A 115,343-nucleotide genomic window follows, 5' to 3' on the forward strand; every position below is an offset into this window, starting at 1 on the left:
CTGCGGATCAAAGTGTGTTTGCTCACTCCCCGCAGCTTATCGCAAGCTACTACGTCCTTCATCGCCTGTAATCGCCAAGGCATCCACCATGTGCACTTATTCGCTTGTCCCTATAACGTTAGCCTCTGTTCACCGAGGTGACCAAAGAGCGCTACAGGGATAAGAAAGTACAACGTTGTTGCTTGTTTGTTGATACATACAATCATTACCCATCGATTCACCTTTACGGCAAACCGATCAATAAATAATCTTTACTTCTTCCAGATTGTTAAAGAACGAAACAGCTTTGATCGCTAAAAGATCAAACCTAAATTCAATCACGACTGTGATTAACTTACGTTTGGACTTTCTGTAAAACGTGGTGGAGGATGACGGGATCGAACCGACGACCCCCTGCTTGCAAAGCAGGTGCTCTCCCAGCTGAGCTAATCCCCCTGGGTAATGACTGGTAGGGCTGGTTGGACTCGAACCAACGACCCCCGCGTTATCAACACGGTGCTCTAACCAGCTGAGCTACAGCCCCAACGCGGAACTACTACGACTACTGTTTCTTCTCTTACTAACAGCCGATAAGTGTGAACATTTGATGCGTGAATCATTACTGATTCGTGCAAACTCTAGAAAGGAGGTGATCCAGCCGCACCTTCCGATACGGCTACCTTGTTACGACTTCACCCCAGTCACGAATCCTACCGTGGTAAGCGCCCTCCTTGCGGTTAAGCTACCTACTTCTGGTAAAACCCGCTCCCATGGTGTGACGGGCGGTGTGTACAAGACCCGGGAACGTATTCACCGCGACATGCTGATCCGCGATTACTAGCGATTCCAACTTCATGCAGTCGAGTTGCAGACTACAATCCGGACTACGATACACTTTCTGCGATTAGCTCCCCCTCGCGGGTTGGCGGCGCTCTGTATGTACCATTGTATGACGTGTGAAGCCCTACCCATAAGGGCCATGAGGACTTGACGTCATCCCCACCTTCCTCCGGTTTGTCACCGGCAGTCTCATTAGAGTGCCCTTTCGTAGCAACTAATGACAAGGGTTGCGCTCGTTGCGGGACTTAACCCAACATCTCACGACACGAGCTGACGACAGCCATGCAGCACCTGTGTACTGGTTCTCTTTCGAGCACTCCCCAATCTCTCGGGGATTCCAGCCATGTCAAGGGTAGGTAAGGTTTTTCGCGTTGCATCGAATTAATCCACATCATCCACCGCTTGTGCGGGTCCCCGTCAATTCCTTTGAGTTTTAATCTTGCGACCGTACTCCCCAGGCGGTCTACTTCACGCGTTAGCTGCGTTACCAAGTCAATTAAGACCCGACAACTAGTAGACATCGTTTAGGGCGTGGACTACCAGGGTATCTAATCCTGTTTGCTCCCCACGCTTTCGTGCATGAGCGTCAATCTTGACCCAGGGGGCTGCCTTCGCCATCGGTGTTCCTCCACATATCTACGCATTTCACTGCTACACGTGGAATTCTACCCCCCTCTGCCAGATTCTAGCCTTGCAGTCTCCAATGCAATTCCCAGGTTGAGCCCGGGGATTTCACATCAGACTTACAAAACCGCCTGCGCACGCTTTACGCCCAGTAATTCCGATTAACGCTTGCACCCTACGTATTACCGCGGCTGCTGGCACGTAGTTAGCCGGTGCTTATTCTTCAGGTACCGTCATTAGCAAGAGATATTAGCTCCCACCGTTTCTTCCCTGACAAAAGAGCTTTACAACCCGAAGGCCTTCTTCACTCACGCGGCATTGCTGGATCAGGCTTTCGCCCATTGTCCAAAATTCCCCACTGCTGCCTCCCGTAGGAGTCTGGACCGTGTCTCAGTTCCAGTGTGGCTGGTCGTCCTCTCAGACCAGCTACTGATCGATGCCTTGGTAGGCTTTTACCCTACCAACTAGCTAATCAGATATCGGCCGCTCCACGAGCATGAGGTCTTGCGATCCCCCACTTTCATCCTTAGATCGTATGCGGTATTAGCGTAACTTTCGCTACGTTATCCCCCACTCTAGGGTACGTTCCGATATATTACTCACCCGTTCGCCACTCGCCACCAGAGCAAGCTCCGTGCTGCCGTTCGACTTGCATGTGTAAGGCATGCCGCCAGCGTTCAATCTGAGCCAGGATCAAACTCTTCAGTTTAATCTCTGTTACTTTGCCGTTTTACCGGCACCGTCATTGCTGACGGGTCGCTCACTCAAAAAACTGACAGGCTACTTCCGAAGAAGTATCCTATTTCATTATTTCTTGTGAACATTTGATATTTTAAGTTAGACGCCAATCCGAAGATCGGCGCTGCACTTGCATCAAATGCCCACACTTATCGACTGTTAATTGTTAAAGAACTGTATTCGGCACTGCTTATTTACTACTTTCGCGCTATCGACAAAGCGTTGTGTTTGTCAGCTGCGAAGAAGGAAGAGTATGAAGCGTTTGCAGCATTTCGTCAACCTTCTTTTGCTCCCCGTTTTTACTCTGCAACACCATGTTTTGTGTGCGTCGTTTTGCGAGGAGGCGAATCATATCAAAGACCGTCGAAGTTTGGCAAGCGCTTTTCCAGGAAAGCGCGCATGCCTTCTTTTTGCGCAGGCGTACCGAAGGCGGCCTGGAACAAACGGCGCTCGTAGGCGACGCCATCGGTCAAGGTGGTTTCAAACGCGCGGTTGACGCAATCCTTGATCATCATGGCAACCGAGGTCGGCATGGCGGCGATGGTCTTGGCGGCAGCGAGGGTTTCTTCCAGCAATTTATCGGCTGGCACTACGCGCGACACGAGACCGATGCGTTCCGCCTCGGCAGCATCGATGGTGCGCGCCGTCAGCAGCAAGTCCATGGCCTTGGCCTTGCCGATGGCGCGCGGCAGACGCTGCGTGCCACCCGCGCCCGGCGTGACGCCAACCTTGATTTCCGGCTGGCCGAACTTGGCGCTGTCGGCGGCGATCAGGAAATCGCACATCATGGCCAGTTCGCAGCCGCCACCGAGTGCATAGCCAGCCACCGCGCCCACTACAGGTTTGCGCACGCGCAGGATATGCTCCCAGTTGCGGCTGATGTAGCCCTGGGTATAAGTGTCTGGATAGGTATAGTCAGCCATCGCGGCGATATCGGCGCCAGCGGCAAACGCTTTTTCACTGCCCGTGAGCACGATGCAGCCGATATTGTCATCCGCATCGAACTTCAGCAAGGCGTCGCCCAGCTCATTCATCATGCGTTCATTCAAGGCGTTCAATGCCTTGGGGCGGTTCAGGCGGATGACCGCCACTTTGTCCTGGATATCGATGATCAGGTCTTCGTATTGCATAGTGTCTCCTCTCGATGAACGGTGCAACGATTGTAGCGGCTAACGGCAGCGGCGCGGCAGGTGCGCTGCTATTATTGTGAGCCCGATCTTTTTTATCGAGCAGCATATTTTCTCTCCCCTCTTCCAGTACTGCGCCCACTATCTGCGCGGCGACGGCAGCGCCGCCAGCGTCAATTTCCGCCGCCTGTGGTTCAGCAACGGCCTCAATTGCTTCGGCGCCCAGATCACCTCGCTGGCCCTGCCACTGTGCGCGGTGCTCTTGCTGCATGCGACGCCGGAACAGATGGGCGTGCTGGTTGCCCTGCAGGCGCTGCCGTTCGCCCTCTTCGGCTTGCCCGTCGGCGTGCTGCTGGACCGGCGCAGCAAGCATCCGATCATGCTGTTCAGCGAAAGCATGTCCGGCCTGGCCCTGGCCAGCGTGGCCGTGGCCTACTGGTGCGGCGCGCTGTCGATGCCATGGTTATATATAGTGGGCTTCATCATCGGCACGGGCTTCGTTGTCGGTGGCGGCGCCGAACAGGTGTTTCTGACTTTCCTCGTGGGCCGCGACGGCTTGATCGATGCGCAGTCGAAATTTGCCGCCACCGAATCGGCTTCGCGCCTGATCGGTCCCGGCCTGGCCGGCATACTCGTGCAAGTGCTGTCGGCGCCCGTCGCCATCCTGTGCACGGCCTGCGGTTATCTGGTTTCCGTCTGTAATTTGCGCGCCATGAGCGTGCGCGACCCGCGTCCCGCACCGTCAAGCAAACACGCCTTGCGCGACATCGCCGACGGCTTGCTGTTTGTCTGGCGCGAACCGCTGCTGCGCGCGCTGGCCTGGGGCGCCGGCATCTGGCACTTCCTGTTCTACGCCAGCATGGCCTTGACGGTGCTGTTCGCCACGCGCGACCTGGGAATGAGCCCGGGCGTGCTGGGCATGACGCAAATGCTGGGCGGCGCCGGCGTCCTGCTCAGCGCCTTCATCGTCAAACCGCTGACGCGCCGCTACGGCGCCGGCCGCACCATCCTGATCGGCTTGGCATCGACTTCGCTCTGCTTTGCCCTGACGCCAACGATACCCGCCGCGCTGTTCGGCAGCGCAACGGCCAGCGCCGTGGCTTATGCCATCTTGATGTTCTTTTTCGATTGCGGCGTGATGCTGTTCTTTATTCCCTACTTGGACTTGCGCCAGAAAGTCACGCCCGACCCCATGCTGGGCCGCATGACGTCGACCATGCGCTTCCTGACGGTGGCGACGGCGCCGCTGGGCGCGCTGGCGGCCGGCTGGGTGGCGGAACATTTTGGCGTACGCAATGGCCTGGCCTGCATCGCGGTAGGCAGCATTGCGCTAACGGTGGCCATGGTGTGGGGTACGCCGCTGCGTAGCGTGCGCACCTGAAGCGATGAACGGGAATACACTGGTGAAAGATTGCCTTGGCGACACTATTCACGCCAAAGCCTGTGAGGTTTGATTTACATCAAGGTTTTAATTGATGTAAATCCATAAGCTGTCTTACATCACTTGAGGAGCACGCTATGTTTAACACCATCTTATTTCCCACCGACGGCTCGCCGTTGTCCGACAAAGCCGCCGAGACCGCCCTCGCCTTCGCCCAATTGAACAAGGCCAAGCTGGTCGCCATCAGCGTGGTGCAGCCGTTCCCGTTCTCGCCGATGGCGGACGGCGGCATCGTGCTCGACGCCAGCCTGTATGAACAGCAGATGCAGGAAGCGTCGCAACGCGCCATCGACAAGATAGGCGCGGCGGCAAGCGCCGCCGGCGTGCCGTTTGAAGGCGTGGTCGCCGTGTCGCCAAGCCCGCACGATGAAATCGTCAATGCGGCGCAAACCTACCATTGCGACATCATCCTGATGGCTTCACACGGCCGCAAGGGTTTGAACAAGCTGTTCGTGGGCAGCGAAACGCAAAAAGTGCTGGCGCATACCCATTTACCAGTCATGGTCCTGCGCTAAGCGACACCACGAACTGCCCGGCGCCGCGAGAATCTCAGCGCGCCGGCGCCTGCTTCGGCAGCAGCACCCAGACGGCGCCGCTCTGCTTCATGCGGCCCGCATTCTCGGCCGCTTCCGCGCCAAAACCAAAGAAGTAATCGACACGGATAGGCCCGCGAATGGCGCCGCCCGTATCCTGCGCCATCACCAGACGCTGCATGGGAATCTCGCTATTGGCTTGCGTGGTGGCCAGGAACACGGGCGCACCCAGCGGCAAAAAGCGCGAATCGATGGCCACCGAACGCTGCGGCGTCAACGGCACGCCCAACGCGCCCTTCGGCCCCACTTTCGGATCAGGCAAGCGCTCTTCCTTGAAGAAAACATAGCTGGGATTGGCGTTGAACAATTCATCCTTGCGCGTGGGGTGGCCGGCGATCCACGCCTTGATGCCTTGCGCGGATGCCTGGCTCAGGGTCAGCTCGCCCTTGTCGACCAGGTAGCGGCCGATCGATTTGTAGGGATGGCCATTTTGATCCGAGTATGCCACGCGCACGGTTTCCTGCGTATCGGTCAGCTGCACGCGCCCGGATCCCTGCACTTGCAGGAAGAAGGCCTCGACTTCGTCATCCACCCACAACAATTCCTTGCCCGTAACGGACGTGGCGCGCTCGATGTCGGCGCGCGTCGCGTACGGCACCACCTTCTTGCCGACCAGCTTGCCACGCAAGCGCATGTTCTTCAATTCCGGATACACGCCGGCCAGGTCGACGGTGACCAGGTCGTCGGGCACCTTGTACAGCGGTGTCTGGTATGGACCGCCCCGCTTGCGCGCGCCGTGCAGCAGCGGTTCGTAATAGCCCGTCACGAGGCCGGTGCTGGCGCCATCGGCCGTGATGACTTGATTCGGCACAAAGAACGTTTCAAAGAACAGGCGGATGGCCTTGTCGCTATCGGCATTCACCTGGCGCGCGATCGTGCACGACTCCTTCCAGTCCGCACGTTTGACCAGCACGCCGCACGACGCCATGAACGCTGGCCAGGCGGCGCGCATGTCGTCGCGGGCCCAGCCAGGCAAGGCGGCAAACTTGGCGGGCACGAAGGTGGGCGCCGCCGCATCCGCGGCATCCTTGGCATCGGCCGGCTTGGCCGGAACCGGCTTGACGACAGTCGGGGCAATCGCCGGCGCCTTGCCAGTCGTGGCGACTGGCTCTGCCGGCGGCGTGGTACAGGCAGACAGGGCAAGCGCGACGGCGCCGACTGAAACGGGTAGACTACCGCGTGTCAACAGACGGCGGGTAAATACTAAGCTGCGGGTAAATAACATAGGGGTGCGTATGTGGATCTTGATGATAGAGGCGCTGGTAGCGTTCTTCTTGCTGGCATTTATAGTCTGGTGGACCATGTATTCGGGTAAAAAACCCGCACCGCCTGCACGCAAGCAGCTCGGCAAAGAACAGGACAGCACCGAAAAACTGAAGTAAGGGGGCGCAAGCCCCCGGCGTTGCTTCAATGCAGGGTGCGCGGCACGGACAGCACGAACTCGGGAATCGGTGCCTCGAACTGATGGCCATCTTCGGCCACGCAGAAATACTCGCCGTGCATCGAGCCTTGCGGCGTGCCCAGCATGGTGCCGCTCGTGTATTCGAACTGCTCGCCCGGCTGCAGCAGCGGCTGGTGGCCGACAGCGCCCAGGCCGCGCACCTCTTCCACTTTGTTGTTCGCATCCGTAATGACCCAGTGGCGCGAAATCAGCTGCGCGCCAGCCGTGCCCGTGTTGACGACGCGGATCGTGTAGCTGAACACGTGCCGCCCCTGGTCCGGTGCCGATTGCTCGGGCAGGTATTGCGTCTTGACCGTTACCGTAAATTCATAAGTCGCCATCATCATTCCTATTCAGACATTACCAGTCGTATTGTGTGTCGCACGCGACGCATAAACCATCGCGCGATGCGTATTCTGTGTTTCATCGTGCTTCAATAAGGCATGTTAGCGGCGTCAAGCGTAAAATAGCGCATCTTCGCATTTTCTATCCTTTGGCTACTCCACCATGACTACATTCCGTATCGCTCCCAGCATCCTGTCCGCCGACTTTGCCCGCCTGGGCGAGGAAGTGCGCAACGTCGTTACCGCCGGCGCCGACATCATCCACTTCGACGTGATGGATAACCATTATGTGCCGAACCTGACCATCGGCCCGCTGGTGTGCGAAGCGATCCGCCCGCACGTGCAAGTGCCCATTGACGTGCACCTGATGGTCAAGCCTGTCGATCGCATTATCCCGGATTTCGCCAAGGCTGGCGCGAACATCATCACCTTTCATCCGGAAGCGTCGGATCACGTCGACCGTTCCTTGCAGCTGATCCGCGACAATGGCTGCAAATCGGGCCTGGTATTCAACCCGGGCACGCCGCTGCACTACCTGGAACACGTGATGGACAAGATCGACATTATCCTGATCATGTCCGTCAATCCAGGCTTCGGCGGCCAGTCCTTCATTCCGCACGCGCTGAAGAAAATCGCCGAAGCGCGCCGCATGATCGACGAATCGGGCCGTGACATCATGCTGGAAGTCGATGGCGGCATCAAGATCGACAACATCGCCGCTGCCGCCGCCGCCGGCGCCGACACCTTTGTCGCCGGCTCGGCCATCTTCGGCAAGCCCGACTACAAGGCCGTCATCGACGCCATGCGCGCCGAGCTGGCAGCCGTCAAGGGCGCCTGATGCAAGCGGGCACAGTGAAAGACCACGTACTGGCCGGCGTGCGCGCCGCCATCATCGACCTCGATGGCACGATGCTCGACACCGTGCCCGATTTTCATGTCGCCATCAACGGCATGCGCGCCGAACTGGACCTGGCGCCCATCAGCGCCGACGCCATCAAGCTGATGGTCGGCAAGGGCTCGGAAAACCTGATCCGCACCGTGCTGGCGCTCGACTTCGATGCGCCCGGCGTGGAACAGCGTTTCGAGCAGGCGATGGACGGCTACCAGCGCCACTACCTGGCCATCAATGGCCAGTTCAGCACCCTGTATCCGGACGTGGAAGCGGGGCTGGCGGCAATGAAGGCAGCGGGCTTGCGCCTGGCCTGCGTCACCAATAAGCCGATCGCCTTCGCCCTGCCCCTGCTGAAGCAGAAGAAACTCGACGGATATTTCGAGATCGTCTACGGCGGCGATTCGCTGCCCAGGAAAAAACCGGACCCGATGCCGCTGCTGCAAGTGTGCGCGGACTTCGACCTGGCGCCCGCCAAAGTGGTGGCCATCGGCGACTCATCGAACGACGCGCAAGCGGCCCGGGCTGCGGCTTGCCCCGTATTGACGGTGCCGTATGGCTACAACCACGGACACTCTATACACGAGACCGATTCCGATGGTATAGTAAATACGCTGCTCGAAGCGGCAGATTTTATTAGCATGCACAACAGACCAGCATACTGACCAAACCCAACACCATATCGTGAACACGTTTCTCATCAAAAAACACAATGTCACCCAAACCGGCTCGATTGAGGCCTGGCTTTGGCGACGCTGGCAATCCTGGCAGGCCTAAGGGCCGAGCCGTGTAAGATTGCTGTCGGCTGCACGCGCGCATTTGCGTACTGTATGCACCGGCAGGTTTTTTGATAACCCACCGCAGGGCTAGTGCATCGTGCACACGCGTACCCTGGCGGCATGGAGAGACACATGACCGAACTCGAATTCAAATCGCTGGGCCAGCAAGGCTACAACCGCATCCCCCTGATCGCGGAAGCCTTTGCCGACCTGGAAACTCCGCTCACGCTGTACCTGAAACTGGCGCAGACCCAGCAAGGCGGCAAGAATACCTTCTTGCTCGAATCCGTCGTCGGCGGCGAACGCTTCGGCCGCTATTCCTTCATCGGCTTGCCCGCCACGACCGTGTTGCGCAGCTACGGCAGCCACACGGAAATCGTCAAGAACGGCGTCGTGATCGAAGAGCACGAAGGCAATCCGCTCGACTTCATCGAACAGTACCAGTCGCGCTTCAAGGTGGCCCTGCGCCCCGGCATGCCGCGCTTCTGCGGCGGCCTGGCCGGCTACTTCGGCTACGACACCGTGCGCCACATCGAGAAAAAGCTGGCTGGCGGCGCGCCGAAGGATGACCTGAACCTGCCCGACATCCAGCTGATGGTGACGGAGGAACTGGCCGTCATCGACAACCTGTCCGGTAAACTCTACCTGATCGTCTACGCCGACACGGCGCAGCCCGAGTCGTTCAGCAAAGCGCGCCAGCGCCTGAAAGACTTGCGCATGATGCTGCGCCGCGGCGTCGATGCGCCCGTTACCAGCGCTTCCGTGCGCACGGAAACCATCCGCGATTTTGCCAAGGAAGACTACCTGAAGGCCATCGCCAAGGCGCACGAATACGTGATGGCCGGCGACCTGATGCAGGTGCAGATCGGCCAGCGCATCCGCAAACCGTATGTCGATTCGCCGCTGACCCTGTACCGCGCCCTGCGTTCGCTGAACCCGTCGCCGTATATGTACTTCTATAATTTCGGCGACATGCAGATCATCGGCGCCTCGCCCGAGATTTTGGTGCGCAACGAGAACACGGCCGACGGCGGCAAGAAGGTCACCCTGCGCCCCATCGCCGGCACGCGTCCGCGCGGCGCCACGCCGGAACGCGACGCTGAATTGTCCGCCGAGCTGCTGGCCGATCCGAAAGAGATCGCCGAGCACGTGATGCTGATCGACCTCGCGCGCAACGACATCGGCCGTATCGCCGAAACAGGCAGCGTCCACGTCACCGACCGCATGGTCATCGAAAAATACTCGCACGTGCAGCACATCGTCTCGAATGTGGAAGGCACCTTGAAGAAAGGCTTGTCCAACCTGGACGTGCTGCGCGCGACCTTCCCGGCCGGCACCCTGACGGGCGCGCCGAAAGTGCGCGCCATGGAAGTGATCGACGAACTGGAAATCACCAAGCGCGGCATCTATGGCGGCGCCTGCGGCTACCTGTCGTTTGGCGGCGAAATGGATGTGGCGATTGCGATTCGCACGGGTGTGATCAAGGACGGCATGCTGTACGTGCAGGCCGCGGCCGGCATCGTGGCCGACTCGGTCCTCGAAATGGAATGGCAGGAAACCGAAAATAAGGCGCGGGCAGTGCTGCGCGCCGCCGAACAAGTGCAAGATGGCCTGGATGGGGAGTTTTAAGATGCTGCTAATGATCGACAACTACGACTCCTTCACCTACAACATCGTGCAGTATTTCGGTGAACTGGGCGAAGACGTGCGGGTCTACCGCAACGATGAAATCACGATCGAACAGATCGAGGCGCTGAACCCGGACCGCATCTGCATCTCGCCCGGCCCGAAAGCGCCGGCACAGGCAGGCATTTCGGTGGCAGTGCTCAAACACTTCGCCGGCAAGAAGCCGATATTGGGTGTGTGCCTGGGCCACCAGGCCATCGGCGAAGCGTTTGGAGGTAAAGTCATACGCGCCAAGCAAGTCATGCATGGCAAGACTTCCCTCATCGCACATACGGGCGTGGGCGTTTTCAAAGGCTTGCCCAGCCCCTTCACAGTGATCCGCTACCACTCTTTGGCGATCGAACGCGCCTCGCTGCCTTCCTGCCTGGAAGTGACAGCGTGGACGGACGACGGCGAAATCATGGGCGTGCGCCACCGGGAATACGATATCGAGGGGGTACAGTTCCACCCCGAATCGATCCTCTCGGAACACGGCCACGCCCTGCTGAAGAATTTTCTCGAGCGCTGATCCCATGCGCACGCCCCGGCGTGCCATCAGTGTCCTCCTGCGCCATCATTGAAGAAGGAAGCATCATGCCGATCACCCCACAAGAAGCCCTGCTGCGCTGCATCGAACACCGCGAGATCTTTCACGACGAAATGCTGTACCTGTTCCGCCAGATCATGTCCGGCGAAATGTCCCCCACCATGATCGCGGCCCTCACCATGGGCTTGCGCGTGAAAAAGGAAACCATCGGCGAAATCGCCGCCGCCGCGCAAGTGATGCGCGAGTTTTCCACCAAGGTGCCCATGGCCGACACCACCAACCTGCTCGACATCGTCGGCACGGGCGGCGACGGCGCGCACACGTTTAACATTTCTACCGCCTCGATGTTCGTGGCGGCGGCCGCCGGCGCGCGCGTGGCCAAGCATGGCGGACGCAGCGTCTCGTCCTCGTCCGGCAGCGCCGACGTACTGGACTCTTTGGGCGTCAACATCAACCTGCAGCCCGAGCAGATCGCCCAGTCGATCGCGCAAACGGGCATCGGCTTCATGTACGCGCCGAACCACCATGCGGCCATGAAGCATGCGGCGCCCGTGCGCCGCGAACTGGGCGTGCGCACGATTTTCAATATCCTCGGCCCGCTGACGAATCCCGCCGGTGCGCCGAACATTCTGATGGGCGTGTTCCACGCCGACCTGGTCGGCATCCAGGTGCGCGTGCTGCAACGCCTGGGCGCGCAGCACGCCATCGTCGTGTATGGCCGCGACAATATGGATGAAGTGTCGCTGGGTGCGGCCACCATGGTCGGTGAACTGGTCAACGGCGAAATCCGCGAATATGAAATCCATCCGGAAGACTTCGGCATGTCGATGATCGCCAGCCGCAACCTGAAGGTGGCCGATTCCGTCGAATCGAAAGCCAAGATGATGGAAGCGCTGCGCGGCGAGCCTGGAGCCGCCGCCGACATCGTCGCCCTGAACGCGGGCACGGCGCTGTACGCAGCCGGCGTGGCCAGCTCGATCGAAGACGGCCTGGCGCGCGCACGCACCGCCGTCAGCTCGGGCGCCGCGCTGGCGAAACTCGACCAATTCGTGCAGGTGACGCAGCAGCTGGGCACCCCGGCGCAAGCGTAAGTTCCCCGCCCTCCTTTATAGAATAGCGACCATCATGTCCGACATACTCGATAAAATCCTGGCCGTAAAAGCCGATGAAGTGGCCAAGGCCAAAGCACGCCGCAGCCTGGCCAGCCTGCGCGGCGACGTGGAAAGCGACAGCGACCTGCGCGCCGGCCTGCGCGGTTTTGAAGCGAGCCTGCGCCAGCACATCGCCGCCGGCAAGCCCGGCATCATCGCCGAAGTCAAAAAAGCGTCGCCGTCGAAAGGCGTGATCCGCGCCGACTTCCGCCCGTCTGATATCGCCGCCAGCTATGCCCAGCACGGCGCGGCATGCCTGTCCGTTCTGACGGACGAGCAGTTCTTCCAGGGCAGCGTGGCGTATCTGCAGCAGGCGCGCGCCGCCTGCGCCATCCCCGTGCTGCGCAAGGATTTCATGGTCGACATGTACCAGATCTATGAAGCGCGCGCCATGGGCGCCGACTGCATCCTGCTGATCGTCGCGGCGCTCGACCATGGCCTGATGGCCGAGATGGAAGCGTGCGCCCACGAACTGGGCATGGGCGTGCTGATCGAAAGCCACGACGGCGAAGAACTGACGGCGGCGCTCAAGCTAAAGAGCGCGCTGATCGGCATCAACAACCGCAACCTGCGCACGTTCGAAACGTCGCTGGAAACGACACTCGGCCTGCTGCCGCGCATCCCGCAAGACAAATTGATCATCACGGAATCGGGCATCCATACCACGGCCGACGTGCAACGCATGCGCGATGCGCACATCCACAGCTTCCTCGTGGGCGAAGCGTTCATGCGCGCGCCAGACCCCGGCGTGGAACTGGAACGCCTGTTCAGTTAAACCATGGTAGGCTGGCAGCCATGAGACACGCAATCACCGTCCTTGCCGCCGCCAGCCTGCTGGCCGCCTGCCAAAATACGCCCCCGCCAGCGCTGAACACGCCCACGTCGACGCCCCCTCGCACGCCGGCCGCGATACAGCTGGCCGCCAGCATCGACGCCTATAAGTCGCTGGTGGCGCAGCAGATCATGGCGGCCAATGGGGAATACATATTCAGCGGGCGCCTGCCGCCCATGCTGCCGGCCATCGTCGTGCTCGACCTGAGCGTGGGACCCGACGGCGAACTGAAAAGCGTGCACGTGCACCGTTCGCGCGACAGCGACGCCTCGGCCGCGGCGCTGGCCGCCGTGCGACGCGTGCCAGTGTTCTTTCCGCCAGCGGCACACCTGATGCGCCGCCACGCCCGGACCTTCGATTTTTCCGAAACCTTCCTGTTCAACGACCAGTACCGCTTCCAGCTGCGGACATTGTCCGGTCCTCAGTAAACACGCAAGCATCGAATTCGATGCGGTCGCGTCCCCGTTCCTTGGCCAGGTACAGGGCCGCATCGGCGCGCGACAGCAGCTGTTCCAGCCCTTCCACCATCGATGCCTGGCAAGCGACGCCGATGCTGACCGTACACGGTGGCAGCCGACTGGGCTCGTGCAGCAAGGCGCGGATGCGTTCGGCCACGCCCAGCGCGTTATGCGCCGGCATGTCCGGCATCAGCACGACGAACTCCTCGCCGCCAAAACGCGCCACGCAATCCGATTCACGCAAGGCGCCCTTGATAACGGTGGCCACGTGCGCCAGCACCTGGTCGCCCACTGCGTGGCCGTAGCGGTCATTGATCAATTTAAAGTAATCGAGGTCGATGCTGAGCAGTGTCAATGGCAAACGGCGCCGCCGCAGATTGCCTAGCTCTCGCGCATAGGCGTCGCCAAAGCCGCGCCGGTTCAGCACTTGCGTCAGCGGATCGTGGGTCGAACGGCGCTCCAGTATCTGCTGCAGGCGCCGCGTCGCCACCGTCATGAAGCCCACCGTCAGCAGCAGCGCCATGAAATTGGCGACCGCCAGATAGATGCCGGCCGGCGTGCCAGCCACCGCCAAATTCACGCTGGCGCCGCCATGCAGCAGGGCCGATACGCCGCGCACCAGCACCACGACAGCTTGCATCAGCATCAGCGCGCCAAAGAAAAAACTCGAGAAATGGCGTTCGCCATGGCGCCACACCAGTTGCACCTGGCGCGCATAAAACAGGAAGACCAGCAGGGAAAAGACCGCCACGCGCGCCGAGAAATCGGGGCGCGCCAGCAGCCACCAGCTATTGCCGGCGATGGCCAGGCCGAGTATCAGCAGATAGGCGCGGCGGCTGGGCGCCAGGCCGAAGAATTTCTCCGTGCCCAGCATCGACAGGCCGATGCCGGCCACCAGCGCCGCATTGGCCGCGATCATCGACAATGCCGGCGGCAGCACTTCGCGTGTGCCGAACAGCAGGGACGCGCACACCAGCAACAGCAAACCGGCCGCCCAATGTCCCAGTCCATGCACTTCGCGCCGGAAACTGCGATACACCGAAAACATGACGATGCTCATGGCCCCGCACATCAGGGTCGTCATCAGCATGATGGTTCGGGGATCGAGGGTTTCCACGTTGGGCGCGACCTAAAAGAATCAGTTCGGCAATTTTAGTTTAGTTAAAGAAAAATTAGTTCATTTGCAGTAAATATGATGGCAAGCCGCGAGTGCCGGCGGATGAATTGCATTGAAAAGTTACCGCATGAAATACAAAACCGGCCAGTGACGGCCGGTTTTCTGTCTTACCGCATGACGAACAGCTTATACGGCGCTAGGACGCTTCGGCCCCGTGGCTTTCTTTGGCGCCGGCAGCAGGGCCAGACTGACGCCGGGCACGCGGTCGCCCTGCAGCACGGCGGCAAATGTCATCAGCTCGTCGCGGCGGAAGGCGTGGACCGCCACCTTGGCGCCGACGGCGTAACGGCCCAGCAAGGTGTCCAGGTTGCTGCCCGTCACGCGCAAGCCATCGACGGCCACCAGCACGTCGCCCGCCGACAGGCCGGCCACGTGGGCGGCGCCGCCCTGGTGCACCTGCGCCAGTTTGGCATCGTTGCCGTCGCGGCCCAGGTTGACGTCCAGGCTGGCTTTTTCGGCCTTGCGCGCGTCGCTGTATTTCACGCCGAACGGCGCCAGCAGGCGCGCCAGCGGCACGTCGTCCGTGCCGCGGATGTAGCGTTCGAAGAACGGCTTCATACGCGTGCCGGAGACTTCATCTAACAGGGCTTCGACTTCGGCCGGCGTCACGCCGCGCGCTTTACCCTTGTAGAAATCGCGGCCATAGCGCTGCCACAGCGCCTGCATCACGTCGTCCAGCGATTTCTCGCCATTCGTCTTCGTGCGGATCGTCAGGTCGAAGGCCAGCGCGATCAGCGAACCCTTGGTGTAGTAGCTGACGATGGCGTTCGGCGCGTTTTCATCCTGGCGGTAGTACTTGCCCCAGGCGTCGAAGCTGGAATCGGCCACGCTTTGCTTGGTGCGGCCGCTGCCGCGCAAGACGCTGTTGACGGTTTTTCCGAGCAGCTTGAAATAGGCCGCCTCGTCGATCAGGCCCGCGCGCACCAGCATCAGGTCGTCGTAATAGCTGGTGAAGCCTTCGAACAGCCACAGCAGCGGCGAATAGCTTTCCGCCTGCAGGTCGTACGGCGCAAAGGCGGCCGGCTTGATGCGCTTGACGTTCCAGGTGTGGAAGTACTCGTGGCTGCACAAGCCCAGGAATTTCAGGTAGCCGTCAGCGATCTCGGTGCTGGTGGACGCCGTCGTCGGCAAGTCGGCGCGCGCGCAGATCAGCGCCGTCGAAGCACGGTGTTCGAGGCCGCCGTAGCCATCGCCGACGGCCATGGTCATGAACACATAGCGGTCCATCGGCGCTTTCTTTGTCTTCGGCTCGAAGAAGGCGATCTGCGTTTCGCAGATGGCTTTCAGGTCGCGGCACAGACGGTCCAGGTCCAGGTTCGGCACCTTGCCCGTGACGACGATATCGTGCGGCACGCCATGCGCGGTGAAGGTGGCCAGCGCGAAGTCGCCCATCTCCACCGGGTGGTCGATCAGCTCATCGTAGTTGGCCGCCTGGTAGCTGCCGAAGCCATAGCGCTTCGCCTTGAGTTCCGGCAGGGTGGTGGCCACTCGCCAGGTCTTGCAGGCCGCATCCTTCGGCTGCACGATGTGCACTTCATGGGCGTCGGATTCCTGGCCCAGCACGCGCAGGAACACGCTAGTGCCGTTGAAGAAGCCGTGATTCTGGTCCAGGTGGGCGGCGCGCACGGACAAATCCCACGCATACACGTCGTATTCGACCACCAACGGGCCCTTGCACGGCGCGGCTTGCCACGAATGCTTGTCCAGCTTGGTCAGCGCCACGGCCTTGCCTTCGGATTCGGCGCGGATGCTGACGATGTTGCGCGAAAATTCGCGGATCATGTAGCTGCCCGGGATCCAGGCCGGCAAGGACAATACCTGGCCGATGGCGGCCGGCGACTTGACCGTCAACGTCACCTTGAACATGTGGCCTGCCAGGTCCGCTGCGGCGATGCTGTAGATGATGCCGGCGGCCGGTGCGGCTTTCGCCTTGGTTTTCGCTGCGGCTTTGCTTATGGCATTGCCGGAGGCTTTTGCGGTGATTTTTTTAATCGGTGCTTTCTTCATGTTTTCCTCGTGTCTGGCATGGATGTTCTACAATCGCCCGGGCGCGCCATGCACCGGCGACAAATCGTCAGGTGTATCAATATCGCGCAAGATGCCGCCGTCGTCCACTGTCACTTCGCATACGACATGGCTGTTGACGATGCTGCGCGCGCCCTGGTCGCCATCGAGCGCCAGCAGCAGCGGCAAGTGGAAGGCGCTGAACGCGACAGGATTGCCCCGCCGTCCCTGGAACACGGGCACGGCGATGCGCGCGCCATCGTCTATGGCTTGCGACAAGGCGGCGATTGTAGCCGCTTCCACGAAAGGCATGTCGCCCAGGGCGATCAGCCAGCCCGGCGCGCCGCGCACGTAATCGATGGCGCAGGTGAGCGAGGCGGCCATGCCCGTGTCGGCATCATGGCAGACGCGCACTTCGCAGCCCAGCGCACCGAGCACGCGCGCCACCTGCGTGTCGTCGGCGCGCACCACGGCCAGCACGCGCGGCAAGGCCGCCAGCATGCTCTTTGCCGCCGCCACGACCACCGGCAAGCCCGCATGCGGGCCCTCGGCCAGTGGCTGCAATAATTTGTTCTGTACGCCGGAAGGGTCGAACCTGCGCCCCCTTCCGGCTGCCAGCAAGATGCCGACCGTACTCAAAAAACCGCTACCGTCATGCGGCCGCCAGGTCGAACGGCAGCTTGCGCAGACGCTTGCCCGTCAGGGCGAACAGCGCATTGGCAAAGGCAGGCGCCAATGGCGGCACGCCCGGTTCGCCCATGCCCGTCGGCGCGTCGCCCGACGGCACCAGGTGCACTTCGATCACCGGCATGTCGGGCATGCGCGGCACGGGATAGTCGCCGAAGTTTTGCTGTTCCACCACGCCATCCTTGAGCGTGATGGCCGCGCCGGGGATGGTCATGCCCAGCGCCATCAGCGCGGCGCCCTGCACTTGCGCCTCGATCGTCAGCGGATTGACAGCCAGGTTGCAATGCACGCCGGCCCATACCTGATGCAGCTTGGGCGCGCCTTCCACCACGGACGCCGTCACCACGTAGGCGACGACGGAATTGAACGACTCGTGCATGGCCACGCCCCAGGCCTGCCCTTTCGGCAGCTTCTTCTTGCCATAGCCGGACTTGGCCACGGCCAGGTCCAGCGCGGCGATGTGGCGCGTGTGCTTGGCGTCGATCAGCTGCTTGCGATAGGCGACGGGGTCCATCTTCGCCAGGTGCGCCGCCTCGTCGATCAGGGTTTCCATGACGAAGGCCGTGTGCGTCGAACCGACGGAGCGCCACCACAACACGGGCACGTTCGCCTTGGCCGTGTGCACGGACAGCTTCATCGGCAGGGTGTACGGCTCGCCCATGCCTTCGACCATAGTGCCGTCGACGCCATTTTTCACCATGAAGGCTTCGAACGGCGTGCCGGCCATGATGGACTGGCCCACGATGGTGTGGTCCCAGGCGAGGATTTTCCCTTTGGCGTCAAGGCCGATCTGCGCGCGGTGTACGTGCGACGGCCGGTAGTAGCCGCCCTTGATGTCATCCTCGCGGCTCCACATCAATTTCAATGGGCCGCTCTTGCCCGCCGCGCGGTACGCCTTGGCGACGTTGACGGCTTCGACCACGTAGTCGGACGACGGCACGGCGCGCCGGCCAAACCCGCCACCGGCCATCATCGTGTGCAAGGTCACCTGCTCCGGCTTCAGGCCGGAAGTGGCGGCAATCGCCGCCTGGTCGCCCGTCTGGAATTGCGAACCGACCCACATCGTGCATTTGTCGGCCTGCAGGTCGACGACGCAGTTGAGCGGCTCCATCGGCGCGTGCGCCAGGTAGGGGAATTCGTACACGGCTTCGATCTTTTTCGGCGCCGACGCCAGCTTGCCCATGTCGGCAGGTCTGGCAACGGTGCCCGGCGTTTTCGCCAGCGCCTTGAAAGCGGCCAGCTGCTTGTCGCTGCTGACCTTTTCCACGGCGCTCGTATCCCACTCGATCGCCAGCGCGTCGCGTCCCTGCTTGGCGGGCCAGTAGCCGTCGGCGATGACGGCCACGCCGCTGCCGCCACGGTCGGTCTTCACTTCCAGCACATCGAGCACGCCCTTGATGGCTTTCGCCTTGCTGGCGTCGAATTTCGCCACCTTGGCGCCAAACACGGGCGGGCGCGCCACCATGGCCACTTTCGCGCCGGGCGGCTTGAAGTCGATGCCGAACTGCTGTTTTCCCGTCGACTTGGCGGCCGCGTCCAAACGTTTCACGGGTTTGCCGATGATGGAAAATTCGCGCGGGTCTTTCAGCTTCACGGTGGCGGGCACGGGCTGGCGCATGGCCGCGTCGGCAAGTTCGCCATACGTCGCCTTTTGTCCGCCTGGGCCATACAGCACGCCCTTGGCGGCGCGCACCTGGTCGGGACTGACTTTCCACTGCGCGGCGGCGGCGCCCACCAGCATGGCGCGCGCCTTGGCGCCAATTTCGCGGTACTGCGTAAACGAGTGGGCGATGCTGCCCGAGCCGCCCGTCATCTGCATGCCGTAGGCGGCATCCTTGTACTGCTCGCCGGCCGGCGCCAGGGCGCCGTGCACCAGGCTCCAGTCGGCGTCGAGCTCCTCGGCGATCAGCATGGGCAAGCTCGTTTGCACGCCCTGGCCGAATTCCAGCCGGTTCACCTGCACCGTCACCGTGTTATCGGGAGCGATGTGCAAAAACGCGTTCGGCGCATACACGGGCTTGGCCGGAGCGGCATCGGCCGCCTGCGCCAGCTTGCCGGCACCGGGCAGGAAAAAGCCCAGCATCAAGCCGCCGCCAGCCACCGCGCCGGCCTTCATGAAACCGCGCCGCGACACGCCATCGGCCGCGCCAACCACAGCCACCGGCGCCGATGCCAGCGCCGCACCCAGGGTCACCCCGCCATGCTGCAATGCTTCCTGATTCAACCATTCGATACGCATGCCGTTCTCCTCAGACCAGGGTCTTGGCCGCGTCCTTGATGGCTGCGCGGATCCGTTGATAGGTGCCGCAGCGGCAGATATTGCCGCTCATGGCACCGTCGATGTCGGCATCGCTGGGCGCCTTGTTGGTGCGCAGCAGCGCCGTGGCGCTCATCACCTGGCCGCTTTGACAGTAGCCGCATTGCGGCACGTCGTGGCGCACCCATGCCGCCTGCACGGCCTTGCCTACCTGGTCGTTTTCCATCGCTTCGATGGTGGTGATCTTTTGCGCGCCGACCGAGGAAATCGGCGTGATGCACGAGCGGATCGGCTGGCCGTCGAGGTGCACCGTGCAGGCGCCGCACAGGGCCGCGCCGCAACCGAACTTGGTGCCCGTCATGTTCAGGTTGTCGCGCAGCGCCCACAGGATGGGCGTGGAAGGATCGGCGTCGACCTGCGTGTCGCGTCCGTTGATATTCAAGGTAATCATCTGCTGCTTCCCCTTTTTTGGATTGTTATGGCGTCTACGAACAACACTTGATGATACGACAGCGGAAAAAAATGCAAAAAAAAGCGCGCCTTGCGAGGGCGCGCCGTCCAGCCTTCCTGGCGACAGCCCGGATTACTTAATGGTCGAGAATTTCTGTTCCAGCGTTTTCGCATCGACCGCGCCAGGAATGCGGCTGCCGTCGGCAAAGAAGATGGCTGGCGTGCCCGAAACGCGCAGTTGCTGGCCCAGGGCCAGGATTTTTTCATGCGGGTTGGCGCAATTGGCTGGCGATGCGGCAGGCACTTTACCGTTCAGCATCCAGTCATCCCAGGCCTTGTTGCGGTCCGGCGAGCACCAGATATTGCGCGACTTGGCGATCGAATCGGGCGACAGGATGTTGTACATGAAGGTGTAGACGGTGACGTTGTCGATTTCCTTCAACGCGTTCTGGCGGAAGCGCTTGCAATAGCCGCAGTTCGGATCTTCGAACACGGCGATCACGCGCTTGCCATTGCCCTTGACGGTCTTCATGGCCGAATCGAGCGGCAGGTCGGAGAACTTGATGCGATTGACTTCGTCCAGGCGCACCTTGGTCAGATCCTGCGACGTCTTGGCGTCGAAGACGTGGCCGACGAACAGGTATTGGGCGGACTTGTCCGTGTACAGGATGTCGCCGCCCGTGCGCACTTCGTACAGGCCGCCGTACGGCGTTTCCTTGACCGAATCGACCTTGGCGCCTTCGCCCAGGCGCGGCTCGATCAGCTTTTTGATGCTCGCTTCCGTCGGCGTTTCCGCGCCGGCGCACGACATCATCAGGCCCGAGGCCATCAGCAAGGCGATTTTGCTCATGCTTCTGTTCATTGTTATCACTATCACTTCTCCACTTGTAACGCCCGGCGAAACTGGCAGGGGGCCCGGCGCCGTTACCTCTTTGACAAAACGATCGCCGCAGACCAGCTGCGGCGACCTTGAATTTTCACTGCTGCCATTATCCGGCGATATCTTAAGATACGCTGATATTTACTGGTGTCCCAATGCGTGCGAAATCATTTTCCGCTTCAGGGCAGGTAATTTATCCAGCAAGTTTAATCCCAAATTGCGAACCACGCGCAACGGCTCCAGATCGGCGCCGAACAAACGCGCCAGGCCGTCGGTCGCCAACTGCATCAGCAGCACGTCCTCCTTGCGCGCGCGCGCATAGCGGGCCAGCACGCGTTCATCGCCGATACCGCGGTGCGCTTCGCGTTCGCCGATCGTCTTGACCAGCTGCGCCACGTCGGCAAAGCCCAGGTTCATGCCGTGGCCAGCCATCGGATGGACCACGTGGGCGGCGTCGCCCACCAGGGCCACGCGCGGCGCCACCATGGCGTGCGGGCGCATCAGAGTCAGCGGAAATGCGCGCACCAGCTCCGGCTGCAAAGGCGTCAGCTTGCCCAGTTTGTCCTGACAATATGCGGCCAGGCGCGCGGCCAGGGCGTCGGCCGGTTCGGCCATCAAGGTATCGGCCAGCGCATCGGGCGCCGACCAGACGAGAGAGACGCGCTCGCCCGGCAGCGGCAGCAGCGCGACGATGCCTTCGCTGCCCGTAAACCACTGGTGGGCCGCGCCATGGTGCGGCTTTTCGCAGGCGAAGTTGCTGACCACGCCGCGCTGGCCGTACGAGCGGTAATCGAGGCCGATGTCGCACTGGCCCCGCACCCACGACTGGGCGCCGTCCGCACCCACCACCAGCGCGCAGGTGATGGTATCGCCGCCATCGAGGTGCACGATGGCCGAGTCATTCGTCCATTCCAGACGGCTGGCGCGGCCCTGCAGCACGCTGACGTTCGGCGCGAATTTCAGGGCGGCGTCCAGCGCCTGGCCCAGATTGCGGTCTTCGATGATCCACGCCAGGCTGCCCACATGGGCGCCGTAGGCGTCGAAACCGAGTCCGCCCGCCTGCGTGCCGTCGCCGTTGACCAGCATGGCGTCGACGGGCGCCACCCTGTCGGCCTCCAGGGCGCCCCACACCTTCAGCGACGACAGCAACTGGTGCGCCGTGTGATTGAGCGCATACACGCGCACATCCCAGCTGGCTTCGACCGGCTTGGCGGCCGAAGGGGATGCGGGCACCGGCGGGCTCGCCGGAGATAGCAGGGTGACGCTTTGTCCTGCCTGGGCAAACGCCAGCGCCGTGGTTTTCGCGATGGCGCCATTGCCGACGATGCAAACGTCGCTGTGGCTGTGCATGAAGCGCCGCATGGTGGGGGAAGTGGGACTGTTCATGCGGCCATTATAGCGTTTGCCGCCCCCGTTTCAGCATGCTTGCGCGCCAGAGAAAACGGGGGAAAGCCAAAGATGTTGACTATTCTTGATCCTGGCGTAGAAATGCCAGCGCCCGTTCCAGCACTTCATCGCGCCCGGCACGCAAGCCGGCCACCGTGGGCGCGACCAGGATATGCGGCTGCACGCCCACTCTTTGCAGCTGGCGCCCATCCGCATGGCGCACCTCCAGGCCCGAATACCAGACATGGACATTTCCAGGAAGCACCACTTCCCGCAAGTCGCCATTTGCCCCCGCGCTGGGCGTACCGATGAAGGTGACGGGCGTGGCCGCCTCCAGCATCAACGCCAGGTGTTCGGCCGCACTTTGCGTTTGCTCGTTGATCAGCATGACGACCTTGCCGCGGTACAGCGGCCCTCGCGCAGGAAAGAGACGGTCCACATACGCCAGTTGCGCGCCATGGCCCGCTTCCAGCGGCATTGCCAACTGCTGATACGAGGTGGAAAAGAAGGCGGCATGATTGACATTCAGGCGCCTGGCGATGGCGCGTCCTGTCGCGTGCGGGTAGCCGCGCATGTCGAGAATCAGCGCGCGGCTATCCTGGATGGTGTCAAACATGGCGTCGACTTCTTCGGGCAGCAATCGATCCAGGTCGACATAGGCAATGCCCTGTTCCACCCGCACGCCTGGCAAGGCATGGCGCAAGGGCTGCACATCGTCCAGCGGTGTTGGCTCCAGTGTCACTGTCCGCCGTACCCCATCGCCGCCAGAGAGCAGCAGTTGCACCTTGGTCCCGGCCGGGACGATCAACATCTCATACATGGCCTTGCGCCAGTGCCCCGCATCTGACGAGGCGGCCGTCATGGTGCGCAAGCGCGCGAGGCGCACGGCCACGTCTTCGCCATCGATACTGATGATCTCATCGCCCGCATGCAGCAGGCCAGTGCGCTCCAGCGCGGGGTCGGTCACGCCGGCAACCACGATCTGTCCGTCGATGCGCGCAAGCTGCATGCGCAGACCATGCGTACGCTCGTTCCAGCCCAGTGCCCGACTGGCCGTACCTACATGGCTGTCGTCGAGATGCACCGCCATCCCCTGCAGCGCCAGACCATATTCTCGGGCGTCCCGTACCTCCTCCATGCGCCGCAGGCAAACCCGCAGGGCCTCTTCCCAGGAAGTGTCCATCAGACGGCGGGCGGGGAAATACTTATCCATGGTTGCCCACAGCTTGATCGCCGCCAGCATGCGCCATTCGCGCTGTGGAAAACGCATGTCGCGATACACGGCATCGTCCTGCCGCACGGGGTAGATGGCCGCTTGCGCCACAGGCGCCACAGGCGCCACTGTGCGGGCCGGGCGCCCCAGCAGCGCCAGCGCCGCCTCTACAGGCATACTGCTCTTGCCCGTGGCGCGGTCCTTGGGCAAAGTCCGGTCAGCATGCCAGAGCGCCACGCTGCCGTCTGACCAGACCAGCTGGCCCGCGGAAAACTCCACCGGCAGGCCTTCGGCCAGCCACAGCGTTTGCAGCGGGCCGGTCCGACTGCGCCACGCCCCTTCCTCGGCCACGATGCGTACGCGCCCCGCCCGCTGCAAAGCCAGCAAGGTGCTTGGCACGGGCTGCGTGTCGTTCACGATCGCCGCCATGGGCAGCGCACGCGCACCGGCCGACGGGTACAGGCGTTGCGTTTCCATCTGCATGAAACCGGGCGTGATGCCTTCCCAGTCCTGCGGATCTTGCGGCCGTGGCCCCGTTGAAAAGCGGTAGCGTCGCGCTGGCGGCAACAATGGCTGGCCGATCAACTGGGACAGCACGGCGTGCAGCATGACTGGCGACGGCATGGACGGTACTTCAGCGATCGGGCGCAGGTCCAGGATCACCCGCCTGGCACGCGCCGGCAGCACGAACGGAGTCACATCAATCCGCATGCCTGGGTGCAGGTGCAGCAGCGCCGTATCGCCGGGCAGCCATTCCAGCACGGCGCCATCGGCCGGCCAGCGCACGAACTCCTGGCTTGGCACGCCAATGCGCAGCGCGCCGTCATGCAAAGGCGCCATCATGGTGGTGGCGGCGCCGCGCAAGCTGGCCTCGCTATCCTTGCCCTGCAGTTGCGGCAGCGCAGAGACCAGTGCGCGGTCCCAGTCGATGGCGCCATCGGCCAGGGCCGGATGCGTGGCGCGTGCCTCGCTCCACAGCCGCGCCAGCGCGAGAACGTCGCCCTCGCCCGCTTGCGTGGCAGCCATGTGCAAGACGAGCATGGACATGACTCCCAGTTGCCATTTCACCCTCCGTACTACGTTCAATCGCTGCTCCCGCCGGTTCCGCCATGAAAAAGCGCCGCGCATGAACTTCGGGTTCACAAGCGGCGTTGAATGCTTGATTATCCGGCAACATCATGCGGGACACAAGCGTTCAGACGGATGAACTTTGTCCTTCTGCGTGAAAATGCGGGAACACATATTCCGCGATCTCCTGCATCGTCTCGGCCAGCGAGCGGCGGTTCTGCCGCAGCTGCAAGCCGATGTGCCGTACGCCGGCCGCGCGCATGGCGTGCAGCTCGGCGATCAGGCCATCGCGTCCCGTGCGCCCGCCGAAGCGGAAGCGCTGCAGCGGCAAGTTCGGATCTTCGTCCAGGTCCAGGTGGATGAAACTGACATACGGCTTGTCGTCGCCAGCCACGGCGCGCCATTGCGCCGAGCGCCGCGCATGGTCTTCCGGCGTGCCCGGATAGGCGAGCCAGCCATCCATCTGCGCGCCTATCCACACGGGCGACTGCTGCGCCAGTCCCGCCACCAGCAGCGGCAGAGGCGCGGCCGGTTTCGGCAGCAGACGGATGCCGGGCGGCAGGCGCGTCTCGCCCCAGTCGCGCAGCATGGCGACCTGCTCGCGGAAAGCGGCGCCGCGCTGGTCGAAGTCGCGGCCAAACACGGGATACTCGACGGGCCGGTCGCCGCTGGCCACGCCCAGCAGCAAACGCCCGCCGCTCAACTGGTCGACGCTGGCCGCCGCCTTCAGGGTCAATACGGGTTCGCGCAGAGGCAGCACCACGGCGGCCGTGCCCAACAAGATGTTCTCGGTGATGCCGGCCAGGTAACCGAGATAGGTAAATACCTCGAAGACCTGGGCCGCGTCGCCGAACGACGGATCGTACAGGGGCACGTCGCGCAGCCACAGGGCCTTGAAACCGAGGCGGTCGGCCAGCTTTGCCAGCGCCGCGTGCTGTTTCAGGTCCGGTTCGCCCGGCACGCGGCCGGACGCCGCATTCGCTTGGCGCCCCGTAGACGACCAGTCATTATCGAGCGGCAGTTCCAGGCCGACGCTGAAACCGCCCTGCCCCAGCTTCGTCATGGCACCCATCTCAATCCCACTGCGGCGCCAGGCCGTCCGGGTTGGCCAGGCGCTCGCCACGTTCCAGGGTCGCCATCTGCGCCATCTCGTCCGGCGACAGGATGATGCGCTGGAAATGCAGGTTCGCTTCCAGGTTGGCGCGCCTGGTCGACGACGGGATCACGGCAAACCCCTGTTGCAGCGACCAGCTCAGGGCCACTTGCGCCGGCGTCACGCCATGTTTGGCGGCGATGGCCGCGATCACGGGGTCCGCCATCACCTTGCCATACGCGAGCGGCATGTAGGCCGTGATGTGAATGCCCTGGCTGCGCGCGAAATCGATGACCTTGCGGTTTTGCAGGAAGGGGTGGATCTCGACCTGCTGCGTGGCGATTTCCGATGCGCCCACCGTATCGATGGCTTGCCGCAGTTGCGCGTTGGTGAAATTCGATACGCCGATGGCCTTGGTCAATCCCTGCGCCTTGGCCTGCGCCAGCGCTTCCATGTACTCGGCCACGGGAATGGCGTCCTGCGGCGACGGCCAGTGGATCAGGGTGAGGTCCAGTTGTTCCAGCCGCAGCTTGCGCAGGCTGTCCTTCAGGCTGGGAATGAGCTTGTCGCGCTGAAGATTGTCGATCCAGATCTTGGTGGTGACGAACAGCGCGTCGCGCGGGACGGCGCTGGCGGCGATCGCCTGGCCCACTTCGGCTTCATTGCCGTAGATTTGCGCCGTGTCGATATGGCGGTAGCCGACGTCCAGGCCCGTGGTGACGGAATCGATGACGACCTGGCCCTGCAGGCGGAAGGTGCCCAGGCCGATTTCAGGGATGGCGGTGTGTTGGGTAGTCGTGTTCATGCGATAGTCCTCTCAAATACATGTCAATGGCCACACTATGCGCCCATCCTTTGTTGAGAAAAATACCGTTTATATCAAATCATATTTGATCCACGCGCAAGTAACGCAATGCCAATCCGGGAAATACAGGAAAAGTCGCGGCCGGCTCTTGCATTCCCGTTTTGGTCTGCTATAATTCGCCACCTTGGCCTGGTAGCTCAGTCGGTAGAGCAGAGGATTGAAAATCCTTGTGTCGGTGGTTCGATTCCGCCCCGGGCCACCAAGAATTAGTTGTTACAGAACGCCAACCCTCGCAGGTTGGCGTTTTCGTTTGCGGCCGAGAAGTCCGTATCGGTCTCCCCCGCTCCTGTGGGCGGTCCCGATAACTAACAGTTTGGCGCGAGGATAGGATGGGTCAGAGTCCCCTGCTATTGCGGCGATTGTTGCGTGCGAAAGATAGAATGGACGGCGCTCCCGATGAGGATTGGCCCGTCCATCGCTTGGCGCAAGTGAGCGCTGTCTCGATGGCGTACTTCGCGCGCGAATTCAAAAAGGCCTTCGGCCTGCCCCCACACCGCTACTTGCTTACCCGCCGTATCGAGCGGGCCACGGCACTGCTGCGCGGCACCGACCTGCCCATTACGCAGATCGCGCTGCAAACCGGCTGGACCAGCCTTGGCACCTTTGGGCGCATCTTCCGCGACATCACGGGCGCAAGCCCGGGCGAGCTGCGAATGCGCGAGCGCTCGGCCCCGCACCTGGGCGAGCATATCCCCGAGTGCGTCATGCGCGACGCCGAACGGCCCAATCTGAACATCGCAGTTTTGGAGAAGCGGCGCAGGAAAGCAACTGGCAAACTGTAGCTTCATTTCAAGGAGCTGATATGACTCAAAGTGTGAATGTGGTCGGCCTGTATGTGCGCGACCAGGACGAAGCGCTTGCGTTCTACGTCGAAAAATTGGGATTTCGCGTCCACACGGACGTCCGAAACGGCGACTATCGCTGGCTGACGGTGCAGCCTGCGGACCAGCCATCTTTCCAGCTCGGCTTGTTCCGTCCCGAACCGCCGATACATGACGCGGCAACCGCGCAAGCCCTGCATGAAATCGTGGCGAAGGGAGCCATGCCGCCGCTGGTGCTGCTGGTGGACGACTGCCGCGCCGCATACGAACGCCTGAGCAAGTGCGGCGTCGAATTCACGCAGGAGCCCGTGGACCGCTACGGGCAGGTGGATGCCGGCTTTCGCGACCCTTCCGGCAATGGATGGAAAATGATCGGGGCTGCGGCCAAGCCGCCGGCGCGGACATCGCCATGAACCGGCGCCATGGGATACGGCAAAGCCACCGCTGGCTGTCCATCGTCAGCTGGTCGCGCTGCCGCATGTGAGCAAGCGGCACGCCGGGCGGTCACCCATTTACCACATCAAATCATCGGGAATCTGGAACGCCGCATACGGATCATCCTCATCCACTTCCGTGCTGGCCTGTTTCACGCGCACGACGATGGCGGGGTCGCGTTCGGCGATCTTGTCGGCGATGATGCGCGGCACCAGTTCCACGGCGCCGCCCAGGCAGACGATCACCAGGCGGCCCGCCACCAGGTGGGCTTGCACGGCCGCCGTCACGTAGATGCGCTCGATCTTGTTATTGAACGTGAAGTTATACGGCACGTCGCCGTTGTTGCCCTTGCTCTGGCGGTTTTTTTGCACCATTTGCGCGATCTGCGCCACGATGGCTTTCTGGTTGGCGGCCGCGTCGCGCTGGGCGTTCAGTTCGCGCGCGCGTTCCGCGTTCTTGCGCTGGGTCTCGAGCGCGGCCAGGCGCACCTCGTCGACGCTTTGCGTGCCGCTCTTGCGCTCGTCCTTTTTTTGCTTGCTCTTGTCCTGGTTGGCCAGCTTGACCTTCTTCTTGTCGACCAGGCCGGCCTTTAAAAACTGCTCTTGCAACGAGACCATAACTACTCCGTATTGAGGGTGCGCCGGCCAAGGCAGCGGCATCGGCCGGTGGAAAGACGCTAGCATAGCAAAAAACAGGGGCGCTGCCGCCGCAACATGGCTGCCCGGGCCAGCCGGGGAGCGCCTTGTGCCTGTCAGTAACAAAAAGACACACTCGAGTGGAAATTTTGTTGATAAATGTCATATAGTTAGTTACGTTCTGCATATCGGCATTGCCTGCCGATTGCATGTCCCCTTCCACTGACTGCGCCTAAAGGATTTACCATGAAACAATTAATCGCCCTCTGCATCGCCGCCGCGTTTGCCAGCACCGCCTTTGCCGCCGCACCGGAAGCGGCGCCCGTCGCCAAGACGGCCCAACAGTCAAAAATGACGACCTGCAATGCGGACGCCGCCGGCAAGAAAGGCGATGAGCGCAAGACCTTCATGAAAGAGTGCCTGAGCGCCAAGCCGGCGCCGGCCATGACGCAGCAAAACAAGATGAAAGCGTGCAATGTCGACGCCAAGGACATGAAGGGCGATGCCCGCAAGGCCTTCATGAAGGAATGCCTGAGCGCGCCGAAGAAATAAGCGCCTCGCCGCTTGCCCCCACAACGCCAGCATCATGCTGGCGTTTTTTTATTGCGCTGCGTACGCCTGCATCAGGCGGTCGAGGAAGATAAAAAGCTGGCCGTTCATGGCTTGCCAGTCGTGGGCGCGCAGGATCGCTGGCTGCTGCACGTAGCGATGCGACGCCAGCGTGGCCAGTTCTGTTGCTGACGCGGCGATCAGCAGGTCGACCGCTTCCGGCGTGAACTCCATGTGGCACTGGAAGCCGTACACCAGATTGCCGTATTCGACGATCTGGCGCGGGCAGCCTTCGCTATAGGCGATGACCTTCGCGCTGTCCGTCAGGCCCGGCATGTCGCTGTGCCAATGCCCGGTTTCCAGAACATCGCCGAAATGCGCGAACTTGTCGCTCGCCTTTCCGTCCGCCGTCAGCATGATGGGGAACTTGCCGATTTCCTTTTCAGGGCTGTGCGCATGCGGCGCTCCCAAAGCCGCGCCGATCAGTTGCGCACCCAGGCAAACGCCGACCACCGCCTTGCCCGCGGCGGCACAGGCAGCAATCAGGGCCTGTTCGGCCGCGGCGTCGAAATGCGGACACTCCTCGCGCGTCGTCGACGGCGACTGCGGCCCGCCCATGACGACCAGCAGGTCGATGTCCGCGATGGAAGCGGGCAGCGGTTCATGGGCATAAACGCGGGAATACGTGGCCTCGTGGCCGCGCTCGCGCACCCAGGTCTCATAGGCGCCCGGCGCCTCGAACGCTTCATGCACGATGAAATGGACTTTCATGATGTTCCCTTCTGTAGCGAGTAACGAAAAAACTATGGCCGGCCCAGCACCTGGGCCAGCACCTCGGCGAACGCCTGCGCGTCCGCCTCATCGATGCTCGACACGGTGATCCGCAATCCCTGCGCCGGCGCCTGCACGCCGAAGGCTTCGCCGCCGCGCACCAGCCAGCCATGCCGGGCCAGCGCCAGCACGGCCGCCTGGCTGCTGTCCGGCAGCGGCAGCCACAGGTTCAGGCCATCGACGGGACCGGCGCAGACCAGGCCTTGCGCCGCCAGCGCCGCCGCCACCATGCCGCGGCGGCGCGCATAGTCGGCGCGGGCCAGGACTACCTGCGCGGACACGTCGGGCGACGACAGGCAGGCGCTGACGGCGTCCTGCAAAAGATGGCTGACCCAGTTCGTTCCGGGCGCCAGGCGCAGGCGCAAACGCTGGGCGGTCTGCCCGTCGCTGGCGACAACGGCCAGGCGCAGGTCGGGGCCGAAGATCTTCGATACCGAACGGATCAGCGCCCAGCGCCGGGCCGCAGGGGGAATCACGTCCTGATAGCGGGCGGCGGACAGCAGCGAAAAATGGTCGTCGACGATAACCAGCACGTGCGGGTAGGCGGCCAGCACGGCGCGCAGCTGCTCCGCGCGCGCCGCGCTCAGGCTGCAGCCGGTGGGATTGTGCGCGCGCGGCGTCACGATGACGGCTTGCGCGCCTTGCGCCAGCGCCCGTTCCAGCGCCCCGGCCTGCATGCCCTCGGCATCGACGGCCACGCCAACGGCGTGCAGGCCGACGATGCGCAAGGTGTTGATGCTGCTGACGAAGCACGGGTCTTCCACTGCCACCTTGTCGCCCGCGACCAGGTACGCCCCCAGGAGGCGCTCGACCGCATCGACGGCCCCATTCGTCACGGTGATCTCGTGCTGCTCCGGACAATCGCCGGCCATCCAGCGCCGCGCCAGCACTTCCAGCTCCGGGTCCACGGTGGCCTCGCCATACAGGCGCGGGCGGTATGGCTTGCGCGCCAGGGCCGCGCCGACGTCGGGCAGCCAGGCCAGGTTCGGATTGCCGCCGCCCAGGTCGGCCAAGGGCGAGCCGGGCAGCAAGCCTTCCTGCTCGCCGGGATCGCGTTGCGCGCGGATGGCCGTGCCCAGGCGCCCTTGCGTGACCGCGATCCCGGCCGTCACCAGGCGCTGGTACGCCAGCGACACGGTATTGCGGTTGACGCCCAGGCTCGCGGCCAGCTCGCGCACGGTCGGCAACTCCTGGCCCGGCAGCAACTCGCCCGCCTGCGTCAGCACGCGGATGCTGTCGAACAGTTCCGCCGCGGTTTTTCCCATGATCTTCACGGTAGTCTCAGACATGATATATTTTGGCATAGGACAATCATACACCGCTCCCGCGACTCCTGCCGCTAAAGACTGACACAAGGCCGACACATGCACAAAGACACTCCCCTGCTCACTCCCACCATGCACGAGCGGCATGGGCGCTGGCCGCAAGCCGTGTCGGTGGACGACTTCCGCCGCAACTTGGCGGCAGTGCATGCGCGCATGGCGACCGCCTGCCAGCGGGTCGGACGCGATCGGGCCGGCGTGCGCCTGCTGCCCGTCAGCAAGACCAAGCCCGAGGCGAGCCTGCGCCTGGCCTACGCCGCCGGTTGCCGCATGCTGGGAGAAAACAAGCCGCAGGAGGCAGGCCGCAAATGGGAAGCGATGGCGGACCTGGCCGACCTGCAATGGTCGGTGATCGGCCATTTACAGACCAACAAGGCCAAGCTGGTGGCGCGCTTTGCCAGCGAGTTCCAGGCGCTCGACAGCCTGCGCGTGGCCGAGGCGCTGGAGCGGCGCCTGCAAGCGGAAGGACGCGGGCTCGACGTGTTCGTGCAAGTAAACACCTCGGGCGAAGCCAGCAAGTACGGCTTGCCGCCGGACGAGGTGGCCGCTTTCCTGCGCCAGTTGCCCGCCTTTCCGGCGCTGCGGGTGCGCGGACTCATGACATTGGCGCTGTTGTCGGCGGAAGCCGTGCGCGTGCGCCGCTGCTTCGTGCTGCTGCGCGAACTGCGCGACCGGCTGCGCCAGGATGCCCCCGATGGCGTCAGCCTCGACGAGCTGTCGATGGGCATGTCCGGCGATTATGAAATCGCCATTGAGGAAGGCGCCACCGTCGTGCGCGTCGGCCAGGCAATCTTCGGCGCGCGCGACACGCCGGATAGCCACTACTGGCCCACGGCGCAGACGGACTAGGCGGGCCGATGCGCCTTGTGGTCGCAGAGTCAATCATGCCGAATGATCAAGATGACATGCTGAAAGATACCGCGTAATATTTTTACCATACTGCTCAGCTCGGCAGCACAGCTCCCTGGGGAAAGGACGGCAGCGTGGCCGCGTCGAACGATCTCGCGCACTGGCGCGGACAGATTTTTGCGCGCCTGCTGCAGGCGGTGCTGCTGCTTGGCATCGTCACTGCCATCCCCAGCGCCCTGCTGGCCGCGCGCGAAGCTATCTGGTCCATAGTCGCCCTCGATTTGCTGGCCATCGGCTGGATCGGCGCGATCTGGCATTGGCGCGCCATGCCCTACCGCTGGCGCGTGTGGCAATTTCTCATCGTCGCCTATCTGGTGGGCGTGGGCCTGCTGATGAAAATCGGCCCCGTCAGCCAGATCTACATGATGCTCATGCCCGTGCTGGCGGCCTTGCTGCTGGGCATGCGGCCAGCCTTGTCGACCCTGGCCCTGACGTCGCTGACCATCTTCCTTCTCGGCCTGCATCCCGACGTGGAACTGCAACTGCGCGGCGTGCCCGATTCGCCCGTGCTGCGCGCGCTGATCGTGGCCCTGAACTTCCTGTTCATCGCCGCCGTGCTGACCCTGTCCTGCGCCTTCCTGCTGCGCCACCTGGAACGCAGCAGCCAGGCCCTGTCGCAGCTGAACGCCGACCTGCGCCTGACGGCCACGGCGCTGGCCCGCCTGAACGACATGGTGATGATCGCCGAAGTGGCCGATACCTTGTTCGACCTCGGCGCGGGTGCGGTGCCGGCCACGCGCATCATCTTCGTCAACGACGCCTTCGAGCGCAGCAGCGGCTATGCGCGCGCCGAGGTGCTGGGCCGCAGCCTGCTGTTCCAGCAAGGTCCCGCCACCGATGCGGGCGAACTGGCGCGCGTCGCCGCCGCCATGTCCCGCGCCCAGCCGGCACGCGCGGAATTGCTGAATTACAACAAGGCCGGCAAGGCCTACTGGGTCGAAGCGGAACTGGTGCCGTTCACGGATGCGGACGGCAAGCAGACGCACTGGGTGGCCGTCGAGCGCGAGATCGACGAGCGCAAGAAATCGGAAGCGGACATCCACCGCCTGGCGTTCTACGACGTACTGACGGGCTTGCCCAACCGGCGCCTGCTGATGGACCGCATCGGCCACCTGCTGGCCGCCGCGCCGCGCGACCAGTCCATCAGCGCGCTGATGTTCATCGACCTCGACCACTTCAAGCACATCAACGACGCGCGCGGCCACGCCACCGGCGACGCGCTGCTGCGCCTGGCGGGCGAACGGCTGGCGCAGCTGATGCGCAAGGCCGACACGGTGGCGCGCATCGGCGGCGACGAATTCGTCGTGCTGCTGGCGCACCTGGCCAATGACCTGGACAGCGCCGCCCGCGCCGCAGCCCAGGTGGCCGAGAAAATCCGCGCCGCCATCGCGCGCGACTTCGAGATCGGCGCGCAGTCCTATCATTGCAGCGCCAGCATCGGCGTGACCCTGCTGCCGAAAATGAAGCAGCAGGCGCACGACCTGCTGCGCGAAGCGGACATCGCCATGTACCGCGCCAAGGCGGAAGGGCGCAACGGCATCGCCTTCTTTGAAGCGGCCATGCAGGCGGGCGTGGAGCGCCGCCTGACCCTGGAACGGGCCCTGGCGCGCGCTCTCGATAACCGTGAATTATGCCTGCACGTGCAGCCGCAGGTTGACCGCCATGGCCGGGTAACGGGCGCCGAATTGCTGATGCGCTGGCCGCAGGCGGACGGCAGCCATATCGCGCCCGGCATCTTCATTCCCATCGCCGAGGAATCGGGGCTGATCGTCAAGCTCGGGCACTGGGCCTTGCGCGAAGCGTGCCGCGCCGCCACGGTGCTGGCGCAGGCGGGATCGCCCGTTGCCCTGTCCGTGAACGTCAGCCCGGCCCAGTTTCGCCAGCCCGATTTCGCGTCCCGCGTGCAGGCGGCGCTGGCCGAACACGGCACGCCGGCCGGCGCCCTGATCCTGGAATTGACGGAAGGCTTGCTGATCGACCAGCGCGAAACCTCGCTGGCGCGCATGCGCGCACTGGCGGCCCTGGGCATCCGCTTTTCCATCGACGATTTCGGCACCGGCTATTCCAGCCTCGCCTACCTGACCTCGATGCCGCTGTACGAACTCAAAATCGACAAGCGCTTCATCGACGACACGCCGCGCGACACGGCCATCGTACAAGCGATCCTGGCCATGGCACGCCACCTGGGCTTGCGCGTCGTGGCCGAAGGCGTGGAAACGCAGGAGCAGGCCGACTTCCTCATCGCCCACGATTGCGACGGCTTGCAAGGCTTCCTGTATGCGCGGCCGATGCCCTTGCCTGATTTCATGACGTGGCTGGCCGAACGGCGTTAGCTTTACGGCATTTCCTGCACGCAACTCCTCCGCTAGAATACCGGCCTCATAGCCTGTACCTTCATCATCCCCTTTGATTAAAGCGATCCCCGATGCGTCTGGTTCTTCCCCTGCTGCCGCTCCTGCTATCTCTGCTGCCCGCCGCGCATGCGGCCCCCTCATCCACCGCCGCCACCACCGCGCCCACGCCGATCACCTTGGACCAGGCCATGGCCGATCCCGACTGGATCGGCACACCCGTCGAGGCGGCGTGGTGGGGCTGGAATGGCCAGCTTTACTACAAGCAAAAGCGCCTAGGCTCGCCCCTGCGCGACACGTTTCAAGTCTCCGGGACGAATGCGAAACTCAATAGCGGCAAGAAGGTCGACGATGCGCAACTGGCCAATCTCGATGGCCAGCAGATGGTCGTCAACCGGGCCGGCACGCGCGCCATCCTGCTGCGCAACGGCGACCTGTTCGAGCGCGATCTGAAAAACGGCGCCTTGATCCAGATCACGCGCGGTGTCACGGCCATCAGCGACCCGCAATATTCCAGCGACGGCGGCGCCGTGCAATACCGCAGCGGCACCGACTGGTTCAGCTGGAACCGCGCGGAGCGCCTGAGCGCCCCCGTGGCCCTGCTGCGCGTGGCCAAGGACCCGGACGCCAAGCCGGAAGCGGACGCCCTGCGCGAATTGCAACTGCGCCTGATCGTCAACCTGGCGCGCCAGAAGGAAGACCGCGACGCAAACCGCGAACGCCGCCACGAAGAGCGCCGCCTGGACGCCACGCGCGCGCCGGAACCGATCTACCTGGGCGAGAAAGTGACGATTTCCGGCAGCGCCCTGTCGCCGGACGGCCGCTGGCTGCTGTTCGTCACGCAAGACAAGGCCGCCGAAAAGGGCAAGCTGGGCAAACTGGCCCGCTACGTGACGGAAACGGGTTACCCGGAAGCGGACGACGAGCGCACGCGCGTGGGCCGCAATATGCCGATTGCGCAAAGCCTGAAACTGGCGGACCTGCGCACGGGCCAGGTGCGCGAGATTGCCTTCGACAGCCTGCCGGGCATCGCCGTCGATCCGCTGGCAGCCTTGCGCGCCGAGCAGAAGCTGCCGCCGTTGAAAGGCAACCGCGCCGTGCGCATCGACGCCCAGCGCGACGGTATCGCCTGGACCGGTGACGGCAGCAAGGTCGCCGTGCGTATCCGCGCCATCGACAACAAGGACGGCTGGCTCGCCAACGTCGACCTGGCCAACGGCGCCCTCGTGCCCGTGCACCGCATCAGCGACACGGCCTGGGTCAACCGCCGCGCCGAGGAATTCGGTTGGCTGCCCGACAACGCCACCCTGTGGTATCTGTCCGAGGAAAGCGGCTACGCCCATCTGTACACGAAACAGGGCGCGGCTCCGGCGCGCGCGCTGACCAGCGGCCAGTGGGAAGCGAGCGCCGTCGAATGGAGCCGCGACGGCAAGAATGCCTATTTCATGTGCAACCGGCAGGCGCCAGGCACATATGAAGTGTGCGCCAGCACGGCCAGGGACGGCGGCGCGCGCGAAGTGACGAATTTGAAAGGCGTGGAAAACTTCGGCCTGTCGCCCGATAACGGCAAGCTGCTGCTGCGCTATTCGACCAGCTATATGCCGGCCCAACTGGCGACGATTCCCGTTGCGGGCGGCAAGGCCAATATCCTCACGGATACGCGCAGCGACGCCTTCAAGGCGCGCAACTGGGTCATGCCGAAACTGGTGCAAGTACCGTCCACGCATGGCGCGGCGCCGATCTGGGCCAAGCTGTACCGACCTAAGCAGCTGGAAGCGGGCAAGCGCTACCCGATCGTCATGTTCGCGCACGGCGCCGGCTACCTGCAGAATGTGACCGAGCGCTATCCCGTCTACTTCCGCGAACAGATGTTCCACAACCTGCTGGTCGAGCAAGGTTATATCGTGCTCGACGTCGACTACCGCGCCTCGCTCGGTTACGGCAGCGCCTGGCGCACGGCCATCTACCGCCAGATGGGCCACCCGGAACTGGAAGATTTCATCGACGGCGCCAACTGGCTGGCGCAGCAGCATCAGGGCGACATCCAAAACGTGGGCATCTATGGCGGCAGCTATGGCGGCTTCATGAGCCTGATGGCCCTGATGCGCGCACCGGACATCTTCAAGTCGGGCGCCGCCCTGCGCCCCGTGACGGACTGGACCACCTACAACCACGAGTACACGGCCAACATCCTGAACACGCCGGACATCGATCCGCAAGCGTACAAGATTTCGTCGCCGATCGAATACGCGGACAAGCTGACGGGCAACCTCCTGATCGCCCACGGCATGATCGACGATAACGTGTTTTATCAGGATTCCGTGCGCCTGTCGCAGCGTCTGATCGAGCTGAAAAAGGATAACTGGGAAATGGCCAGCTACCCGATGGAGCGCCACGGCTTCGTGCAGCCGGAAGCGTGGTATGACGAGTACCGCAGGATTTATCAGTTGTTCCAGCGGACGTTGAAGTAAGCGATATCTGCAAAAAATGTCGGATTACGCGGCTACGCCGCTAATCCGACCTACGCCGGAGAGAGTAGGTCGGATTAGCCCGCAAGGGCGTAATCCGACACCACACTCACTCAGTCAAACGGCACCGGCCGCGGCGTCGTGTCCGACGATGGCGGCAGGATTGGCAGCACGATGTGCGGCTGCTTGCCCGTCAGGGTCCTCAGGAAGGCCACCAGTTTCGCGTTTTCGCCGGGCGTAAACGTGCGGCCCAGCTGCAAGCGGCCCATCACGTCGACGGCTTGCGTCAGGGTCGCCGCCTCGCCATCGTGGAAGTACGGATACGTCAGCTCCACGTTGCGCAAGGTCGGCACCTTGAAGTTGAAACGGTCCGCATCCTTGCCCGTCACGGCCGAGCGCCCTTCTGCCGTCATCGCCGTTTTATATGGTTCCACCACGCCCATCTTCTGGAAAGTGTTGCCGCCCACGGCGGGACCGTTATGGCAGGCGATGCAGCCGCTCGACTTGAACAGCTGGTAGCCGGCCAGCTCGTCTTTCGTCAGCGCGCTTTTCTTGCCCGACAGCCATTGATCGAAGCGCGAACCGGGCGTCACCAGCACTTCCTCGAAGGCGGCGATGGCGCGCGTAACTTGCTCGATGGTCAGCTTGTCCTGGCCAAACACTTGCCTGAACTCCGCGCGGTAGGCGGGAATCGAGGCCAGCACGTCGATGGCCAGCTCGTGCGTAAAAGCCATCTCGCCGGGATTGGCGATGGGGCCGCCCGCCTGCTCCTGCAAATCCTTGGCGCGGCCATCCCAGAATTGCGCCACGTTCATGCCGGCATTGAGCACGGTGGGCGAATTGATGGGCCCGCGCTGCCAGTTGTGGCCGATCGATGTCTTGATATTGTCCGTGCCGCCCATGCTCAGGTTATGGCAGCTGTTGCAGGAAATAAAGCCCGAACGCGACAGGCGCGGGTCGAAAAACAGTTTTTTGCCCAGCTCGACCATCGCTGGATTGGCCACCTTGGCGGCGGTAATCGGCTGGATCGGCTCCTTGCTGGCGGCGTGCAGTGCGCCGCTGAAAGCGAGGCTGGCAATAAAGAGAAAGGGGGACATGGTGCGGCGCATAGTCTAACTCCTGGAAACATTCCCGAATCGGCGGCGCGCACCGGCGCGGGAATGCAGCGCGCCGGCCCGGTCGCCACCCGTACATCGCTGATTTGATGTTGATTTATATTAACTTTGACGGGTTGACAATGGAAATGACCGGGGTCAAGGATCGAGCAGCATACGAATCGCGCTTGCCATTTACGCAAGCGTGGCACATGATGAAGGCATGAAAACGCCTACCTACCCCACCCTGTTGCCACTGCTGCGCACCGCCTGCGCCAGCGTCCTGCTGCTGGCCGCCAGCGCCTGCGGCAGCGCCCCCACGCAAGATGATGCGCCGCCCGCCCCCGGCAATGCCGGCTTGCTGGCGCAAATCCAGGCGGAAGTGGGCGTAGCCGCCTGCGATTCCACCCAGCAATGCCAGACCATCGCCATCGGCGCCAAGGCTTGCGGAGGACCCGAGCGCTACCTGGCCTGGTCCAGCAAGGGCAATGACGGCAAGAAACTCAAGGCACTGGCCCAGGCGCAAGCCGAGGCCAGCCGCAAGCAGCAGCAAGCGGACGGCATGATGTCGACCTGCTCCATCGTCACGGACCCGGGCGCCACCTGCGAAGCGGGACGCTGCGTGCTGCAAAAGAGCGCCATGGGCGGCAGCGCCGCCATGTAATGGAATGATTCAGCAACACGTCAGGACTGCAATTGCAGGGTCTTGACGATCTTGCTTTCCACCTTCTCGCCCGCGCCCGAGGTGGCATTCTTGCTTTCCTTGCGCAACAGCAACAAATGGTCGCCGCTGACGCCATACTGGCGCGTCTCGTCCGTCTTTTGCGTAAAGCTGACGACGACAAAGGCGCGCCCGCTGACGTCGAAGTGAAAACGGCTGGCCAGCGGCGTGCCATCCGCGGCGATCCACACCTCGATGCCGCCTTCGAACTTCTTCACATATTTGCGGTCTTTCTCAGGCACCTTGTCGAGCGACAAGGTAAAGCTGAGCAGGCGCGCCGGCTTGCCCTTGTAGCTATCCACTTTTTCACTGCTGAACACGGCTTCCTCGATCTCGCGCGACAAAGAGTCCGCCGCCGACACCATGGAGCGCAGCTCCGTCGCCTTCATTTCCCCCAGCGCAAAGCCGATCGGCGCCTTGACCTTCGGATCTTTCACCTTGGCGCGCTGCTCGGCCTCCACTTTCGCCAGCAGGTCCTTGCCGTAGAGCACTTGCAAGCCCGCCGGCCCGCTGTCGACGGTGACCGTGGCCTGGCCGCTATCTTCTTCCGCCTCCTTGCCCTCGCCTTCCCGGCGCCAGCTTTTCGATTCCACCTGCGCCTTGATCGGCGTCTGCCCTTGCAGCCGCGCCAGCGCCGCATTCAGATCGGCCAACCCATCGGCCCGCGCCACACCGCACACCACGCTGAACAAGCCGCCCAGCACCAGCCATTGCACGCCATTACGTCGCTGCATCGCCACATCCCTTCAGTTCATACAAGGATGCCAAAACACCATGTTTTGGCCATCTGTTGCATTTGAACACAGCTAGCTCTGGTCAGGTAGAAAGTCTTTCTGCTATAATTCGCCGCCTTGGCCTGGTAGCTCAGTCGGTAGAGCAGAGGATTGAAAATCCTTGTGTCGGTGGTTCGATTCCGCCCCGGGCCACCAAGAATTCAGCGTCACATAGCAAAAAGCCAACCTTCGGGTTGGCTTTTTTGTTTTCCTTTGCACAAAACCTCCCCCATTCCCGGCCCTGCAGGCGCGCCTGGTCCTGCCGGCGCGACCGGTGCCACCGGCGCCACGGGCCAGACCGGCGACAGCGGCATGCAAGGCAACGATGGCGCCAAAGACGACACTGGCGCCAAAGGCAAACAGGGCGACACGGTGATTGTCGGCCCGCAACGTTAATACGCTTCACGCCTGACACCACAACGCCAAGCCATCCGGTTGGCGTTGTGCGTATGCGCTGTACCGCACAGTAACATTCGCCATCTCGGCCTATCCTGTCGTCATATAACAGGGAGATATCGCATGCTGACGCTCATATTGCTGGTGGCCCTGCTGGGCCTGGTTGTACTGTTCGCGCCCGGCCCCGTGCGCCGCGCCCTGGTGACTCCGCACTTGCTGGCCCTGTTCAAGCGCATTTTGCCGACGATGTCCGACACGGAGCGCGACGCGCTCGAAGCGGGCACCACGTGGTGGGATGCGGACCTGTTTTCCGGCCGGCCCGACTGGCCAAAACTGCTGGGCTATGGACGCGCCTCGCTCACTGCCGAGGAACGCCACTTTCTTGAACACGACGTCGAACGCCTGTGCGAGCTGGTCGATGACTGGGAAACGCAGCAGCAACTCGACTTGCCGCCGCAAGCCTGGGACTACATGAAGACGCAAGGTTTCCTCGGCATGATCATTCCCAAGCAATACGGCGGCAAGCAATTCTCCGCCTACATGCATTCGCAAGTGGTGATGAAACTGTCGAGCCGCTGCTCGGCGCTGGCCGTGACCGTGATGGTGCCCAACTCGCTGGGACCGGCCGAACTGCTGCTGCACTACGGCACCGAGGAACAGAAAAACCATTACTTGCCGCGCCTGGCCGCCGGCACCGAGATTCCCTGCTTTGCCCTGACCAGCCCGTATGCGGGCTCCGACGCGGCCGCCATTCCCGACCTGGGCGTCGTGTGCATGGGCATGCATGAAGGAAGATCGACCCTGGGTTTCCGCCTCACGTGGAACAAGCGCTACATCACCCTGGCGCCCGTGGCGACCTTGCTGGGACTGGCATTCCAGACCAGCGATCCCGACCACTTGCTCTCCGACAACGACGCGCCCGGCATCACTTGCGCGCTGATCCCCGCCAGCCACGACGGCGTGGTGATCGGCCGCCGCCACCATCCCTTGAACGCCGCCTTCCAGAACGGCCCCACGTCAGGCAACGATGTGTTCATCCCCATCGACTGGGTCATCGGCGGCCAGGCGCAAGTGGGCAAAGGCTGGCGCATGCTGATGGAGTGCCTGGCAGCCGGGCGCGCCATTTCGCTGCCCTCGTCCAGCGTGGGCATGGGCAAGATGGCCGTGCGCGGCACCGGCGCGTATGCGGCCGTGCGGCGCCAGTTCAACATGCCTATCGGCAAGTTCGAAGGGGTGCAGGAAGCGCTGGCACGCATGGGCGCCAACCTGTACCTGATGGACGCGGCCCGCACCCTGGCCGCGCACGCCGTCGACCTGGGCGAAAAGCCGGCCGTCATTTCCGCCATCGTCAAATACCACGTCACGGAACGGGGCCGCGCGCTCGTCAATGACGGCATGGATATCCTCGGCGGCAAGGGCATCTGCATCGGCCCCAACAATTTCCTCGCCAGCGCCTACCAGCAAATCCCCATCGCAATTACCGTCGAAGGCGCCAATATCCTCACACGCAGCCTGATCATCTTCGGCCAGGGCGCCATCCGCGCGCATCCGTATGTACTCAGGGAAATGGCCGCCGTCAGCGAAGGCGACGGCCGCAAAGCCATACGGGATTTTGATTCCGCCTTCTTTGGCCACGTGGGCTTTGTGCTGGGTAACCTGGTCAGGGGATTGTGGTACGGACTGGGCGGCGCGCGCCTTGCGGCAGCGCCCGACGCCGGCGCGCCCGTACTGGCGCCCTACTATCGTGCCCTGACGCGGCTGTCGACAGCGTTTGCCGTCATGACGGATATGTCGATGTTCGTGCTCGGCGGCGAGCTCAAACGCCGCGAACGGCTGTCCGCCCGTCTGGGCGACGTGCTGGCGCAGTTATATCTGGCGTCATCCGTGCTGAAGCGCTACGAAGACGATGGCCGGCCCGAGGCCGACCTGCCCTATGTGCACTGGTCGCTGCAGGACGCGCTGGTCAAGGCCCAGCAAGGCTTGACGGGCGTGCTGGACAATTTCCCTGCGCGCGTGCTGGCCGTGCTGCTGCGCACCTTGCTGTTCCCGTTTGGCTTGCCCCATCGCCCGCCATCCGACGAACTCGGCAGTGAAGTGGCGCTGGCCCTGCAAACGCCGGGCGCCGACCGCGAGCGCCTGCTGGCCGACGGTTATGTGGCCACCGACAGCAGCGATCCCGTGGCCTGCGCCGAGCGGGCACTAGTACTGCTACCCGACGTCCTGCACATCGAAAAACGCCTGAAAGACACGCCCGAAGGCGCGGCCCTGCGACACCTGCCGCAAAGCCTGTCCGCCATGCAGCAGTGGCTGGCCGCAGCCAAGGCGGCGGGCTCGCTCAGCTGCCAGGAGCACAATAGCTTGCTCGACTATGCGCGCCTGGTCGACGGCTTGATACAGGTCGACGATTTTGCGCCCGCCGCCAAGCAGGAAACGCCGGCATCCTATCCGCGCGACGATGCCGGCGTGGTCGACGCCAGCGACAAGCCAAGCACGAGCGGCACCAGCGCCGCGTACACGACAATCACGGACAGCCAGACGGCGCCGGGCCAGTATGCCCTGACGCCAAAATAGATGCTGGAAAACACCAGCGGACACAGCACGGATGCCAGGCTCACGGCCGAGGCCAGCACGCCCTGAAACTGGCCTTGCCGGTCCTCGGAAACCTGGCGCGTGGCCAGCGACTGCAGGGCTGGCGCGCCGATGCCGCCCAGGGCGAACACGGGCATGATGGCGAAGATCATCCAGCTGCGCGTGGCAAAGGCCATGACGATCAATGCCACGCAGGCGCAGGCCACGCCTGCCAGGATGGTGGCGCGCTCGCCCAGCAGTTTCACGGCGGGACCGGGCAAGAAGGCTTGCGCCAGCGTTTGGCACACGCCAAAAGCCCCCAGCGACAGGCCGATCCACAATCCATTCCACGCGAACGCATCGTGCCCCCACAAGGCCCAGCACACGCCATACACTTCGCCGGCCGCGCTGAAGGTAAAGAAGATGACGGTAATCGGCAGCAAGCTTTTCTCCGAGAAAACCCAGCGCAGCGGGCGCAAGGGGTTCAGTGCCGCCAGGTCGATTTTTTCGCCTGTCGGCGTACGTGATTCGGGCAAAGTAAAAAACGCCAGCAGCAGGTTGCCAGCATTCAAAACGGCAGCCGCCATGAACGGCAGGCGCAGGCCGTAGTCGCCAAGCGCGCCGCCCAGCACGGGACCGATGATGAAGCCAGCGCCGAACATGGCGTTGAGCAAGCCGAAGCGGCGCGCCCGTGTCGCCTCGGGAGAAATGTCCGTGATGTAGGCAGTGGCCACGGACACGTTGGCACTCGTCAACCCCGCGATGGCGCGCCCCAGCAGCAGCATCCACAGGCTCGGCGCAAAGGCGAGGAACAGGTAATTGACGGCCGCGCCCGCCAAGGAAAGCAGCAGCACGGGACGCCGGCCCAGGCGGTCGCTCAGCGCTCCCAGCACGGGCGCAAAGATGAATTGCATCAGCGCATACAGGGCCGTCATGATGCCGATATACGGCGCCACGTTATCGGCATGCGTGACATCGCGCAGCAGCGCGGGCAGGATAGGGAAGATCAGGCCGATACCGACGGCGTCGAGCACGACGGTAGCGAAAATGACAGGCAGCGCCGCCACAGGAATGGTTTCTTTCATATACTCAATCTAAATATATACTCAGTACATAAATAGTACGCCCGGTCTTGCCACGCCATCAAGCGTTATCTGTACTCAGTACACTTCGTGTATGATCGAGGCAACATGACGATTCCCACCGACCTCCGTTCCCGCAAACGCCTTGCCACCCGACAAGCCATCTCGAATGCCGCCACGCGGCTGTTCTTCGTGCACGGTTTCGACCGGGTGACGGTGGACGAGATCGCGGCGGCCGCCAATGTGGGACGCATGACGGTGTTCAACCACTTCCCGCGCAAGGAAGACATGTTCTTCGACCGAGAGGAAGAGGGCCGCGAACTGCTGCGCGCCGCCTTGCGCCAGCGCGAACCCGCCATCGCGCCCATCGAAACCCTGCGCCTGCTCGCGCACCGGCTCGTCCTTGAAGACAGTCCCTACATCGCGTTTTCCGCTGCCGGCCAGGGTTTCATTGCCACCATCGAGGCCAGCGATACCTTGAAGGCCCGGGCACGGGCGATCCGCGACGAGCTGGCGCACGTGGTCGCGCAAGCGCTGACGGAATCCACGGGGCGCGATGCAAACGATCCCCTCGCCAACCTGGCGGCCAGCCTGCTGCTGGCCACCTGGAGCACCGCCCTCATCGAAGCTCACCGCGCCTTCGCGCGGCATGGCGATGCGCAGCTGGCCAAGGCCGGCTTTCTCGCCTTGGTGGACCAGGGGCACACTGGCTTGAACGCGGCCATGGCGGGCACGCCTTACGCCTGAAGCTATCGGGCGCCGGATGCAATTCCCTTGACCCAAGGCAATGCAATACAGCGCCAGCCAGCATAAGATCGCCGGCTTTGCCCATCCTCCATGCGCCACGCTCCCGAACTCCTCCTGCCTGCCGGCTCCCTGGCCAAGATGCATGCCGCCTTCGACTTTGGCGCCGACGCCGTCTACGCGGGCCAGCCGCGCTACAGCTTGCGCGTGCGCAATAACGATTTTTCGACCTTGCAAGCCTTGCAGGAGGGCATCGATGGCGCGCATGCGCGCGGCAAGCAATTCTTTGTCGCCAGCAATATCTTCGCCCACAACGCCAAGCTGAAAACGTATTTGCGCGACATGGAACCAGTGATCGCCATGCGCCCGGACGCGCTGATCATGGCCGACCCGGGTCTCATCATGATGGTGCGCGACAAGTGGCCGGAGATTCCCGTGCACCTGTCGGTGCAGGCGAATGCCGTCAACTGGGCCGACGTCAAATTCTGGCACCGCATGGGTTTGACGCGCGTGATTTTGTCGCGCGAACTGTCGCTCGACGAGATCGAGGAAATCCGCCAGCGCTGCCCGGAAATGGAACTCGAGGTCTTCGTGCACGGCGCCCTGTGCATCGCCTATTCGGGCCGCTGCCTGCTGTCCGGCTATTTCAACCACCGCGACCCGAACCAGGGCACTTGCACCAATTCCTGCCGCTGGGACTACAAAGTGAAAAACGCATCGGAAGACGCCAGCGGCGACCTGGGCGCAATGCAGGTGATACCGCTGAAATTTGAACAGGCATTGGAACAGGCCAACTCCTTCTCGGCCCTGCACCAGCAGCCGCGCCACCCGCTGGCCGACCAGCCCTATCTGATAGAAGAAGCCCAGCGCCCGGGCCAGCTGATGCCGATCCTGGAAGACGAGCACGGCACCTACATCATGAATTCAAAGGACCTGCGCGCGGTCGAGCATATCGAGCGGCTGGTCAAAATCGGCGTGCACTCGCTGAAAGTGGAAGGGCGCACCAAGTCGCTTTACTACGCGGCGCGCACGGCGCAGGTATATCGCCAGGCGATCGACGACGCGGTAGCGGGACGTCCGTTTGACATCAGCCTGCTGGGGCAGCTGCAGGGTCTGGCCAACCGCGGCTATACCGACGGCTTCTATCAGCGCCACCACACGCAAACCCACCAGAACTACATGCGCGGCGCGTCCGAGGCGGACCGCAGCCAGTATGTGGGCGATGTGCTGGAAGTGGAAAACGGCTGGGCCAGGGTCGACGTGAAAAACCGCTTTGCCGTCGGCGACCGCATCGAAGTGATGCACCCGACCGGCAACCGCGATATCGCCATCACGCGCATGTTGAACGATGCCGGCGAGGAGATTAGCGTGGCGCCGGGCAGCGGGCACTTCGTGCGTATCGAACTCGATGGATCACTGGACCGGGCCTTACTGGCGCGGTATCTGTAGGGATAAGGTTTTGCCGGCACGGCCGACAAAATTCACCCGCACGCGCGAGTCTCTCTGGCACATGCCGCTGTACAGTACCTGCATCGCGTCGCGCCACAGTTGCAGCAGCTCTTCTTCCTTGTGCCACAGCGGCGCGGGGATACCCAGGTTGAGGTCAAAGATGGTGAGGTAACCGTCCTCGTCCTTGACAACCTTGTCATGCGCGCAAGCTGCATAAATGTGGCCGTCCCACCTCAGATTGTAGTAAGTAGGCGGTTCGCCCCGCTCGGGTTCCAGACTGCCCTTGCCGCCCAGGCACGCCAGCACCGCGCCATTGTCATCATCGACGGCAAAGCAGCGGCTGAAAGACAAGACATAGCCAACTGTGCGGGGAAACAGCTTTCTTGCTTCCTCCCCAGACAACTCCACATAGCGAAATGCCACGGCGCCTCCTGCAAATATACGGGACGACGAGCTTATCATTTTCATGCAACACGCAGCGCCAGCGTGCCTGCCAAGCGCGCAAAGCCGTGCCCATGTGCTTGATTTTACAAACAAACATTCGGCGATGGCGGCCAAATAATTTGTTTGGCCACCAACATTGCTATAGGATACGACCACGCCACGCCCGGGGCCGCTATCCGGATCCCGGCCGCCACTGACACGTTCACCGGAATCCCCGATGCCACCTGCCACACCCGCCCTGATCACCAATGACGCCGTCGTCCTCGGCCTGCTCGCCATGACCCTGGGAGCCGTCTTCTGGAGCGCCTCGCGCCCCGACGGCTTCTGGAAAAAGTTCTATACGTACATTCCTTCCCTGCTGATGTGCTATTTGATCCCGGCACTGCTCAATACCTTCGGCATCATCGACGGCAATGCGTCCGGCCTGTACGCCGTGGCGCGCGACTACCTGCTGCCCAGCGCGCTGGTCCTGCTGTGCGTGGCCATCGATTTCGGCGGCATCATCCGCCTGGGTCCCAAGGCCATCATCATGTTCTTGACGGGCACCCTGGGCGTGATGCTGGGTGCCCTCGTCTCGTTCGAAGCCTTGCGTTTGATCCACCCGGAAACGGTGGCCGGCGACACGTGGCGCGGCATGACGACTGTCGCTGGCTCGTGGATAGGCGGCGGCGCCAACCAGGCGGCCATGAAGGAAGTGTTTGAAGTGGACGCCACCTTGTTCGGCCAGTTCGTCGCCGTCGACGTGCTGGTAGCCAACGTCTGGACGGCCGTGCTGCTGTTCCTGGCCGGCCGCGCGGGCGCCTTCGACCGCTGGACCGGCGCCGACTTGACGGCCATCAACGCGCTCAAGGACAGCATCGAAAGCTACCGCGCCCAGCACGCGCGCGTGGCCAATTTGACCGACATCATGATCATCCTCGGCGTGGGCCTGGGCGTGACGGGCCTGTCGCACTTCCTCGCCGGCCCCATCATCGGCTGGATCAGCACCCTGCCCGCCGCATGGCGCCTGCAGGATTACAGCCTGACGTCGAACTTCTTCTGGATCGTCGTGCTCGCCACCACCTTCGGCCTGCTGCTCAGTTTTACCCGGGCGCGCAGCCTGGAAGGCGCGGGCGCCTCGACCATCGGCTCGGCCATGCTGTACGTGCTGGTGGCAACCATCGGCATGCACATGGACTTGAAAGCCCTGTTCGACAAACCGTTTTTGTTCCTGCTGGGCCTGATCTGGATCGCCGTGCATGGCGGCCTGATGCTGCTCGTCGCCAAGCTGATCCGCGCCCCCCTGTTCTTCATGGCCGTGGGATCGCAAGCGAACATCGGCGGCGCCGCCTCGGCCCCCGTCATCGCCAGCGCCTTCCACCCCTCCCTGGCCCCCGTCGGCGTGCTGCTGGCCGTGCTCGGCTACGCGCTGGGCACCTACGGCGCCTATATCACGGGCTTGATCTTGCGCGGCATGGCGGGGTGATCCCTGTCCTGGCTTGTCCAGCCAGGCCCGCAAGAATGATGACAACGCCAGCCTTCGGGCTGGCGTTGTCGTTTACCACTCGCATCAACCGCAGCGTCTTAAAAAATCCCCAACATGTAGCAGAAACCCCTCAAAACCAAATTTCCGCACCATTTTTGTGCGAAATCTGCGATGATAGTTGCCCAAATAACCGATTACCTCCATGGAATTCTGATGAAATACGCATCTGCTCACGAGTATGTCCAGCATGTCGCCGCACGCAATCCAGGTCAACCCGAGTTTCTGCAAGCCGTCACCGAAGTCATGGAGAGCTTGTGGCCGTTCCTGGAACAGCACCCGAAATACGCGGAACAAGGCTTGCTGGAACGCTTGATCGAGCCGGAGCGCGTGGTGATGTTCCGCGTGTCGTGGGTCGATGACCATGGGCAAGTACAAGTCAACCGCGGCTACCGCATCCAGCACAGCATGGCCATCGGACCGTACAAGGGCGGCATCCGCTTCCACCCTTCCGTCACCCTGTCCGTGCTGAAATTCCTCGCCTTCGAGCAAACGTTCAAGAATGCGCTGACGACCTTGCCGATGGGCGGCGGCAAGGGCGGTTCCGACTTCGATCCGAAGGGCAAGAGCCCGGGCGAAGTGATGCGTTTCTGCCAGGCGTTCGTGAGCGAACTGTTCCGCCACGTGGGGTCGGACACGGACGTGCCGGCCGGGGACATCGGCGTGGGCGGGCGCGAAGTCGGTTATATGGCCGGCATGATGAAAAAGCTCAGCAACCGCGCCGACTGCGTGTTCACGGGCAAGGGCGCCAGCTTCGGCGGCTCGCTGATGCGGCCGGAAGCGACGGGCTACGGCACCGTGTATTTTGCGCAGGAAATGCTGAAAACGCGGGGCCGCTCGTTCGAAGGCATGCGCGTGTCCGTGTCCGGCTCGGGCAACGTGGCGCAGTACGCGGTCGAGAAAGCCATGGCCATGGGCGCGAAAGTCATCACCGTCTCCGATTCGAGCGGCACCGTCATCGACGAGGCAGGCTTTACGCCGGAAAAGCTGGCCATCCTGATGGAGGTCAAGAACCATTTGTATGGCCGGGTCAGCGATTACGCCGCGCGCACCGGCGTGCGCTTCGAGGCTGGCGTGTCGCCATGGCATGTGCCGGTCGACATCGCCCTGCCCTGCGCCACGCAAAATGAACTGCACATCGACGATGCGCGCACCTTGATCGCCAATGGCGTGCAATGCGTGGCCGAAGGCGCCAACATGCCCACCACCATCGAGGCCGCCAAGGCCTTCGAGGTGGCCGGCGTGCTGTACGCGCCGGGCAAGGCCAGCAATGCGGGCGGCGTGGCGACTTCCGGCCTGGAAATGAGCCAGAACGCGGCCCGAATTTCCTGGCCGCGCGAAGAAGTCGATGCGCGTTTGCTGCAGATCATGCAAGGCATCCATGCCGCGTGCAAACAGTACGGCACGCGCGCCGATGGTTCCGTCAGCTATGTGGATGGCGCGAATATCGCCGGTTTCGTGAAAGTGGCCGATGCGATGCTGGCGCAGGGAGTGATTTAATCCTCGGCCAACGGTGGTGTCGGATTACGCGCTTGCGCGCTAATCCGACCTACGCCGACCTACGACATTTCAGGTTTCATCAAGCTCTTGCGGCTGATCGTGCGGCCCGACACCATGAACTCGCCGTTGCCACGGTAATGCAGGGTTTCGGGCAGCTTGGGCGAGGTGGCCACGTGGGCTTTCACGCACTCGAAGATAAAGAAGCCGCCCTTCGGGTTGCCAGACACCTGGGCCAGCTTGCATTCGAAGTTGGCGTAGCATTCGGCGATCAGGGGCGCGCCCACCTGTTCGGCCGGCTGCGGCGTGAGGCCGAAGGCCGTGAACTTGTCCGTGTCTTCGCCGCTGCAATTGCCGATGGCCACCACTTGGTCGACCATGTCGGCCGTGGGCAGGTTGATCACGCACTCCATGCTGCGCTTGATCATTTCATAGCTGTGGTTCGCATCGGAAATGAAGCAGCCCAGCAAGGATGGGGTAAATTCCATCAGCATGTGCCAGGCCATGGTCATGACATCGCTTTCACCCTTCCACGTTGAACTGACGAGCACCACCGGCCCCGGTTCGAGGAAGCGCCGGATATCGGCGACGGGATAATCTTCTTTGTGATAATTTTTCATCTGGTCTCCAGGACGCGGTACGCCATAGCATAGACCAACGGCGCCTTGCCGGGCGCGCGGCTGGCCGGCGGCGGCGTGTCATCCGCACCGCGATTTGTGCCGTTCATCGCAAATTTCTCCCCCTTGGAGATGTTGCAACATAGAATACACTGATCAACTACTCAAGGAAACCGCCATGCGTCCTCTGTTCCTGTTGTCAGTCCTGTCCCTCGCCTGCCTCTCCACCCTCGCGCATGCCGACGAGCAAACCCGCACGGTCGGCGCCTTCAACGCCATCGACATCCGCGGCCCCATCAGCATCGAAGTGGAATCGGGCAAGGAGCAAAGCCTGCTGCTGCGCGGCGACCAGAAATTTCTCAGCGGCGTGATCACGGAAGTGGTCGATGGCGAGCTGAAAATTTCCATGAAGGACAAGGATATCAAGAAGACCGAGGGCGACCCGCGCATCATCATCACCATGCCCACCTTGCGCAAGCTGATCGCGGAAGGCGCGGGCGAAAAAATCCTCACCAAGCTCAATGGTCCCCGGGTCGACATCAGCTACAAGGGCGCGGGCCGCCTGTCTGCCGATGGCCAGGTCGACTGGCTGCGCCTGAAGGCGCAAGGCGTGGGCGAAGTCGATACGAAAGCATTGCTGGCGAAAAACGTCGACGTCAATTTCGAAGGCATCGGTTCCGTCAAGGTGTATTCCTCGGGCGAACTGAACGCCGTGGTGCGCGGCATGGGCGAACTGACCTATTACGGCAAGCCGAAGATCGTGCACAAGTCGATCGCCGGCATCGGCAGCGTCAATGCCGCCAAATAAGATTTCCTAGAACAACAAGGCCATCAGGCCACTGGAGACCGCATGACCGCAACACATGACACGCAAGCGCCGCTGGTGCTGCGCGAGGACGAGGGTGGCCTCGTCACCCTGCGCCTGAACCGCCCCCTGCAATTCAATGCCCTGTCCGAAGCCATGCTGGCGGCGCTGCAGGTTGAACTCGACCTCATCGCCGGGCAGCCGCACGTGCGCTGCGTGGTGCTGGCCGCCGAAGGCAAGGCTTTTTGCGCGGGCCACGATTTGCGCCAGATGCAGGCCACGCGCCAGCTTGCGTATTATCAAACCCTGTTCGCGCAATGCTCGCGCGTGATGCAAGCCATCCAAACCTTGCCCGTGCCCGTGATTGCCCGCGTGCACGGCATCGCCACGGCGGCCGGCTGCCAATTGGTCGCCAGCTGCGACCTGGCCGTGGCGGGGGCGTCCGCCCGCTTTGCCGTGTCCGGCATCAACGTGGGCCTGTTCTGCGCCACGCCATCGGTCGCCCTGTCGCGCAACGTGTCGCCCAAGCGGGCCTTCGACATGCTGGTGACGGGCCGCTTCATCGACGCCGACACGGCCGCCGACTGGGGTCTGATCAATGAAACGGTGGCTGATGCGGCGCTCGACGACGCCGTGGCGCGCCTGGCGCAGCAGATCATGGCGAAAAGCCCGACGGCCATCCGCTACGGCAAGCAGATGTTCTACCGGCAACGCCAGCTGCCGCTGGACGACGCGTATGCGTATGCGGGCGACGTGATGGCGCGCAATATGATGGAAGAGGATGCGGAGGAAGGCGTGACTGCCTTTTTAGAGAAACGGCCGCCCACCTGGACGACCGTAATGTAGCTTAACGTTCCTGCTTCATCTGCTGCTGCACGGACAAGCTCAAGGTCCCCAGGTCTTCCTTGCCCAGCATCGGCAATTGCGCCAGCAGGTTGGCCAGGGCCGAGCTGCCCGTCACGTCCAGCTCGGACGACTGCACCAGCACCGTGCCGGCGCCCGTGAAGTCGATCTGCTTTTCCTCGCCCGACAAGGTAAAGCCCGTGAGCGCGCCGGCGGCCGAGGCCCAGCCCTGCACGTGGGCGTAATCGTAGTGATACGAAGGGCTGGGGCAATCGGCCCAGCCCAGCACGGCCTGCTCGTCCACGCGGCATGGCAACTCGAGGAAATGCACGGGGCCGTTCGACGAGGCGATCACTTTACCGGTGCCGATCATCGTCAGGTAGCCGGGCAAGGTCGATTCCTGGCAGATCACATCCTTGGTGAAACCCAGCAGGTTTTTCGCGCGGATGGTCATGTTGGCGTTGTCCAGGTCGTAGCACGCCAGGTCGTTGCCGTTGTCGCCCAAAATCAATTGGCCTTGCCCTTGCGCGACAACAAAGTGGTGGATGTATTTCGGCGCATTGAAGGCGTTGCGCACGATCAGGTCGAGCACGCTGCTACCCATGGCCTCGAAGCGCAGCTCGCCATAGAAGGCGATCATCTTGCCCTTACGAATGAAGATCTGTTCCTTGACGTCGATGACATACGAAAAACGGTTCAGGTTATCGTTCTTCGGCAAGGTATCGGGATTGTAAATCGTCATGGCTTACCTTTCGCTCGCTTGGATGTAGACCGTGCCCTGGCCCGTGAACTTCACCTGGTACGATTCGCCGGACGCCTGGCCGACGAAGGTTTTCCAGTTCAGGTCCGTGACGATGGTCGAGCTCAATTGCCCCGTGTGGCCGATATACGCTTGCGGGTCGACAAACACGGGCACGTCCGGCGTGACGGGCAAGCCGATGGCGTTACCGTCGGACAAAATCGCCACGTCGCCCGTGCCTTGCAAGGTAGTGGTAAACAAGCCCTGGCCGGAGGCCATGCCGCGCACCACGCCCTGCACGCCGCCCTGGTTGCCTAGGAACATGGTGCCGGCCGTCAGGCGCGCATCGAAGGCCAGCAGGGAATCGCTTTCCACGTAAAACGTTTCGCCGCGCACGGGCACGATCGTGACGAACAGGCCGCCCTGCGCGTAAAACACGCTACCGCTGCCACGCGCCGACATCATGGCGTAGCCTTCGTTCGTGACGGCGCGCATGGCCAGGCTTTGCACGCCCTGGCCGGCCAGGAAGGAGCGGCTGAACGCCACGTCGCCCTGGTACGACACCATGGCGCCCTTGCGCGCGAACACTTCTTCATTGCCGAGTTTGACCTCAAGCATCTTTTCATTGATCTGCTGATAGACAGGCATCGCGGGTCCTCGCTGACTTAACGTTCGGCGGGCTGGATGAACACCACGCCCTGGCCTGTGAATTTGTGCTGGTACGATTCGCCCGAGCTCTGGCCGATCATCGTGCGCCAGTTGACGTCGAAAACGAATTCCTGGCGGATATCGCCCTTGAAGCCGACGAAGGCGTCCGGGTCCACGCGCAGCGGATGCGCCGGCGTCACTTCCAGCATGATCAGGTTGCCCCGCGAAATGACGGCCAGGTTGCCATGGCCTTCGACGGTGGTGGAAAACAGGCCCTGGCCCGAGCTGGCGCCACGCAGGCCCGCAAAGCTGGTGCCCGTCTTCAGGCTCGTGTCGTAGGCCAGCAGGCTGCTGCTTTCGATGGTCAGCTTTTCGCCGGCCAGCGCCATGACGGTGATCTCGGCCGCATTCTGCGCGAAAAACACCGTGCCGCTGCCTGAAGCCTGCATCACCTGCATGCCTTCGTTCGTCACCTTGCGCTTGAGCGCGCCGAAGAGGCCCTCGCCACCGAGCAGGGATTTTTCAAATTTGATGGCGCCCGTATAGGCGACCATCGCGCCGGCAATCGCCAGCACTTTTTCATCCTGCAGGCGCACTTCCAGCAGGCGGTCGGTATTGGTGCGGAAACTGGTCACGCGCGACTCCCCAAGAATGCCAGGCCACAAAGCCATGGCTATCCGACAAGATACCGGGGGCGTTACCGCCATGCAAGTGCTATTCCTCCCGAACGGGGGTCATCCATTAAAAAAAAGGCGTGCCCGGAGGCACGCCCTGCGCTTACACCGGCAACGGTTTACTCGGCCAGCACCGGCTTGGCTCCGCGCGCGTTCTGGAACAGCGGCACGGGATCATTGGTATTGACCTCGACCACCGTCACGCCCTGCACCACGCCAGCGACCTGGTAGCCGACGGCGCCCAGGTGGCGCTTGCCTTCGGCCAGGTTGGACCAGCTCAGCGAGACAGACGCGGTGCCGCCCATGAAGGCCGTGCCCGGCATCAGCGCCTTGAAGCTGCCGTTGTTCAAGCCCGGCGCCAGCACCCACGACGACAAGGTGTAGTCGGCCTGGCCGTTTTGCGGCGCAAAACCGATCACGCACACCTTGTAGGTGCCGGCGGCGGGCAGGCGAAGTTCCACCTGCTCATTGGAACTTTCATTGCCGCTGCTGCCGACCAGCACATTGGCGGCGTTGTAGACCTCCATGTCCATGTCGGTATTCGCGCCGCCCGTCGTTTCCGAGTCGTAGGTGGCAAAGCGCGCCGCCAGGGTGCCGGCCGGGACCACCACGTTGTGCACGTTCACGCCCGTCGCGCCACCGGCCTTGCAGGCAGCCGATGCGGCAGCGCCCGTCGCCGCCTGGCCGATCGTGCGCGTTTCGCGCACGGCTTCGACGAGACCCGACTTGACGCCCACCAGCGCGCCCGTGAAGCCCGTGCCCAGGGTCAGCACCTTGCTGCCCGTGGCCGCTTCGCTGCTGACCAGCGGAATGGCGGCCAGCGAGGTGCCGCGCGCCGTCAGCGGGCTGCGCACCGTGTGCGTGCCATCCGTCCAGCTCAGGGCGCCGTAGGTCCAGGTATTGGCCGGCGCCGTGGTGCGCGTCAGCTTGACCTGGTACTGGCCCTTGGCGCCCGGCGCCAGGCTCAGGCTCGTAGGCGTCACCGCTACCGTGTAGCCGGGCAGGCTGGCCGAGACGTTGTAGACGGCGCTGCTGGCGCCCACGTTGGTCACCGTGCGCGTCAGCACTTGCGTGCCCAGCACGTTGGCCGCCGTCAGCGACGCCAGGTTCAGGTTGTAGGCAGGAATGGTGCCGACGGCCTGGCAGGTGGCGGGGCTGTAGACCTTCAGGTTCAGGCCGCACAGGAAGCGCGCATAGTCGATTTCCGACACGTCGTACACAAGGCCGGGATCGGCCGCGCTGTTCGGCGCGATGTGGCCGGCGCCCTGGCCCCATGGCAGCTGGCCCGAGTTCTTCGCCGTGGCATCCCACGACACGGAACCGTTCAAGCCATCGGGATACGTGCTGAAGGCCGTCGTCATCAGCGCCGACTTGATGGCCGCAGGCGACCAGCTCGGATGCTGCTGCTTGAGCAACGCCGCCACGCCGGCCACGTGCGGGCTGGCCATCGAGGTGCCGGAATAGAAATCCCACTCCGCCACTGGCGCCACGCCGCCGGCCGCCACGGCATCGCGCTGCGCCGGGGTCAGGTCGGCCGTCACGCCGGCGAGGATGTTGGTGCCGGGCGCCGACATGTCCGGTTTCAGGATGTTCGCATTGGCCACGTTCGGCCCGCGCGAGGAACGGTCGCTGACGATCGGCGCCTGCACCGTCGTGTCGGCGATCGTATGGATTTCGCCCAATGCCGCCGTGCCGTCCGGATTGGACGCCATGAAAGCCTTCAGCGCGTCGCCCTGCGCCTGCGCCAGGTGCACGGTCGACAGCACGTGCGCCTGGTTGATGATGGTATTGGCGCCGCCGACCACGTTGGCGATGACCACGCCCGCCGCGCCCGCCGTCTTGGCATTCGCGCTCTTGTTGACCAGCACGTTGCCGCCACGGTCGCACACGAGTATCTTGCCCGCCACTTTCGCCGGGTCCAGATAAGCCGAGGTGGCATCTGCCGCGCCGAAGCAGCGCAGCAAATTGAGGTCCGTCGGCGACACGCCGGCCAGGCCCGCATCGCGCGAGCGGATCAGCGGCAGCGCCGGCGTCTTCGCATTGCTCGACGCGCCTTCCAGCTTGGTGCCGTTGCTGAGGATGACATTGCCCGCGTACAAACGGTTGTGCGTGGAATTGGCCACCGTCGCCAGCCACGGGCTGATGTGCGAGACGGGCGCCGGCACGTCGGGCGCCGGCGTGGATGGACCGGAATTGCCGCCGGACGTGGCGACAAACACGCCGGCCGCCGCCGCGCCGAGGAAGGCGACTTCCGTCGGTTCGTCGAAGGCGCCGCCGCCCGCGTTCGGGCCGATGGAGAAGTTGATGACGTTGACGCCATCCTTGACCGCCTGGTCGATGGCGGCCACGCTGTCGGCCGTGGCGCAACCGTTGCGGCCCGTCGATGCGGCCGTCCAGCACACTTTATAGGCGGCGATGCGGGCGCGCGGCGCCATGCCGGACGCCTTGCCCAGCGACACCCCGTTCGAGGTGGCCAGGGCGCCATTGTTGCCGCCGGCCGTGGACGCCGTGTGCGTGCCATGGCCGCCGTGCCCCGTCAGGCCGGCGACTGAATCGCGCGGCGACAGGAATTCCGTCCAGTGCAGCGCCGACGTGGAGGCGCGGTAGTAGCGCGCGCCGATCAGCTTGTTGTTGCAATTCTCGGCGGAGAATCCCTCGCCGGTCTGGCAAGTGCCTTGCCAGCTGGCCGGTGGCGCGCCGTACACGACGTTGCTGCCGCTGTGGCTGGGCACGCCGTTCTCGTCGAGGCGGTCGGCAAAGGCCGTGTTCTCGGGCCAGATGCCGCTGTCGACGATGCCGATGATGATGTCTTCGCCCGCGTGTGTCTTGCCGCCCAATTGTTCCCACAGGCCGCCCGGCTTGTCCAGGCCCAGGAAGGTGGGCGTGTAGCTGGTGTCGAGCTGCAGGATGGAGTCGGCGCTGACGCTGGCCACGCCGCTGTTTTTCTTCAGGGCCCGCACTTCATCGTCCGTCAGCAAGGCGGAAAAGCCGTTGAAGACGACGCTGTACTGGTGCGTGATTTCCGCCGCGCTGACGGTGCCGGCCACGGCGGCCTGCTTGGTGTCGAGGTAGTTCAAATAGGCCTGCACATCGGCGGCGCCCACGTTGATGCGCGCGCCCGGAGCCGGCTTGGTGGCGGCCAGGCCGTCGACCTGGCCCGTGTAGGTGGCGGCCGGCTTGTCGACCAGCTGCACGATGTAGGAGCGGCGTTCCTGCGCCTGCGCCGCTTGCGCCAGACTGGCGGCCAGCAGGAGGATACCGAGTGAAACGGGACGTAATTTCATCTCATGCTCCTTGCACGGTGAATGCTGCGAACTTGCCGCTGCGGCGGCGCGACAGCATGCCGATGGCGCCCAGACCGGCCAGCAGCAGCATGTAGGTCGACGGTTCCGGCACGGCGCTGATGTTGATATTGTCGAGCGCAAACTGGCCCTGGTTAAAGGCGGGGAAATCGATGGAATTGGTGCAAGCGCCAGTGTCATTGAAAATGCAGGCGTTGAAGGTCAGGCCCGTCAACGCATAGTTGCTGAAGCCGCCCAGCAGGGAAGCGCCCTGGAAATGGTAATTGCCATCGCTGCCCTGGCCGGGAAACGCCAGCGAGGTGCTGACCACCTGGCCGTTGCTGAGGGTGCCGCTCAGCTGCAGCTGGCCCCAATTCATGTTCGGCAAGCCCGAGACGGGCGCGATGAAGGAATATTCGAAACCGGCCAGGCTGAACGCCTGGTGGTCGGCACGCGCGAAATTCACGCCGCCATCGTTGAGGATGGCCAGGTAGTTGCCGGTCGCGCCCTGCGGGCAGGCGGCGATATCGCACGACGAGCCCACGCGGCCATCGAGGATGGCGCCCACGCCGCTGACGCCGCCGCCTGCCGCCGTGGTCGGGTCGGCCAGGAACAGTAGGTTGTAGCTCGACGTATTGAGCGTCTGGCCGCTGGCATACACGTCGGGACGCAGCGAGTCGAAGGTCAGGACATCGGCCATGGCCGGCGCCGAGGCCAGCACGGACAAGGTGGCCAGCGCGGCCAGGACGGTGGCGCGGCCGCGGATAGCGGGCGCAGTGGCGGTGGCGGGCGATACCCGCGCATGTGATAGACGATTCATTCTATTCCCTTGGTTGTTGTGGATAGATAGGTCGGCAGGTCTGGCGCCCGCTTTCAGCTTTTTCACAAAAGTGTCAACAAATATAGCAAACCGCACAAAACAAATATCATATTTTTAATATAATTTATTTATTTTTTATCTAACTCTGCGAAACTTTGTTTTGTTTTATCTATGAAAGCTTGAGCAATCTCAACGTTACATCGGAACAACAATGCGTCGCACTGCAGACGTGCGCGCCAGCGTGCCCGCCCGACTTCAGATAAGCTCGAAAACCGTGCCTGCCCGCCGTCAGCCAGCGTTACATCGCGGTACACCTGTTCCATCCTGGAACACTTGTCTCCCCCGCAACGCACCCGGCCACTGCCCCTGCGCCGATGGCATGAAGCTTGCACAACAAGGGAATCGACCGTGCTCAGGGAGCAGCATCATGGAACACCATCAATTTGCCGGCAACGGCCGCTCAGGCACGCGGCCGGCCCGGCGTCTCCTCGTGTGCTGCGCGCTGGCGCTGGCTTTTTTCCTGCTGGCCTCCAGGCTGGACCTGGCCGAACGGCTGACCTACGCGCTGTGGCGCCACGAACACTGGCAACTCGATGAACTGGCCCTGAGCTTGCTGGTGCTGGCGCTGGCGCTGGCCGGCTTTGCCGTACTGCGCGGCCGCCAGGTGGCGCTGCTGCTGGCGCAAAACCGCGCCCTCACGCAGCGCCTGCTGCGCGCGCAGGAAGAGGAGCGCTGCGCGCTGGCGCGCGAGCTGCACGATGAAGTGGGACAGGACTGCACGGCCATCCGCGCGGCCGCCAGCTACATCCTGCGCGCGCGCGATGGCGACCAGGCGAACGTGCAGGCCTGCGCCGCCAGCATCGCCCGCTCGTCGGAAGCGCTGCATGCGATGGTGCGCACCATGCTGCGCCGGCTGCGCCCGCCCGTGCTCGACAGCCTGGGATTGGCGCCGGCCCTGCAGGCGCTGTGCGACAGCTGGTCCCAGCAGCACGGCATCGCCTGCCATTTCACGCCGCACGCCATCCCCGCCAACCTCGACGACGCCACCGCCACCGCCATCTACCGCCTGGTGCAGGAAGGCTTGACGAACGTGGCGCGCCACGCGGGCGCCGACCGGGCCACGGTGGAATTGCGCGCCGATGCGCACGGCTTGCTGCACCTGGCCATCGAAGACAATGGCCAGGGTTTGCATCCAGACAAAACGCCGGCGGATGGCTTCGGCATGCTGGGCATGCGCGAGCGCGTGGCCGGCCTGCGCGGCCATATCCGCTGGATCAGCGCGCTGGGCAACGGCTTGCGCATCGAAGTGGCGATGCCGCTGGCGGCTGGTGCGGCATGAACGCGGCCATGACCCCGATCCGCGTGATGCTGGTCGACGACCACCCGGTGGTGCGCACCGGTTACCGGCGCCTGCTGGAACAGGGCGGCGACATCGCCGTCGTGGCCGAGGCGGGCAATGGCGAAACGGCGTATGCCTTGTACCAGGAACACGCGCCCGACGTCTGCGTGACGGATTTGTCCATGCCCGGCATCGGCGGCCTGGAATTGCTGCGCAAGCTGATCGCCCGCGATGCCGGCGCCCGCGTGCTTGTGTTCAGCATGCACGACACGCCGCAGCTGATCGCGCGCGCGTTTGACGGCGGCGCCTGCGGCTTCGTCAGCAAGCAGGCCGACCCGGAACACCTGGTCGACGCCGTGCGCGCCGCCCACGCGGGCCGGCGCTACCTGGACCCGCACAGCACCCCCGGCGTGCTGCAGGGCACGGCCAGCATGGAAGCGCAGCGCTTGAGCAGCCTGAGCCAGCGCGAATTCGAAATCTTCCGCCTGTTGGCAGAAGGCCGCAGCGCCGCCGACTGCGCCCGCCTGCTGCACCTGAGCAGCAAGACGGTGGCCAACCACCAGACCTGCATCCGGGAAAAGCTCGACGTGCCCGGCCCCGCCGCCCTCGTCCACTTGGCCCTGCGCAACGGGGTCATCGAGCACGTTCACCCTTAAAACACGTAACGCAAGCCCACATTCACGCTGCGCGGCGCGCCGGCTGCGTAAAACGTCGCGTTGACCATCGGATACTCGCCGTTCACGGCCGGCAGCGGCCGGGCGCTAAAATTGCCATTGGCGTCGAATCCCGTCGCGCCCAGCTGGGCCGCCGTCGCATAGTGTCGGTCGAACAGATTGTTGACCTGGGCGAACACGCTCATTTGCCGCGTCAGCTGGTATTTGCCGTTCAGTTCGACCACGGCGTAGCCGCCGCTCCTGCCCGCGCCCAGGTACGCTGGCCCGCCCGCCTGATGCGCGTTGTTTTCATTGCCGCGCGCATAGGAACTCGACACGGCCGTCATGGCCAGGCCCACCGTCCAGTCGCGTCCGCCCTGAACCTCCACGTGCGCCTTCAGGATATGGCTGGGCGTGAGCGGAATGCGGTTGCCCGGCGTAATGACGATATTGCCTTCCAGGCCGGGCGCTTCCGCATCGCTGCTGCTGTTGGCGCTGCCGTTGACGGTTTCCCGGCTTTGATACGTCGCCTGCAGCCACGTGTAATTGACGCCGAAATCCAGCGCGCCCGCCTTGCCGTCCAGCGCCAGCTCCACGCCCTGGTGCCGCGTCTTGCCGAAATTCTTGAAGTAGCCAAAACCGGCCTGGTTATCGGCCACGAACAGGATATCGTCGTGGTTTTCCGCGCGGAACACGCCCGCGCTCCAGCGCGCCACCTCGGCCCATTGGCCCCGCACGCCCGCTTCCCACGTCTTCGTCACCACCTGTTTCAAGGGCGGGTCGCCGGCCATGGCGTTGGGCAGGCGGCATGGGTTTTCCGGGTCGGCGCAGCCAAGCTCGATGGCCGTCGGCGTGCGGCTGCCTTCGTTGTAGCCAAGATAGGCGCTGGCACCTCCGGCCGGCGCGTAGGCCAGGCCGATGGCGGGATTGAAGCGGCTGAAACGGTGGTCGCCATCGAGCGAGCCGCTGCCGCCGCCGGGCGTGATGGCGTCGCGGTTGCGCACCGTGCTGCGGTTGTAGCGGCCCGAGACGGTCAATGTCAGGTCTTGATTGAACGCGATGCTGTCGCTCGCATACACGCTCCACGTGCGCATGCGCCCGCTCAAGTCGACCCGGTTGTCGACGGGCGTGCCGTCATCGTCGATTTCCGTCCCATCGGCAAAGAAGGCGACGGGCGTGATGCCTCGGTCCGGGTTCAGGTAGCCAAACTGACTCGTCTGGCGGAAGGTGGCGTGACTCGTGTCGTAGGCGGCGCCGGCCGTGACGGCATGGCGCATGCTGGCCACGTCGGCCAGCGCGGTGAACTGGCCGGAAAAACCGTAATTTTCCTGCTGCGTATGGCTGCGGTTGATCATGCCATTGCATTTTTCGGCTGGCTCATCGTTCAGCAGCACGTTGCCGATGCAGCGCCATTTCGGGAAAGGCGTATTGCCGGCGTTCGCCCCGCTGGCGGGAAAGCCCGTGTAGCCGGCCGCCGCCAGGGCAGCCCGCTCGGCCGCGCCGGGCTGATAGACGGACTGGTCGAGCGACTCGTCGTTCAGGTCGCCATTGAAGGTATGCGTGTCGATCTTGCGGTAGTAGACATTGCCGGACAAGAGCAAGGCGGCGCCGGCCTGCTGCTTGCCCGTCAGGTTCAGCAGGGTCGACCTGTTTTGCATCAGGTCAGGCTTGGTGTAGACGCTGCGGTAGTCGCGCGCCAGCAGGCGCTGTTCCTGCAAGCCGTTGCCTGTCAGCGCATTGTCCGCGTGGGCCAAGGTGACGGCGATATCGGTGCGCGCATCGCTCCAGCCCAGCTTGCCAAACACCTGGCGCACGTCGGACGGCGAATCGTCGCGCCAGCCATCTTCCTTGAAGCGGTTGCCCGTCACATACCAGTGCCAGCCCTGCGCATTGCTGCCGCCATGTTCAACTTCCACGCCGCGACGTTGATCGGAACCCAGGCGCGCCTCGATGGCGGTGCCTGGGCTGGTCTTGCCATCCTTGGTCCGCAGGGCCAGCGCACCGCCCAGGGTGTTCAGGCCGAACAGGGGATTCGAGCCGGGCATGAGGGTCAGCGAAGCGATCGCCATGCGCGGGATCAAGTCCCAGCTGACGACGTCGCCAAACGGCTGGTTCAGGCGCATGCCGTCCAGGTACACGGACAGCCCCTGCGGTGTGCCCAGCAGGGGCGAGGCCGTGTAGCCGCGGTAGCTGACGTCGGGCTGGAACGGGTTGTTCTGCACTTCGTTCACATACACGCTACCCAGGTTGCGGCGCAGGAAGGCGGAAATATCGGGCGCGCCGCTGGCGGCGATCTGCTGCGCGCTGGCCGTCTGCACGGGCGCGGCGAACGTGTCGCGCGGCTGCTCCACGGTGGGCAGCGGCATGCTGCCCGTGATGATGACGGTGGGCAAGTCGCCCGAGGCGGCCAGACTGGCATCAGCAGGTTCAGCTGCCTGCGCCTGGCACAGCGCCATGGCGGCGGCAGCCAATAAAGTCAGTTTCATGCGGGTCCCCAGTTTTATCATGGTTTTTATGTCTGTCCAGTATCGGACAGCCACCATCGAGGAACTAGGGAAAAACTCCCGCCGTGCGGGGAACTAACGCTGCAAAGGCAGGTAGCTCTGCTTGAGCTGGCGCAAGACAAAACTCGATTTGCTGTGGCGGATGCCGGGGATTTTGTATAAACGCTCGCGCAGCAGGCGTTCGTAGTCGCGCGTGTCGCTGACGGCAATGCGCAGGTAGTAGTCGTAGTCGCCCGATACAAGAAACGCTTCCAGCACTTCCGGGATCATGGCCAGCGCATGGCCGAATTCGAACAGGGCCTGGTCGGAATGATCGTCCAGGGTGACTTGCACGATGACGGTGTCGGCCAGCCCCACCTTGGCCGCGTTGACGTTGACCGTATAGCCTTCGATGACGCCATCGTCTTCCATGCGCTTGATGCGCGCCCAGCATGGCGAGGACGTCAGGCCCACCTTGGCGCTCAGCTCGTGCAGGCTGATGCGGGCATCCTGCTGCAGGGCCGTCAGGATGGCGAGGTCGAATTTGTCGAGCTTCATTCTGTTTTTTCCATATTTTGCAGCAAATTTTGCTGAAGTATGCATTCTATACGAGAAAACCAGCAGCCTTTTCTGACGCACCAGGCAGAAAATAAGGCCATGAAACCCGATCCCGCTCCCCTCCTCGCTCCCGCCCACGATCTTGCGCCGCGCAACGGCGCCAGCACCCTGATCGACACCCTGCTGGCCCTGGGCGTCGACACCGTCTTCGGCTATCCCGGCGGCGCCGTGCTGCCACTGTACGATGCGCTGCACGCGCAGCCCCGCTTGCGCCACGTGCTCGTGCGCCACGAACAGGCGGCAGTGCATGCGGCCGAAGGGTATGCGCGCAGCACGGGCCGGCCCGGCGTCGTCTTCGTCACGTCCGGCCCCGGCATGAGCAACACCACCACGGGCTTGCTCGACGCCCTGTGCGATTCGATTCCCGTCATCTGCATCAGCGGCCAGGTGGCCACCACCAGCATCGGCACGAACGCCTTCCAGGAATGCGACGCGCTGGGCATTTCGCACCCCGTTACCAAGTGGAACCGGCAAATCCGCACGGCCGACGAAACGGCCGCCGTCGTGCAGGAAGCGTACGCGCAAGCCACGCAGGGCCGCCCCGGTCCCGTGCTGATCGACTTTCCCAAGGATATGCAGCTGGCGCCCGTCGCGAACCACACGCCGCTGCCGTCCGTCGCCTTGGCCGACGCTCTCCTGCCCGAAAGCACTGAGCTGGAACGGGCCGCCAGCCTGATCGCCAACGCGCGCCAGCCCGTGTTCTATGGCGGCGGAGGCCTCATCAATTCCGGCCTCGATGCCTGCGCCGCGTTCCAGCAACTGGTGAAACTGGCGGCCGCGCCGTGCACCCTGACCCTGCTGGGACTGGGCGCCTTTCCCGCCTCGCACCCGGCCTTCCTCGGCATGCTGGGCATGCACGGCACCCTGGAAGCGAACCTGGCCATGCATCATGCGGACCTGATCGTCTGCGTCGGCGCCCGCTTCGACGACCGGGTCACGGGGCGCCTGGACGCCTTCTGCCCCGGCGCGAAAATCATCCACGTCGATATCGATCCGGCGTCGATCGGCAAGGTGGTGCGCGCCGACGTGGCCCTGCGCGGCGATTGCGCGCCCGTGCTGGCGGCCCTGCTGGCGCAGCTGCGCGGCCGCTTGCTGGCGGACCGCCAGCCGTGGTGGCAGCGTATCGACGGCTGGCGCGCGCAGGACTGCCTGGCGTTCGACGACACGCTTGACGTGATCGCGCCGCAGGCGCTGATGCGGCGCCTGCGGGCGGCCCTGGACGGACAGGACGCCATCGTGTCCACCGACGTGGGCCAGCACCAGATGTGGGCCGCGCAGCACTTGCGCTTCGAGCAGCCGCGCCGCTGGCTCACCTCGGGCGGCGCCGGCACCATGGGATACGGCTTGCCGGCCGCCATCGGCGCGCAGATCGCCCATCCGGGGAAATGCGTCGTGTGCGTCAGCGGCGACGCGTCGATTTTGATGAATATCCAGGAACTGGCCACGGCCGTGCAGCACCGCCTGCCCGTGAAAGTGGTGCTGTCGAACAATGGCTACATGGGCATGGTGCGCCAGTGGCAGGAACTCATCCATGGCGGACGCTACAGCCACAGCTACACGGAAGCGCTGCCCGACTTCGTCGCCCTGGCGCGCGCGTTCGGCTGGCAGGCGCAAACGGTCAGCCGGCGCGACGAGCTCGACGGGGCGCTGGCGACCTGCCTGGCATCAAGCGGCCCCTACTTCCTCGACGTGCGCGTGCATGGCGAGGAAAACTGCTTTCCCATGATGGCGCCCGGCGCGGGGCACCATGAAGTGACCCTGTCCAAGGGCAAGGTGTACAGCGAACGGCAGGCCGGATTAGCGGGGCAACGCCTCGCGTAATCCGGCACCACCACCGGCCGCGCCAACCATGTTGCCGGATTACGCCCATATCCTGTAGATCCAATAACTTTCATCCTCTCGGCTGGCGCGCGCGAGTTCCGTGGGACTCAGGCCCGTGATGGCGCGCACTTCGCGGCACAGGTGGGCCTGGTCGGCGTAGCCGCCCTCGGCGGCGATATCGCTCCATGCAGCGTTGCCTTGCAGCATGGATTCTCGCGCGTCGAGAAACGACTGTTCCGCGCGGCGCATGCGGCGCAAGGTGCGCATAGGCTGGCCGGCCCAGGCCTTGATGCGGCGCTCGATATTGCGCGCGCCGCTGGCCAGGCCCGTCGATGCCGCTTGCACGCCCAGGCGGCGTACCCAGTCCTGGATGGCGCCGGCAGGATGGTCGCCGTTCTTGCGCGCCAGTTGCCAGCGCGACGCGAGAAAATCTTCCACCAGCGCGATGCGCGCCGCGTCATCGGGCGCGGCCAGCACGGCGTCCGACAGCACCAGCCAGTCGACGTCGAACAGCGCGTCGAGCGGACGGAACTGGTCCAGCAAGGCATCCATCGATACGCCCGTCAACGCATGCAGGGCGGCCGGATAAAACATCACGATAAACGAATGCACTGGGCCGGGGTTGTAGCTGACCAGCGGATACGAGCGGGGGCCGCCGAACAGCGCGGGCGGCATGCGCACGTCCGGCAGCGACAGTCCCGGCGCGGCCGCTTCCACGTCGCCGGCGACGGTCCAGATGATGCTGCACATGGGTGCGGCGGGAAAGCGGTTCAGGCGCTGGGCCGGCGTCAACGGTGCGCAGCCCGTGGTGTCGCGCACGAGGAAAGCGCGCACGCAGGACGCCAGCGCGGTGCGCGGCGCGATCAGGCGGCTCAGGGGCGTAGGGGCGGCAGGCATGGCGACGATTGTACCGGCAATTTCTGGCCGCGCACGATGTCGTATTCATTCAATACAAGCGGGCCGCAATCGCGTAGAGTGTGGCCATTATTGCAAGCAATCCGCGTACTTTCACCGCATCGACAGGAGATGTTCATGCCGCCACTCGACCACGCCGCCGCGCCCGCCACCACCGCACCGCTGCGCCAGATCCGCCGCTTGCCGGGGCCATTCGCCCTGCCCATCGTCGGCAACAGCCTGCAAATCAAGCTCACGCGCATCCACCGCGACGTGGAACAGTGGGTGCGGCGCTACGGCCCCTACATGCGCGCCTGGTTCGGCCGTACCCTGGTGCTGGTGGTGGCCGACAGCGAGGCCGTCGGCGCCGTACTGCGCGACCGGCCCGACGGTTTTCGCCGGCCCTTGAGCAGCTCCATCGTTTCCGACGAAATGGGCGGCGTGCCCGGCCTGTTCCTGGCCGAGGGCACGGAGTGGCGCAACCAGCGCCGCATGGTCATGGCCGGCATGGCGCCCGGCGCCATCAAGGCGTATTTTCCGGCGCTGGTGACGGTGGCGCAGCGCCTGCAACGGCGCTGGCATCTGGCCGCCACGCAAGGCCAGGCGATCGACCTCGACGGCGACCTGAAACGCTACACGGTCGACATCATCGCCGGCCTGGCCTTCGGCACGGAAGTCAACACGCTCGAATCGGGCGAAGACGTGATCCAGCGCCACATGGACGACATCCTGCCCGCCGTGGCGCGGCGCAGCCTGTCCATGTTCCCGTACTGGCGCTATGTCAAGCTGCCCGTCGACCGCCGGCTGGACCGCGACGTGGCGGCCCTGTCGGCCGCCGTGGCCGACCTGGTGCAGCAGGCGCGCACGCGCATGGCGCACGACCCGGCGCGCCGCGAGCATCCGCCCAACCTGCTCGAAGCGATGATCGCCGCCGCCGACCTGGAGGGCAGCGGCGTGACGGACCGCAACGTGGCCGGCAACGTGCTTACCATGCTGCTGGCGGGAGAGGATACGACGGCCAATACGGTCTCCTGGATGATCTATCTGTTGCAGCGCCATCCGCACACCCTGGCCCGGGCGCGCGAGGAAGTGCGGCGCCTGGCGCCCGACGTGGCCGGTTTCACGATCGAACAGATGGATAGCCTCGACTACCTGGGCGCCTGCGCCAGCGAAGCCATGCGTTTGAAACCGGTGGCGCCCTTCCTGCCCGTCGAGGCGCTGCGCGACACGGTCATCGGCGACATCGCCGTGCCGGCCGGCACCCTCGTGTGGTGCGTGATGCGCAACGACACGGTGTCCGATGCACACTTTCCCGATGCGCAGGCCTTCCGGCCCGAGCGCTGGCTGGAAGGCGGCGAAGCGAACAACAAGCGCGCTTCGATGCCCTTTGGCGCTGGCTTGCGCACGTGCCCGGGCCGCTACCTGGCCTTGTTGGAAATCAAGATCGCCATGGCCATGCTGCTGGGCAGCTTCGACATCGCCGGCGTCGACACGCCCGATGGCGGCGAGGCGCAGGAACTGATGGGTTTCGTGATGTCGCCCATCGGCCTGACGATGCGCCTGGCGCGGCCGCGGTGATACCATGGGGGTAATCTCAGTCAACGTGCTTCCCCCATGCAAATTCACCTGGAATCGCCGCAGCAAGCGGACGTGCAAACCCTGATCGCCGAGCTTGATGCCTATCAACAGACCCTGTATCCGGCCGAGTGCGTCTACTCGCTGGACCTGGCGTCCGTGCCGTCCGATACCCTGCTGTTCGCCGTCGCCCGCGATGCGGCAGGCGCGGCGCGGGCCTGCGGCGCCATCGTCGTCACGCCCGATTTCGGCGAAGTCAAGCGCATGTACGTGCACCCGGACAGCCGTGGCCTGGGCCTGGCCAAGCGCCTGCTGGCCCTGCTGGAAGAACAGGCGCTGGCGCGCGGCTGCCGCTTGCTGACGTTAGAGACGGGCATCCACCAGCCAGAAGCCATCGCCCTGTACGCGCGCCACGGCTACCAGCGGCGCGGACCGTACGGCGACTACCCCGACGATCCGTTCAGTGTCTTCATGGAAAAACCGCTGCAGGAGGCGGCATGAGCGCGCCAGCCGACAGCCTGCTCGACATCCGTACTCGCCTGCGCGCCTTTGCCGCCGAGCGCGACTGGGACCAGTTCCACACGCCGAAAAACCTGGCCATGGCCCTGTCCGTGGAAGTGGCGGAACTGGCGGAACACTACCAGTGGCTGCCCACGGGCGCCGATGCCGAGCTGGACGAGGCCAAACGCACGGGCATCCGCCATGAACTGGCCGACGTACTGATGTACCTGGTGCGCCTGGCCGACAAGAGCGGTGTCGACCTGCACGCGGCCGTGCTGGAAAAGATGGAACTCAATGCGCAGAAATATCCGGCGCAGCAGGTGCGCGGCGACGCGCGCAAATATAGCGAGTACTGAGCGAATACTGAGACAGCCACCCGTGCGTGGCTGATGCGCAAAAAAGCGTAGCATCCAGCCATGCGCATCCCTCTCTTCCTGCTGCTTGTCTGCCTGCTCCCTGGCCCGGTTGCCCTGGCGCAAACCGCGCCCGTGCCGCAAGTCAAAGTGGGCGCCACGCGCGACCCCGTCGATAAATCCTACCGCAAGATGCTGCAGGGCGTGGACCGCTTCGAACGCGACCATGCGCTGGCGCCGCAGGCGGTGCTGCGCTTTCGTCTGCTGCCGCGTCAGCCCGGCGTGGACATGACGGGCGTGCGGCTGCGCATCGCCGGCGACACCGTCAGCATCCCGTTACCATTGGCAGAGGACAACAGCTTTGCCCCCGTGCGCAATGCGCAAGCGACGCGCGAAGACGCCGTGCTGATCGCCAACCGCAAGGCCACCACCATGAGCTGGCGCGCGCAAGTCATCACGCCCGGCTTGCCGCCCGGCACGCGGCGCCTGGGCGACTTGCGCCTGGAATGCCGCGCCGGCATGGATTCCGGCCTGATCTCGAACGACCCGCAAATCATCGCCTGGCTGTCCAGCATGCTCTACAGCACCGACAAAGTCTGTTCCGAGCCGGACGGCAATTATCTGTTCTTCACAGACCGCCCCCTGTTCGGCGTGACCCTCGTGCATGGCGAGCGCAGGGTTTCGCTACCGTTCAAGATGCTGTACGCGGGCGGCGAGCAGACCCCCGCCTCGCTGCCCTATTGCGACTGCCAGGTACTGCTCGACCGCACGTATTACGCGCCCCTGTGGGATAGCAGCTGGCCCGACGATACCCTGCTGGAATTTAACTATATGGACGAGGTGGCGCCATGAAGTGGCTCAGTGTCTTCGCGCTGGTGCTGCTGGCCGCCTGCTCCGGCACGCGCGCCTTGCAGGCAAGCAAGAACGTGCCTTACGCAACCCTGGAGCAGACGGTGCAACCAGGCAGCAGCACGCGCGAACAGGTGCGCGCCGCGCTGGGAGAGAGCACGTCCATCCGCTTCGACAGCGGCAATGAAGTGTGGATGTACACTTACCCGGCCGCCTCGGGCGCGCAGGGAGAATATGTGATTTTGTTTGGCGGGGATGGGGTGGTGAAGAAAGTGCGCAGCGGGGAGGTGTACCGGGTACCGAAGTAAATCCCGCCAGCGGTGCGCTGGCGGGAGATTGTCTTAGCGTGCCTTCAGCAAGGCCCGCGACGCGACGCCCGCGCCCACGCTGCGTCCCACGCCGGCAGTCTTGCGCTTGGGCGAGGCCTTCAATTTGAAGATGCCGATCGACTGGGCCACGCTGTCGGTACGCTGCGCCAGGCTGGTGGCGGCCGCCGCCGCCTGCTCCACCAGCGCCGCATTCTGCTGCGTGATGCCATCCATGTGGATGACGGCCTGGTTGACTTGCCCGATGCCCTGGTTCTGCTCGCGCGTGGTCGAGGAAATCTCGTCCATCACTTCCGTCACGCGGGCCACCGAGGCGATCACTTCCGTCATGGTGGCGCCCGCATTGCTGGTCAGCACGCTGCCCGCATTCACGGTGGCGATCGAATGGTCGATCAGGTTTTTCACTTCTTTCGCGGCCGTCGCCGAGCGCTGCGCCAGGCTGCGCACTTCGCCCGCCACGACGGCAAAACCACGACCGTGTTCGCCCGCGCGCGCCGCTTCCACGGCCGCGTTCAAGGCGAGGATATTCGTCTGGAAGGCGATGCCATCGATGAGACCGATGATGTCGAGAATCTTGCGCGACGAGGTGCTGATCTCGTCCATCGTGGTGACCACTTCGCTGACGATGGTGCCGCCCTTGGCCGCGACGGTGGACGCCTGCGCCGCCAGGTCATTGGCCGTCGCCACGTGGTCGGCGCTGTTTTGCACCGTCGACGTCAGCTCTTCCATGCTGGCTGCCGTCTGTTCGAGGCTGGAGGCCTGCGATTCCGTGCGGCTGGATAAGTCCATGTTCCCCGTGGCGATTTCCGCCGTGGTGATGCGGATATCCTCGAAGTTGGCGCGCACGTCGCCGATGATGCTGTGCAGGTTGATGTTGGTCTGGCGCAAGGCCGCCATCAATTGGCCCATGTCATCGTCGCGTACCTTGTCGATGACGCCCGTCAAGTCGCCCCCCGCCATCTTGCGCGCCACCGTGATGGCCTCGCCCAGCGGCGCGACGAGGGAGTTGTGCAGGTGGGCCCAGAAATACAGCATCAGCGCCACGGCCGCGGCGGCAGCGCCGCTGAGCCAGCTGCGCGTGGCCGTGCTCGTGTTGCCGTCGATATTCCACACGGCGCAGCCGAGGATGGCCAGCACCACGCCAAAGACGATGCAATGCAGGGCCAGGTCTTGCGACAGGGTCAGCTTGCGCCACTCGGCCAGCTTGGCGGCCCAGCCCTGGCGCACGACGCGGCCATTGCGGATCGCCAGCTTGGCGCTATTGCCGTCTTTAAAACTTTTATACAGGGCTGCCGCTTCGTTGATCTGCTCGCGCGTGGGCTTGGTGCGCACGGACATATAGCCGATCGGGCGGCCATTTTCGATGACGGGCGTGATATTGGCGAAGACCCAGTAGAAATCGCCATTCTTGCAGCGGTTCTTGACCATGCCGGTCCATGGCATGCCTGTCTTGATGGTGTCCCACAGGTCGGCAAACGCTTCGGCCGGCATATCGGGATGACGCAGGATATTCTGTGGCGCACCCAGCAGTTCCATTTCTGAAAAACCGCTGACTTCAATGAAATACTGATTGGCGTAATTGATATTTCCCTGTAAATCCGTGGTGGAAACAATCGTCATGCCTTCATTTAATACGTATTCATTTTGCGTGATAGGCGTATTGACCCGCATCGTCGCTCCTCTATTTTTTTCAACTAGCATAACAAAAACATAAAAACAATATACCACATCAAGCACCCATGATATATCGCCCAGGCGACAGTGATACTGGTCAAATAATTTAATAAAAGCCAATTAATTTATGTTTTAGAATTTACTTTGATTCAACTTGATTGATTTTATTGAATGTAAAATTCAAATTGCGCGCAGATACAATAATTAATAAAAAATTATGCATTGACGCAGCAGCCAATAAATACGGCGTATGCGCCGATAAAAAGACGCAGATGAACTGGCGCAATGGTAGGCACGTGGCGACGCCTGCCGCCAACCATAACGCGGCAACAATATTCATTTCTTGAGGGAAAATAAAAACTGGCGCGAATGCGCCAGTGGGGGAACTGTCTCCAATCCGCGACACAGGCGCCGGGGAGGCGCCCGTGCAGGGATTGCTTACTTAAATGTTTTGCGCGGCGACTTCGGACGCGGTGGCGCCGGCTTGCGCTCGGTCGTGCCGTCATCGAGGCTGATGCGCAGCTTCTGGCCCGAGACCACGACCGATTTCAAGTGGTCGAGGATTTCCGGCGGCATGCCTTCCGGCAGGTCCAGCACGCTGTAGTTGTCAAAGATATCGATGCGGCCGATATGCTTGGCTTCCAGGTTCGCTTCGTTGGCGATGGCGCCAACGATGTTGCTTGGCGTCACGGCGTGCTCGCGGCCCACTTCGATGCGGTAGGCCGTCACGCCCGGACGTGGACGTTCCTTCTTCGGCGCGCGCGGCGCAGGGGCTGCGTCGCCCGCGTCCGCTGGCGCATCCTTGAACGCTGGCGCCGACTTGGCGGCGAACGGCTTGCGCGGCGCTGCTGGCGCCAGATCCGGCGCGTCGCCGTCGCGGCTGATGCGCAGCTGCTGGCCCGCGACCCACACGGTTTTCAGCTGGTCCAGCAATTCTTTCGGCATGCTGTCCGGCAAGTCCAGGACGCTGTAGTCGTCATAGATTTCGATGCGGCCGATGTTTTTCGAATCGATGCCCGCTTCGTTGGCGATGGCGCCGACAATATTGCCTGGTTTCACACCATGCTGATGACCGACTTCGATGCGGAAGGTCTGCATGCCGGCGTCGGCTGGACGCTGGATGCGTTCCTTTTTCGGGAAGGCCGGGCGCTCGCCACGGTCGCTGCGCTCGTTACGGTCGAAGCGGTCGCCCCGTTCCGGACGGTCGTTGCGCTCGAAGCGATCTTGACGCACAGGACGGTCGTCTTGCCACGTGGCTTGCTCGCGCGCCTTGTTCTTGTCCAGCAGCAGAGGCGTATTGCCACGCGCCATCTTCGCCAGGGCAGCGGCGATTTCGATGGCGGGAATGTTTTGTTCGCGCTCGAAATCCTCGATCAGCGACTGGAACTGTTCCAGTTCGCCCAGGGCCAGAGTTTCGCTGATCTGTTCCTTGAACTTGGCGATACGCACGTCGTTGACGGCCTGGATCGTCGGCAGTTCCAGCATGCCGATCGGCTGGCGGGTCGAACGTTCGATGGCTTTCAACAAGTTCTTTTCACGCGGGGTGATGAACAGGATCGCTTCGCCGCTGCGGCCGGCGCGGCCCGTGCGGCCGATGCGGTGGGTATAGCTTTCCGGATCGTGCGGCACGTCGTAGTTGACGACGTGGCTGATGCGCTCGACGTCCAGGCCGCGGGCGGCCACGTCGGTTGCCACGAGGATGTCGATCTTGCCGTCTTTCAACTGCTGGATCGTGCGCTCGCGCTGGGCTTGCTGGATGTCGCCATTGATGGCGGCAGCCGAGAAGCCGCGGGCTTGCAGCTTGCCGGCCAGCTCTTCCGTGCCCAGCTTGGTGCGGGCGAAGATGATCATGCCGTCAAACGCTTCCGCTTCCAGGATGCGGGTCAGCGCGTCGAGCTTGTGCATGCCCGACACCAGCCAGTAGCGTTGGCGGATGTTGTCGGCCGTGCCCGTCTTGGCGGCAACCGTCACTTCGGCCGGGTTCACCAGGTAGGTCGTGGCGATGCGCTTGATGACGGAAGGCATGGTGGCCGAGAACAGAGCCGTTTGATGGCCTTCCGGGGTTTCTTTCAAGATACGTTCGACGTCGTCGATAAAGCCCATGCGCAGCATTTCATCGGCTTCGTCGAGCACCAGGGTTTTCAGCTTGGACAGGTCGAGCGAACCCTTGTCCAGGTGATCGATGACGCGGCCTGGGGTGCCGACGATGACGTGCACGCCGCGGCGCAGGGCCGACAGCTGCGGGCCATAGCTTTGGCCGCCGTAGATCGGCAGCACGTGGAAGCCGGGGATGTGGGCGGCGTACACCTGGAACGCTTCGGCGACCTGGATGGCCAGTTCGCGCGTCGGTGCCAGGACCAGGGCTTGGGGTGAGCTTTGTTTCAGATCGATGCGCGACAGGATCGGCAAGGCGAAGGCGGCGGTTTTACCCGTGCCCGTTTGCGCTTGGCCCAGCACGTCGCGGTTCGCGAGCAATAATGGAATCGTGGCCGCCTGGATAGGCGACGGTGTTTCGTAACCGACATCCTTGAGCGCGCGAATCAGCGGCTCGCTCAGGTTAAGGTCGGAAAATAAGGAAATTGGTGTATCAGACATGAAATCACTCACAAGTTCGCTCGAATCGCCCAATGCGAAAGAGTGTATCCGCTAGTTTACTCTTTACTGGACCTTACCGGGTGGAACGGGGCGGCAGAACGCCATTTTTTGCGGTCTAAAACGCAGAAAAATCGGCGATCCGCACGCAATTGGTGCAAAAACCAAGCAATATTATGTGTTTTGCAATAGATTCGACTACTTTACAGATGCGCTTCGATATTGCTGGCCGCATCGACAGAGTGGCGCAGAAATTCCAGCAAGTCCTCGTTCAGTCTGTCCTTGTGCGTCGTCGCCAGGCCGTGCGGCGCGCCCGCGTACACGAGCAGCTTGCTGCCGATGATGAGCTCGGCAGTGCGCCGCGCCGAGGCGGCGATCGGCACGATCTGGTCGTCATCGCCATGGATCACCAGGGTCGGCACGTCGAACTTGGCCAGGTCAGCAGTAAAATCCGTCTCGGAAAATTGCTTGATGCACAGGTAGGATGCCGGCATGCCCGCCTGCATGCCTTGCCGCCAGAAACTGTCGCGCACGCCCTGCGACGGCTTTGCATCGGGCCGGTTGTAGCCATAGAAGGCCTCGCTCAAATCCTGGAAAAACTGGCTGCGATCGGCCTGCACGCCGGCGCGGATGGCGTCAAATGTGGATAGTGGCAAGCCCAGCGGGTTTTCCGTGGTTTGCAGCATCAGCGGCGGCACGGCGCCCACCAGCACGGCGCCGGCCAGGCGTTCCGTGCCGTGGCGGCCGATGTAGCGCGCCACTTCGCCGCCGCCCGTCGAGTGGCCGACGAGGGTGGCGCCCGTCAAGTCCAGTGCGGCGATCAGGGCGGCCAGGTCGTCGGCATAGGTATCCATGTCGTTGCCGTCGAACGGCTGGCTGGAGCGGCCATGGCCGCGCCGGTCGTGCGCGATGACGCGGTAGCCGCGCGAGGCCAGATAAAACATCTGGTCTTCCCAGGCGTCGGACGACAATGGCCAGCCGTGGCTGAAGACGACGGGCGGGCCGCTGCCCCAGTCCTTGTAGTGGATCAATGTGCCGTCGGCGGCACGCAGGGTATTGCTCGATTGCAAGTCAATGGCAGTCATGGAACGCTCCTTGTCGGTGGACCAGCAGCCATTGTGGCCGCAATCGGCTTGTGCGCGCCGCGCGCTACGCCAAGGCATTGCGGTAGAGTAAGATTGTCGCTGCTTTGCTTTCCCGTATTCACTTTTGGAGTTGTCATGCGCTTTCCCATCGTCCTCGCCGCCAGTCTGTTCAGCACGGCCGCCATCGCCCAACCGCTCGTTGCCGAAGCGCCCCTGCGCGCCCACCTGTCCTTCCTGGCCGACGATTTACTGGAAGGACGCGGCACGGGCCAGCGCGGCGGCGACTTGGCCGTGCGCTACCTGGAAACGCAGGCGGCCGTGGCCGGCCTGCAACCGTTGAAGGATGGCAGCTATCGCCAGGCGCTGACCATCGTCGGCAGCAAGGCCTTGCCATCGAGCAAAGTCACGTTCAGCGCGGGCGGCAAGACCTTGTCGCCCGCCTTCGGCAAGGACATCGTCTTTGGCGCGGCGAATGGCCAGCAGAAAGTGGCGTTCGATGCGCCCGTCGTGTTCGCCGGCTACGGCATCCGCGCGCCAGAAGAAAACTGGGACGATTTCAAGGGAGTTGATTTAAAAGGAAAACTTGTCATCATGATGGTCAACGACCCGCAGCCCACAAGCACCGAGCCGAACCGCTTTGCCGGCAAGTCGCTCACGTATTACGGCCGCTGGGTCTACAAGTACGAGGAAGCGCTGCGCCAGGGCGCCGCCGGCGTGCTGCTGATCCACACCACCGAGTCCGCTTCCTACCCATGGTCGGTGCCGGCCAACGGCTTCGGCCACGAGCGCTTCAGCCTGGCAGGCGCGGGCAATGCGATGGAAGGCTGGCTGCAGGAAGACATGGCGCGCGCCCTGTTCCAGCAAGCCGGACAGGACCTGGATACCTTGCGCGCGCAGGCCGAAACGCGTGCATTCCGCCCTGTGGCGCTGGACGCCACGGTCAAGGTACAGCTCGACAGCCAGGTGCGCAGCATCGAGCAGTTCAACGTGGCCGGCATCGTGCCGGGCACGGACCCGAAGCTGAAGGATGAGGCCGTGATCTATTCCGCGCACTGGGATCACCTGGGCAAGGATGACGACGGCAGCCAACGCGCCGGGCAAAGCGACCATATCTACAACGGCGCCATCGACAACGCCTCGGGCGCGGCGGCCCTGCTGGCCATGGCGCAAGTGGCCGTGAAACAGCCGGCGCGCCGCACGCAGATCTTCCTGTGGCCGGCAGGCGAGGAAACGGGCATGCTGGGCAGCACGGCCTACACGCGCGCGCCATTATGGCCGCTGGCCAAGACGGCCGCCGACCTGAACCTCGACAGCATGAACTTCGTTGGCAAGACGCACGACATCGGCGTGGCCGGCGCCGAGCGCAGCAGCCTGTATGCGAGCGCCGCCAAGGTCGCCAAGCGCATGGGCCTGCGCCTGGCGCCCACCATTCCCGACCTGTCCGGCGCCTTCTACCGGGCCGACCATTTCGCGTTTGCCAAGGCCGGCGTACCCGCCTTCAACGTGGGCTCGGCCGTGTTTTCCGGCGATGGCTCGTTCGACTTCGTCAAGGAGCCGAAAGCATCGGGCGAGCGCCTGGTGGCGTTCAAGAAGGACTACCATCAGGTCACCGATGAGTACAACCCGTCGTGGGATCTGTCCGGCATGGTGCAGCAGGCGCAATTTACATTGAACCTGGGCTATGAAGTGGCCAACGACAAGAATTTGCCAGTGTGGAACAAGGGCGAAGCGTTTGGGAAGGTCAAGCGCTAGGCATCATGAAAAACACCGGCTTGTGCCGGTGTTTTTACAAGCGTGCTAACCACAATGCCGTAGGTCGGATTAGCGGCGCAGCCGCGTAATGCGACAACATTGTTAGCGCCGTAGGGAATGCCGGATTGCGCAGCTTCAGATTGCCATGATGCGTTTCAGGTCGACGAACGCGGTTTCATACAGATGCTGAAACGCGCCGACCATGACCTCTTCCACGCCTTCGGCCGCGTCGAACTCGCTCGACCATTGCGCCACGCACTCGTTCGCGCCCGGCTCGCCCGTGACGCGCAGGGTGGAACGGTAGTTCTTGACGGGGATCGGGCCCGAGACGATGGTGTAGCTGTAGCTCTTGTCCGCTTCGCTGTAGCTTTGCAGGCGTTCGGCGATGATGGCGCCATCCGTGGTTTTCAGGCGGCGCACGCGGCCGCCGTGCTCGGACAGGCTGGTCTTGATCGAGCTCGACCATTCAGCCAGCGACTGGAAGCCGCCGATAAAATCCCACACGCGTTCGGCGCTTGCCGCCAATGTTACAGAAACAATTACTTGGGCCATCTTTAATTCGGTTCCTCATCCAGGTTTGCCGGGCGCCGTGCCCGGCCGGCCGGAGTTGCCCGGCACAGCCGCTATTTTAACGCCCATGCAGCGTTGCTGCTGGGCGGAAAATAACGGCTGGTCAGCCCGGCGAGGCAGCCTTACAGGTTTTCCGCGAGGAAAATCAAGGAATTGCCATGCGCCTGGGCGGCGGCGCGCTGCTGATAGCTGTCGCGGTGGGTGCAATTGAAACCGTGCTCGGCGCCCGGGTAGATATGGATTTCCACGTCTTGACGGTCTTCGAAACGCTCGGCGATCTTTTGCACGGCTTCCGGCGGGATGTGGCTGTCCTGGCCGCCGAAATGCATGAGCAGCGGTACCTTGATCCGGTCGGCCAGGTCCAGCTTGTTCTGGATACCGCCGCCGTAATAGGCGATGGCTGCATCAACCAGGCCGGCCGCGGCTGCCTGGTACGACAACCGGCCGCCGAAGCAATAGCCGACCGAAGCGAGCTTGCCCGTCACTTCCGGACGCGCGCGCAGGGCGGCGACGGTGGCGGCGATATCGGCGTCGGCCTGCGGATTGTCGGTCGCCTGCATCAGTTCGACGGCGCGCTTCCAGCCGTCCGCGTCATAGCCCAGTTCGATGTGCGCGCCGGCGCGCCAGAACAGGTCGGGCACCAGTACCACGTAGCCATCGGCCGCGTACTGGTCGGCCACGGCGCGGATGTGCTCGTTGACGCCGAAAATTTCCTGCAACAGGATGATGGCGGGGCCCTTGCCCACATGCGGCACGGCCAGGTAGGCCTGGAAGCTGCCGTCCGGGCCGGCGATATCGATCCACTGCGAAGTTGTGCTCATAGAAACTCCAGTCTGAGGTTGGGGGAATGCCACAGCCACGCATGTTACTGGTTTTTCGCGCTCCTTGCCCCCGCCCTTGGCCCAGGCTAATACATCTCGCGCAGGTAAATCACGGGGCCCGACTTGAAGACGCCAAAGACGACGGTGCCGGTCGTACTGGGCAAGTACGACAGGCCGAGCACGGAAACGTCCACGCTGCCGGACTTGCCGACGCCGGGCGCCGCCAGGGTCAGCCGTCTATTCGGCGGCAAGATGCCATTGTTGACGGTATAAGTGCCGTCGGCCAGCTTGAAATCCGTGCACACCAGTGTTTTCTTGCAATTGGCAAACACTACCTGGGTGTTGCTGAACGCGCTGATGCTGTCCAGCAGACTCGTCACCCAGGTCTTGCCATCCCAGTACTGCGCCTGCACCGCCAGGCGCACGGGATAGCGCTCGGAACCATAGTCATGCGGCACCATCAGGCGGCCCGTGAGCACAGTCAGCTGCGCGTCAATGCCATCAGGCGACGCCGAGCTCACATTACCGGCAGCCGGATAGCCATACGTCGCGCGCAGCAGTACATTCGTCGGCGATGCCAGCGCTTTCAGCTCTTTGGGCACGGCATAGGCGGCGGGAAAGCTGTAGGCGATGGTGCGCGTTGCAACGCCCTCCTTGAACCTGGTGACAGGTACGCCCGTCACGGCGGCAGGCACTGTTTCCCCATCCGTCAGCGTACTGCCGGACGGATCCGTCGGTGGATAGCTGTTCTTCACCGTGGCCGCGTCATAGGGAACCAGCGACACTTGCGTTTTGTTGATATCGCCATTCCTGGCGTCGAAGTTCTTCGTCTCCTTGGCAGCAGCGTTCCGGGCGCGGATGGTCAGGTCAAAAGGCTGGCGCGAATACACGGCACGGTTGCCGGCGCACACAAGCGGCCCGCCGCACGGGAAAGGCAACGGCATCTTCACGCCCCCCCCGATGTCCACTTCCTTGATGACCAGTTCCGTCACGAAGTGATGCGGGTAAAAGAGCACGGCATCGCTGGTACCCGACGACGTCAAGGTGCTGTCCAGGTAACCTTTTTGCAGCGCGGCCGTGAAATTGATCTTGCCCACTTCAGGCCAGACCAGCGGCGGCGCCTCGATGGCGCCCCCTTTTTTCACGAAGTCGAGATCGCCGCCGACTTCCGGGTTGATTACGCCTGTGTAGTCCGGCGCCAGCAGGATACGATCGAGCACGACTTTTTGCACAGCGATACTGCTTTCGTTGCCAAAGTTCTTCGTCACGGCGCCGGCCGCATTGACGGCCGATAATGTGATGGTCGCACCGGGCGTCAAGGGTGCCGCAGGCAGGCCCGCGCGCTGCGTCGGCGCCAGCTTCGTAAACAGGAATTGCTTCGGCGCCACGATGACCGTGCCGCTGCCGCTCATGTCCAAACCTTTGTCGCTGCCGCTGTCCGGCTTGTAGGAGGCTGCCAGGAGCAGCGCTCCCGCATCCGCATACAGCATGTTCGGCCTGGCCACGCCATCGGCGCCGAAAGTCACAATCACTTTGGTACTCAGCGCGGCACAACTGCTCTGGTCGCTGCCAGCCAGGGCAACATAACTATTTTTGCCGCTGTCAAAAAGGCGCGCAGGTAATGTCCCCTTATCCGGGTTGCTGTACGCACAAGTCAGGTTCAACTCCTTGTTCTGGCCGGCGAACATGGGCACGCAAACGTCCTTATTGCCGGACGAAGTCTGCAAGGCGCTGATTTCCAGTACGGCCGCGTCCTCAGCGTAGCGCGGAATGCCGCTCACCTGGAAGCCGCTGGCAAGGAAGCTGATCTGGCAATTGCTCGTGCTGCCGCCGCTCTTGCACACCAGCGCCCCCGTCGTGGCGGGCGTGCTGACCAGGCCGAGGGGGGCGATGCCCACCGTGGTCTGGCGCACAGTGACATTGGCATTGACGCCGCTAGTATCGATCTGCGTCGGCACGCCGCCCGGGCTGACGGTGACGCTGGCGCCACTCTTGTAGAGCGCACTGCAGCTGGCATCGGCGCAGGCAGTCACCTTCACCGTGGGCGTCTGGCAAGTAAGCGCCGTCAGCGGGTGCTCGATCTGGAAATGGTGCAATCCGCTCGGCGTACCGGGTCCGCACTTCGGCCCCATCGGTTCATTGAAGGCCCAGCCGCTGTTATTCGTCACGCAGCTGCACGGATTGGACGGCGTATAGGTTTTGCAAGTGATGGTTTGCTGCACCCGGCCCTGCCAGCCCAGAGTGATGTGGCCGACCTTGGCGTTGCCCGTGATATAGGCATTGGACGAGTCGAGCGTCACCTCGCCGGCATCCACGTTGCCCTTGATGCCATTGCCGGAGGCGATCGACAAGGAATTACTGGCCTCCACGTCGCCCGTGACGAGCAGGCCGGACGCCTTCAGGTCGATCGTCGGCGATTTCAGGTTGCCCGTCACCTGGCTGCCCGAACCGATGGTCAGCGAGGTGGTCGCCGTGATATCGCCCTGGATGCGGGTATTGGCGGCCAGGATATTGACGACGCTACCGCTGATCGGCCCGTTGATGACCGAACCCGAGGCGATTTCCACCTGGCCCTTGGCGCTGATCTTGCCCGTCACCGTCACGTTGTTCGAGCCCATCTTGATGGTCGTGGCGGAAATATTCGCCGTGATCGTCTGTTCCTGCGCGCCCATGAGGAAAGTGCCGCCTTCGGCGCTCAAGCTTCCCCCCGTCACCTTCAGATTGGCCGGTTTGATGTCCTTGATGTCGAGACTGCCCTTGACCGTCAGCGCGGCGTTGCCGCTCATCGTCAATCCCTGGTTATAGCTCATCGACAAGGAACTGTTCACCGTCACGCCGTTCCCGCTGGCAATGATGATGACGTCCGTGTCGGCCAGGTTGAGCGAAGCGCAAGTGTACAGATTGCCCACGCGGGAACAGTTGTCCACATCGCCGCCATTGAAGTTGAGCGTGACCGCGTGGGCAAGGGATGAGCCCAGCAACAATGTCAGGGCGGTAAAAAAGTGGAGTAAGCGCACGATATTCAGGAATCCGATGGGTGGGGAGCCAGCGGGCGCGCCGATTCTTTCATGCTAACCTACGCCATCGCTGTTGTTGCATTATGGCAGTATTTATCCCCCTCGCGCATATCGCATGATCAAGCAAAGCCCCAAAGAATTCCCCCTGCGCACCGTCGACATCATCGTCTATCCAGGCTTCAAGGCGCTCGAAGCCATTGGCGCCATGAAGGTGTTTGACTACGCCAACACCCATTTACGCCTGCGCAAGCTGCCCGGCGGCTACGACGTGCGCATCGCCTCGACGGCCATCGGCCCGGTCGAATCGGACACGCTGATGTCGCTGCACGCCAGCAAGGCGCTCGACGCCAGCCGCCTGCCCGATCTGGCCGTCATCGTCGGGTGTCACCACGTCGAGCAAGTCTTGCAGGACATCCCCGCCCTCGCCGCCTGGGTGGCCGAGGCGGCGCCGCGCATCGATACCCTGGCGGCCCTGTGCACGGGCTGCTTCTTCCTGGCAGAAGCGGGCGTGCTCGACGGCAAGAGCGCGGCCACGCACTGGAGCGCCGTGGACAGCCTGCGCCAGCGCTATCCATTGATACAGGTCAATGCCGATGCGATTTTTGTGCGAGAAGGGAAATTCTGGACGTCGGCTGGCGTGACGGCCGGCATCGATTTGGCGCTGGCCCTGGTGGAAGACGATTTCAGCCGCGATATTGCACTGGAAGTGGCGCGCGACCTGGTGGTGTATCTGAAGCGGCCCGGCGGCCAGTCGCAGTTTTCCGTGCACCTGTCGAGCCAGATGACCACGCATCCGACCATGCGCCAGTTGCAGGGCTGGATCATGGAGCATCTTGCCGAAGAGCTCACCGTGCCGCTGCTGGCGGCCAGGCTGGCCATGAGCGAGCGCAATTTTACGCGCGTGTTCCAGCGCGAAACAGGCACCAGTCCCACGGAATTCATCGAAACGGCCCGCTTCGAAGTGGCGCGCCGTTTGCTGGAGGACAATGTGTCTTCCTTAAAACAGGTGGCCGTGCAGGCGGGCTTGCATAGCGAGGACAGGCTGCGCCGCCTGTTTCAAAAGAAGCTCGCCATCACGCCGCGCGATTACCGTGAGCGTTTTTCCAGCACGGCGCGCTAGGCGCAGGGGAAATCAGCGCGACTTGTTGGTGCGCACGTGGCGCGTGGCCAGCTGCTGGCGGTGCCAGGCCAGCGGCGTAAACATCAGTGCACACAGCAGATAGGTGGCCAGCAGCGCCAGCCAGATGGCGGGCGTGGCAAGGATGGCGGCATTGCTCCACCACAAGGCCAGCAGGGAAGACAGGGCCGCGCCGAGGAAGACGGGCAGCATGCGGCGCAAAGTCGCGAGATAGGCAGTGGCAAACATGAACGGCTCCCAAAGCAAGGCGGTGATGTCTACACCCTAGCAGGGGCAGGCAGCGAAGTACAGCGTGCCGCCCTGCCCCGTCCGTCAAGTGTTGCGCAATGAGTACAGTCCGATAGGATTAATACAACAGGATTAATACAGGACCACGGAACGGATCGATTCGCCGCTCTTCATCAGGTCGAAGCCCTCATTGATGCGTTCAAGCGGCAAACGATGCGTGATCAGGTCGCCGATGTTGAGCTTGCCTTCCATATACCAGTCGACGATCTTCGGCACGTCCGTACGCCCCCGCGCGCCGCCGAAGGCCGAACCGCGCCATTCGCGCCCCGTCACCAGTTGGAATGGACGGGTGGAAATTTCCTGGCCAGCCGCCGCCACGCCGATGATGAAGGACTTGCCCCAGCCCTTGTGCGTGCACTCGAGCGCCTGGCGCATCAGGGTCGTGTTGCCCACGCATTCAAACGAATAATCGGCGCCGCCGTCCGTCAGTTGCACGATGGCGTCGACGACGTTTTCCACTTCGTTCGGGTTGATGAAATGCGTCATGCCGAACTTGCGCGCGATGGCCTGGCGCGCCGGGTTGATGTCGATGCCGATGATCTTGTCGGCGCCGACCATCTTCGCTGCCTGGATCACGTTCAGGCCGATGCCGCCCAGGCCGAACACGGCCACGTTGGCGCCCGCTTCCACCTTGGCCGAGAACAAGACGGCGCCCACGCCCGTCGTCACGCCGCAGCCGATGTAGCACACCTTGTCGAACGGTGCGTCTTCGCGGATCTTCGCCAGGGCGATTTCCGGCACCACGATGTAATTCGAGAACGTGGACGTGCCCATGTAGTGGAACAGCGGCTGGCCATTGAGCGAGAAGCGGCTGGTCGCGTCCGGCATCAGGCCGCGGCCTTGCGTGGAACGGATGGCCTGGCACAGGTTCGTCTTTTGCGACAGGCAGAACTTGCACTGGCGGCATTCCGGCGTGTACAGCGGGATGACGTGATCGTCCTTTTTCAGGGTCGTCACGCCCGGGCCCACGTCGACGACGACGCCGGCGCCTTCATGGCCGAGGATGGCCGGGAAGATGCCTTCCGGATCGGCGCCGGACAGGGTGTAGTAATCGGTATGGCAAATGCCCGTGGCTTTCAGCTCGACCAGCACTTCGCCGGCGCGCGGGCCGGCCAGGTCGACTTCTTCGATGGTCAGCGGGGAGCCCGCCTTCCAGGCAATCGCGGCTTTGGTTTTCATGTGTATCATTCCTGCATCGGTTTCAGATGCGCCATTATCGGGCGCGTGAGGGCGTGACGGGACAGCTGACGCCGCGCTTGTCTGAAAACGCGGCGCATTTGTCCGATGGCGCCGCACGTTTGCGCCAGCGCAAACTTCCCAACACAAAGACGCGCATTCTTGGCACAAGCTCCTCCTTGGAGCAGCCGTCGCGTCGTTCCCGCAGGAGACTGACATGCGCCATCTATTTTCCCGCTTTCCCAGGCCCTGGCTGGCCCTGTTGCTGGCATGCTGCCTGGCCCTGCTGGCCGCCTGTGGCGGTGGCGACGACGACCCTGGGCCCGGCCCCACCACCGGCAGCCTGACGGTCACCATCGGCGGCTTGCCGGCCGGCGTGGCGGGCGCCGTCACGGTCACGGGACCTGCGGCGTACAGCAAGACGCTGACGGCAAGCACGACCTTGACGGACCTGGCGCCCGGCGCCTACACGCTCAGCGCCGCCAGCGTGGCGCAAGGCACGGGGACGCTGGCGCCCACGCCCGTCACGCAGCAGGTGCAAGTCAATGCGGGGGCGACGGCCAGCGCCAGCGTCCTGTATGCGGCGGCCACGCCGCTGGCGCTGGGCCTGCAGGAAGTGGCCAGCGGCTTGAGCGCGCCCATCTTCCTCACGGCGCCGCCCGGCGACAGCCGCTTGTTCATCATCGAACGGGCCGGCCGCATCCGCGTGATGCAAAATGACAATCTGCTGGCCACGCCCTTCCTCGACATCAGCGCCCTGACCACCACCAGCGGCGAACGGGGCTTGCTGTCGATGGCCTTCCATCCGCAGTACGCCAGCAATGGCTATTTCTTCCTGTACTACACCAACCTGGCCGGCGATATCGTCATCGAGCGCCGGCAAGTGTCGGCCGGCAACGCCAACGTGGCCGATCCCCTGTCCGCGCTGACCATCCTCACGATTCCCCACCCCACGTTCAACAACCACTACGGCGGCTTGCTCAGCTTTGGCCCGGACGGCTATCTGTATGCGGGCACGGGCGACGGCGGCAGCGGAGGCGACCCGCCCCGCAATGCGCAAAACACGAATGTCCTGCTGGGCAAGCTGCTGCGCCTGGACGTCAACGCCAGCAGTGTCGCCCAGCCGTACGCCATTCCACCCGGTAACCCATTTGCGACGGCAGGCGGACGCCCTGAAATCTGGGCCTATGGCTTGCGCAACCCGTGGCGCTACGCCTTCGACGTGCCGGCCCAGCTGCTGTATATCGCCGACGTGGGTCAGGCCAATCTGGAAGAAGTTGACGTGCGGCCCGCGGGCCAGGCGGGCAACAATTATGGCTGGAACATCATGGAAGGCACGCAGTGCTATAACAGCGCCAGTTGCAGCCAGGCGGGACTGGTCTTGCCCGCCATCGAATACGGCCACGATACGGCTGGCGGCTGCTCGATCACGGGTGGCTATGTGTACCGGGGCACGGCCTTGCCTGAACTGGCGGGGCAATACCTGTATTCCGATTATTGCAGCGGCTGGCTGAAGAGTTTCAGCTACAGCAATGGCACGGCGTCAGCCGTGAAAGACTGGGGCATCACGAACGTGGGCAATATCCTGTCATTCGGCCAGGATGCGCAAAACGAGCTGTACATGCTGAGCGGCACGGGCAAGGTCTACAGGATTGTACGCAGATAAGCGTACGCAAGCAGTCATGGCGGCACACGCCTGAGGCAGCGTTTTTCGACGGCGCGCGGGGAACCGGCTAGAATTGGATTTTACCGCCGCGCCCTGCGCCCCAGCCCAAGAGAACACCATGGCCCGTTTGAAACTTGAATTTCCCGAAGACCAGTATTGCTATTCCTCGCAACTGACGGTACGCACAACGGACATCAATGCCGGCAACCATCTCGGCAACGATTCCATGATTTCCATGATTTCCGAAGCGCGCGCCCGCTTCCTGTTCGAATATGGCGTGCGCGACATCGAAGCGGATGGCAACGGCATCATCGTCACCGACCTGGCCACCACCTACCGCGCCGAAGCCCATGCGCGCGACCAGTTGCTGTTCGAAGTGGGTGTCATGGATTTCAATAAATATGGTGGCGACATTACCTTCCGCATCACGCGCCCGCGCGACAATACCCTGATCGCGATGGCCAAGTCCGGCTTTGTCTTCTTCAATTACAAGAGCAGCCAGGTCGTGCCCATGCCGGACGAGTTCGGCAGCAAGTTTCCACAGGTGAACTGGATCGATTGAGGGGCCGATTAAGCGGTCCCATGCCGCCATGCTGTATGCTTGCCAGGAAGACATTGAATCTGGAGCGGCATGCAATCAGCAATCACGGCAAGACTATGCCTGGCCTTGGCCCTAGCGCTGCTGGGCACGTTGCCGCCCGCCCTGGCCGCACCGCAAACCGTCATCCTGTACGGCGACGATGACTATGCGCCGTACAGCTATGTGGAAAATGGCGCCTTCAAGGGCATGTATATCGACATCCTGCGCCAGGCGGCCGGCGCAATGCCCGGCTACCGGCTGGAACTGCAGCCGCGCCCCTGGAAACGGGGGCTCGACGCGCTGGAAAAGGGCCAGGTTTTCGGCCTGTTTCCGCCCGGACAGAAGACGGAACGCTCATACGTACAGCCATATTCAGCCATGCTGCACCGCGAATCGGTGGTGCTGTTTTGCCATGACGCCGTCATGCGCACGCCGCGCACGCACTTCCCGACCGACTTTGTCGGCCTGACCATCGGCGTCAACACGGGTTTTCTGCTGTCGGAAAAGCTGATGGCGCCGGCCCGCCAGGGACTGCTGCGCCTGGAGGCGGCCAAGGGCAATGAAGCGAACCTGAAGAAACTGGCCCTGCGGCGCATCGATTGCTACGCCAGCGACCGCGGCGCGGCACGCCACACGGCGCGCCAGCTGCAAGGCGAACTGGCCCGCTACGGTTTTCAATTGCACGAAGTGCTGGAACTGTCGTCCGAAGCCACCTACATCGCCTACAGCGCGCACAATACGCCCTCCTACAAGGCCGATTTCATCGAGAAGATGAATGCCGCCCTGCTCGTCATGCGGCAGAACGGCGAACTGGCGCGCATCGAAGGGGCCTACCTGCGCTGAAAGTCGCGCAGCAGTGCTTATTTGCGCGTATGGCGCTTCAGCTTGACGCCAAAGGTGTCGGCATACCAGTCGTCGATCATCAGCTTTTCATAGCGTAACTTTTCAGTACTGAAATAAGGATTGATACGGCTCAGGTACGACATGTCGGACAGGGCCGCATTGCCGCTGCTGATGACCTTACCATCCTGTTCCAGCACATAGTGCAGGCGCATGCGCGGCCAGTCGACCCGGCCATTCATGACGCGGATATCCTGGCCCGCACGCAGGGAAGGATTCTCGCGTCCCGCCAGATCCACGTCCGTGACGTCGATTTTCAAGGTCTGCCCGGGCGGCAGCGCCGTACCCAGCTTCTCGAAATGCCGGGTCAGCTCCTTCAGTACGTCTTCGCGCTCATGCGGGTCAAACGGCACGTCCGTGAATTGATCCGGTTTACTGAAATGCACTTCGGTTCCTGCCCAGGCCGCGCTGCTGGCCAACAAGGCCAGTCCGGCGATCAGGGCGCGCGTCGTTTGCTTTTGCATGATGTACCCTTTCAGGAAATGTGAGTGGCATGGCGCCACTTCTTATGCCTGTCCAATATAGCGCGCTCCAGCCCATTCTGACGCGCAATTCATACCTTGTTACTTTTTCGACTTGCCGTCGGAAAGGCAGAGCGCCGCTTTTTTTGCGGATTCATTGGCAATATTAATTAAAACAAAGTATTGTCTTGAAAATATAGTTGCCTAAGCGATAAAGTATAGATAGTGTCGGCGGCATGCATTTAAAGTGCTTTTTTAGTACGTGTGTTGCATGATTTTAGTCAATTGTTCTTGCTTATTGTTAATACTTACCTGTCAGTCTACAATCGACAAAATGCGCCCGAAAAACGCGCAACGCCGGTCATGCGCACAGGAATTCCTGGCGCGGGCGTCTCAGCATTGCGTCAGTTATGCCTTTTAGCGGAACTCGCCCTTATGTCATTTTTGTCTTCAGCATCGCCCAAGTTACCTCCCTGGAAAGTCCTGCTCGTCGATGATGAACCCGACATCCACGACATCACCAAACTGACGCTGAGCCGTTTCCGCCTCGAGGGCCGCGCCCTGAGCTTCGTGCACGCGTACAGCGGCGCCGAAGCCAAGCAGGTGCTGGCGCGCGAAGAAGGCATCGCGCTCGTCTTCCTCGACGTGGTAATGGAACGCGAAGACAGCGGCCTGGAAGTGGCGCGCTGGATGCGCGAAGACCTGGGCAACCAGTTTACGCGCATCGTGCTGCGCACGGGACAGCCGGGACAGGCGCCGGAAGAACGCGTGATCGTCAACTACGACATCAACGACTACAAGGAAAAGACGGAACTGGACCGCACCAAGCTGTTCACCACCACTTTTGCCGCCTTGCGCGCCTACCGCGACATCATGAAGGTGGAAGAAGCGCGCCAGGCCCAGCTCCATTACCGCGAAGGCTTGGAAAGAGTCATCGCCGCCTCGGCGCACATCTTCAAGCAGCGCAACCTGCGCGACTTCGCCAGCGGCCTGCTGCAGCAAGTCGTCGCCCTGCTGCGCCTGGAAACGAGCATGCTGCTGCGCCTGCGCGGCGCCAGCGCCATCACGGGCGAACAGGACTATGAAATCCTCGCGCAGATTGGCGACCATGAAGCCGATGGCGGCATTCTCAGCCCGTCCCTGCTGTCGCAACTGGACGACGCGAAGAGCAACAAGATCTCGCGCCTGCACGGCGATACCTATGTCGGCTATTTTCCAAACAGCAGCGGCAAGGCGTCCTTGCTTGTGCTAAAAGGCGTGGAAGAAATCTCCGACCTCGACGCGCAATTGCTGGAAGTATTCTGCTCGGGCGTGGCCATCGCTTTCGACAACATCCTGCTGACGCAGGAAATCACCGATACCCAGGCCGAGCTGATCCTGCGCCTGGGCGACGTGGTCGAATCGCGCTCGCACGAAGGCGGCAACCACGTGCGCCGCATGGCCGAAGTGTGCCAGTTGCTGGCGCAGGCCTCGGGCATGTCGGAAGAGGAAACGATGGTGCTGCGCCACGCGGCGCCCATGCACGACATAGGCAAGATTTCCACGCCCGACGCCGTCCTGCTCAAACCGGGCAAGCTCGATGCGGCCGAATGGGAAATCATGAAGCAGCATCCGACGGTGGGCATGTCCATCCTCGACGGCTCGCAGCGTCCCCTGTTGAAGGCGGCAGCCGTGATCGCCCACCAGCACCATGAAAAATTCGACGGCAGCGGCTACCCGCAAGGCCTGGTCGGCGAAAACATCCACAAATACGCGCGCATCGCCGCCGTCGCCGACGTCTTCGACGCGCTCATGCACAAGCGCTGCTACAAGGATGCCTGGCCTCTGGAACGCGTGGTCAGCTACCTGCGCGAAGTGAGCGGCAGCCACCTCGATCCGCAGTATGTCGAGTTGCTGATTGCGAATCTCGATGAGGCATTGGCCCTGAATCAGCGTTTCCCGGATTAGATGCGTACGTCGGATTACGCGGCTGCGCCGCTAATCCGACTGCGTGGCTTCGGCCCAGGTCTCCAACACGGGCGTTCCGGGCCAATCCGGCCCGCCGTTTTTAAGTTTTCAAGGACACATCATTGAAACCGAGAGGAAAGCGTATCTTGTAATGCAAGCCCATCCCCGGCGCGCTGACCACCTTCACCGTCCCGCCCAGCGGTCCCGTCACCAGGTTATACAGGATATGCGCACCGAGGCCACTGCCGCCCGAGCCCCGCTTGGTCGTGAAGAAGGGGTCGAACAGCTGGCCCAGGGTGGCGCTGTCCATGCCCATGCCGTCGTCGCTGTAATCGAGTTCCAGCATGTCGCCCGCCGTCCTGGCGGACAGCTTGATCTTGCCCGGTTCGCCTTCGGCAAAGCCGTGCACCAGTGAATTGACCACCATGTTGGTGACGATCTGGGAGACGGCGCCCGGATAGCTGCGCAGCTGCACCTCCGGCGCGCAATCGATCTCCACCTTGACCGGCTTGCCCTTCAGCTTGGGCTGCAGGGACAGCAGGATTTCATCGAGGTATTTGCGCAAATTAAAACTGCGCAATTCGTCCGACGACTGGTCCACGGCCACCTGCTTGAAGCTGCGCACCAGCGCCGCGGCGCGTTGCGTATTCGTCGTCATGATGCGCAGGGTCTGGTCGATGATGTCGAAGAATTGCCGCAAGCCGTCTTCATCGAGCTGGCCGCCTTCCAGGTCTTCGCGCGTGAGCTTCAATTCCTGTACCAGGTGGCTGGTGGCCGTCACGCAAATGCCCAGCGGCGTATTGATTTCATGCGCCACGCCCGCCACCAGGCGCCCCAGCGAGGCCAGTTTTTCCTGGCGCACCAGTTCCGACTGCGCTTCCTGCAAGGCGCTCAGGGCGCTGTTCAGGGCCGCGTTCTGCTCTTCCAGCGCTTCCTTGGCCTGGCGCATGGCGCTGTCGGCCTGGATGCGGGCCATCGCCACGGCCACGTGGCTGGCCATGAAGGCCAGCACGTCCAGTTCCGCCTGGCCATATATGACGGACTCATCGTAGCTTTGCACGATGATCACGCCATACTTGCGCTCGCCCAGCAGCATGGGCGCGCCCATCCAGCTGGCGATGCCGACATTGCCCAGCGGTTCGTCCATCTCGCCGCTGGCCACCAGCGCCGCATAGCTGCTGGCGTCCAGCAGGCAAGCCTGGCGCCGCGCCAGCACGTACGAGCTCATGCCAATGCCATAGTGAAAGCGTTTTACGGGCGCCTGCGCATCCTTCTCGTCGACAAAATACGGGATCGTGATGTCCTTGTTGTCCGGGTGGTACAGGGCGATGAGGAAATTTTTCGCCGTCACCAGCTCGCTGATGATGGCATGCAGGCGCGCATACAGGGTGGTCGCGTCGGCCGCCTGCGCCGACAGGTTGGCGATTTCATACAGCGCATGCTGGAGGTTTTCCGCGCGGCGCCGCTCGGCCACCTCGTGCGCCAGCAGGGCCGTGCGCTCCTGCACCGCCTTTTCCAGCCGGTCCATGCTTTGCATGCCTTGCAGGGCGCTCGACACGTGCGTGGCGATCAGCGCGAACAGGGCCTGGTCTTCCAGGCTGAAACGGTGCTGGGCGTCATAGCTCTGGATGACGATGGCGCCCAGCACCTGGTGCTGCTGGTCCAGCAGCGGACAGCCGATCCAGTGCTCGGCCTCCGTGCCGCCGCCCCAGGCGCCGCCGCCGATGGCGCGCATGGCGTCGTCTTCGGCCGTCATTACCAGCTGCTTGCGGTTGACGATGACCCACGCCGTGGGCGACTGCGCGGCGCTGGCCAGACGCACGCCCTCGCCCGGATCGGGCGCGGCGTCGAATTCATCGACAAAATAGGGAAAGCGCACGAGGCCGTCGTCGTGGTCGCTGAGCGCCACGTAAAAGTTCGCCGCATACATGATGCGCCCCAGCGCCGCATGCACCGCCTGCAGGAATTCGCTGATATCGCTGCAGGCGCTCGAGCGCTGCCCGATCTCCAGCAACACGGTTTGAACGGCTTCCAGACGGCTGAGACGGCTTTCCATGGGTGACTATGTGCCTTGTGCAAGTATATGTTCTGAAAATCAATATTATCAGTTCAGCCCAGCCTTGGCACGGCATAAAACGGAGAATCTTGCCTTGAGGCAGAGCAACACGCGCCACGCGCGCATTTGCCACGCTGGCAATACGGTGGCAGACTAGGCCCCTTCCTACAGACCAGACCGTCCTCATGACCGCCACGCTACGCGCCTCGCTTCGTCCCTATACCCTCGCCGGCCTGCTGGCCTTTGCCGCGCTGGGCATGCCGCCGCTGTGCGCCGCGCCGGCCAAGACGCCGGCGGCGGAAACGGCCGATGGCGGACGCTATTTCGGCCCCCTCGTCGACGGCAAGATGCAGGGCCAGGGCCGGCTCGAATACGCGAGCGGCGCGTTCTACGAAGGGGGCTTCGCGCGCGGCGTGTTTTCCGGCCAGGGCAAGCTGCGCCAGGCGTCCGGCGTCGAATACACGGGCGCCTTCCGCCAGGGCGCCTTCGATGGCATCGGCCGCTACACTTCGCCCAAGGGAGAAATCTATGCGGGCAACTTCGTCAAGGGCAGCTTCGAGGGACAAGGCCGCTTCCAGGGCGCCGACGGCGCCACCTTCGAAGGCCATTTCAAGCACTGGCGCCCGCACGGCGCCGGCAAGCTGACCGACACGGACGGCACCGTCTTCGAAGGCGAATTCGTCCAGGGCCAGGTGCAGGGCAAGGCCAAGGTCACCACCAGCGACGGCATCCACTACGAAGGCGAGCTGAAAGACTGGAAATTCGAAGGCGACGGCGTGCTGCGCACGGCCGAGGGCGACGAATACCGGGGCGGCTTCAAGAATGGCCAGTTCGACGGCCAGGGCGTGCTGCGCTACGCCGTGGCGCAGGCGGACGGCCGGCGCGAAGACAGCGGCAACTGGACGGAAGGCCAGCTGGACGACCCGGCCCTGGACAAGCTCACGCGCGACAATATCGAGCTGGCCCTGTATAACCAGCGCAGCCTGCTAGACGGCGCCCTGGCCCGCATCGCGCCGCGCGAACCGACGAAAAAGATCAATTTATATTTGCTGGGCGTGGCCGGCGATGGCGCGCAGGAAGTGTTTCACCGCGAAACGGCCTTCGTGCAGCGCCAGTTCGACCGCGATTACGGCACCGTGGGCCGTTCATTGATGCTCGTCAACAGCCGCAACACGGTGGCGCAACAGCCGATGGCCACGCGCACCAGCATCGCCGCCAGCCTCGACGCGCTGGGCGCGAAGATGGACAAGCAGAACGACATCCTGTTTCTGTTCCTCACCAGCCACGGCTCGCCCGAACACGAACTGGCGCTGGCGCAAAACGGCATGGACTTGCACAGCCTGCCCGCGCAGGAGCTGGCGTCCATGCTCAAGCACAGCGGCATCCGCTGGAAAGTCATCGTGATCTCGGCCTGCTATGCGGGCGGATTCATTGCGCCATTGAAAGATGACAACACCCTCATCATCACGGCCGCGCGCAGCGACCGCACCTCGTTCGGCTGCGACGACCAGAACGATTTTACGTATTTCAGCGAAGCGTATTTCAAGGAAGCGCTGCCCAAGAGCGCCGGCTTTGCGGAAGCGTTCGACATGGCCAAAGTGCTGGTGCAGGCGCGCGAGGCCGCCGATTTCCGCGAAGGCGGCATGGAGACGGAAGAGCATTCCGAGCCGCAGCTGTTCCAAGGCAAGGCCATCGCCGCGCAGCTGAAAGCGTGGCGCGCCCAGCCGCACTGACATGCGCGCAGCCTTCCGTCTTTCTGTACAATAGCCGTCACCATGCGCCGATTCTTCCTCATTTTGCTGCTGTTCGTGCTTCCGCTCCAGATGTCCTGGGCTGCGGCGAGCGCGTATTGCCTGCACGAAGAAGGCAAGGCGGCGCAGCACCTGGGCCACCACAGCCACCAGCACAAGGCGGACGCGGACAAGCAACCCGCCGGCGACAAAAAGGTGGCGGACCAGCAGAAAAAAGGCCAGCCGCACAGCGATTGCAACGTCTGCCACGGCATCGGCCATGCATGGCTGCCGGCCGGCTCCAGCCTGCCCGTCGGCGACATGGCGTCCGTGAACGCGGACACTTCCCCCTTCTTTTACGCTTCCCACATCCCGGACGCTCCAAAGCGCCCTGACTGGTCGTCGGCCATCTAGGCCGACGGGACGTTTCAATCACTTATCGCAGTAAGTCAGGCGCAGGCCTGCGCGTCCCGTCGAATTCTTTTCCATGCTTTTGGAGAATTCGATGCACCGATTCATTTTCTTGCTATCCGCTGGCCTGCTGGCCGGCAACCTTGTCCACGCGCAATCCAGCGTGGAACCCGCCGCACCGTTGACCCTGCCCGCCGCGCTGGCCCTGGCCGAGGGCGGCAACGCCACCCTGTCGGCCGCCCGCCACGAACTGGCGGCACAGGGCGGCGCCCTGCAACAGGCGCGCGCCCTGCCCAATCCGGAACTGCAAACCGTGCTGGAAGACACGCGACGCGCCACGCGCAGCACCACCGTGCAACTGAACCAGCTCATCGAACTGGGCGGCAAACGGGGGGCGCGCACCGCCGTCGCCCAGCGCGGCGCAGACCTGGCGCAAGCGGGCCTGTCCCTGCAGCAAGCCGACACGCGCGCCGCCGTCACTTCCGCCTTTGTCGACGTGCTGGCGGCGCAGGAAGGCTTGCGCCTGGCCGACAGCGCGCAAGCCCTGGCCGCGCGCGCCAGCGACATCACGGCCCGCAGAGTGACGGCCGGCAAGGCTTCGCCCGTCGAGGAAACGCGCGCCAGGGTCGCCGAAGCGAGCGTGCGGCTGGAGCTGAACCTGGCCCGCAGCACCCTGGCCAGCGCCCGCAAGCGCCTGGCGGCCCTGTGGGGCAACGCCACGCCACGTTTCAGCGTCGCCGAAGGCCGCCTGGAAACCTTGCCCGAGCTGCCCCCGGCCAGCGAACTGGCGGCGCGCCTGGCCCAGGCGCCGGCCGTGCGCCAGGCGCAAAGCGCGCTGGCCCAGCGGCAAGCCATGCTGGACGTGGAACAGCGGCGCGCCACGCCCGACGTCACCGTCAGCATCGGCATGAAGCGCTCGGAAGAGCTGGGCCGCAACCAGGCCATCATCGGCCTGGCCTTGCCGCTGCCCCTGTTCGACCGCAATGCGGGCAATAAACTCGACGCCCTGCGCCGCAGTGACAAGGCCAGCGACGAGCTGGCCGCCGCCCGCATCGACGTGCAAACGGCCGTGGCCGCCGCCACCGAACGCCTGGCCACGGCCCGGCTTGACGTGGAAAGCTTGCGCCGCGACATCTTGCCCGGCGCCCAAAGCGCCTATGACGCGGCCAGCAAGGGCTTCGAGTTTGGCAAGTTCGCCTTCCTCGACGTGCTCGATGCCCAGCGCACTTTGCTGCAAGCCAAAAACCAGTACCTGCGCGCGCTGACGGAAGCGCAACACGCCGCCGCCGACATCGAGCGCCTGCTGGGCGCCCCTACCTCCCTGTAAGGAACACCATCCATGAACATCACACTCAACAAAAAGCAGGCGATCGCCATCGGCACCATCGCGGCCGCCGGCATCGTGCTGGCCATCCTCATCCTCGGCACGGGCAAATCCAGCTCCCCTTCGGTCCCTGCCGTCAAGGCGGAAGCACATGCGGAAAAGAAAGACGAACACGACCACAAAGAAGTGGAAGGCAAGCTGGAATTGACGGCGGCGCAAAGCCGCGCGGCCGGCGTCGTCATCGCCACGGCCGCGCCCGGCCGCATCAAGACGACGGTCGCCCTGCCCGGCGAAGTCCGTTTTAATGAAGACCGCACGGCCCACGTCGTGCCGCGCCTGGCCGGCGTGGTGGAAGCCGTGCAGGCGGACCTGGGCCAGCTGGTGAAAAAGGGGCAAGTGCTGGCCGTCATCGCCAGCACGGAATTGTCGGAACAGCGCAGCGCATTGCTGTCGGCGCAGCGGCGGCTATCTTTGGCCCGCTCCACGTATGAGCGCGAGGAAAAACTGTGGCGCGAGAAAATTTCGGCCGAACAGGATTACCTGCAGGCGCAGCAAGCGTGGCGCGAAGCGGAAATCGCCGTGCAGAACGCGCAGCAAAAACTCAGCGCTCTAGGCGCCACGAGTACCAGCAAAGGTCCGCTGAACCGCTATGAGATCCGCGCACCGTTCGACGGCATGGTGCTGGAAAAACATATCACCCTGGGCGAAGCCGTCAAGGAAGACGCGAACATCTTCGTCATTTCCGACCTGTCGACGGTGTGGGCGGAAATCGCCGTGCCGGCCAAGGACCTGGCCACCGTGCGCATGGGCGGCAAGGCGGAAGTGAAAGCATCCGCGTTTGACGCCAGCGCGCAAGGCACGATCACCTATGTGGGCGCGCTGCTGGGCGAGCAGACGCGTACGGCCAAGGCACGCATCAGCTTGCAGAACCCCGACATGGCCTGGCGCCCGGGCCTGTTCGTCACGGTGGAAGTGGTGTCCGGCGAAGCGGACGCGCCCATCACCGTGCACACCACGGCCATCCAGACGGTGGAAGACAAGCCCGTCGTCTTCGTGCAGGTGAAAGATGGCTACCAAGCCACGCCCGTGGTGCTGGGCCGCAGCGATGGCACATTGACGCACATCATGCAGGGCCTGGTCGCCGGCACGCCGTATGCGGCGCAAGGCGGTTTTGTCCTGAAGTCCGAGCTGGGCAAAGATTCTGCCGGCCACGAACATTGATCACGTCAAAGCTAAGGAAACCATCATGTTTGAACGTCTGATCCGCTTCGCCATCGACCAGCGCTGGCTGGTGATGCTGGCCGTGGCCGCCATGGCTGGCCTGGGCATCTACAGCTATCAAAAGCTGCCCATTGACGCCGTGCCCGACATCACCAATGTGCAGGTGCAAATCAATACCCAGTCCGCCGGCTATTCGCCTCTGGAAACCGAGCAGCGAGTCACCTTCCCCATCGAGACGGCCATGGCCGGCTTGCCGAACCTGGAACAGACGCGCTCGCTGTCGCGCTATGGCCTGTCGCAAGTGACCGTGATCTTCAAGGATGGCACGGACATCTATTTTGCGCGCCAGATGATCAACGAGCGCTTGCAGGAAGCCAAGGAAAGCCTGCCGGCCGGCGTCACGCCAAAGATGGGGCCCGTGTCTACAGGTCTCGGTGAAATCTACCTGTGGACGGTGGAAACGCAAGACGGCGCGAAAAAGCCGGACGGCACGCCGTACACGCCGACGGACTTGCGCGAAATCCAGGACTGGATCATCAAGCCGCAGTTGCGCAATGTCACGGGCGTGACGGAAATCAATGCCATCGGCGGCTACGCCAAGCAATACCAGGTGGCGCCGTATCCGGAAAAACTGGCCGCCTACGGCATCAGCCTGCAAGACGTGGTGACGGCGCTCGAGCGCAACAACAGCAATGTGGGCGCCGGCTACATCGAAAAGCAGGGTGAGCAATTGCTGATACGTGCGCCAGGCCAGGTGGCGTCGAAAAGCGACATCGGCAACATCGTCGTTGCCAACGTGCAGGGCGTGGCGATCCGCATCCGCGACGTGGCCGACGTGGTGCTGGGGCGCGAGCTGCGCACGGGCGCGGCCACGGAAAACGGCCGCGAAGTGGTGCTCGGCACGGTCTTCATGCTGATCGGGCAGAACAGCCGCGCCGTCTCGCAAGCCGTCGACAAGAAAATGGTGGAGATCAACCGCAGCCTGCCGAAAGGCGTGCATGCCGTCACCGTGTATGACCGCACGGTATTGGTCGACAAGGCCATCAATACGGTGAAGAAAAACCTGCTCGAAGGCGCCGTGCTGGTGATCGCCATTTTGTTCCTCTTCCTCGGCAATATCCGCGCAGCCGTCATCACGGCCATGGTGATTCCGCTGGCCATGCTGTTCACGTTTACGGGCATGGTGCAATACCACGTGAGCGCCAATCTGATGAGTCTGGGTGCGCTGGACTTCGGCATCATCATCGATGGCGCCGTGGTGATCGTGGAAAACTGCGTGCGACGCCTGGCCCATGCACAGCAGAAACTGGGACGGTCCCTGACCTTGCAGGAACGGTTTCAGGAAGTGTTTGCGGCATCGCAAGAGGCGCGCCGTCCCCTGCTGTACGGCCAGCTGATCATCATGGTGGTGTACCTGCCCATTTTCGCGCTGACGGGCGTGGAGGGACGCATGTTTACGCCGATGGCCCTGACGGTGGTCATTGCGCTGCTGGGCGCCATGCTGCTGTCGATCACCTTCATTCCGGCCGCCGTGGCGCTGTTTATCGGCGACAAGGTGGCGGAGAAAGAAAACGCCCTCATGCGCGCGGCCAAGCGCTGGTATGCGCCGCTGCTGGACAAGGTGATGCGCAACACACCGGTCGTGCTGACGGGCGCGGCGGTGGCGGTCGTGCTGTCGGGCTTGCTGGCAACGCGCATGGGCAGCGAATTCGTGCCCAGCCTGAACGAGGGCGATATCGCCATCCAGGCCCTGCGCATCCCCGGCACCAGCTTGACGCAATCACTGGCCATGCAGCAGCAGCTGGAAAGCAAGCTGATGGCAAACCACAAGGAAATCGCGCGCGTGTTCGCCCGTACGGGAACGGCCGAGATCGCGTCCGACCCCATGCCCCCCAATATTTCCGATGGCTACATCATGCTCAAGCCACGCGACGCATGGCCGGAACCGACAAAATCGCGCGAGCGATTGCTGGCGGAAATCGAAGCGACGGCTACCAGTTTACCGGGCAATAACTACGAGTTTTCGCAGCCGATCCAGCTGCGCTTCAATGAGCTGATTTCCGGCGTGCGCAGCGACGTGGCCGTGAAACTGTTCGGCGACGACATGCTTGTCCTCGACAGCACAGCGGCGAAGATCGCCGGCGTGCTGGGCAAGATTGCCGGTGCGACGGAAGTGAAGGTCGAGCAGACCACGGGCCTGCCCATGCTGACGGTGCAGATCAACCGCGAGCAGACGGCCCGCTACGGTCTCAACATTGCCGACGTGCAAGCGGCGATTGCCACGGCCATCGGCGGGCAAGAGGCCGGTACGCTGTTCCAGGGCGACCGCCGCTTCGACATCGTCGTGCGCCTGCCCGACAGCCTGCGCAGCGACCTGGAGCAATTGAAGCGCCTGCCCATCGCCCTGCCCCTGGGTGCCGCGGCGGAAGGCCGTGCCCGCTTCATTCCGCTCGGCGAAGTGGCCAGCCTGCAAGTGGCGCCGGGACCGAACCAGATCAGCCGCGAAGACGGCAAGCGCCGCATCGTCATCAGCGCCAACGTGCGCGGACGCGATATTGGCTCGTTTGTCGCCGACGCCACGCAGCAGCTGCAAGCGCAAGTGGCCATTCCCGCTGGCTACTGGACCAGCTGGGGCGGCCAGTTCGAGCAATTGCAATCGGCCACGAAACGCCTGGAACTGGTGGTGCCCGTGGCGCTGGCGCTCGTCTTCGTGCTGCTGTTCGCCATGTTCGGCAACGTGAAGGATGGCTTGCTGGTGTTCAGCGGCATCCCGTTCGCCTTGACGGGCGGCATCGTCGCCCTGTGGCTGCGCGACATCCCCATGTCGATCTCGGCCGCCGTCGGCTTCATCGCCCTGTCCGGTGTGGCTGTGCTGAATGGCCTGGTGATGATCGCCTACATCCGCCAGCTGCGCGACCAGGGCATGCCCTTGCAGGACGCCATCCGAGAAGGGGCGATCACGCGGCTGCGGCCCGTCTTGATGACGGCGCTGGTGGCGTCGCTGGGTTTCGTGCCGATGGCCATTGCCACGGGCACGGGCGCCGAAGTGCAGCGTCCGCTGGCCACCGTGGTGATCGGCGGCATCCTGTCATCGACGGCCTTGACCTTGCTGGTGCTGCCGCTGCTGTACCGGCTCGCTTATGCCGCAAGAGGTAGGCCGGATTAGCGTGGCCGAAGGACACGCATAATCCGACACATTGTTGGCGCCGGTGGTGGCGTCGGATTACGCGGAACAAAGCCCCGCTAATCCGACCTACCGGGTCATGGCCGGCGGTAGCCGCCCTCGATCCAGTTCGCCGCGGAGGTCGCGTTGAACTTGAACGCGGCCGAGGTGCGCACCTTGGCGATCTGTTCGCCGTCGGCGTCATAGGCGCTCAGTTCCGCGTACGGGTGGTCTTCGTCGGGGACGATGTCGAACATCACCTTGACCTGCCCCTCGTCGGTGGCGACGAACAGGTTCTTGTGCAATTGCGCATGCAGCTGCTGCTCGTGGCGGCGCAGCACTTCCGAGGCCGTCTTGACCAGGGTATTGAAGGCGTTGACGTCGAGCGGCTTCGGGTTTTTCTTGTCGCGGCCCATGGTCCACGGACCCACGAGGGCCGGCTCCGGTTCGCCATCCTTGATCATGGCCACGGCCCAGCCTTCATCTTCCTCGTTCTTGATCACGCGCGCCGTCCAGCCATTGCCTACCCACAGGCGCGGCTCCTGGATCGGAGCGTCATTGTCCGGCTCGGCGGATTCGTCGGAAAAATCGGGGAAATCGGTACTCATGGCGGTGCTCGTGATGGAAGGTCGGGGCTAGCATGATAGTCGAAAACGCCCGCCCGTGCCGCCTCGCCGGCGGCATGGGTGAACGTTCAACACTTCCTTCCCGCACCTTCCCAGGCAACTGTCAGCACATGGACATGGCAGGCCGGTTGGGCCAGGTCAGCGGCGGACCGGGCGGCACCCAGCGCGGGTCGATGGCAGGCAGTGGCGCATGGTAACTAAAGGGATTGATGATGATCGGCGGTATCGCCGATGGCGCACCGACGGGCTCGGCGCAGGACTGCGTGGCGCTACGCTGGCGCGTGATTCGATGGTCGTGGGGGGATAGCGATTGATCCCCGGTATCTGCAAACAAAAGCATGTTGCCCTCCTTGCGAGAGTGAGGTATTCAGTATAGGACGGCTTGCGTACATTACAAGAAAAGAAATCTTGTTCCAGATCAGCGTTTTCTGACCGCCAGCGCCTTCCATACCGTGAAAATGACGGCCTGTCGCACGCCGCTGGCGGCATGCCGGGAGCGCCCCTACAGTGTGACCATGCAACACCCCATCACCCACACTGCGAGGCCTATCATGAAAAAACTGCTCACCTTCGTCCTCATCGTCATGCTCGCCTGCCTCTTCCTCGACAAGGTCGGCGGCAGCGACATGCACATGCAGCTCAACGGCGGCGATATCGACGGTCCGCTCGAGTGGCTGTTCGGCCTCGTGTTTGCCGGCGGCGGCTTGCTGATCGCCGCCATTGCCGTGGTGTGCGCCGCCGTCGTGACGGGCGTGGTGCTGGCCGGCGTGGGCGTGGTGCTGATCGCCGCCGTGGCACTGTGCGTGGTGCTGGCGCTGGCGCTGAGCACGCCCGTGCTGCTGCCGCTGCTGATACCCGTGGCCATCATCTGGCTCATCGTCAGCCGCAACCGCAAGCAGGCGCAAGCGCGTCAGCACAGCCTGTAATCACTGCGCCATGAACTTGCTGAGCACGCCGTCGCCGCCGCCATCGTTCTGTTCGATGCGGTTGCGCCCGCCCCGCTTGGCCCGGTACAGCGCCTCGTCGGCGCGCGCCAGCACGGCGTCGCAATCGGCATCGGTGCCGGCCATGGCGGCCATGCCGATACTCACCGTGATGGTGATCACAATGCCGCCATCGATGGTCAGCGAACTTTCCGCCACGCGCCGGCGCAGTCGTTCGGCAAACACGGCGGCGGCGCTCAGATCCGTACCCGGCAACAAGATGGCGAATTCCTCGCCGCCCACGCGGCCCGGTACGTCGACCTTGCGCAGCGCCTGGCACATCAGCGCGCCCAGGTGGCGCAGTACGGCATCGCCCACGGCATGACCATATTCGTCGTTGACGCGCTTGAAGTGATCGATGTCTAGCATCAGCACGCTGGCGCAGCTGGCCAGTTCACGCTGCAAGCGGGCATGCTCGTTTTCCAGCGACGCCATGAAGTGGCGCCGGTTCGGCAAGCCGGTCAGGAAATCCGTGGTGGCCAGCTGCAGCAATTCCGCGTTCATGCGCTTGCGCTCGGTGATATCGAGCGAAGACACCATGACGAAATCGAGGCTGCCCGCATGGCCGGGCATCACCAGCAAGCTCAATTCATTTTGCCGCGCCGCGCCATCGAGACGCACGAAACTGCTCTCGCACTCGTACAGGTGAGCGCCGCCAGCCAGCGCCAGCAGCGCGTCGCCGAAACGGGGCAAGGCGCTGTCGTCGAAATTCTGCGCCAGGCTCAAGGCGCCGCGGCGCTGGTCGTCCTCGTTGGCGCGCACTTGCGCCAGGGCGGCGCCGTTCGCGTCGATGATGCGCACCAGCCCCGCCAGCCGCCGCAGCGCATCGGGATTGGCCTGGAAGTGGGCGCCCAAGTCGCGCACGCCCGCTTGCTCGAGAGCATCGAGCGCGGCGCGCACGGCCGACCAGTCCTGTTCCCACAAGGCGACGGGCGCATGGTCGTACAGGCTGCGGAAACGCGCTTCTCCCGCGCGCAGGGCCAGCGCCACCTGCGCCTGTTCGATGGCCATGCCGGCCAGGTGCGCCGCCTCGCTCAGCCGCGCCAGATGCGCCGCCCCCGGCAAGGAGGGCTGGCGGTGATACGCCATCAGCACGCCGAGCATCTTGCCCGAGCCGCCACGCACGGGCTCGGCCCAGCACGATTGCAGCTGGGCCCGGTACGCCAGTTCCATCGTTTCCTGCGCATCGGCATGCAGGTCGCCGACGATCACGCGCTGACCGTCGCGCACGGCTTGCGCGGCGATGCCGTGCACGCCCTGAAGGGTGTCGAGGTCATGACCATGACTGGACAAGTTGAAAAACGCGGGCAAGCTGGGCGCCGCGCCCAGCACCAGGCGGTGGCGGCTTTCATCGAGCAGCAAGATGCTGCACAGCATGGCGGGATGGTCGGCTTGCACGCTCAGCACCACGCTTTCCAGCACCCGTTCCAGCGGCGCGCCCGTGGCCAGCATTTCCAGCACTTGCCGCCGCGTGTGTTCGCGCCGTTCCATCTGGCTGCGCTCGCTGATATCGCGGAAAGTCCACAAGCGCGCCTGTTCATTGCCCAGCTGCATGCTGCGCACATATTGCTCGACCACCCGTCCATCGCGCAGGTGCAGCACGTCGCGCCGCTCGCGGTGGCCGTGCGGCGCGTGGGCGCGTGCCCCGAGGAAAGGCGCCGCCTGCTCCAGCTGGCTTTCCACGTGGCGCACGAGCGCCGTGCCATCGGCTTGCCAGTCGAGCGCGTCGGGCACTTGCCACAGGTCGCGGAAGCGCCGGTTCGAGGTGAAGATGCGGCCGTTGACGTTGTCGACCAGAATGCCGTCGATGGTCGAATCGAGGATGCTGCGCAGCATGGCCTGGCTGCGCTGCGCCGCTTCGGCCATCGCCAGCACGCTGGCCTGCCCCTGCTCCAGCTGACCGGTCAGCTCGCTCGAGCGCGCCAGCGCCGCCTGGGCGCGGGCGCGCCCCGCCGCCAGCAGCCAGGCCGCCAGCGCCAGCACGATGCTGGCCAGCAAGCCTGTCCAGGCCACCAGACGCGGCCGCGCCAACAGCTCGCCATCGAAGCCCGGCATGGCGCGCACACGCAAGGTCCAGGGGCGGCCGGCGATGGTGATCACTTGCAGCGACACGAGGCTGTCCGACGCGGCAGACGACATGCCGCCCGGCAAGCTGTCATACATCAGGGCCGCCTCGGCCATTTGCGCGCCATCATAAATTTCCAGGTCCAGCTGGTGCGCGCTCTCGCCGCCCACGCCCGCCATCAGGTCGCCCATGCGGAACGGCGCAAACACCCAGGCGCGCAGGGCGGCGCGCCGCTGTTCCACGCTGGCATGCAGCAAGCCGTTGTCATACACGGGCAGCACGACGAGGAAGCCATGCGCCTGGGCGCTGCCGCCATCTTGCACCAGGTGGATCTTGCCCGTCATGGCGGCTTGCCCCGTGTCGCGCGCCTGCTCGAGCGCGGCGCGGCGCACGGGTTCGGACCAGATGTCGTAGCCGAAGGCCAGCAGGTTGCTGTCGCTCAAGGGTTCCAGATAGGTGATGGGCGCGTGCCAGGCGCGCTGGCCGGGCGGACGCACGGCATAGCCGGGATAGCCCTCGGCGCGCACGCCGGCCTCGTGCCGCGCCAGGGCTGCGCCGGGCAGCAGCGGCAGGTAACCGATGCCGTGGATGCCGGGAAAGTGGCGGTCCACCTGCTGCACCGCCAGATAGGCATGGAATTCGCGGCGCGTGACTTCCTGAGAACTGGCATACAGTCCCTGCACCCCGTGCAGCACCTGGATATAGGTCTGCATGCGGCCGGCGATGTTGCCCATCAGTTCGCGCACGCGGAAATCGAAATCGGCCTGCACCTGCTGTTCGCTGGCGTCGTGGGCGTTGCGCCAGGCGCCATACGTCAGTCCCAGGCACAGGGCCAGCACCAGCGCGGCCAATGCGCGCGGCCCCACCCAGTGCGACACTGGCTTGGCAAACCACGACGAAGACGCGCGTGTAGACATGACAGGCTGACAGACAGAACGGCATCAAACCATTTCACGGCCAGCAACATGGCTGGCAGCGGGCTGCACGACTACCATCGGTAGTCGATGAGAATGATAGTACGTTACAGCGAGCGCCCTTGCAATGCTGAATATTGTATTAAAAAGACCACACATTTCATCAATGCAATGATGTGTACTCCAGGAAAATTCGATGCCATGAAAACCATCTGCTCTCACTGGTATGATCGCCCCGCAATCCATCATCAAGGAGCCGCGTTTGCAGCAAGATAGCTGGCAGGGAACACTATGGCTGGCGCCGGACTTCGCCATCCTGCATGGCGCGGCGGGCGCCACGGACAGCCACGCCCATTACGCGCATCAATTGATGCTGAGCACGGGAGCACCCTTCACCGCCGAGCTCGACGGCATCGTCCACACGGCGCGGCACTTGCTGATCGACAGCCTGCGCCCGCACGCCATCCTGAGCGCGCAGGCCCCCATGCTGACCATCTACGCGGAACCGCAGCGCCTGGGCGGCGCGGCCCTGCTGGCGGCGGCCGCCAGCGCAGGCGTGCCCAGCCTCGACAGCCTGGCCGCCGCGCTGCAGGCGCAGCCACGCGAGCGCTTGCCCGATCCCCGCTTGCGGCGGGCGCTGGACAAGGTCGATGCGCTGCTGTCCGGCAAGGTCAGCGCGGCGGCCGTGGCAGAGGCCGCGCATTTGTCGCTGAGCCAGCTGGAACGCCTGTTCAGCGCTCAGCTGGGCTTGCCCGTGCGGCGGCTGGTGCTGTGGCGCCGTCTGCGCCTGGCCATCCGTTTCATCTTGCTCGGCAGCACCCTGACGCAGGCGGCCCACGGCGCGGGCTTTGCCGATGCCGCGCATTTTTCACGCACCATGCGTAGCCTGTTCGGCGTGCGCGCCGACCGCAGCTTGCGCCAGCTCGACGTCAAGCTGCTCGATTGACGACGCGATTGAGGGCCTGCTTCAAGCCGGCCGGCAACTCGGGCGCGCGCACGCCCTCTTCCGCGCGGAACGGTTCCAGCAGCTGCGGTCCATAAGCGACGGGATAATAGGGACGGCTGCCGATGCCCAGGTCCTCGCCCCGCATGCGGTAGCCGGGCGCGTCGAAGGCCGTGCCCAGCAGGCGGTCCCAGCAGGTAAAGAACAGGCCGAAATTCACGTCGCCGGCCGTGCCGTACTTCATGTGATGAAAACGGTGCAAAGGCGCCCAGGCAAACACGTGGCGCAGCGGCCCCATGCGCATGTCGACATTCGCGTGCTGCAGCAACAGCTGGATCGCCACGGCAAACGCCAGCACGGCCATGACCTTCTCCGGTATGCCCAGCAGCAGCAAGGGCAGCATGCCGCCGGCCGCTTCCAGCAGCAGATGCAGCGGATGTTTCATCCAGCCATTGAAACCGTACATGCGCTGCACGCTGTGGTGCACGGCATGCAGTTTCCACAGAAAATAATAGCGGTGGCTCAGGTAGTGCACGAGCGTGATGCCGCAGTCGGCAATCAGGATCGCCAGCAGCAACTGCGCCCAGAACGGCAACTGGACTGGCCAGAATGCGCCCAGCGCCAGGTGCCCGGCCAGCAGGGGAAAGGCGGCCAGGCCCAGCAGGTAGAGAGCTTCATTGACGAGCGCGTGCAGCGTATCGCGCCAGCCGTCGCCGTGACCGTCGTTCCACGCGCCGTCATACGGCGCATAGCGTTCGGCAAGAAAGGAAGTGAGCAGGGCCAGCAGCAGCAAGGGCGGCAAGACCCAGAAGGAATGTTGGCTAACCGCAATCAGGTAACAGGCGGCGCCGATGAAGCCGGCCCAGAACACGGGGCCGTACAGCACGGCAAAGAGGGATTTCATGGCAAGACGCTCCTGTGGCAAAAACCACAGCTTGGCTGCTCCCCCTGCCGCGCCGCTTGAAGAAACGGCGCAACCTGTTACTTCAAGGCTTTTCTCGCAGCATATTGCTGGTAGCCATTCGCGCGCAGGGCGCAGGCGGGGCAAGTGCCGCAGCCATAGCCCCAGTCGTGCAGCTCGCCCCGCTCGCCCAGGTAGCAGGTATGCGTGCCGCTGCGGATCAGGTCGACCAGCGGCTGGCCGCCCAGGTCTTCCGCCAGGTCCCAGCTTTGCGCCTTGTCCAGCCACATCAGCGGCGTTTCCAGTTTCAAACGCGTGTCCATGCCCAGGTTCAGGGCCACTTGCAGCGCCTTCATCGTATCGTCGCGGCAATCCGGGTAGCCGGAAAAATCCGTCTCGCACATGCCGCCCACTAACACCGTCAAGCCGCGGCGATACGCCACGGTCGCGGCCACCGTCATGAACAGCAAGTTGCGTCCAGGAACAAAGGTGTTCGGCAAGCCGTTTTCCTGCATGACGATCTCGACGTTCTGCGTCATGGCCGTATCGGAAATGGCGGAAATCAATGACAGGTCGATCATGTGGTCCTGGCCCAGGCGGCTGTCCCATTCGGGCGACTGCTGGCGCATCTGTTCCAGTACGCCGGGACGCACGGTCAGTTCGATCGCATGGCGCTGGCCGTAATCAAAGCCGATGGTTTCCACTCGGCTATAGTGTTTGAGAGCCCAGGCCAGGCAGGTGGTGGAATCTTGTCCACCGCTAAAGAGCACCAGTGCGGAGTCCGTTGCTAGCATAATTTCTTTCTTTTCAGTTTTATTCTATTCAATAGTGCGTGGGGAAACATGATTCCCATTGCAAAAAATACTTATTCGTCCGCCATCAGTTTACCTATTCCGGTAACATGCAGTCAGCATTTACTTATCTGGAGCACCATGTTTTCTGCACGACCCATACGGCATACGGCTGCCGGCAAGGCGATACGACCACGAATTTTGGCACAAGTAGTGGCAAAAGTAATGGGGCAACTGACACTGGCGGCCGCCGGCGGTGCCATATTGCTGTTTCCCATCGCCCATGCCCGCGCGCAGGAGGCAACGCAAGATGCTGCTCCAGAGAGCGCCAGCGCCACGGAAGCGGCGCCAGCGCCGCTGCAGTACGAGGTCAAGGTCAACGCGCCCGGCGACCTCGATGAATTGCTCGAAAAAAACCTGGACCTGGAACGCTTCCGCGGCAACCCGCGCATGGACCGCGAGCAATTGCGGCGCCTCGTGCGCGCTACGCCCGAAGAAGCCAAAAACCTCATCGCCACGGCCGGCTACTACACCCCCGTCGTCACGGTGCGCGTCGATACGACGGGCGCCAAACCCGTCGTTATCGTCGACGTCGACCCGGGCCAGCCCGCGACCATCGACAAGGTCGAGCTGGAATTGCGCGGCTTCGACCCCACGCCGCCGCTGGCCGCCAGCGAGCCCTACGATACGGAAGCCCTGAAGCGCAGCTGGGCCCTGAAGACGGGCAGCGTGTTTCGCCAGTCCGACTGGGAAGCGGCCAAGCGCGCGCTGCTGCGCGAAGTGGTGCAGACGCGCTACCCGCGCGCCCAGCTGGTCGATACGCAAGCCGTGGTCGATCCGGAAACGCACAAGGTCTCCTTGCTGGTCGTGCTCGACAGCGGCCCCGAGCTGCGCTTTGGCGAACTGCGCATCGAAGGCTTGAAGCGCTACGACGCCAGCATCATCCGCAACCTCGACAAGATACGCCCGGGCGAGTACTACAGCGAATCGGCGCTGCAATCGTTCCAGGCGCGCCTGCAGGACACAGGTTACTTTGCCAGCGTGGAAGTGAGCGCCGACATGAGCAGCATCCTCAGCGAGCAGATCGAAGCGGGCCAGGAAAGCCAGCAAGCCGATGCCGCCGGCGCCACGCCCGACGCCAAGCCGGCCAACCGCGGTCCCGCGCCGCTGCTGCCGCTGGTCGTGCGCGTGACGGAAAACAAGCAGCAGAACGTCAGCGCCGGTCTCGGTTTCAGTACGAATACGGGCAATCGCGCCCAGCTCAACTATGACAACCTGAACGTGTGGGGCACGCGCTTCAAGAGCGCGATCACCATGGAAACGAAGAAACAGGCGGCGCACGCCAATTTTTACTTTCCAACGACGGAGCGCGGCTACAACGACAGCGCGGGCGCCTCGTTCGAGCGCAGCGACATTTCCAACGAAATCACGGCCGTGACGACCATCTCGGCCAAGCGCAACTGGGGCGGCACCAACCTCGAGCGCAGCCTGACGTTCGAGTTCCTCAGCGAAGACAAGACCGTCGTGGGCCTGGAACAGACGCGCAGCAAGAGCTTGCCCCTGACCTACGCCATCACCAAGCGCAGCCTCGACAGCCTGCTGTTCCCCACCAAGGGCTATGTCATCAACGCCCAGGTTGGCGGCGCCCTGCTGCCCGTGCTGACGGACGAGCGCTTCGTGCGCGTGGCCGGCAAGGCCGTGTATTACCGTCCGCTCGGTGAAAAGGGCGAGCTGATCGTGCGCGGCGAAATGGGCGCGCTCGGTTCCAAGGAAAAACGCGGCGTGCCGGCCGTCTACCTGTTCCGCGCGGGCGGCGACCAGTCGGTGCGCGGCTATGCCTACCAGGAACTGGGGGTCAAGGAAGGCGACGCCACCGTCGGCGGGCGCTACATGCTCACCGGCAGCGCCGAATACCAGTACTGGTTCAAGCCGAAGTGGGCGATTGCCGCCTTCTATGACGCCGGCAACGCGGCCGATACCGTGAAGGTGGCCATGACACCGAAATCCGGCTACGGCCTGGGCGGGCGCTACAAGAGCCCCGTCGGCCCAATCAATGTCGACGTGGCGTATGGCCACGCCGTCCACGCTTACCGTTTGCACTTCTCTCTGGGATTCACTTTCTGATGTCCGATATTACTACCGAGTCCCACGACGCCGCGCCGCCACCGCCGGCAAAAAAACCGCGCCGCTGGGTGCGCTATGTGCTGATCGCCGCCGCCACCGTGGCCGTGCTGCTGGGAGGCGCCTTCTGGTTCCTGGGGCGCGAATCGACCTTGCAGATGCTGGTGCAAAAAGTGGCCAGCGCCAGCGGCGGCGAGATCGAAGTGTCGGGCGTGTCCGGCTCGCTGTACAACCGCATGCACCTGGGCCACGTCAGCTACCGCAGCAAGACGCAGCACATCACGGCCGACAATATCGACATCAACTGGTCGCCGTTCCAGTTCTTCTCGGAAGGCATTGCCATCAGCGAACTGCACGTGGCCAGCCTGTCCGTGGAAAGCACGGCGCCGTCCGAAGAACCGTCGACCATGCCTACCAGCCTGGCCGCGCCGTTCAAGATCGGCATTGCCGACGCGCGCCTGGACAAGGTGACCCTGGTCAGCGCGGGCGGCAACACGGTGTTTGAAAAAATCCACTTCACCTTGTCGGGCGACAAGTCGCAATGGCAGCTGGAAGACGCCTCGGCCCTGACGCCGTTCGGCCAGGCCACGGCCAGCGCAACAATTGCAGCCACGCAGCCATTCAAACTGTCAGGCAAGGCCGGCTTGACGCAGCTCAACCCTGCCGCCGGCGAAAAACCGGCCGCCCTGGCGCTGCAGCTGGGCGGCGACTTGAACGTGCTGAATGTGACGGCCAAGGGCAGCGCGGGCGCGGCCACGGCCGACGCCCAGCTGGCGCTGGCGCCGTTCGACCCCGTCATCATCCTGCGCTCAGCCAGCATCAAAGGCCGCAACATCAATCCGGGCAAGTTTGACGCCACCTTGCCGCAGGCGGACCTGAGCCTGGAACTCGACGCCGCCATCGACACGCGTCCCAACGCGCAAACCGTGTCGGGCAAGCTGGCCATCCTCAACCACGCCACACCGGGTCCCATCGACCAGCAAAAGCTACCGCTGCGCCAGTTCGAAGCGCGCCTGGGCGGCACCCTGACGGCCACGACCCTGGAGTCGGCCATCATCGATTTCGGCAATGCGGGCAAATTCACGGGCAGCGGCAAGCTTAACCGCGACGCGGCTGACGCACCCATCGGCAATGCGCAGCTGACCTTGCACACGGACAAGATCGACTTGCAGCACATTTACAGCAGCATCAACAGCACGAAAATCGTCGGCGACATCGTGCTCGACAGCGACGGCAAGACGCAGACCCTGCGCGCCAAGCTCGGCGAAGCCAAGCTGCGCCTGGACGTGGAAGCCGCCCTGGCCGACTCGCTCGTACAATTGCGCAAGGCGACCTTGCAAGCAGGCAAAAGCAGCGTCAACGCGACGGGCCAGATCAGCCTGAAGGACGAGCAGCCATTCAAGGCCGTGGCCAGCACCAGCCGTCTCAATCCCGCCGACTTCGGCGCCTTCCCCGTGGCCGACCTGAACCTCGACGTGCGCGCCAATGGCCACGTGGCACCGCAATGGCTGGCGAATGCGGACTTCACCGTGCGCCCCAGCAAGCTGCTTGACCAGCCGTTGTCCGGCAAGGGCAAGTTGACGGCCGACGCGGCCCACTTCAGCGGCATCGACGTGCAATTGGCGCTGGGCAAGAACAACGTGACAGCCAAGGGCAACTTTGGCGGCGCCGGCGAAAAACTGAACTGGAACATCGATGCGCGCCAGCTGTCCGCCCTGCAGAGCGACTTGCTGGGCACGGTACTGGCCAGCGGCGTGGTGCAAGGTACGATGCAGCAGCCGCGCACGAGCTTTGTTGCCGATGCGAAGGGCCTGGGCCTGACCAGCGGCAAGCGCCCTGCGCCCGACAGCGCCATCCACGCCAGCGGCGAAGTGGGATTGACGGGAGCCAAGCAGCAGGCGGAACTGAAAGTGGCGGGTTCGCTGCAAAAGATCAATCCGGCCGCCTTTGGCGCATCGCTACCCAACGGCAACGTCAATGCGGACTTCAACGGCAGCGGCCGCCTGACGAGCGACTGGCAAGTGGCCCTCAACCTGGCCCTGCGCGAATCGACCCTGCAAAACGCGCCGCTGGCCGGCTACGCCAAGCTGTCGGCCAATGCGAAACGCATCGACAGCGTGGATACGGAATTGCGCCTGGGTCCGAACAGCCTGCTGGCAAAGGGCGCGCTGGGCGGCGCCACCGACAAGCTCACCTGGAAACTCGATGCGCCGCAACTGTCGACCCTGGGCCCCCGTTTTGCCGGCGTGCTGCAGGCGGCCGGCTCCGTCTCGGGCAAGATGGACGCGCCCGCCGCGCAGCTGACGCTCGATGGCCGTGACCTGACCTTCTTTGGCGACCAGCAACTGAAATCCATCAAAGGCAGCGCCAGCGTGGGCGCCGGCCAAGGCGCGCTCGACCCCATGGTCAGCAGCCTGGAGATCACGGGCTACAGCACGCCCACCTTCAAGCTGGCCAGCGCCCGCCTGGGCACGACGGGCACGCGCGGCAGCCATACGGTGAGCCTGGCGGCGCGCAACGACGACTTCGACGCCACCGTGCAAATCCGCGGCAGCCAGAGCGGCGCCAGCTGGACGGGCACGATCGACAGCCTGCAAAACAAGGGCCGCTATGCGCTCGTGCTGCAAGCGCCCGTGCCCGTCAAAGTGGCCGGTCCTGCCGGCAGCGGCGTGGCGGGCCTGGGCCAGCCCGAGCAGATCAGCGTGGGCAACACCGTCATCAAATTGCCGGCAGGCAGCATCACCATGCAAAACCTCGTCAAGAACGGCCCCCGCTGGACCAGTTCCGGCCAGGCGGCCGGCGTGGCGCTGACCTATCTGGCGCAAGTGATCCCCGCGCTGCAAGCCAATGCCCGCAGCGACCTGACCCTGGGCGCGCAATGGTCGCTCGACATGCAGGTGCCGACGGCCAAGCAGAAAGATCCCTCCCTGGCCGGCATGCTGCACATCTACCGCGAAAAAGGCGACGTGACGGTCGGCGTGGAACAGCCGCTGGCGCTGGGCTTGCGTACCCTCGATGCGCGCATCGACGTGGCCAACCAGCAACTGCGCCTGGCAGTGAAACTCGATGGCGCGCGCGCGGGCCAGAGCGATATCAACGCCACCGTGCAAATGTTGGGCGGGCGCATCAGCAACGACAGCGCCCTCTCGCTGACAGGCACCACCAGCATCGATACACTGGCCTGGCTGGCGCCGCTGACGGGCCAGCCAGGCCTGGAACTGGGCGGCGCCTTGAAGGTGGCCTTGTCCGGCAGCGGCACCATCGGCGCACCGCAATTGAATGGCGACATCAATGGCAGCAAGCTGCTGGTGAACTGGGCCGACCAGGGCTTGAAATTGCGCAATGGCGTACTGCAAGCCAAGCTGGCCGGCGATCAATTGCAATTGCAGCGCCTGAGCTTTGACGGCGGTGACGGCAAGGTGCAGGCAGATGGCTGGGTACGCTTTGCGAATGGCGAAGCAAGCCTGGAATTGAAGTTGATGGCCGACCGCCTGCAGGCGCTGTCGCGCCCCGACCGTACCTTGATCCTGTCGGGCAACAGCACCCTCGTGCGCAACGACAAACGTTTCAGCTTCGAGGGCAAGTTCAAGGCCAACCGCGCGCTGATCGAACTGGCGCCGCAAGACACGCCGACGCAAAGCAGCGACGTGGTGGTGCTGGGCAAGGAAGTCAAGGGCGGCAAGGAAGCGCCTACACTGCCCCTGAATATCGACCTCGAGTTCGACCTGGGCAACGCCTTCCATCTGCGCGGCATGGGCATCGACGCGGACCTGGCGGGCAATGTGCGCGCCAGAGTCATCAACCGCGCCGCGCCGCGCGTGACGGGCAGCATCAAGGTCACCAGCGGCCAGTACGCGGCCTACGGGCAAAAGCTGTCGATCGAGCGGGGCTTGATCGCCTTTACGGGCGCCTATGACAACCCGTCGCTGAACATCCTGGCCGTGCGCAAGCGCCCCGAAGGCGAGGCGCTGTCGGAAACGAACGTGGAAGCGGGCGTGGAAGTGCGCGGCACGGCCCAGGCGCCGACGGCCAAGCTGGTATCCACGCCGAGCGTGTCGGACAGCGACAAGCTGGCCTGGCTGATTTTGGGTCACGGCGCGGAAACGGCGGCCGGCGATGAAATGGCCTTGCTGACGACGGCCGCAGGCGCCCTCTTCGGCGGTTCCGGCGGCGGCTTGCAAGGCAAGCTGGCCAATTCGCTGGGCCTCGATGAAGTGGGCCTGTCGCAGGCACAGGGCCTGGAAAGCACGGTCGTCACCGTCGGCAAGCGCCTGTCCTCGCGCGCCTACCTGACGTTCGAGCAAGGCACGAGCACGGCGACGAGCCTGGTCAAGCTGCGCTACAAACTGAACCGCCGCATCACTTTGCAGTTCCAGACGGGCACGAACAATGCGCTCGACGTGTTGTATACCTGGGCGTTCGATTGATTCGCTGATTGATTCAACGCAAGCGAAAAACACAAAGGGCGCCTCGGCGCCCTTTTCTTTGCTCTAACGCAAACAGCTTACTCCGCCACGTCGAGCCCCCGCTCGATCATGCCTTCGACGTAGGCGCGCAGGTATTGTTCCAGTGCGGGGCCGGACAACACGTTGGCCGTCAGCGCGCCGTGCGGCGAGCCTTTCAGCACGCCGTCGTGGTACACGCGCGCAATCCAGGCCACGTCCGCACCCTGGGTGTAATCGAGCTCATAGTCGAACGATTCTCCGCTGACTTTGCGTGTGTAGACTTCCTTGACAATTGCCATCTAAAACAGCCTTTCTTGACGAGTTTCACTGGGATGCGGGTGCGGCACGGGATCGTCCTGCGGCACCGGGTGCACGGGCCCCGGGTGGCGCCCGGGCGCTTCTTGCGGCTCCGGCGCCGGCATGGGTTCATCGACGGGCGCCGGGTCGGGCGCGCGGTGGGTATGGATGACTGACATGGCTGGCCTCCCTGCAGACAAAGGAAGACCATACCACGAGATGCGCGCCGCTGCCCTTATTTGCCGGCCGGCTTGACGTCGGCGGCCGGTGGCGCCGCGTTCTTCACATATTTCTCCAGCCAGTTGTTGCTTTCATACAGCATCTGCATGATCGATTCGCGCGCGCGGTAGCCGTGGCTCTCGTTCGGCAGCATCACCAGGCGCGCCGTGCCGCCCAGTCCCTTGACGGCCTGGAACATGCGTTCGCTCTGGATGGGGAAGGTGCCCGAGTTGTTGTCCTGCTCGCCATGGATCATCAGCAGCGCATCCTTGATCTTGTCCGCGTAATTAAACGGCGACATGGCCTGGTAGACGGCCGGTGCCTGCCAGAACGAGCGCTCTTCCGCCTGGAAGCCGAACGGCGTCAGGGTGCGGTTGTAGGCGCCGCTGCGGGCGATGCCGGCGCGGAACAGCCGCGTGTGCGCCAGCAAATTGCCCGTCATGAAGGCGCCATACGAGTGGCCGCCGATGGCGATGCGGTTGCGGTCGGACACGCCACGGCGCACCACTTCGTCAACGGCCGCCTCGGCGTCGGCCACCAGCTGCGGCAGATACGTGTCGTTCGGTTCCTGCTCGCCATTGCCGACGATGGGGAACGATGGATTGTCGAGCACGGCGTAACCCATGGACAGGAAGGCGGCCGGGCCCCAGTAGCTGACGGCATTGAATTTGTACGGCGAACCCTTGGTCTGGCTGGCGGCGCTGGCCGTCTTGAATTCCTGCGGATACGCCCACATCAGGGTCGGCAGCGGGCCATCGCGTTTCACGTCGTAGTTCGGCGGCAGCATCAAGGTCGCCGTCAAGTCCACGCCGTCGGCGCGCTTGTAGCGGATCAGCTCTTTCTGCACGTCCTTCAATTGCGGCAGCGGATGGGGGAAATGCGTGAGGGCCGTCAGCTGCGCCGCGCCCTGCTGTTTCAGGTTGCGCACGTAGTAATTCGGCTGCTCGGTCGGCGATTCGCGCGTCGACAGCAAGCGGCTGCCATCCTCGTCCAGCACGGCCACCACGTTTTCATAATATGGCGCGGCGCTCTGGAACAGGCGCTCCTTCTGTTTCGTCGCCAGGTTCAGGCGGTCGATGAAGGGACGGTCGCCTTCCTTCGAAGCACCCTGGCCGTCGAGCAGGATGGAACCATCGGCGGCGATGAGCAAACGCGGCAAGCCGGCAGCGTCCGCACGCATGACGGGCTGGCCCGGATCGTTGTAGCGGTCTTCGAAGGAACCGGCGTACACGAGGTCGGCCGGCGCGGAAGGTTGATCTGGCGAAATCCTCCACTGCTTGACGGCGCGCGTCTTGTACCACGCTTCGCTGAGCAGGGCCAGGTCGCCGCGGCCCCAGGCCACGCCCGCATAGCGCGAAGCCAGCCTGGCCAGCACGGCCGGCTTGGCGGTGAACGGCGCCGCCTGCGTGTAGACGATGTCGCGGATCTCAGCCGCCTTGGCCGGGTCTCCGCCATCCTGCGCTTCGGCCCACACCAGGGTCGCTGGCGCATCGACCCGCCAGCTGACGGAGCGCACGCCGGCGGACACGGCATCATTGCCTGGCGGCAGGCCTTCCTCCAGCGGCAGGGCCGCCACCGCATGCACCACCTTGCCAGTCAGGTCGCGCACATCGATCTTGTGGGCAAAGTCATGCGCCGGCACGATATACGAATACGGACGCACGATGCTGGTCGTCAGCAGGTGCTTGCCATCGGGCGAAGCCGACACGCGCGAGAACTGGCCCGGCTGGCCGACGAGGCGCTGCTTGCCCGCCACGTCCAGCAAGGCCAGCTGCACGGTGATGTAGTGTTCGAACAGCTGCGCATCCTGTTCGTTTTTCAGCAGGTCGGGATAGGTACGCAATTGCTTGACGCCGCCGCCCGGCACGCTGTCCTGGATGGACGGGCCCGTCGGAATGCCGCTCGCCACGGGCGCCGCGCCCAGCTTGGCCGGTTTCAGTTGCACCAGCAAGGTCTTGCTGTCTGGCATCCAGGAAAAGCCGCGGCCATACACGGTCGACAAGGATTGATTGCCCAGCTTGCGCGCCGCTTTCGTCTGCACGTCGAGCAGCCACAATTCCACGCCCGACTCCTTCACGCCCTTGGCGGGATCGGCAAAGGCGATGTGCGTAAACGCCAGGTAGCGCTGGTCGGGCGACCAGGCCAGGTCGGCGATGCGGGGCGATGCGGGCAAGCCGCTGACCTTGATTTCCTTCTGCGTATCGATGTCGAGCAGGCCCAGTCCCGTGTGAAAGCTGAAACGGCTGGCCGAATACGTGCGCGGGTTGATGCGCAAGCCCGCCAGCTTCAGTTCCGGCTGCGCCACTTCGCTGATGCTGGGCAAGGATGGCGTGGGCAGCACGGCGGCCAGGTTGCGTTTCGGGCTCAGGCTCAGGGTCGGCGCGCGCGGCGCATCGACGATGGCTTGCAGTGGCGCTGGCGGGGCTTGATAGGCGCCATCTTGCGCCATGGCCAGGGAAGACGAGGCCATCAGGCCGACAGTGATGGG

At 63.6% G+C, this 115,343-nt stretch carries 94 protein-coding genes, 4 tRNA genes, 2 rRNA genes and 1 pseudogene (1 of these 101 running past the window's edge); 50 read left to right on the forward strand and 51 right to left on the reverse strand.

Annotation, left to right across the window (positions count from 1 at the left end; genetic code table 11):
• The 5 genes from GYK42_RS20245 to GYK42_RS20265 all read right to left on the reverse strand — a co-directional run.
• A 23S ribosomal RNA gene (locus GYK42_RS20245) occupies nucleotides 1-110 on the reverse strand; the annotation flags it as partial.
• A gap of 249 nt (nucleotides 111-359) precedes the next feature.
• Nucleotides 360-435, reverse strand: a tRNA-Ala gene (locus GYK42_RS20250).
• Nucleotides 436-446: 11 nt separating this feature from the next.
• Nucleotides 447-523, reverse strand: a tRNA-Ile gene (locus tag GYK42_RS20255).
• Nucleotides 524-621: 98 nt separating this feature from the next.
• Nucleotides 622-2,152 (reverse strand): 16S ribosomal RNA (locus GYK42_RS20260).
• A gap of 382 nt (nucleotides 2,153-2,534) precedes the next feature.
• The gene (locus GYK42_RS20265; RefSeq protein WP_166448950.1) at nucleotides 2,535-3,311 is read right to left on the reverse strand and encodes an enoyl-CoA hydratase; all 777 of its coding nucleotides are present in this window, start codon (nucleotides 3,309-3,311) and stop codon (nucleotides 2,535-2,537) included.
• Between the two features lie 76 nt (nucleotides 3,312-3,387).
• On the opposite strand from GYK42_RS20265, the gene GYK42_RS20270 reads away from it, so the two are divergent.
• Together GYK42_RS20270 and GYK42_RS20275 are read left to right on the forward strand one after the other, a co-directional pair.
• Complete coding sequence (locus tag GYK42_RS20270) at nucleotides 3,388-4,689, forward strand: MFS transporter (protein ID WP_346768127.1); 1,302 nt, start codon at nucleotides 3,388-3,390, stop codon at nucleotides 4,687-4,689.
• A 137-nt stretch (nucleotides 4,690-4,826) separates the two neighbouring features.
• Nucleotides 4,827-5,264 carry a universal stress protein gene (locus GYK42_RS20275; RefSeq protein ID WP_034785626.1) on the forward strand — a complete coding sequence of 146 codons (438 nt, stop codon included), beginning with the start codon at nucleotides 4,827-4,829 and terminating at the stop codon, nucleotides 5,262-5,264.
• A 34-nt stretch (nucleotides 5,265-5,298) separates the two neighbouring features.
• On the opposite strand, the gene mltA is transcribed toward GYK42_RS20275, so the two are convergent.
• Nucleotides 5,299-6,567 (reverse strand): murein transglycosylase A, encoded by a 1,269-nt coding sequence (gene mltA, locus GYK42_RS20280; protein ID WP_166448951.1) that lies wholly within the window; start codon nucleotides 6,565-6,567, stop codon nucleotides 5,299-5,301.
• Between the two features lie 10 nt (nucleotides 6,568-6,577).
• On the opposite strand from mltA, the gene GYK42_RS20285 reads away from it, so the two are divergent.
• Nucleotides 6,578-6,724: a hypothetical protein gene (locus GYK42_RS20285; protein WP_166448952.1), complete on the forward strand. Its 147-nt coding sequence runs from the start codon at nucleotides 6,578-6,580 to the stop codon at nucleotides 6,722-6,724.
• 25 nt (nucleotides 6,725-6,749) lie between these two features.
• Here GYK42_RS20285 and apaG read toward each other — a convergent pair whose 3' ends face one another.
• Nucleotides 6,750-7,124, reverse strand: coding sequence for a Co2+/Mg2+ efflux protein ApaG (gene apaG / locus GYK42_RS20290; RefSeq protein WP_034753698.1), 375 nt, complete (start codon nucleotides 7,122-7,124; stop codon nucleotides 6,750-6,752).
• Nucleotides 7,125-7,290: 166 nt separating this feature from the next.
• Here apaG and rpe point away from each other — a divergent pair, with 166 nt between their 5' ends.
• From rpe to GYK42_RS20325, 7 genes are all read left to right on the forward strand, one after another.
• Nucleotides 7,291-7,965 (forward strand): ribulose-phosphate 3-epimerase, encoded by a 675-nt coding sequence (rpe, locus tag GYK42_RS20295; protein ID WP_046682236.1) that lies wholly within the window; start codon nucleotides 7,291-7,293, stop codon nucleotides 7,963-7,965.
• Nucleotides 7,965-8,681 (forward strand): phosphoglycolate phosphatase, encoded by a 717-nt coding sequence (locus GYK42_RS20300; protein WP_166448953.1) that lies wholly within the window; start codon nucleotides 7,965-7,967, stop codon nucleotides 8,679-8,681. The genes rpe and GYK42_RS20300 overlap by 1 nt, the downstream gene beginning before the upstream one ends.
• A 246-nt stretch (nucleotides 8,682-8,927) precedes the next feature.
• Nucleotides 8,928-10,424, forward strand: a complete 1,497-nt coding sequence (gene trpE / locus GYK42_RS20305; RefSeq protein WP_166448954.1) for an anthranilate synthase component I — start codon at nucleotides 8,928-8,930, stop codon at nucleotides 10,422-10,424.
• A 1-nt stretch (nucleotide 10,425) separates the two neighbouring features.
• Nucleotides 10,426-10,989 (forward strand): aminodeoxychorismate/anthranilate synthase component II, encoded by a 564-nt coding sequence (locus tag GYK42_RS20310; RefSeq protein ID WP_046682234.1) that lies wholly within the window; start codon nucleotides 10,426-10,428, stop codon nucleotides 10,987-10,989.
• 65 nt (nucleotides 10,990-11,054) lie between these two features.
• Nucleotides 11,055-12,098, forward strand: a complete 1,044-nt coding sequence (trpD, locus tag GYK42_RS20315; RefSeq protein ID WP_046682233.1) for an anthranilate phosphoribosyltransferase — start codon at nucleotides 11,055-11,057, stop codon at nucleotides 12,096-12,098.
• A 34-nt stretch (nucleotides 12,099-12,132) separates the two neighbouring features.
• Nucleotides 12,133-12,933: an indole-3-glycerol phosphate synthase TrpC gene (gene trpC / locus GYK42_RS20320; RefSeq protein ID WP_166448955.1), complete on the forward strand. Its 801-nt coding sequence runs from the start codon at nucleotides 12,133-12,135 to the stop codon at nucleotides 12,931-12,933.
• A 20-nt stretch (nucleotides 12,934-12,953) separates the two neighbouring features.
• Nucleotides 12,954-13,418: an energy transducer TonB gene (locus tag GYK42_RS20325; RefSeq protein WP_166448956.1), complete on the forward strand. Its 465-nt coding sequence runs from the start codon at nucleotides 12,954-12,956 to the stop codon at nucleotides 13,416-13,418.
• On the opposite strand, the gene GYK42_RS20330 is transcribed toward GYK42_RS20325, so the two are convergent.
• The 10 genes from GYK42_RS20330 to dkgB all read right to left on the reverse strand — a co-directional run bounded on the left by GYK42_RS20330 (nucleotide 13,369) and on the right by dkgB (nucleotide 26,468).
• Nucleotides 13,369-14,565 (reverse strand): GGDEF domain-containing protein, encoded by a 1,197-nt coding sequence (locus GYK42_RS20330; protein WP_346768128.1) that lies wholly within the window; start codon nucleotides 14,563-14,565, stop codon nucleotides 13,369-13,371. The two genes, GYK42_RS20325 and GYK42_RS20330, sit on opposite strands and share 50 nt — an antisense overlap.
• Nucleotides 14,566-14,751: 186 nt before the next feature.
• Nucleotides 14,752-16,632 carry a M61 family metallopeptidase gene (locus tag GYK42_RS20335; RefSeq protein ID WP_277346648.1) on the reverse strand — a complete coding sequence of 627 codons (1,881 nt, stop codon included), beginning with the start codon at nucleotides 16,630-16,632 and terminating at the stop codon, nucleotides 14,752-14,754.
• A gap of 27 nt (nucleotides 16,633-16,659) precedes the next feature.
• A complete protein-coding gene (locus GYK42_RS20340; protein WP_166448957.1) occupies nucleotides 16,660-17,268 on the reverse strand; it encodes a nucleotidyltransferase family protein in 609 nt (202 codons plus the stop codon).
• 13 nt (nucleotides 17,269-17,281) lie between these two features.
• Complete coding sequence (locus tag GYK42_RS20345) at nucleotides 17,282-19,555, reverse strand: xanthine dehydrogenase family protein molybdopterin-binding subunit (protein WP_166448958.1); 2,274 nt, start codon at nucleotides 19,553-19,555, stop codon at nucleotides 17,282-17,284.
• 10 nt (nucleotides 19,556-19,565) lie between these two features.
• Nucleotides 19,566-20,024 carry a (2Fe-2S)-binding protein gene (locus tag GYK42_RS20350; RefSeq protein ID WP_166448959.1) on the reverse strand — a complete coding sequence of 153 codons (459 nt, stop codon included), beginning with the start codon at nucleotides 20,022-20,024 and terminating at the stop codon, nucleotides 19,566-19,568.
• Between the two features lie 132 nt (nucleotides 20,025-20,156).
• Entirely contained in the window at nucleotides 20,157-20,873 is a 717-nt protein-coding gene (locus GYK42_RS20355; RefSeq protein WP_230492381.1) for a DsbC family protein, read from the reverse strand.
• Nucleotides 20,874-21,044: 171 nt separating this feature from the next.
• On the reverse strand, nucleotides 21,045-22,289 hold the full coding sequence (locus tag GYK42_RS20360; protein WP_166448960.1) for an FAD-dependent monooxygenase: 1,245 nt from the start codon (nucleotides 22,287-22,289) through the stop codon (nucleotides 21,045-21,047).
• Nucleotides 22,290-22,368: 79 nt separating this feature from the next.
• Complete coding sequence (locus GYK42_RS20365; RefSeq protein WP_166448961.1) at nucleotides 22,369-24,543, reverse strand: S41 family peptidase; 2,175 nt, start codon at nucleotides 24,541-24,543, stop codon at nucleotides 22,369-22,371.
• A gap of 154 nt (nucleotides 24,544-24,697) precedes the next feature.
• Nucleotides 24,698-25,642, reverse strand: coding sequence for a TIGR03571 family LLM class oxidoreductase (locus GYK42_RS20370; protein ID WP_166448962.1), 945 nt, complete (start codon nucleotides 25,640-25,642; stop codon nucleotides 24,698-24,700).
• Between the two features lies 1 nt (nucleotide 25,643).
• Nucleotides 25,644-26,468, reverse strand: coding sequence for a 2,5-didehydrogluconate reductase DkgB (dkgB, locus tag GYK42_RS20375; RefSeq protein WP_166448963.1), 825 nt, complete (start codon nucleotides 26,466-26,468; stop codon nucleotides 25,644-25,646).
• Nucleotides 26,469-26,654: 186 nt separating this feature from the next.
• On the opposite strand from dkgB, the gene GYK42_RS20380 reads away from it, so the two are divergent.
• The 3 genes from GYK42_RS20380 (at nucleotide 26,655) to GYK42_RS20390 (ending at nucleotide 27,762) form a co-directional block, all read left to right on the forward strand.
• Nucleotides 26,655-26,730: transfer RNA gene (locus tag GYK42_RS20380), tRNA-Phe, on the forward strand.
• Between the two features lie 127 nt (nucleotides 26,731-26,857).
• Nucleotides 26,858-27,310 (forward strand): helix-turn-helix transcriptional regulator, encoded by a 453-nt coding sequence (locus tag GYK42_RS20385; RefSeq protein ID WP_166448964.1) that lies wholly within the window; start codon nucleotides 26,858-26,860, stop codon nucleotides 27,308-27,310.
• A 20-nt stretch (nucleotides 27,311-27,330) separates the two neighbouring features.
• A complete protein-coding gene (locus GYK42_RS20390) occupies nucleotides 27,331-27,762 on the forward strand; it encodes a VOC family protein (RefSeq protein ID WP_166448965.1) in 432 nt (143 codons plus the stop codon).
• Nucleotides 27,763-27,861: 99 nt separating this feature from the next.
• On the opposite strand, the gene GYK42_RS20395 is transcribed toward GYK42_RS20390, so the two are convergent.
• Complete coding sequence (locus tag GYK42_RS20395; RefSeq protein ID WP_034753528.1) at nucleotides 27,862-28,401, reverse strand: DUF2058 domain-containing protein; 540 nt, start codon at nucleotides 28,399-28,401, stop codon at nucleotides 27,862-27,864.
• Nucleotides 28,402-28,665: 264 nt separating this feature from the next.
• Here GYK42_RS20395 and GYK42_RS20400 point away from each other — a divergent pair, with 264 nt between their 5' ends.
• Nucleotides 28,666-28,971: a PsiF family protein gene (locus GYK42_RS20400; protein ID WP_046682222.1), complete on the forward strand. Its 306-nt coding sequence runs from the start codon at nucleotides 28,666-28,668 to the stop codon at nucleotides 28,969-28,971.
• A 48-nt stretch (nucleotides 28,972-29,019) separates the two neighbouring features.
• Here the strand turns inward: GYK42_RS20400 and GYK42_RS20405 are convergent, their stop codons facing one another.
• Both GYK42_RS20405 and ptsJ read right to left on the reverse strand, forming a co-directional pair.
• On the reverse strand, nucleotides 29,020-29,739 hold the full coding sequence (locus GYK42_RS20405) for a glutamine amidotransferase-related protein (RefSeq protein WP_166448966.1): 720 nt from the start codon (nucleotides 29,737-29,739) through the stop codon (nucleotides 29,020-29,022).
• Between the two features lie 32 nt (nucleotides 29,740-29,771).
• On the reverse strand, nucleotides 29,772-31,073 hold the full coding sequence (ptsJ, locus tag GYK42_RS20410) for a transcriptional regulator PtsJ (RefSeq protein ID WP_166449072.1): 1,302 nt from the start codon (nucleotides 31,071-31,073) through the stop codon (nucleotides 29,772-29,774).
• Between the two features lie 90 nt (nucleotides 31,074-31,163).
• Between ptsJ and GYK42_RS20415 the strand changes: the two genes are divergently transcribed.
• The 3 genes from GYK42_RS20415 to GYK42_RS20425 all read left to right on the forward strand — a co-directional run bounded on the left by GYK42_RS20415 (nucleotide 31,164) and on the right by GYK42_RS20425 (nucleotide 36,852).
• Nucleotides 31,164-31,970, forward strand: a complete 807-nt coding sequence (locus GYK42_RS20415) for a YggS family pyridoxal phosphate-dependent enzyme (protein WP_166448967.1) — start codon at nucleotides 31,164-31,166, stop codon at nucleotides 31,968-31,970.
• Between the two features lie 134 nt (nucleotides 31,971-32,104).
• Nucleotides 32,105-34,363: an EAL domain-containing protein gene (locus tag GYK42_RS29595; RefSeq protein WP_166448968.1), complete on the forward strand. Its 2,259-nt coding sequence runs from the start codon at nucleotides 32,105-32,107 to the stop codon at nucleotides 34,361-34,363.
• A 92-nt stretch (nucleotides 34,364-34,455) separates the two neighbouring features.
• Nucleotides 34,456-36,852: a S9 family peptidase gene (locus GYK42_RS20425; RefSeq protein WP_166448969.1), complete on the forward strand. Its 2,397-nt coding sequence runs from the start codon at nucleotides 34,456-34,458 to the stop codon at nucleotides 36,850-36,852.
• A gap of 110 nt (nucleotides 36,853-36,962) precedes the next feature.
• Here GYK42_RS20425 and GYK42_RS20430 read toward each other — a convergent pair whose 3' ends face one another.
• Entirely contained in the window at nucleotides 36,963-37,946 is a 984-nt protein-coding gene (locus GYK42_RS20430) for a cytochrome-c peroxidase (RefSeq protein ID WP_240943680.1), read from the reverse strand.
• Between the two features lie 220 nt (nucleotides 37,947-38,166).
• Here GYK42_RS20430 and GYK42_RS20435 point away from each other — a divergent pair, with 220 nt between their 5' ends.
• Nucleotides 38,167-38,607 (forward strand): hypothetical protein, encoded by a 441-nt coding sequence (locus tag GYK42_RS20435; protein WP_166448971.1) that lies wholly within the window; start codon nucleotides 38,167-38,169, stop codon nucleotides 38,605-38,607.
• Between the two features lie 20 nt (nucleotides 38,608-38,627).
• Here the strand turns inward: GYK42_RS20435 and GYK42_RS20440 are convergent, their stop codons facing one another.
• Nucleotides 38,628-39,398, reverse strand: coding sequence for a hypothetical protein (locus tag GYK42_RS20440; protein WP_205711483.1), 771 nt, complete (start codon nucleotides 39,396-39,398; stop codon nucleotides 38,628-38,630).
• Between the two features lie 119 nt (nucleotides 39,399-39,517).
• On the opposite strand from GYK42_RS20440, the gene GYK42_RS20445 reads away from it, so the two are divergent.
• From GYK42_RS20445 to GYK42_RS20455, 3 genes are all read left to right on the forward strand, one after another.
• Nucleotides 39,518-39,593, forward strand: a tRNA-Phe gene (locus GYK42_RS20445).
• Nucleotides 39,594-39,650: 57 nt separating this feature from the next.
• Complete coding sequence (locus tag GYK42_RS29600; protein WP_277346649.1) at nucleotides 39,651-39,833, forward strand: hypothetical protein; 183 nt, start codon at nucleotides 39,651-39,653, stop codon at nucleotides 39,831-39,833.
• 123 nt (nucleotides 39,834-39,956) lie between these two features.
• The gene (locus GYK42_RS20455; RefSeq protein ID WP_166448972.1) at nucleotides 39,957-42,404 is read left to right on the forward strand and encodes an acyl-CoA dehydrogenase; all 2,448 of its coding nucleotides are present in this window, start codon (nucleotides 39,957-39,959) and stop codon (nucleotides 42,402-42,404) included.
• Here GYK42_RS20455 and GYK42_RS29365 read toward each other — a convergent pair.
• Nucleotides 42,380-43,486, reverse strand: a pseudogene (locus tag GYK42_RS29365) (TCR/Tet family MFS transporter); the annotation flags it as partial. The gene GYK42_RS20455 and the pseudogene GYK42_RS29365 sit on opposite strands and share 25 nt — an antisense overlap.
• Before the next feature lie 105 nt (nucleotides 43,487-43,591).
• Between GYK42_RS29365 and GYK42_RS20460 the strand changes: the two are divergent.
• Both GYK42_RS20460 and yegQ read left to right on the forward strand, forming a co-directional pair.
• Nucleotides 43,592-44,230: a TetR/AcrR family transcriptional regulator gene (locus tag GYK42_RS20460; protein WP_166448973.1), complete on the forward strand. Its 639-nt coding sequence runs from the start codon at nucleotides 43,592-43,594 to the stop codon at nucleotides 44,228-44,230.
• A gap of 90 nt (nucleotides 44,231-44,320) precedes the next feature.
• Nucleotides 44,321-45,676, forward strand: coding sequence for a tRNA 5-hydroxyuridine modification protein YegQ (gene yegQ / locus GYK42_RS20465; RefSeq protein ID WP_166448974.1), 1,356 nt, complete (start codon nucleotides 44,321-44,323; stop codon nucleotides 45,674-45,676).
• On the opposite strand, the gene GYK42_RS20470 is transcribed toward yegQ, so the two are convergent.
• The gene (locus GYK42_RS20470) at nucleotides 45,656-46,099 is read right to left on the reverse strand and encodes a hypothetical protein (RefSeq protein ID WP_166448975.1); all 444 of its coding nucleotides are present in this window, start codon (nucleotides 46,097-46,099) and stop codon (nucleotides 45,656-45,658) included. The genes yegQ and GYK42_RS20470 overlap by 21 nt on opposite strands.
• Nucleotides 46,100-46,337: 238 nt before the next feature.
• On the opposite strand from GYK42_RS20470, the gene GYK42_RS20475 reads away from it, so the two are divergent.
• Nucleotides 46,338-47,585, forward strand: a complete 1,248-nt coding sequence (locus GYK42_RS20475) for a DUF819 domain-containing protein (RefSeq protein WP_166448976.1) — start codon at nucleotides 46,338-46,340, stop codon at nucleotides 47,583-47,585.
• Between the two features lie 213 nt (nucleotides 47,586-47,798).
• Nucleotides 47,799-49,142, forward strand: coding sequence for an NADP-specific glutamate dehydrogenase (gene gdhA / locus GYK42_RS20480; protein ID WP_166448977.1), 1,344 nt, complete (start codon nucleotides 47,799-47,801; stop codon nucleotides 49,140-49,142).
• 59 nt (nucleotides 49,143-49,201) lie between these two features.
• Here gdhA and GYK42_RS20485 read toward each other — a convergent pair whose 3' ends face one another.
• On the reverse strand, nucleotides 49,202-49,759 hold the full coding sequence (locus GYK42_RS20485) for a flavin reductase family protein (protein WP_046682208.1): 558 nt from the start codon (nucleotides 49,757-49,759) through the stop codon (nucleotides 49,202-49,204).
• Between the two features lie 175 nt (nucleotides 49,760-49,934).
• On the opposite strand from GYK42_RS20485, the gene GYK42_RS20490 reads away from it, so the two are divergent.
• Together GYK42_RS20490 and GYK42_RS20495 are read left to right on the forward strand one after the other, a co-directional pair.
• The gene (locus GYK42_RS20490; protein ID WP_166448978.1) at nucleotides 49,935-50,564 is read left to right on the forward strand and encodes a head GIN domain-containing protein; all 630 of its coding nucleotides are present in this window, start codon (nucleotides 49,935-49,937) and stop codon (nucleotides 50,562-50,564) included.
• Between the two features lie 42 nt (nucleotides 50,565-50,606).
• Nucleotides 50,607-51,407, forward strand: coding sequence for an enoyl-CoA hydratase (locus GYK42_RS20495; protein ID WP_166448979.1), 801 nt, complete (start codon nucleotides 50,607-50,609; stop codon nucleotides 51,405-51,407).
• A gap of 1 nt (nucleotide 51,408) precedes the next feature.
• Here the strand turns inward: GYK42_RS20495 and GYK42_RS20500 are convergent, their stop codons facing one another.
• The 5 genes from GYK42_RS20500 to GYK42_RS29110 form a co-directional block, all read right to left on the reverse strand.
• Nucleotides 51,409-52,146 carry an AIM24 family protein gene (locus tag GYK42_RS20500; protein WP_166448980.1) on the reverse strand — a complete coding sequence of 246 codons (738 nt, stop codon included), beginning with the start codon at nucleotides 52,144-52,146 and terminating at the stop codon, nucleotides 51,409-51,411.
• Between the two features lie 3 nt (nucleotides 52,147-52,149).
• Entirely contained in the window at nucleotides 52,150-52,791 is a 642-nt protein-coding gene (locus GYK42_RS20505) for an AIM24 family protein (RefSeq protein ID WP_166448981.1), read from the reverse strand.
• A gap of 17 nt (nucleotides 52,792-52,808) precedes the next feature.
• The gene (locus tag GYK42_RS20510) at nucleotides 52,809-53,462 is read right to left on the reverse strand and encodes an AIM24 family protein (RefSeq protein ID WP_166448982.1); all 654 of its coding nucleotides are present in this window, start codon (nucleotides 53,460-53,462) and stop codon (nucleotides 52,809-52,811) included.
• A 122-nt stretch (nucleotides 53,463-53,584) separates the two neighbouring features.
• Nucleotides 53,585-56,749, reverse strand: coding sequence for a S8 family serine peptidase (locus tag GYK42_RS20515; protein WP_166448983.1), 3,165 nt, complete (start codon nucleotides 56,747-56,749; stop codon nucleotides 53,585-53,587).
• Between the two features lies 1 nt (nucleotide 56,750).
• Nucleotides 56,751-57,566: an NF038120 family PEP-CTERM protein gene (locus GYK42_RS29110; protein ID WP_205711484.1), complete on the reverse strand. Its 816-nt coding sequence runs from the start codon at nucleotides 57,564-57,566 to the stop codon at nucleotides 56,751-56,753.
• 427 nt (nucleotides 57,567-57,993) lie between these two features.
• Here GYK42_RS29110 and GYK42_RS20525 point away from each other — a divergent pair, with 427 nt between their 5' ends.
• Together GYK42_RS20525 and GYK42_RS20530 are read left to right on the forward strand one after the other, a co-directional pair.
• Nucleotides 57,994-58,905: a histidine kinase gene (locus tag GYK42_RS20525; RefSeq protein WP_166448984.1), complete on the forward strand. Its 912-nt coding sequence runs from the start codon at nucleotides 57,994-57,996 to the stop codon at nucleotides 58,903-58,905.
• A gap of 8 nt (nucleotides 58,906-58,913) precedes the next feature.
• On the forward strand, nucleotides 58,914-59,561 hold the full coding sequence (locus tag GYK42_RS20530) for a response regulator transcription factor (protein ID WP_166448985.1): 648 nt from the start codon (nucleotides 58,914-58,916) through the stop codon (nucleotides 59,559-59,561).
• On the opposite strand, the gene GYK42_RS20535 is transcribed toward GYK42_RS20530, so the two are convergent.
• Together GYK42_RS20535 and GYK42_RS20540 are read right to left on the reverse strand one after the other, a co-directional pair.
• Entirely contained in the window at nucleotides 59,558-62,044 is a 2,487-nt protein-coding gene (locus GYK42_RS20535) for a TonB-dependent receptor (RefSeq protein ID WP_240943681.1), read from the reverse strand. The genes GYK42_RS20530 and GYK42_RS20535 overlap by 4 nt on opposite strands.
• Before the next feature lie 93 nt (nucleotides 62,045-62,137).
• A complete protein-coding gene (locus GYK42_RS20540) occupies nucleotides 62,138-62,599 on the reverse strand; it encodes an Lrp/AsnC family transcriptional regulator (protein ID WP_034784295.1) in 462 nt (153 codons plus the stop codon).
• 99 nt (nucleotides 62,600-62,698) lie between these two features.
• On the opposite strand from GYK42_RS20540, the gene ilvB reads away from it, so the two are divergent.
• Entirely contained in the window at nucleotides 62,699-64,480 is a 1,782-nt protein-coding gene (gene ilvB / locus GYK42_RS20545; RefSeq protein WP_166448987.1) for a biosynthetic-type acetolactate synthase large subunit, read from the forward strand.
• 39 nt (nucleotides 64,481-64,519) lie between these two features.
• On the opposite strand, the gene GYK42_RS20550 is transcribed toward ilvB, so the two are convergent.
• Nucleotides 64,520-65,377, reverse strand: coding sequence for an AraC family transcriptional regulator (locus tag GYK42_RS20550; protein ID WP_240943682.1), 858 nt, complete (start codon nucleotides 65,375-65,377; stop codon nucleotides 64,520-64,522).
• 135 nt (nucleotides 65,378-65,512) lie between these two features.
• On the opposite strand from GYK42_RS20550, the gene GYK42_RS20555 reads away from it, so the two are divergent.
• The 5 genes from GYK42_RS20555 to bamE are packed head-to-tail and all read left to right on the forward strand — an operon-like array spanning nucleotide 65,513 to nucleotide 68,960.
• Complete coding sequence (locus GYK42_RS20555) at nucleotides 65,513-66,952, forward strand: cytochrome P450 (RefSeq protein ID WP_240943683.1); 1,440 nt, start codon at nucleotides 65,513-65,515, stop codon at nucleotides 66,950-66,952.
• Nucleotides 66,953-66,988: 36 nt separating this feature from the next.
• The gene (locus tag GYK42_RS20560; protein ID WP_166448989.1) at nucleotides 66,989-67,450 is read left to right on the forward strand and encodes a GNAT family N-acetyltransferase; all 462 of its coding nucleotides are present in this window, start codon (nucleotides 66,989-66,991) and stop codon (nucleotides 67,448-67,450) included.
• A complete protein-coding gene (locus GYK42_RS20565; protein ID WP_166448990.1) occupies nucleotides 67,447-67,806 on the forward strand; it encodes a nucleotide pyrophosphohydrolase in 360 nt (119 codons plus the stop codon). Before GYK42_RS20560 ends, GYK42_RS20565 begins: the two co-directional genes overlap by 4 nt.
• Before the next feature lie 60 nt (nucleotides 67,807-67,866).
• Nucleotides 67,867-68,655, forward strand: coding sequence for a hypothetical protein (locus tag GYK42_RS20570; protein WP_166448991.1), 789 nt, complete (start codon nucleotides 67,867-67,869; stop codon nucleotides 68,653-68,655).
• A complete protein-coding gene (bamE, locus tag GYK42_RS20575) occupies nucleotides 68,652-68,960 on the forward strand; it encodes an outer membrane protein assembly factor BamE domain-containing protein (RefSeq protein ID WP_166448992.1) in 309 nt (102 codons plus the stop codon). Before GYK42_RS20570 ends, bamE begins: the two co-directional genes overlap by 4 nt.
• A gap of 33 nt (nucleotides 68,961-68,993) precedes the next feature.
• Here bamE and GYK42_RS20580 read toward each other — a convergent pair whose 3' ends face one another.
• From GYK42_RS20580 to GYK42_RS20590, 3 genes are all read right to left on the reverse strand, one after another.
• Nucleotides 68,994-70,649, reverse strand: coding sequence for a methyl-accepting chemotaxis protein (locus GYK42_RS20580; RefSeq protein WP_166448993.1), 1,656 nt, complete (start codon nucleotides 70,647-70,649; stop codon nucleotides 68,994-68,996).
• Between the two features lie 441 nt (nucleotides 70,650-71,090).
• Entirely contained in the window at nucleotides 71,091-73,247 is a 2,157-nt protein-coding gene (locus tag GYK42_RS20585) for a DEAD/DEAH box helicase (RefSeq protein WP_166448994.1), read from the reverse strand.
• 200 nt (nucleotides 73,248-73,447) lie between these two features.
• Nucleotides 73,448-74,329: an alpha/beta fold hydrolase gene (locus tag GYK42_RS20590; protein WP_205711485.1), complete on the reverse strand. Its 882-nt coding sequence runs from the start codon at nucleotides 74,327-74,329 to the stop codon at nucleotides 73,448-73,450.
• A gap of 135 nt (nucleotides 74,330-74,464) precedes the next feature.
• On the opposite strand from GYK42_RS20590, the gene GYK42_RS20595 reads away from it, so the two are divergent.
• Nucleotides 74,465-76,081: a M28 family peptidase gene (locus tag GYK42_RS20595; RefSeq protein ID WP_166448996.1), complete on the forward strand. Its 1,617-nt coding sequence runs from the start codon at nucleotides 74,465-74,467 to the stop codon at nucleotides 76,079-76,081.
• 135 nt (nucleotides 76,082-76,216) lie between these two features.
• On the opposite strand, the gene GYK42_RS20600 is transcribed toward GYK42_RS20595, so the two are convergent.
• The 3 genes from GYK42_RS20600 to GYK42_RS20610 form a co-directional block, all read right to left on the reverse strand.
• Entirely contained in the window at nucleotides 76,217-76,633 is a 417-nt protein-coding gene (locus tag GYK42_RS20600; protein ID WP_082654475.1) for an SRPBCC family protein, read from the reverse strand.
• A 140-nt stretch (nucleotides 76,634-76,773) separates the two neighbouring features.
• Complete coding sequence (locus GYK42_RS20605) at nucleotides 76,774-77,472, reverse strand: dienelactone hydrolase family protein (protein ID WP_166448997.1); 699 nt, start codon at nucleotides 77,470-77,472, stop codon at nucleotides 76,774-76,776.
• Nucleotides 77,473-77,558: 86 nt separating this feature from the next.
• Complete coding sequence (locus GYK42_RS20610) at nucleotides 77,559-80,489, reverse strand: DUF6701 domain-containing protein (protein ID WP_166448998.1); 2,931 nt, start codon at nucleotides 80,487-80,489, stop codon at nucleotides 77,559-77,561.
• A 115-nt stretch (nucleotides 80,490-80,604) separates the two neighbouring features.
• On the opposite strand from GYK42_RS20610, the gene GYK42_RS20615 reads away from it, so the two are divergent.
• Nucleotides 80,605-81,609 (forward strand): GlxA family transcriptional regulator, encoded by a 1,005-nt coding sequence (locus GYK42_RS20615; protein WP_166448999.1) that lies wholly within the window; start codon nucleotides 80,605-80,607, stop codon nucleotides 81,607-81,609.
• Between the two features lie 12 nt (nucleotides 81,610-81,621).
• Here GYK42_RS20615 and GYK42_RS20620 read toward each other — a convergent pair whose 3' ends face one another.
• Together GYK42_RS20620 and GYK42_RS20625 are read right to left on the reverse strand one after the other, a co-directional pair.
• Nucleotides 81,622-81,855 carry a hypothetical protein gene (locus GYK42_RS20620; RefSeq protein WP_046682190.1) on the reverse strand — a complete coding sequence of 78 codons (234 nt, stop codon included), beginning with the start codon at nucleotides 81,853-81,855 and terminating at the stop codon, nucleotides 81,622-81,624.
• 132 nt (nucleotides 81,856-81,987) lie between these two features.
• Nucleotides 81,988-83,094 carry an S-(hydroxymethyl)glutathione dehydrogenase/class III alcohol dehydrogenase gene (locus tag GYK42_RS20625; RefSeq protein WP_166449000.1) on the reverse strand — a complete coding sequence of 369 codons (1,107 nt, stop codon included), beginning with the start codon at nucleotides 83,092-83,094 and terminating at the stop codon, nucleotides 81,988-81,990.
• 214 nt (nucleotides 83,095-83,308) lie between these two features.
• Here GYK42_RS20625 and GYK42_RS20630 point away from each other — a divergent pair, with 214 nt between their 5' ends.
• The 3 genes from GYK42_RS20630 to GYK42_RS20640 all read left to right on the forward strand — a co-directional run bounded on the left by GYK42_RS20630 (nucleotide 83,309) and on the right by GYK42_RS20640 (nucleotide 86,180).
• Nucleotides 83,309-84,757: a PQQ-dependent sugar dehydrogenase gene (locus tag GYK42_RS20630; RefSeq protein ID WP_166449001.1), complete on the forward strand. Its 1,449-nt coding sequence runs from the start codon at nucleotides 83,309-83,311 to the stop codon at nucleotides 84,755-84,757.
• A gap of 118 nt (nucleotides 84,758-84,875) precedes the next feature.
• A complete protein-coding gene (locus GYK42_RS20635) occupies nucleotides 84,876-85,319 on the forward strand; it encodes a thioesterase family protein (protein WP_046682188.1) in 444 nt (147 codons plus the stop codon).
• Nucleotides 85,320-85,388: 69 nt separating this feature from the next.
• Nucleotides 85,389-86,180, forward strand: coding sequence for a substrate-binding periplasmic protein (locus tag GYK42_RS20640; protein WP_166449002.1), 792 nt, complete (start codon nucleotides 85,389-85,391; stop codon nucleotides 86,178-86,180).
• Between the two features lie 17 nt (nucleotides 86,181-86,197).
• Here the strand turns inward: GYK42_RS20640 and GYK42_RS20645 are convergent, their stop codons facing one another.
• Nucleotides 86,198-86,701: a DUF3016 domain-containing protein gene (locus tag GYK42_RS20645; protein ID WP_166449003.1), complete on the reverse strand. Its 504-nt coding sequence runs from the start codon at nucleotides 86,699-86,701 to the stop codon at nucleotides 86,198-86,200.
• Between the two features lie 432 nt (nucleotides 86,702-87,133).
• On the opposite strand from GYK42_RS20645, the gene GYK42_RS20650 reads away from it, so the two are divergent.
• The gene (locus GYK42_RS20650) at nucleotides 87,134-88,645 is read left to right on the forward strand and encodes a DUF3369 domain-containing protein (RefSeq protein ID WP_034753476.1); all 1,512 of its coding nucleotides are present in this window, start codon (nucleotides 87,134-87,136) and stop codon (nucleotides 88,643-88,645) included.
• A 100-nt stretch (nucleotides 88,646-88,745) separates the two neighbouring features.
• On the opposite strand, the gene GYK42_RS20655 is transcribed toward GYK42_RS20650, so the two are convergent.
• Nucleotides 88,746-90,701, reverse strand: a complete 1,956-nt coding sequence (locus tag GYK42_RS20655; protein WP_166449004.1) for a GAF domain-containing sensor histidine kinase — start codon at nucleotides 90,699-90,701, stop codon at nucleotides 88,746-88,748.
• A 185-nt stretch (nucleotides 90,702-90,886) separates the two neighbouring features.
• Here GYK42_RS20655 and GYK42_RS20660 point away from each other — a divergent pair, with 185 nt between their 5' ends.
• From GYK42_RS20660 to GYK42_RS20680, 5 genes are all read left to right on the forward strand, one after another.
• Nucleotides 90,887-92,434 (forward strand): C13 family peptidase, encoded by a 1,548-nt coding sequence (locus tag GYK42_RS20660; RefSeq protein ID WP_166449005.1) that lies wholly within the window; start codon nucleotides 90,887-90,889, stop codon nucleotides 92,432-92,434.
• A gap of 42 nt (nucleotides 92,435-92,476) precedes the next feature.
• Entirely contained in the window at nucleotides 92,477-92,845 is a 369-nt protein-coding gene (czcI, locus tag GYK42_RS20665) for a cation efflux protein, CzcI family (protein ID WP_058048921.1), read from the forward strand.
• Nucleotides 92,846-92,936: 91 nt separating this feature from the next.
• On the forward strand, nucleotides 92,937-94,169 hold the full coding sequence (locus tag GYK42_RS20670; RefSeq protein WP_166449006.1) for a TolC family protein: 1,233 nt from the start codon (nucleotides 92,937-92,939) through the stop codon (nucleotides 94,167-94,169).
• Between the two features lie 12 nt (nucleotides 94,170-94,181).
• Nucleotides 94,182-95,387 carry an efflux RND transporter periplasmic adaptor subunit gene (locus GYK42_RS20675; RefSeq protein WP_166449007.1) on the forward strand — a complete coding sequence of 402 codons (1,206 nt, stop codon included), beginning with the start codon at nucleotides 94,182-94,184 and terminating at the stop codon, nucleotides 95,385-95,387.
• A 25-nt stretch (nucleotides 95,388-95,412) separates the two neighbouring features.
• Complete coding sequence (locus GYK42_RS20680; RefSeq protein ID WP_166449008.1) at nucleotides 95,413-98,553, forward strand: efflux RND transporter permease subunit; 3,141 nt, start codon at nucleotides 95,413-95,415, stop codon at nucleotides 98,551-98,553.
• A gap of 95 nt (nucleotides 98,554-98,648) precedes the next feature.
• On the opposite strand, the gene GYK42_RS20685 is transcribed toward GYK42_RS20680, so the two are convergent.
• A complete protein-coding gene (locus GYK42_RS20685) occupies nucleotides 98,649-99,158 on the reverse strand; it encodes a hypothetical protein (RefSeq protein ID WP_166449009.1) in 510 nt (169 codons plus the stop codon).
• 121 nt (nucleotides 99,159-99,279) lie between these two features.
• Nucleotides 99,280-99,516, reverse strand: coding sequence for a hypothetical protein (locus GYK42_RS20690; RefSeq protein WP_144417539.1), 237 nt, complete (start codon nucleotides 99,514-99,516; stop codon nucleotides 99,280-99,282).
• Between the two features lie 211 nt (nucleotides 99,517-99,727).
• On the opposite strand from GYK42_RS20690, the gene GYK42_RS20695 reads away from it, so the two are divergent.
• Nucleotides 99,728-100,102, forward strand: coding sequence for a hypothetical protein (locus tag GYK42_RS20695; protein WP_166449010.1), 375 nt, complete (start codon nucleotides 99,728-99,730; stop codon nucleotides 100,100-100,102).
• Here the strand turns inward: GYK42_RS20695 and GYK42_RS20700 are convergent, their stop codons facing one another.
• Entirely contained in the window at nucleotides 100,103-103,141 is a 3,039-nt protein-coding gene (locus tag GYK42_RS20700) for a sensor domain-containing diguanylate cyclase (protein ID WP_205711486.1), read from the reverse strand.
• Nucleotides 103,142-103,364: 223 nt separating this feature from the next.
• Between GYK42_RS20700 and GYK42_RS20705 the strand changes: the two genes are divergently transcribed.
• Nucleotides 103,365-104,084: a helix-turn-helix domain-containing protein gene (locus GYK42_RS20705; RefSeq protein WP_166449011.1), complete on the forward strand. Its 720-nt coding sequence runs from the start codon at nucleotides 103,365-103,367 to the stop codon at nucleotides 104,082-104,084.
• Here GYK42_RS20705 and GYK42_RS20710 read toward each other — a convergent pair.
• Together GYK42_RS20710 and queC are read right to left on the reverse strand one after the other, a co-directional pair.
• Entirely contained in the window at nucleotides 104,068-104,985 is a 918-nt protein-coding gene (locus GYK42_RS20710) for a sterol desaturase family protein (protein WP_166449012.1), read from the reverse strand. The two genes, GYK42_RS20705 and GYK42_RS20710, sit on opposite strands and share 17 nt — an antisense overlap.
• Before the next feature lie 77 nt (nucleotides 104,986-105,062).
• Nucleotides 105,063-105,776, reverse strand: a complete 714-nt coding sequence (queC, locus tag GYK42_RS20715) for a 7-cyano-7-deazaguanine synthase QueC (protein WP_046682176.1) — start codon at nucleotides 105,774-105,776, stop codon at nucleotides 105,063-105,065.
• A gap of 222 nt (nucleotides 105,777-105,998) precedes the next feature.
• Between queC and GYK42_RS20720 the strand changes: the two genes are divergently transcribed.
• Nucleotides 105,999-107,897 (forward strand): autotransporter assembly complex protein TamA, encoded by a 1,899-nt coding sequence (locus GYK42_RS20720; protein ID WP_166449013.1) that lies wholly within the window; start codon nucleotides 105,999-106,001, stop codon nucleotides 107,895-107,897.
• The gene (locus GYK42_RS20725) at nucleotides 107,897-112,321 is read left to right on the forward strand and encodes a translocation/assembly module TamB domain-containing protein (protein WP_166449014.1); all 4,425 of its coding nucleotides are present in this window, start codon (nucleotides 107,897-107,899) and stop codon (nucleotides 112,319-112,321) included. The genes GYK42_RS20720 and GYK42_RS20725 overlap by 1 nt, the downstream gene beginning before the upstream one ends.
• Nucleotides 112,322-112,398: 77 nt before the next feature.
• On the opposite strand, the gene GYK42_RS20730 is transcribed toward GYK42_RS20725, so the two are convergent.
• The 3 genes in view from GYK42_RS20730 to GYK42_RS20740 are tightly spaced (at most 56 nt apart) and all read right to left on the reverse strand, a layout consistent with a single transcriptional unit that may run on beyond the window.
• Nucleotides 112,399-112,638, reverse strand: a complete 240-nt coding sequence (locus GYK42_RS20730) for a hypothetical protein (protein WP_034753464.1) — start codon at nucleotides 112,636-112,638, stop codon at nucleotides 112,399-112,401.
• The gene (locus GYK42_RS20735) at nucleotides 112,639-112,815 is read right to left on the reverse strand and encodes a hypothetical protein (RefSeq protein ID WP_166449015.1); all 177 of its coding nucleotides are present in this window, start codon (nucleotides 112,813-112,815) and stop codon (nucleotides 112,639-112,641) included.
• 56 nt (nucleotides 112,816-112,871) lie between these two features.
• Nucleotides 112,872-115,343 carry the 3' portion of an alpha/beta hydrolase family protein gene (locus GYK42_RS20740; protein WP_166449016.1) on the reverse strand. The gene runs 24 nt beyond the window's last position, so the window shows 2,472 of its 2,496 coding nt (coding positions 25-2,496); the start codon falls outside the window, past its right edge — the gene reads right to left on this strand; the stop codon is at nucleotides 112,872-112,874.

The organism is Janthinobacterium lividum (assembly GCF_011601275.1).
In the GTDB taxonomy this organism is placed as follows: domain Bacteria; phylum Pseudomonadota; class Gammaproteobacteria; order Burkholderiales; family Burkholderiaceae_D; genus Janthinobacterium; species Janthinobacterium lividum_E.

Coding starts and splice junctions, on each gene's coding strand:
- GYK42_RS20265 (WP_166448950.1), bottom strand. CDS start 3,311: ATGCAATACGAAGACCTGATCATCGATATCCAGGACAAAGTGGCGGTC.
- GYK42_RS20275 (WP_034785626.1), top strand. CDS start 4,827: ATGTTTAACACCATCTTATTTCCCACCGACGGCTCGCCGTTGTCCGAC.
- mltA (WP_166448951.1), bottom strand. CDS start 6,567: ATGTTATTTACCCGCAGCTTAGTATTTACCCGCCGTCTGTTGACACGC.
- GYK42_RS20285 (WP_166448952.1), top strand. CDS start 6,578: ATGTGGATCTTGATGATAGAGGCGCTGGTAGCGTTCTTCTTGCTGGCA.
- apaG (WP_034753698.1), bottom strand. CDS start 7,124: ATGGCGACTTATGAATTTACGGTAACGGTCAAGACGCAATACCTGCCC.
- rpe (WP_046682236.1), top strand. CDS start 7,291: ATGACTACATTCCGTATCGCTCCCAGCATCCTGTCCGCCGACTTTGCC.
- GYK42_RS20300 (WP_166448953.1), top strand. CDS start 7,965: ATGCAAGCGGGCACAGTGAAAGACCACGTACTGGCCGGCGTGCGCGCC.
- trpE (WP_166448954.1), top strand. CDS start 8,928: ATGACCGAACTCGAATTCAAATCGCTGGGCCAGCAAGGCTACAACCGC.
- GYK42_RS20310 (WP_046682234.1), top strand. CDS start 10,426: ATGCTGCTAATGATCGACAACTACGACTCCTTCACCTACAACATCGTG.
- trpD (WP_046682233.1), top strand. CDS start 11,055: ATGCCGATCACCCCACAAGAAGCCCTGCTGCGCTGCATCGAACACCGC.
- trpC (WP_166448955.1), top strand. CDS start 12,133: ATGTCCGACATACTCGATAAAATCCTGGCCGTAAAAGCCGATGAAGTG.
- GYK42_RS20325 (WP_166448956.1), top strand. CDS start 12,954: ATGAGACACGCAATCACCGTCCTTGCCGCCGCCAGCCTGCTGGCCGCC.
- GYK42_RS20335 (WP_277346648.1), bottom strand. CDS start 16,632: ATGAAGAAAGCACCGATTAAAAAAATCACCGCAAAAGCCTCCGGCAAT.
- GYK42_RS20345 (WP_166448958.1), bottom strand. CDS start 19,555: ATGCGTATCGAATGGTTGAATCAGGAAGCATTGCAGCATGGCGGGGTG.
- GYK42_RS20350 (WP_166448959.1), bottom strand. CDS start 20,024: ATGATTACCTTGAATATCAACGGACGCGACACGCAGGTCGACGCCGAT.
- GYK42_RS20355 (WP_230492381.1), bottom strand. CDS start 20,873: ATGAGCAAAATCGCCTTGCTGATGGCCTCGGGCCTGATGATGTCGTGC.
- GYK42_RS20360 (WP_166448960.1), bottom strand. CDS start 22,289: ATGAACAGTCCCACTTCCCCCACCATGCGGCGCTTCATGCACAGCCAC.
- GYK42_RS20365 (WP_166448961.1), bottom strand. CDS start 24,543: ATGCTCGTCTTGCACATGGCTGCCACGCAAGCGGGCGAGGGCGACGTT.
- GYK42_RS20370 (WP_166448962.1), bottom strand. CDS start 25,642: ATGGGTGCCATGACGAAGCTGGGGCAGGGCGGTTTCAGCGTCGGCCTG.
- dkgB (WP_166448963.1), bottom strand. CDS start 26,468: ATGAACACGACTACCCAACACACCGCCATCCCTGAAATCGGCCTGGGC.
- GYK42_RS20385 (WP_166448964.1), top strand. CDS start 26,858: ATGGGTCAGAGTCCCCTGCTATTGCGGCGATTGTTGCGTGCGAAAGAT.
- GYK42_RS20390 (WP_166448965.1), top strand. CDS start 27,331: ATGACTCAAAGTGTGAATGTGGTCGGCCTGTATGTGCGCGACCAGGAC.
- GYK42_RS20395 (WP_034753528.1), bottom strand. CDS start 28,401: ATGGTCTCGTTGCAAGAGCAGTTTTTAAAGGCCGGCCTGGTCGACAAG.
- GYK42_RS20400 (WP_046682222.1), top strand. CDS start 28,666: ATGAAACAATTAATCGCCCTCTGCATCGCCGCCGCGTTTGCCAGCACC.
- GYK42_RS20405 (WP_166448966.1), bottom strand. CDS start 29,739: ATGAAAGTCCATTTCATCGTGCATGAAGCGTTCGAGGCGCCGGGCGCC.
- GYK42_RS20415 (WP_166448967.1), top strand. CDS start 31,164: ATGCACAAAGACACTCCCCTGCTCACTCCCACCATGCACGAGCGGCAT.
- GYK42_RS20425 (WP_166448969.1), top strand. CDS start 34,456: ATGCGTCTGGTTCTTCCCCTGCTGCCGCTCCTGCTATCTCTGCTGCCC.
- GYK42_RS20430 (WP_240943680.1), bottom strand. CDS start 37,946: ATGTCCCCCTTTCTCTTTATTGCCAGCCTCGCTTTCAGCGGCGCACTG.
- GYK42_RS20435 (WP_166448971.1), top strand. CDS start 38,167: ATGAAAACGCCTACCTACCCCACCCTGTTGCCACTGCTGCGCACCGCC.
- GYK42_RS20440 (WP_205711483.1), bottom strand. CDS start 39,398: ATGCAGCGACGTAATGGCGTGCAATGGCTGGTGCTGGGCGGCTTGTTC.
- GYK42_RS20455 (WP_166448972.1), top strand. CDS start 39,957: ATGCTGACGCTCATATTGCTGGTGGCCCTGCTGGGCCTGGTTGTACTG.
- GYK42_RS20460 (WP_166448973.1), top strand. CDS start 43,592: ATGACGATTCCCACCGACCTCCGTTCCCGCAAACGCCTTGCCACCCGA.
- yegQ (WP_166448974.1), top strand. CDS start 44,321: ATGCGCCACGCTCCCGAACTCCTCCTGCCTGCCGGCTCCCTGGCCAAG.
- GYK42_RS20475 (WP_166448976.1), top strand. CDS start 46,338: ATGCCACCTGCCACACCCGCCCTGATCACCAATGACGCCGTCGTCCTC.
- gdhA (WP_166448977.1), top strand. CDS start 47,799: ATGAAATACGCATCTGCTCACGAGTATGTCCAGCATGTCGCCGCACGC.
- GYK42_RS20485 (WP_046682208.1), bottom strand. CDS start 49,759: ATGAAAAATTATCACAAAGAAGATTATCCCGTCGCCGATATCCGGCGC.
- GYK42_RS20490 (WP_166448978.1), top strand. CDS start 49,935: ATGCGTCCTCTGTTCCTGTTGTCAGTCCTGTCCCTCGCCTGCCTCTCC.
- GYK42_RS20495 (WP_166448979.1), top strand. CDS start 50,607: ATGACCGCAACACATGACACGCAAGCGCCGCTGGTGCTGCGCGAGGAC.
- GYK42_RS20500 (WP_166448980.1), bottom strand. CDS start 52,146: ATGACGATTTACAATCCCGATACCTTGCCGAAGAACGATAACCTGAAC.
- GYK42_RS20505 (WP_166448981.1), bottom strand. CDS start 52,791: ATGCCTGTCTATCAGCAGATCAATGAAAAGATGCTTGAGGTCAAACTC.
- GYK42_RS20510 (WP_166448982.1), bottom strand. CDS start 53,462: ATGGCTTTGTGGCCTGGCATTCTTGGGGAGTCGCGCGTGACCAGTTTC.
- GYK42_RS20515 (WP_166448983.1), bottom strand. CDS start 56,749: ATGAAATTACGTCCCGTTTCACTCGGTATCCTCCTGCTGGCCGCCAGT.
- GYK42_RS29110 (WP_205711484.1), bottom strand. CDS start 57,566: ATGAATCGTCTATCACATGCGCGGGTATCGCCCGCCACCGCCACTGCG.
- GYK42_RS20525 (WP_166448984.1), top strand. CDS start 57,994: ATGGAACACCATCAATTTGCCGGCAACGGCCGCTCAGGCACGCGGCCG.
- GYK42_RS20530 (WP_166448985.1), top strand. CDS start 58,914: ATGACCCCGATCCGCGTGATGCTGGTCGACGACCACCCGGTGGTGCGC.
- GYK42_RS20535 (WP_240943681.1), bottom strand. CDS start 62,044: ATGAAACTGACTTTATTGGCTGCCGCCGCCATGGCGCTGTGCCAGGCG.
- GYK42_RS20540 (WP_034784295.1), bottom strand. CDS start 62,599: ATGAAGCTCGACAAATTCGACCTCGCCATCCTGACGGCCCTGCAGCAG.
- ilvB (WP_166448987.1), top strand. CDS start 62,699: ATGAAACCCGATCCCGCTCCCCTCCTCGCTCCCGCCCACGATCTTGCG.
- GYK42_RS20550 (WP_240943682.1), bottom strand. CDS start 65,377: ATGCCTGCCGCCCCTACGCCCCTGAGCCGCCTGATCGCGCCGCGCACC.
- GYK42_RS20555 (WP_240943683.1), top strand. CDS start 65,513: ATGCCGCCACTCGACCACGCCGCCGCGCCCGCCACCACCGCACCGCTG.
- GYK42_RS20560 (WP_166448989.1), top strand. CDS start 66,989: ATGCAAATTCACCTGGAATCGCCGCAGCAAGCGGACGTGCAAACCCTG.
- GYK42_RS20565 (WP_166448990.1), top strand. CDS start 67,447: ATGAGCGCGCCAGCCGACAGCCTGCTCGACATCCGTACTCGCCTGCGC.
- GYK42_RS20570 (WP_166448991.1), top strand. CDS start 67,867: ATGCGCATCCCTCTCTTCCTGCTGCTTGTCTGCCTGCTCCCTGGCCCG.
- bamE (WP_166448992.1), top strand. CDS start 68,652: ATGAAGTGGCTCAGTGTCTTCGCGCTGGTGCTGCTGGCCGCCTGCTCC.
- GYK42_RS20580 (WP_166448993.1), bottom strand. CDS start 70,649: ATGCGGGTCAATACGCCTATCACGCAAAATGAATACGTATTAAATGAA.
- GYK42_RS20585 (WP_166448994.1), bottom strand. CDS start 73,247: ATGTCTGATACACCAATTTCCTTATTTTCCGACCTTAACCTGAGCGAG.
- GYK42_RS20590 (WP_205711485.1), bottom strand. CDS start 74,329: ATGACTGCCATTGACTTGCAATCGAGCAATACCCTGCGTGCCGCCGAC.
- GYK42_RS20595 (WP_166448996.1), top strand. CDS start 74,465: ATGCGCTTTCCCATCGTCCTCGCCGCCAGTCTGTTCAGCACGGCCGCC.
- GYK42_RS20600 (WP_082654475.1), bottom strand. CDS start 76,633: ATGGCCCAAGTAATTGTTTCTGTAACATTGGCGGCAAGCGCCGAACGC.
- GYK42_RS20605 (WP_166448997.1), bottom strand. CDS start 77,472: ATGAGCACAACTTCGCAGTGGATCGATATCGCCGGCCCGGACGGCAGC.
- GYK42_RS20615 (WP_166448999.1), top strand. CDS start 80,605: ATGATCAAGCAAAGCCCCAAAGAATTCCCCCTGCGCACCGTCGACATC.
- GYK42_RS20620 (WP_046682190.1), bottom strand. CDS start 81,855: ATGTTTGCCACTGCCTATCTCGCGACTTTGCGCCGCATGCTGCCCGTC.
- GYK42_RS20625 (WP_166449000.1), bottom strand. CDS start 83,094: ATGAAAACCAAAGCCGCGATTGCCTGGAAGGCGGGCTCCCCGCTGACC.
- GYK42_RS20630 (WP_166449001.1), top strand. CDS start 83,309: ATGCGCCATCTATTTTCCCGCTTTCCCAGGCCCTGGCTGGCCCTGTTG.
- GYK42_RS20635 (WP_046682188.1), top strand. CDS start 84,876: ATGGCCCGTTTGAAACTTGAATTTCCCGAAGACCAGTATTGCTATTCC.
- GYK42_RS20640 (WP_166449002.1), top strand. CDS start 85,389: ATGCAATCAGCAATCACGGCAAGACTATGCCTGGCCTTGGCCCTAGCG.
- GYK42_RS20645 (WP_166449003.1), bottom strand. CDS start 86,701: ATGCAAAAGCAAACGACGCGCGCCCTGATCGCCGGACTGGCCTTGTTG.
- GYK42_RS20650 (WP_034753476.1), top strand. CDS start 87,134: ATGTCATTTTTGTCTTCAGCATCGCCCAAGTTACCTCCCTGGAAAGTC.
- GYK42_RS20655 (WP_166449004.1), bottom strand. CDS start 90,701: ATGGAAAGCCGTCTCAGCCGTCTGGAAGCCGTTCAAACCGTGTTGCTG.
- GYK42_RS20660 (WP_166449005.1), top strand. CDS start 90,887: ATGACCGCCACGCTACGCGCCTCGCTTCGTCCCTATACCCTCGCCGGC.
- czcI (WP_058048921.1), top strand. CDS start 92,477: ATGCGCCGATTCTTCCTCATTTTGCTGCTGTTCGTGCTTCCGCTCCAG.
- GYK42_RS20670 (WP_166449006.1), top strand. CDS start 92,937: ATGCACCGATTCATTTTCTTGCTATCCGCTGGCCTGCTGGCCGGCAAC.
- GYK42_RS20675 (WP_166449007.1), top strand. CDS start 94,182: ATGAACATCACACTCAACAAAAAGCAGGCGATCGCCATCGGCACCATC.
- GYK42_RS20680 (WP_166449008.1), top strand. CDS start 95,413: ATGTTTGAACGTCTGATCCGCTTCGCCATCGACCAGCGCTGGCTGGTG.
- GYK42_RS20685 (WP_166449009.1), bottom strand. CDS start 99,158: ATGAGTACCGATTTCCCCGATTTTTCCGACGAATCCGCCGAGCCGGAC.
- GYK42_RS20690 (WP_144417539.1), bottom strand. CDS start 99,516: ATGCTTTTGTTTGCAGATACCGGGGATCAATCGCTATCCCCCCACGAC.
- GYK42_RS20695 (WP_166449010.1), top strand. CDS start 99,728: ATGAAAAAACTGCTCACCTTCGTCCTCATCGTCATGCTCGCCTGCCTC.
- GYK42_RS20700 (WP_205711486.1), bottom strand. CDS start 103,141: ATGTCTACACGCGCGTCTTCGTCGTGGTTTGCCAAGCCAGTGTCGCAC.
- GYK42_RS20705 (WP_166449011.1), top strand. CDS start 103,365: ATGATCGCCCCGCAATCCATCATCAAGGAGCCGCGTTTGCAGCAAGAT.
- GYK42_RS20710 (WP_166449012.1), bottom strand. CDS start 104,985: ATGAAATCCCTCTTTGCCGTGCTGTACGGCCCCGTGTTCTGGGCCGGC.
- queC (WP_046682176.1), bottom strand. CDS start 105,776: ATGCTAGCAACGGACTCCGCACTGGTGCTCTTTAGCGGTGGACAAGAT.
- GYK42_RS20720 (WP_166449013.1), top strand. CDS start 105,999: ATGGGGCAACTGACACTGGCGGCCGCCGGCGGTGCCATATTGCTGTTT.
- GYK42_RS20725 (WP_166449014.1), top strand. CDS start 107,897: ATGTCCGATATTACTACCGAGTCCCACGACGCCGCGCCGCCACCGCCG.
- GYK42_RS20730 (WP_034753464.1), bottom strand. CDS start 112,638: ATGGCAATTGTCAAGGAAGTCTACACACGCAAAGTCAGCGGAGAATCG.
- GYK42_RS20735 (WP_166449015.1), bottom strand. CDS start 112,815: ATGTCAGTCATCCATACCCACCGCGCGCCCGACCCGGCGCCCGTCGAT.